Genomic DNA, 111,200 nt, shown 5'->3' with positions numbered 1-111,200 from the left:
GCGCGACAGTCGTCGGCCTTCGACATATCAGCCGAAACATAGATCACGCTCACGCCATGTTCCTTGGCGATGCTGCTTGCAAGATCACGGTCCTCGTCGCGGTCTGTAAAGGAATTGATCACGACATTGTGCCCGGAAGCTGCCAAGGCATGGGCGATGCCAAGACCTATGCCCGAATTGGAACCGGTGATGATTGCAGTTTTGCGCGCCTTCGCATCGGGCATGTCTGGGTTTCTCCTCTTAAGAGCATGTTTTTGAGCGCATCTTATCCGAAAACCGCTTCACACTTTTCGGGATGCGCTCTTAATTCTGCGTATAATGAGGAGGCGACAAGGCGTCGGCAAGTGATTATATAACAACAAAGCAATGTGGGCAGGCGTTGACAATTGCGCTTTGCTACGCCACCTGAAAACAGGCCCGTACTAAGAGCAATTCCCGGGAAGCGGAAAGCGGTTTCCATCGGCAATTGCGGCAGGATAAAAGAACAGAGCACAATGTCCTCCGAGACCGTCAGCTATTTTTCGCATCCTTTTCCCCGTCGCCAGTCCGTTGGCGTAAGCGTTGGCGGTGTTATCGTTGGCGGCAGCGAACCTGTCGTTGTTCAGTCGATGACCAATACCGATACGGCGGACATTGATGGCACCGTTGCGCAGGTTGCAGCATTGCATCGCGCCGGTTCCGAAATTGTGCGCATAACGGTTGACCGTGATGAATCCGCTGCCGCAGTGCCGAAAATCCGCGAACGGCTTGAACGTCTCGGGATGAATGTGCCGCTGGTCGGTGATTTTCATTATATCGGACACAAGCTTCTGGCCGATCATCCGGCTTGCGCGGAAGCACTTGCGAAATATCGCATCAATCCGGGCAATGTCGGATTCAAGGACAAGAAAGACAAGCAGTTCGCCGATATCGTCGAAATGGCGATCCGCTACGATAAGCCAGTGCGCATTGGCGTGAACTGGGGATCGCTTGATCAGGACTTGCTGACCACACTGATGGATCGCAATCAGGCGGAAGGCGCACCCTTGAGCGCGCAGGAAGTCATGCGCGAGGCCATCGTGCAGTCAGCACTGATTTCTGCTCATCTGGCTGAAGAGATTGGGCTTAGCCGCGACAAGATTATCCTGTCGGCCAAGGTCAGCCAGGTGCAGGATCTGATCGCCGTTTACACGATGCTTGCGAATCGTTCTGATCATGCCCTGCATCTCGGTCTTACCGAAGCTGGCATGGGCACCAAGGGCGTCGTCGCGTCGTCTGCTGCAATGGGCATCCTGCTTCAACAGGGTATTGGCGATACGATCCGCATTTCACTAACCCCTGAACCCGGCGGAGACCGCACGCGCGAAGTGCAGGTGGCGCAGGAACTGTTGCAGACCATGGGCTTCCGTCAGTTCATTCCGATCGTTGCGGCATGCCCCGGTTGCGGACGCACGACTTCGACCGTGTTTCAGGAACTGGCACAAAACATTCAGAACGATATTCGTCGCAACATGCCGATCTGGCGCGAGAAATATCCGGGCGTGGAAGCGCTCTCGGTTGCGGTCATGGGCTGCATCGTCAATGGTCCGGGCGAATCAAAACATGCTGATATTGGTATCTCGCTTCCCGGCACGGGCGAAACGCCGTCCGCACCAGTCTTTGTTGATGGCAAAAAGGTCACCACACTGCGTGGTCCCGAGATCGCCGCAGATTTCCAGAAGATGGTTGCCGAATATATCGAGAACCGCTTCGGCCTTGATCAGAAGATTGCCGCTGGTCAGAACTGATTTCAGTTTAAGAGGGCGCGCGTAGCTGCTTCGGGCATTGATTTACGGGTCGCTGTCCAGAATATCAGTGTGAATATGCTTATGCCTGCACCAAGCATACAGACGCCGTTCCAGCCAGCATAAGCATAGACCCAAGTGGAAATCGCCGAACCGCTGGCACTGCCGATGGAATAGAAAACCATATAGGCAGCAGTCAGTCGATTTTGTGCGTCTGGACGCACACGATAGATCATCGCCTGATTGGTGACATGCACCGCCTGAAGTCCGAAATCGATCACCAACACGCCGATAATCAGCCAGAGTAGTGAATGCTCAAGCAGAGCAATCGGCACCCATGAAACCAGCATGAGTGTGAGTGCAATGCCAGTCATGCGTTGACCGTGCCCACGATCGGCAGCACTTCCTGCACGCGAAGCAGCAAGCGCGCCTGCGGCCCCTGCAAGGCCAAACAGACCGATTTGTGCATGGCTCAATTCAAAAGGCGGCGCGCTCAGCGGCATCACGAGTGGTGTAAGCAATGTGGTGATATCTGCAAAAATCAGCATCGCAATGATTGCACGAATGCGCAGTACCGGCTCTGCTCGAAAGAGCGTTATCAATGACAGGATAAGCGTAGGGTAGGAGACACTCGCCGTTTGGCGACGCTGTTGCGGCAGGTTGCGCCATAGAAGAAGCGAGATCAGCAAAGTCAGTGCCGCAGAGCTGATATAGACACTACGCCAGCCGCCAACATCGGTAAGTGCTCCAGCTACGGCGCGTGCCAGTAATATGCCAAGCACGATGCCGCTTGTGACAATCCCCACCACGTGGCCACGCCGCTCTGGATCTGCAAGACTTGCCGCATAGGCGACAAGTGCCTGTGTAACGACCGCCAGTAGGCCGGTCGCAGCCATTGCCAGGAGAAGCATGCCCGCACTTCCTGCAAAGCCAATGGCGAGCAGCGATAGAGCTGATAGCACGAAATGAGTGAGGATCAGCTTGCGCCGGTCTAAAAGGTCACCAAGAGGCACCAGAAAAATGAGGCCGATTGCATAGCCAATCTGGCTGGCGGCAACGATCAGGCCTGCAGTCGAACGCTTTAGACCCATATCGTCGGCCATTACATCGAGAAGCGGATGCGCAAAATAGACATTGGCCACTGCGAGACCGCTAGCGATGGCAAACAGCAACAGTGTCGCTTTTGAAAGCGTTGGGCGTGCAAGATCATTCATAGCAGAGGGTACTGCTGTGTCAGGGGAGGGCGGCATAATTGGCTCCTGATATGGTTTTAAAATGAAACCATTTTGCTTTTAGCTATTTTGGTTTTATATTGCAACCGAATTGATTTGTGTGGAGTCAGCATGGTTCGTAAGAAAAGCCTGAAGGGTGATTATTGTCCAAGTGCACGAGCACTCGATGTGATCGGGGATTGGTGGTCACTGCTGATCGTACGTGAAGCATTTGACGGCGTGACACGCTTCAGCGCCTTCCAGAAGAACCTGGGGATTGCGCGCAACATTCTCGCAGAGCGACTACGTAAACTGACCGGTGAGGGGATCATGGAATCAGTGCCAGACCCCAAAGGTGGTGCGCATCAGGAATACAGGCTTACAGCCAAGGGGCGTGATCTTTTGCCGGTTGTCGTCGCCTTACGCCAATGGGGCGAGAATTATCTTTTCGCGCCTGACGAGCCGCATTCCAAGCTGATCGATACGGCAAATGGTAAAGGTGTTGCAAAGCTGGAAGTACGCGCGCTTGATGGTCGCTCGCTCTCGGTCGATGATGTCGCCATCATCAAGGTGCGTGAAGAGGACTTATAAAACTCTGTTTGACGCGCATCTTGTCCGAAAACCGGTTCACAGTTTTCGGGATGCGCTCTAGCTCTGCCGTTCCGCGATGAAACGGGCGGCCTGCTTGAGAATAGTCGCATCCTCGCCAAAAGGCTCGAGCAGGCTTTCGGCCTGGGCAACGAGGCCGGATAGCTGCTTGCGGGTCCAGTCAATGCCATGAAGTGCCACCAGTGTGGCTTTGCCGGCTGCAGCATCTTTGCCGGTTGCCTTGCCCATGGCGGCTGCATCTGCGGTCACGTCGAGAAGATCGTCGGCGAGCTGGAAAGCAAGGCCTATGGCGGATCCGAATTCGGCCATGCGCTCACGATCCTCGCGTGATGCACCAGCAATGATTGCGCCTGCTTCACAGGCAAAGCGGATCAACGCTCCGGTTTTCATCGCCTGCAGGGTTATAATGCCTGCTTCATCCGGCTTGTTGTCTTCTGCCATCAGATCAAGTGCCTGACCGCCAGCCATCCCGCCAATGCCTGACGCGCGCGCCAGTGCCGATACAAGCTGGATGCGAATATCGGCAGGCAGATCAGTTTCGTCTGAAGCCACGATGTCAAACGCATAGGTCAGAAGGCTGTCGCCTGCCAGAATAGCTGCGGCTTCATCAAATGCTTTATGCACGGTTGGCTGACCGCGTCGCATATCGTCATTGTCCATTGCAGGCAAATCATCATGCACGAGCGAATAGCAGTGAATGCATTCAAGTGCTGATGCGACACGCAGGATCGCGTCACCATGCTTGCCGAACAGAGCCGCACTTTCAACGACGAGGAAAGGACGCAGCCTTTTACCGCCGTTCAGCACACCATGGCGCATGGCGGCAAGCAGGCGCTCCGGGCGGGCGACTTCTCCAGTGCGCAAACGAAGATCCAAAAGCCCGATCAACATCGTCTCGACTTCGAGAGCGCGCAGGTTCAGGGATTGAGCAAAATCGACAGACACGTTTTCCATGCTGAAGGGGATGGACGAAAGCGCTGAATTGGTCAACCGGGCACAACGATCAGCACAGGCTTTTTCATCAAGTGGTCATCAAACCGTAGGCTGGCAGCAATGATTGGTTGAATTTGGTGTTTGAATACCGCCATCAGGTTATGGAATCGGGTTCATTATTGTTAAGGAATAGTTTATGTCGCTTGGAAGGAACTGGAGCGCATTCTGAAAACTGTGAAGTGATTTTCAGATAAGATGGGCACCACTAACGGGCGGTGGAATTGGCAAAACTCATTATCAAGAGCAAAGATGGGCGTAATTACTTGGCCGATCCCGTCTGGGGTGGCAGGATTGCTCTTATGCTCAAGATACTGTTGGCACTTGCGGTTTTGCCGCTTTTTCTGATCCTGCTTTATTCGGTCCCTTTTGTGCGTCCAATCTCGACTTTGATGGTCAAGGATTATGTCCTCTTACGGGATGTCGACCGGCAATGGGTCAGCATAGAAGATGTCGCGCCGGTTCTGGTGAATTCCGTCATGATGGCAGAGGATGGACAGTTCTGCAGCCATGGCGGCGTGGACTGGCATCAGCTCAGTCTGGTGCTTGATAATTCGGGCGAGGGTGGTCCGAGTCGCGGTGCTTCTACGATCACCATGCAGACAGTGAAAAACCTGTTTCTCTGGAACGGTCGGTCCTATGTGCGCAAAGGGCTCGAATTTCCACTGGCGATTGCTGCCGATGCGGTGCTTTCCAAACGGCGTATCATGGAAATTTATCTCAACATCGCCGAATGGGGGCCGGGCATTTATGGAATCGAAGCCGCGGCCCAACATTATTTCAATCGCCCCGCGTCTCGCCTTACGTCTCAGCAGGCAGCACTCCTTGCCGTAACCCTTCCCAATCCTGCTCTGCGCAATCCAGCTAAACCCACGCGCAACATGCAGCGCATCTCGCGCATTGTTGCCGGACGCGCTTCACGAGCTGGTCCTTATGTAACTTGCGTGCGATAAACACCGGGGCCGGAAAAAAGATAAGACTCCGCTGGTCAAACGCCGCAAGAGCGTGTATAGGCACCTGACTTTCCGGAATTTTGTCCGATGTGACAGGCTCCTCGGGGCCGTGCCGGACGTTTGTTTATCGATCAGTGGAGCTGGATCCATGGCAGTACCAAAACGCAAAACGTCTCCGTCGAAGCGCGGCATGCGCCGTTCGGCAGACGCTCTCAAGGCCCCGACTTACGTCGAGGACAAGAACTCAGGCGAACTTCGTCGTCCGCATCATATCGATCTTAAGAGCGGTATGTATCGCGGCCGTCAGGTCCTTGAAGCTAAGGAATAAGTCTGAAGCTGCATAGCAGCTGAAAGATCGATTTCATAACGCCGTTTCCGGTTTCCGGAAGCGGCGTTTTCTTTTGTGCTAACGCAATAACAAGTCTTCATTTTATTTTCACAGCAATTTTTATCAAAGGATAAAAAAACACAATTCCGCCCCAAATTTTGAGAAAATTAAGTCCTGTTAAGTGAATGTTTCAGTTATATGGATTTTGAAAATGGATGATGTTGTTAAAATTATTATTTGCAACGGCGGATTGTCTGTGAATTCTGGTATTTCGTTTTTTAATGTAATCAGCAATACTATTTACAATGAAGACTATATTTATAAAATATCGGATACGCCCTGTGTGATCGGCAGTACAGAACACGCGCTTCCTGGTGCCGTTGAGCATTTCGCAAATGAAAACCTGAAGTAGAGACTGCAGGATTTTCATGAATGAATAGAAGCTCTTGAACACCGTGTATCCAAAGGGATGCCCGGTGTTCAGATTTGTCAGGGATTAACCTGCGTCAGCATTAAACCCGGCAGTTTCGATGCCAGCAATTGCTGCGAGTTCATCATTGTCTGACGTATCACCTGAAATGCCGACAGCGCCGATAATTTCGTTTGAAGCATCTTTGATCAGGACCCCGCCTGGAACAGGAACGATCTTTCCACCCGAAACGCCCGAGAGCCCTTCCAGAAAATGTGGCCGATCCTTGGCCTGATTGTGAAGCCAACGCGAGCCTGTTCCGACTGCCAGAGCGCCGAATGCCTTGCCAGAAGCGATTTCAAAGCGGAGAATCGAAGTTCCGTCCTGTCGCTGAAAGGCCTTGAGATGGCCACCGGCGTCAAACACCGAAACAACGATAGGTTTCAGTTGCAGTTCTGTTGCCTTGGTAAAAGCACCGGCAATGATCGCATTGGCTTTTTCTAGCGTCAGTTGGGGCATAGTTGTCTCCTTTGTTTGCAGACCGCTAATCTAACGGTTGTTGAGCAATGCGCATTGTCAAAAGTGCATGCCTATCGAAGAAACTGATTATCATTTTGAGCGAAGGTGCATTCCTGTTGCCTTGCGTATGACCTTGCAAAAAAGTGGGTTTTGGTTTTTCTCTGTTGGTAATTTTTCAAGGAGGAAAGAATGACTGTCGCGCATAATCCCAAAGCTATCGTTATTGCCAGCGCTGCTCGTACCGCTGTGGGGGCTTTCAACGGTGCTTTTGCTAATGTGCCAGCGCACGAGCTTGGCGCTACCGCTATCAGGGCAGCTCTTGACCGTGCTGGCGTTGAGGCCGCCGATGTGGATGAGGTCATTCTCGGGCAGGTTCTGACGGCGGGCGAAGGGCAGAATCCTGCGCGTCAGGCGGCTATGGCTGCGGGTTGCCCGAAAGAAACGACAGCTTTTTCGATCAATCAGCTTTGCGGTTCAGGCCTGCGCGCTGTTGCGCTCGGCATGCAGCAAATTCTGTCAGGCGACGCAAAAATCATTGTGGCTGGTGGGCAGGAATCCATGTCGATGGCACCACATTGTGCGCATCTGCGCGGAGGGGTGAAGATGGGCGACTTCAAAATGGTCGATACCATGATGAAAGACGGTCTGGTCGATGCCTTCAATGGCTATCCCATGGGGATTACAGCGGAGAATATTGCCAAACAGTGGCAGTTGAGCCGGGAAGAGCAGGACGCTTTCGCGCTGGCCTCACAACAAAACGCTGAAGCCGCTCAAAAGGCCGGCCGCTTCGATGATGAAATCGTTCCTTTTGCTGTGAAGAGCCGCAAGGGCGAGACGATCGTTTCCGCCGACGAATACATCCGTGCTGGCACGACCATTGAAGCACTTGCCAAGCTGAAGCCTGCTTTCGACAAGGAAGGCACGGTCACAGCGGGTAATGCATCAGGCATTAATGACGGTGCCGCGGCTGTGGTTCTGATGGATGCAGATGAAGCTGCAAAACGCGGCGTCGAACCACTAGCGCGCATTGTTTCCTGGGCGACGGCAGGTGTCGACCCATCGATAATGGGCACCGGACCGATTCCGGCGACCAGAAAGGCGCTTGAAAAGGCAGGCTGGACAGTTGCCGATCTGGAGCTGGTCGAAGCGAACGAAGCGTTTGCTGCACAATCCTGCGCTGTCGTGCGCGAACTTGGTCTTGATCCCGCGCTTGTCAACGTCAATGGCGGTGCGATCGCAATTGGTCATCCAATTGGTGCGTCGGGTGCACGGGTGCTGACAACGCTTCTTTACGAGATGAAGCGGCGCGATGTGAAGCGTGGTCTGGCAACGCTATGCATCGGCGGCGGCATGGGCGTTGCTCTGTGTGTCGAGCGACCATAAGCCGGTAAAAGTTAACGCTGATACTGTTTACAATGAAAATAGAGCGGCAAAGCAAGGCCGCTCTATGGGGGCTCATGTCCGGATGCCACTATATCTGGTGAGAACAAAAGAAGAAAACTTGCAGATCAGCGATTCGTCGCCGATTCGTTCCGGCTTTGGCCTGAAGGTTAATGAAAATGGGTTCTTACAGGATGAGGACTTTAACTCACTGTCAGGAAAGATTGATCATTCATGAATGGATGGGTTGCTGAATTCCCTTGCATGAAGGCTAACGAAGCAAAGGTTAACGCGCTTGTCGTTTTGTTCTCGATTGAGCCTTGATCGTAACGAAGTGGATTCATCATATGGTGTGGTTTAGTTTCAGTGCCACCATATGTTGCCGTGAACAAAAGGCGAAGAGTGCAGAAGCAGCGATTCGTCGCCGATTCGTTCTGGAGTCGTTCCATTTGTTAAAAACGGGCATTTGTTAAGATGCGAAAGGGCATACAACCGACGCCCTATCCCGTGTTTTGAAGTGGATTGTCATTTGAAAGCCGTTTTGTTCTTTTCAGGGTGCGTTTGAGAATAGTTCCGGCTAAAACAGCGAAGGCTTTGCTGAGTGATAAAGGCCCTTAAACACTGAACGAAACTTAACAGGAGCGCTTTCAGCTCAAGTCATATAGTGCTATCGCATGGCATTTGTTCCGGGAATATTATTATTGGCATGAACCATCTCCCTGCCCATGATCTGCCGCTAAGCCTGAGCGGCCGCGGTGTTACTGCGGTGCTGGGGCCAACAAATACCGGCAAGACACATCTCGCTATTGAGCGGATGTTGTCGCATGGCAGTGGCATGATAGGCCTTCCGCTGCGCTTGCTTGCGCGCGAGGTTTACAATCGTGTTGTCGAGAAGGTCGGAGCTGCCAATGTCTCGCTGATAACCGGCGAGGAAAAAATCACACCTCCCGGCTCGCGTTATTCAGTTTGCACCGTTGAAGCCATGCCACGCCGGACAGATATGCCGTTTGTGGCTATCGATGAAGTGCAGCTCGCGGGCGATCTGGAACGTGGTCACATCTTTACTGACCGTATTCTGCATCTGCGTGGGCGACAGGAAACCTTACTGCTTGGTGCAGGCACCATGCGCGGTATTCTTGAAAAGCTTTTGCGCGGCATCACCGTGGTGACACGACCGCGTCTGTCTCATCTTTCCTACGCGGGCGCCAAGAAAATCATTCGTCTGCCGAATCGCTCGGCTATCGTGGCTTTCTCCGCCGACGAAGTTTATGCGATTGCAGAACTGATCCGACGCCAGCGTGGCGGTGCTGCCGTGGTGATGGGGGCACTCAGCCCACGCACCCGCAACGCTCAGGTTGAACTTTATCAGTCGGGCGATGTCGATTTTCTGGTCGCAACCGATGCCATTGGCATGGGGCTCAATCTTGATGTCGATCATGTGGCTTTTGCACAGAACCGAAAGTTTGATGGCTATCAGTTCCGCGATCTGACGCCAGCCGAGGTTGGTCAGGTCGCAGGTCGTGCTGGGCGTCACTTGCGTGACGGTACTTTTGGCGTGACGGGCCAGGTACAGCCAATGGACGATGAGCTTGTGGAACGGGTTGAAGCGCATGCGTTTGACCCGGTCAAAGTACTGCAGTGGCGAACGGGCCGTTTCGACTTCTCGTCGCTCGGTGCCTTACGTTATTCTCTGGAAACACCAACGCCTATTGAAGGGCTTACCAAAGCACTGCCTGCTGTTGATCAACAGGCGCTTGAATATTTGTCGAAAGACGAAGACATTGTGCGGCTTGCAACGACGCCTGCGCGGATCGAACTTTTGTGGGATACCTGTGCGCTCCCCGATTATCGTAAGATTGCGCCGGCTCAACATGCCGATATCATTGGAACCATTTATCAGGATCTGGTCCGCCGAGGGAGCGTTGATGAAGATTATATGAGCGAACAAGTGCGCCGCGCAGACAGTACAGAGGGGGAAATCGACACTCTGTCGCATCGCGTAGCGCAAATCCGTACCTGGACTTTTGTGTCGCACAGGCCGGGATGGCTTGCCGATCCGACACACTGGCAGGAAAAGACGCGCGAAATTGAGGACAGACTGTCCGATGCGCTGCATGAAAGGTTGACGAAACGCTTTGTAGACCGCAGGACAAGCGTGCTTATGAGGCGCCTGAGAGAGAATGCCATGCTAGAAGCAGAAATCAGCCCGGCCGGTGACGTAATTGTCGAGGGCCACAATGTTGGGCAACTAGAAGGATTCCGGTTCACTGCCGACGTTCAGGCTGAAGGGCCGGACGCGAAGGCTGTGAAGACGGCTGCACAAAAGGCGCTTGCCGCCGAGTTCGAACGTCGTGCGGAGCGGTTTGCTGCGGCACCCAATGGCGACTTTGCTCTTGGGTCGGACGGTGTAATGCGCTGGGTCGGTGCGACCGTTGCAACGCTCGTCGCTGGCGACGATGTGTTGAAGCCGCGCGCGATCATTTTGGCTGACGAACAATTGACCGGACCAGCACGCGACAAGGTTGCTGCCCGCATCGAACGTTTTGTCGCGCACCATATTGAAACCATATTGAAACCGTTGACCGATCTCAGTGCTGCCGATGCCCTGACCGGTATGACACGCGGTCTGGCTTTCCAGATCGTCGAAGGTCTCGGTATTCTTCAGCGCCGCGAAGTGGCCGAAGAAGTACGTGGTCTTGATCAGGATTCGCGTGCAGCACTCCGTCGTCTCGGCGTGCGTTTCGGTGCCTATCACGTTTTCATGCCAATGCTGCTGAAACCTGCTCCGGCGGGTCTCATCACGCTGCTGTGGGCATTGAAGAATGATGGCCGTGAACGCGCTGGTTATGGCGATGTGGTCAATGTGCTGGCCGCTGGTCGTACTTCGGTGGTCGTCGATCCGACTTTTGATCCGATGTTCTATCGTCTGGGCGGTTATCGCGTGCTCGGCCGTCGTGCTGTGCGTATCGATATTCTGGAACGCCTTGCTGACCTTATTCGCCCGGCACTTGCCTGGCGTCCGGGTTCGGGCGTTCGTCCGGAAGGTGCCTATGATGGGGGCCGTTTCATCGTAACTCCTGCCATGATGTCCATTCTGGGCGCGACTGGCGAGGATATGGAAGAAATCCTCAAGAGCCTCGGTTATCGCCATGAAGCCGTCGACGCGGCAAATGTAGCAGCAAAGCTTGCCGAACTTGATGCATTTGCAGCGGAAGTTGTTGTCAAGGATACGGTATTCAAGGCAGCCGCACCTGTTGCAGTCGCAAACGAAGGCGAAAAGCCTGCTGTTCCGGCAGCCGAACCTGTGCCTGCACCAGTTGAGGCCGTTGTTGCCGAGACTGTTGAAGAAGCCAAACCTGCTGCTGAAGCTAATTCTGTTGCAGAACTAAGTGAGGCTCCGGCTGAAGAGCCGAAACCTGTTCTTCTTTGGCGTCAGGGCCGTTTTGAAGGCCGTAGTCGCAATCAGGATCAGAACCGTCAGCGCCACAATCGCCCTCAGCAGGGTGGTCAGGGTAATGAGGCTCACAAGTCCGAAGGCGGTTCAGAAGGCGGAGAAGCACAGAACACGCGTGACAATCGTGGCGGCGGCAAGCGGTTTGATAAGAATCGTCGCAATCATGACGGTGCTGGCCAGAATCAGGGTCAAACCCCGGGCCAGAACCAAGGTCAGAACAAGCGTGAAGGCTTTAAGGGTAAGCCGCGTGATGGTGACCGTAATCGGCAGCCCAAGCGCGACAATGCAAGCCAGCAGGGCAACAAGCGGTTCGAACAGGAACGTCCTGTACGCGTCGATCCCGATTCGCCTTTTGCCAAGCTTCTCGCTCTTAAGGAGCAGATGAAGAAGTAAGATGCCGACCGAAGCAACTGCAAGACAGCGTATCGACAAGTGGCTGTTCTTTGCACGCGTGGTCAAATCAAGATCGCTGGCGGCGAAACTCGCCGTCGGCGGCAAAGTTCGTGTTAATCGCGACAAGATCGAGCAGGCTTCGCATCCGGTGAAAATTGGCGACGTCCTGACCATCACGCTTGATCGACACATTGTGATCTACAAGGTGTTGGACGGCGGAGAGCGGCGCGGTCCCGCGCCCGAAGCCCAGCTTCTCTATGAAGATTTGACGCCACAACCTACCCCGGAAACCAAAACCACCGAAGCGTTGCAGCCTCGGCGTGAAAGCGGTGCGGGCCGTCCAACCAAGAAAGAACGTCGCGAAACAGACCGGTTACGCGGTAGCTGATGCGGACGCGATGCCGCAGTTCGGTTCAGAAGCGCGACAGAAATTGCGTTTCAGAGCTTTAAATTAAAAGCTCTTTTCGTGATTGGTGGCATAAATGGAACGTCGTTTCAGATGTTCGTGACATATTGATATTGCGGCGTTTGGGCCCTTGTCATAGGCGGATAAAGTCGTTACCTCACCGTTGGCTATTGCAAGGGCATGAGCTGGACTCGCAAGCCACAAGCCGTGACACCATATGTTGTGACACATATGTCGGGATCGGGGCGAAGCCATTCAGATGTTCGGTCTGGATGTTCAAACAGCCAGTTCAGGATAGATAAGCCATCTCTTCATCATGAAGGGAGGCAACAGGAGTTGGACAATGACTTATGTCGTGACCGATAATTGCATTCGTTGCAAATATACGGACTGCGTCGAGGTTTGTCCGGTCGACTGTTTCTATGAAGGCGAGAACATGCTCGTCATCAATCCGGATGAGTGCATTGATTGCGGCGTCTGTGAGCCTGAATGCCCGGCGGAAGCCATCAGCCCGGATACCGAGCCGGGTCTCGACAAGTGGCTTGTGCTGAACGCAGAATATGCGGCGAAGTGGCCAAACCTGACCGCCAAGAAGGACGAGCTTCCGGAAGCCAAGGAAATGGATGGCGTAACGGGTAAGCTTGAGCAGTTCTTCTCGGCAGAACCGGGGTCGGGTGATTAACACCCGTCATGCAGGCGATTCTGTCTGCATGATTAAGTGATTACAGCCTATTTTATGGGCGTTGAAAGTTGCCAGAACCAGCGTGTTTGGCAATTTGTTGATTCTTGCGCAAAATTGTGTTAAGTTGCACAGATAATTTCGGTGGCTGGACGTCAACTCGTGGCGCAAACGCGTTAATCTCTGAAAGGGCTATATTTTTTTACTGGGCTGTATTGGCACCGGGACGGATTATTGCGATTTCAGCACTCGGTCCCCACCCAACCTTCCCGGTATATAAATTTGTGCCTGAGAAGCGCTTTCAGTTCAAAACCGCAACGACTTCCGTATCTCTCCCAAGAGGTGCGGTCGAAATCATGTGTAAACCGGTGAGTTGCGCCGGGCACAACAGGGAGTATTGAAGCGTATGTCATCCCAGCAGAAGAAGACTCCGGCTCGTCAGGGTTTCAAGATCGGTGAATCGATTGTATATCCAGCTCACGGCGTTGGCCAGATCGTAGCGATCGAAGACCAGGAAGTAGCCGGCCATAAGCTTGAGCTTTTTGTTATCGACTTTGAAAAAGACAAGATGCGCCTGAAGGTACCAGTCGCCAAGGCTGTTACCATCGGTATGCGCAAGCTGTCGGAAACCGATTATGTCGAACGTGCATTGAAGGTCGTACAGGGCCGCGCACGCGTGAAGCGCACCATGTGGTCGCGCCGCGCGCAGGAATATGATGCAAAGATCAATTCCGGCGACTTGATCATGATCTCTGAAGTTGTTCGCGATCTGCATCGTGCTGAAAACCAGCCTGAGCAGTCGTATTCCGAGCGCCAGCTTTATGAAGCAGCGCTTGATCGTATGGCGCGTGAAATTGCAGCAGTGAACAAGCTTTCCGATACAGAAGCTGTTCGTCTTATCGAGGCAAATCTCGCTAAGAGCCCGAAGCGCACCAAGGCTGAAGCCGAAGCTGAAGCTGAAAGCGATGTTGACGGCGATGAAGTCGAAGCCGCGTAATAAACGCTCGCATTGTTCTCTAAAAAGCCCGGCTCAGCCGGGCTTTTTATTTATCTGGTTTAGCAATCACAAAGTTGTGCTTTTCTAAAACGTCAAATTTTCAGGCCGTGTCTTCTCGCGAACAGTTCTGGCTTAAGCAAAATCGTCAGAACTGCTCTATTTTTTTGTCTGGATGCATTATCCCACGCAAAACAGCTGCGCAGTTTTGGCTTAGATTCTCTATTTTCCTGCAATCTCAAAGATTTATAGTGCACAAATGGAACCGTAAGGTTCTTGCCGCGTTGTTAAGCAGCACCAGTTCGTAAACGGGTTTGTTTTGCGGCGTATCAGTCTGGCCTCAGAGCAGGTCTGTAAAAGGCATTTTGAACGAATACGAGACGTTCATTCAATTGTTCTTCGCAGAGCTGGAATATCTTTTGTCTTGCGCTTCCAATTTTTTGAAAGCCTCGCAGTCAGAACAGGAGAACCAGATGAAGACGTCATCCACGAGCAGTTCCTCCCCAGTTCCAGCAATTCGTTTGCCAATGGTGGCGCGCAACATGCCGCCAGCTGCTTCCTCTTCTCCTCAGGCGATGATCCGTAATGCGATGGCCGCGCCTTATCTTGAGCGCGAAGAAGAACGTGCACTCGCCATTCGCTGGAAAGAAAACAAGGATCAGGAAGCCCTTCATCGTATCACCGCGTCACATATGCGACTGGTGATTTCAATGGCCGGACGTTTCCGCAAGTTCAAGCTGCCGATGAGTGATCTTATTCAGGAAGGCTATGTGGGGCTGCTTGAAGCGGCCGCACGTTTTGACCCTGAACGGGATGTGCGCTTTTCAACCTATGCTTCATGGTGGATCCGCGCTTCGATGCAGGATTACATCCTGCGCAACTGGTCTATTGTCCGAGGCGGTACAAGCTCCGCTCAAAAGTCGCTGTTCTTTAATCTTCGTCGCTTGCGCTCAAAGCTCGCGCAGGAAGATGAGACGATGAGCAAAGCAGAAATCTATAGCCAGATATCCACTCAGCTTGGTGTTTCTGCAAGTGATGTCGAGTTTATGGACAGCAGGCTTTCAGGCTCTGACAGCTCGCTTTCGGCTTCGGTCAACGGCGATGAATCCGGTGCTTCGAGCCGTATGGATTTTCTCGTTGATGATCATCCATTGCAGGATGAGGTGGTGGAAAGCACCATCGATATGGAACGGCGGGTGAGCTGGCTTCATACCGCTCTTCATGCGCTGAACGAGCGTGAATTGCACATCATTCGTGAGCGCCGACTTGACGATGATGGGGTGACGCTTGAAGCGCTGGGCGAAAAGCTCGGTATTTCAAAAGAGCGGGTCAGGCAAATTGAGAGCCGGGCTATGGAAAAGCTCAAGCTTGCCCTGCTGGACCAGCATGAAATGGCCGCCTATCAGGCTTAAGACTAGTCTTTGCTGCCTTCAAGCCGCGGCGACCAGTCTTCAACTTTGCGATTTTCGAGACGGCGGACGGCGTAACGCTTCCAGCCGTCTGCAAGGTGTGGAATCTGAGCCATCTCAGCAAGCTGATCATAGTTGAGCATATCGACGTAGAGCAGATGCCATACCCGATGCAGCGTCCATTCAGGCGAAAGCCGTTCGATGAGCTGCATCGTCTCGTTTTCAGCGACGACACCTTCTTCCAGAACACGATAATACCAGCCGGTGCGTCCGGTCTTTTGCACACGCATAGCCATATCCGACACATCGAAACGTGCATTCAGCTTCCAGCAGGGCTGTCGACCCTGCGACACCTCCACCAGCGCTGTGCCAATACGGAAGCGGTCGCCGACTGCGACATTGTGCTCGGTCAGCCCGGTGGTTGAAATATTCTCACCAAAGGCGCCAGTTGCAGCAAGGCGTGGATTGTCGCCTACGTCCTGACGCCAATCCGCATAATGGTCGTGCGGATAATGATGGACGGCCTTTTCAGGGCCGCCGTGTACTTTCCTGTCGCCTTGCTCATCGCATTCGAGACCGTCACGAAGAAGTCTTACAGGACCGGAAACCGGCTTCTTATCAATGCCGCTCGGTGCCTGTCGTTCTCCCAATGGAGCGATCTTTCCGGCAAGCAGTGAATTGATACGGATTTCCATTTGCACTTCCGGGGCAATCCTTATTCGCTAATCAATTTTACCCGATCACCGACCGACACTGTCGCGCCGGCAGACATCGCATTGAGCAGGCGGAACAATTCAAGCTTGCGCGTCGTACCTTGCATGCGGGCGGAAAGGCTTGCCATTGTGTCGCCCGGCTTCACAGTAACGACCCGAATGCGCAATGGCTTGATTGCGTCTCGTTCAGCAGGAGATAGCAGACGGAACGACTGGGTGACGGTCTGCGACGCGGGCAGCAAGGTATTGCTGTTCTTAGGCGCTGCGGTGAGGAAGCGATAAACCTTGTTGTTTGCGCCGATAACTACAATGTCGAACTGCCAGCGGTCCGCACTTGCCCGCGCTGTGGCAGCGGGGAGGCCATTGATGGTGATCGGACGGATTGAGCTTTCATCAAGACCTGTTACCCAGCCCGACTTGATATAATCGGTGAGGCTTGAGCCAGAAGGCAGTGAAGCACCGTCAAAGCGGATCGCGACTTCACCCGGACCGCTTGCCATAACGGCATTGGCCGAATTATCGATCGTGAAGCCTTCCGGGGCGGTAAAGGTTACGCCGAGTTTCGGATGAATGAAGGTCTGCTCGCGGACATAGCCTTCATTGGGTGAATCGCCATAAAGCAGGCCATCAATGCCGTTGAGGAAGGAATCTCGGTCTGTGGTGCCGACACCTGGTGCGCCAATGCGGCGTGCATGTCCGAGCGCAAGCTGAATGCGCTGTGGGGTGGCAGGGTGGCTTGCGAGGAAGTCGAGGCTTGCATCTGTTGCGCCGGAGACCGACCGGAAATCTGTATAGGCTTCCATCGATTGCAGGAAACGCGCAGAGGCGAACGGGTCGTAACCCGCTTCACCAATCATCTTGATGCCAATAGCGTCAGCCTGCAGTTCCTGATTGCGAGAGAACTGTGCAAGACGCAGCTTGCCGCGAATGGTTGCTTCACGGCTTGCGCTCTCGTTATGCAGAACTTCCGTGGCTACACGTCCGGCAATCGCTGTCTCGGCTTCCTTCTCCTGGCGCAGAATACCGTGATTGGCGACGACGTGGCCCATTTCGTGGGCAATGACGGCTGCAACTTCCGAGGAATCGTTGGCAAGCGCCAGCAAACCGCGCGTTACATAGAGAAAACCGCCGGGCAATGCGAAAGCATTGATATTGGGACTATCGAGAATAGTGATGCGATAGGTCTGATCGGGCTTGTCGGAAACAGTCGTAAGATTACCCACGATCTTGGCAACCATACGCTCGAGTTTCTGATCCTTGTACTCGCCGCCATAGGTGGCAAGGATACGCGGATGTTGCTGCGCGCCGATCTGCGCCAGACGGTCGTTACGTGTGACGTTTTCCACCGTTACCGGATTCGAGGATGGCTGAAGGCCAAGATCCTTACTCGAATTGATCGACTGACAGCCTGAAATCAAGGCGACAGCAAGCAAGCCAAGACCGATGGCTGGTTTCCGCCAATTGCGCTGCATCCGTTCTGGCAGAGAGACTGGAAGACACAGGGACACCCGGAGACGGGTCTGTTGACGGATCAGTATTTTACCCTCGCAATTGAATCAGCGTCGATATCGTGGCGCAAATCTAGCTACAGACTGAATAGCCTACAAGCAGGAGATCAGCGTTCTAAGCCGTTCTTCAAGCCGATTGCGAACAAAATATGTCCGCCACCGTAACATTAGGAGCGCGTCCAGAGCATTTCAGACAGAAGTTGAATCACCAGAAGGGCTCTATCTGAGTTTTGGCGCTTGTTCACCGATATAGTATTTCAATGCTTCTGGTCCAGATGGTGACAGCAACTCATGTGCAGGCCCCTGAGCAGAAATCCGACCACTGTCGAGAAATAGCAACAATGCGTCGAGATAGAGAGCATCTTCGGGGGTATGAGTGACCATCAGTACGGTCATGGCGTTTTCCTGCTGCAACTCGCGGACCAGATCGAGCATCTGATGGCGTAGCGCCGGCCCCAATGAGGCAAAAGCCTCGTCAAGCAAAAGGACGGGCCGCTCGCGCACAAGCGAACGTGCGATCGCCACACGCTGACGTTCACCGCCGGAAAGCGCCTCGGGTTTCCGCTGTTCCTTGCCTTGAAGGCCGACGCGGCCAAGAGCATCGGCAATGACTTTGCGGTCCGTTGGATCGAGTTTCAGATTGGGTGAGCGGCCAAGCCCGACATTCTGCTCAACTGTTAAATGGGCGAAAAGGTTATTTTCCTGAAATACCATCGAGACAGGCCGGGATGCCGGAGGCAGGCTGGTGACATCGGTCGTCCCGATTAAAATTCTCCCAGCCTGTGGCATCTCGAACCCGGCAATGAGATTGAGAAACGTGGATTTGCCTGAACCGCTTGGGCCGACAATCGCTGCGATAATTCCGCCGGGCACCGTAACATCGAAGTGCATGGTGGTTTCACCATAGCTGAAATGCACATCCTCAAAGCGGATATCTGCCATGTTGGCCTTAGGCGGCTGGGCATTCATAGACGGGAAGTTTCCTTTCGGGCCGCAGCGCGGTCTGCAATCATCATCAGACCAAGACACAACAGACCGAGGATAAGCGCAAGGCCTGCCGCATCGAATGTGCGATAGCTGCCCATGCGTTGAAACAGAAGATAAGGCAGAGTGAGCAATGCGTCGCTGCCGAAGAGAGCGATTGTGCCAAGATCGCCAAGAGATAGCGCCATTGCAAACGCAAAGGCCATTCCGAAAGGCCGGCGGATTGACGGCCAGTCGATAAGTCTCAGCCGGTCAAAGCCAGTTATGCCAAGCTGGGCACAGAGCCTGTTATGGCGTGCCGCTGAAGTATCCCACGCTGGCCGCAGTAACCTGACTGCAAACGGTATGGCCATTGCAGCATTGACTGTTATCACCATGAATGGAGCCATCACGAATGGGTCGGTGAAATGGCGCAGCAGAATAAACCATCCAGCACCAAGAACGATGGGTGGCATCACCAGGATAAGACTGGCACCCGTATCGAATAGGTTGGCGAGCCTTATGCTTCGTGTCGCCTCGCGCGCGATAACAAGTGACAGCGAGAGAATGACGGAAAGCAGAGCAGCAGAAAAGCCAAGTGCTAAGCTTGTGCCGATTGCGCGCCATACGGTTCGCTCGCTTAACAATCGCATCAGATCGGCAGCGAGACCTGAAATGACGACGCCTGAAACCGGGAGTGCCACATAAAGAAAACCGATGGCAATCACTGTAATATTGAAAACGCGTTCTTGAGTGGATGGTTTGCCATAGCGTCGAGCTGCACTTGCAAGTGTGAAGCCTTCTTCTGACGGACGTCCTGTCAGGCGCAGCGCCAGCAAGATCATCAGTGTGAGTGCGAGCTGTGCTGAGGTGAGGGCTACGGCGCGGGCCGGATCAAAATCGAAATGCAGGCTTTGGTAGATTGCGACTTCAAGCGTGGTTGCGCGCGGCCCACCACCAAGTGTCAGCACGGTGGTAAAGCTTGTGACGCAGAGCATGAAAATGAGACCGATCATGCCCGGCAGGTTACGACGAATGACAGGCCACTCGATGAGGCGAAAGCGGGGTACGCTGCGCATGCCAAGCTGGGCGGAAAGCTTCCAGTAATCGGCGGGGATCGATTCATAAGCGGCCAGAATGAGCCTGACCGCCAGTGGCATATTGAAAAACACGTGAGCAATAAGAATGCCGGTGATACCGTAAATATCCGGTGAAACCGGGTAGCCTGCCGATTGCGAAAGCTGCGCAATAAAACCGTTTCGACCATAAATACTGGTAATGCCGAGCACAGTTACGAGTGCTGGCAGAGCCAATGGCAGAGCAAAGAGACGCAGAATGAGACTGCGTCCCGGAAAACTCGTTTCCGAGTAAAGTGCACGAGCCACCGGAACCGCGAACAGGACTGATAAAAGGCTCGATGCTGCTGCTTGAAGGACGGTGAAACGGGCAACACGGAGCAAATAGCTGTCGAAATAGACGTCAGTGTTGAAGCCACGGGCTTCCATCGCCAGCGCCAGCAAAGAGCCGCTGACCAGAACCGCCAGAAATGCCAGCGCCAATATACCCGCGAGAGATCTCATCGCAGGGGTATTTTGGGCAGGCATTTGTCTTGGACGGCTGACGGTCAGCGGCTTTATCATTTACTGGATGCTTTAAGCCATTCATCGACCCATGCCTTGCGGTTCTTCGCAACTTCATCGGCAGGGATCAGAAGTGTCTTTTCGGGCTTTGCCAGTTTGTCGAAGGCTTCTGGCAGGGGAGTGGAAGTCTTGCCGGCCGGGAACATCCAATTGGTCTCCGGAATTACGTCCTGAAAGCCGGGGCCAGTCATGAAAGCCAGAAACTTCTGTGCCAACGGGTTTTTGGCACCAGTGGTTGTCTGTGCCGCCAGCTCGATCTGCAGGTAGTTGCCTTCCGGATAGGCCAGCGCCTTGTAACGCTCGGTGTTTTCCGCGACCATGTGATAGGCAGGCGATGTCGTATAGGAGAGCACCATTGGTGCTTCGCCTTTGGTGAAGAGACCATAGGCTTCCGACCAGCCCGGCGTCACCGTCAGGATGCGCTTTTGCAGCTTTTCCCAAGCCTCATCCGCCTGATCGCCATAGACCGATTTGATCCACAGCAGAATGCCAAGGCCAGGTGTGGATGTCCGAGGGTCCTGAATAACGATTTTCTGGGATGGATCACCTTCGACCAGTTCTTTCAGGCTTTGTGGCGGATTGGGCAGCTTTTCGGAATCGTAGACAATGGCAAAGTAGCCGTAGTCATAAGGCACAAAAATATCGTCCTTGAAGTCACCCGGTACTTTAACATTGGACAGATCGATGCCGCTTGGTGCGAAATAACCAGTGGCGCGCGCTTCTGTGGTCAGGTTTGTGTCGAGACCGAGCACGATGTCGGCTTTTGTATTGCCGCCTTCAAGCTTCAGGCGATTGAGAAGGGCGACGCCATCAGCCGATGCGATCCATTCCAGTTCGCAATCGCATTCCTTCTCGAAGTTTTCCTTCACCTTGGGACCGGGACCCCATTCGGAAACGAAACTGTCATAGGTGTAAATGGTGAGTTTGTCTTTTGCCTGGGCAGCGGGCGCAAATGCGAAAGCCGCAGAGAGCGATAAAGTCAGCAGAGATAAAAGCCGCATAACGGCAGGTCCTTTCTTTATTTAAAGGATTGAGCGCCGTTATCGATAAATCGGGCAGCATCTAATCCCTCCGCCGGTATAAGCCGGATCAGGTTCAGCGGGTTAGCCGGAGTACGGCTTCTCAGCCATTCAATGGTTGAATGGCACCCCGTTAGAGCGAGATCGACAATAATGCGTTGCAAACAGAAGGGCAAGGGATGCTTCTGCATCAACATGCAGGCTTTCGAGGACAAATGCCACGTGTTATGAGCGACTTATGAGCACATTTGTCATTCTTCTCGGCGGCGATCTCGTTGTCACTGAACGTCTGAAACGGCAAATAGCCGGTGCGCGGGTTCTTGCCGCGGACGGTGGTATTCGCCATGCCGAAGCCCTTGGCGTTGAGCCTGAGCTCTGGCTGGGGGATTTTGATTCGACCACTGACGCGCTGAAAGCGAAATATGCGCATGTGCCACAAAGAACATTTCCCGCTGCCAAGGATATGACAGATGGTGAGCTGGCACTTGAGGAAGCTTTTGAGCGTGGCGCGAAAAAAGCCATTCTCTGCGGTGCTTTTGGTGGCTCGCGTACCGATCACACCTTGCTGCATCTGACGATGGCGACAGCGCAGGTGGCAAAAGGCCGAGACATTCTTCTGTCGAGCGGTATCGAGGAAGCATGGCCATTGGTTGCGGGAGACTATGTTTATGATTTTCCGGACGGCACCTCATTCAGTGTTGTAAATTTCTGCACAGTTGAAGGGCTTTCAATCACAAATGCAGAGTGGCCGTTAGACAATGTGACTTTGCCGTTCGGTTCATCGTGGACCGTATCCAATATTGTTCGTGGAACTCTTTGCGTTTCCGCGCGTTCAGGTCTTGCGATACTTGTAGCGAACTTGAGTGAGGAGGCTCATCTTCAGGGCTGCTGCTAACCTTAAAAATTGAAACCGCTTGACGCTGACAGGTGAAACGTATTGTAAATGGGTCAAGCGGGTATGATCTGCTTTACGCCGAAGTTGGGGACGCAAAGTCGGTGTTGGTGTAACTCTAGTAGGAGATTGTTTCATGAAGTCACGTCTTTCCATGATTGCAATCGTCGGTGCGCTTGCGTTCTCAACAGCAGCATGCACGACGGGTGAACAACGTACTGCCGGTTATGGTGTCGGTGGTGCAGCTCTTGGTGCGCTCGCAGGTGGCGCTATCGGTGGTAACGGTCGCGGTGCTTTGACCGGCGCTGCCATTGGTGCTGTTGGCGGTACGCTTCTCGGTGCTGCGACAACCCGTAACAATGTTCAGTATTGTCGTTACCGCGATAATTACGGTCGCGTTTACGAAGCGCCTTGTAACTAATACGGTTCAGACCGTTTAGTGGTATCGAAGTTTAAAAACAGGCCGGGGAAATCCGGCCTGTTTGTTTTTTGACGGTTCCATTTGACAGAACGGCTTTTGTCCCCGACAAGCAGGGCGGAATTTTCAACCGCTTTTTTTCAAAGAGAACCATGGCTCCTCCGCTTCTTCGCCTCGACCAGATAAAGCTCACCTTTGGCGGGACACCGCTTCTGGAGGACGCTGGCCTTTCTGTGAGTGAAGGCGACCGCATTGCGCTGGTCGGCCGAAACGGCTCAGGCAAGTCGACTTTGCTGAAAATCGCGGCAAATATGGTCGAGCCGACCTCAGGTGAAGTATTCAAGCATCCGGGTGCGACTGTTCGCTATCTGCCGCAGGTGCCGGATCTCGATGGTTTTGCCAATGTGCGCGCCTATGTTGAGGCTGGTCTGGGGCCGGCAGACGACCCGCATCGTGTAACTTATCTGCTTGAGCATCTCGGGCTGACGGGCGAAGAAAAGCCCGAGCATCTGTCCGGTGGTGAAGCGCGCCGTGCAGCGCTTGCACGTGTGATTGCGCCGCAGCCAGATGTCCTGTTGCTTGATGAGCCGACAAACCATCTTGATCTCAATACCATTGAATGGCTGGAAGATGAGCTGCGCCAGATACGTTCGGCCATCGTATTGATTTCGCATGACCGTCGCTTTCTTGAAAATGTCAGCCGTTCGACGGTGTGGCTTGATCGCGGCATCACCCGCCGCATCGACCAGGGTTTTGCGCATTTTGAGGAATGGCGCGACAAGGTTCTGGAAGAAGAAGAACGTGACCTGCACAAGCTTGGTCGCCAGATCGCGCGTGAAGAGCATTGGCTGCGTTATGGCGTGACTGCCCGCCGCAAGCGCAATGTACGGCGTCTTGGCGAGTTGCATTCGATGCGTGCCGACTTCCGCAATCATCGCAAAGCACAAGGCAATGCAGTGCTGACAGCAAGCGATTCCAAGGAATCTGGCAAGCTCGTCATCGAAGCTAAGAAGCTTAACAAGGCTTATGACGAGCGCATTCTCGTCAAGGATTTCTCGACCCGCATTCAGCGCGGCGATCGGATCGGCCTTGTGGGGCCGAATGGTGCCGGCAAGACGACGCTGCTGTCGTTGCTTACGGGTAAGCTTCAGCCCGATTCAGGCACTTTGCGCCTCGGCGTCAATCTTGAAATGGCAGAGCTGGATCAGAAGCGCGAGAGCCTCAATCTGGACGATACTCTGACGCATTATCTGACCGATGGACGTGGCGAAAGCCTCATCGTCAATGGTGAGCAGCGCCATGTCGTTTCCTATATGAAAGACTTTCTTTTCCAGCCAGAGCAGATACGCACGCCGATCCGCGAGCTGTCAGGCGGTGAAAGAGCGCGTCTTATGCTGGCGCGCGTTCTGGCGAGACCAGCCAATCTGCTGATCCTTGACGAACCGACCAACGATCTCGACATGGAAACACTCGATCTTTTGCAGGAACTGGTTTCGGGCTTCCCCGGTACTGTCATTCTGGTCAGCCATGATCGTGATTTTCTTGATCGCACCGTGACCTCTGTGATTGCGCCTGAAGGTGACGGCAACTGGCTCGAATATGCTGGCGGCTATGCCGATATGATGGCGCAGCGCAAAGAGCAGGCATTGGCGCGCCGCAATGTGAAGACTGCTGCCACGCGCGCTGGTGACAAGGCAGACGACAAAGGTGACGAGGCGGTGCAACCCAAGCGCGAAGAAAAGCGCAAGCTGTCCTACAAGCAGAAATTTGCACTCGAAACCCTGCCGGGCAAAATGGATGCGCTGACAAAGGAAATCACCGTTCTGGAAGGGAAGCTGGCTGATCCGCAGCTTTATGCCAAAGATCCAGCGCTGTTTGCCAAGACGGCCGCTATTCTTGAAAAGAAGCGCACAGAGCATTCTTCCATGGAAGAAGAATGGCTGGAATTGGAGATGCTGAGGGAAGAGATCGAGGGATAATTTATTATCCCTCGAAGATCGTGCATTTCCAGTTTGAGACGAATCGCTGGAAATGCTCGATCTGTTTGTTTTTACGCACATCTTGTTCCGAAAACCGGGACCCACTTTGCGGGATGTGCTCTCTGGGTTTCAGGCGCTCGCCTTATTGAGCAGAGCGATGGCTTCGGCATCCAGTTTGATCTGCGTTGCATCGATCAATTCACCCAGTTGAGCAGAACGCGTTGCACTGGCAATGGGTGCTGTGATTGCCGGATGAGCGATCAGCCAGGCAATTGCAATCTGCGCGGGCGTGGCATCATTTGCGCGGGCAACCTGATCGAGCGCCGCAATGATGCGCGACCCACGATCAGTCAGATATTTTTCGACGGACGAACCGCGCGCACTTTGCCCAAGATCATCTTTTGAACGGTATTTACCTGTCAGGAAGCCGGCTGCGAGCGAGTAATAGGGAATCACACCCAGCTCATTGTCACGGCAGATCGCTTCAAGTCCGCTTTCAAAACCCGAACGATCATAGAGATTGTAAAGCGGCTGCAGCGTTTCATAGCGCGGCAGGTTGTGCTGGCTGGATGTATCAAGCGCTTCGATAAGACGTTGTGGTGTGAGGTTTGATGCGCCGATAGCGCGAACTTTGCCAGCGGCCATGAGCTCTTTATAGGTTCCCAGTACATCCTCGAACGGTGTTTCCGGGTCATCCCAGTGAGACTGGTAAAGGTCAATATAGTCGGTTTGCAGCCGCTTGAGGGAGGCATCGACGGCTTTGCGAATATAGCTGGGAGAAAGACCTTTTTCGTCTGGCCCCATTTCGGAGCCGACCTTGGTGGCGATGACCACTTTATGGCGCAGGCCGCGGGATTTCAGCCAGTTGCCGATAATGGTTTCGGATTCACCGCCAGTATTTCCTGTCGCCCATGCGGAATAGACATCCGCCGTGTCGATGAAATTAAGCCCTGCATCGACAAAACGGTCGAGAAGTGAAAATGAAGTCGCTTCGTCGACCGTCCATCCAAATACGTTGCCGCCAAAACAAAGCGGCGAAACTTCGAGTTCAGTACGTCCGAGCTTTCTAAACTCCATGGACCCTATCCTCTTCCTGTGCATACGACCCCTTGCGGACCCGCAGGGTTACGAATTCAGGAAGAAGAAACGGGTGTCGAGCCTGGCTCAAGCCCGGAATCAGCCCATGCCAAGTGCGTCCATATAGAGCTGGAGCATGGCTTCTTCTTCCTGACGCTCATGGTCTTCTTTTTTACGCAGACGAATAATGGTCCTTACGACCTTGCTGTCAAACCCCGAACCCTTCAATTCCGCGTAAACTTCCTTGATATCATCGCCGATAGTCTTTTTTTCTTCTTCAAGACGCTCGATGCGCTCGATGAAAGCACGCAACTGGCCAACAGCAATTGTCTGGGCTTCGCTGGTAATGTCGTCGCTCACGGGTTTCTCCAATTCAAAGTCGATTATGAATGCAAGCAATAGCGGTTTGTTTCGACGCGCGTATCGTCACCGGAAAGCCGGTTCCAACTTTTCTGCGACATGCTGTAGAGGAACAGCGCGGTTGTCGAAAGTCTGAAACGTTTTTCCTGCGAGTCGCGGGCAAAATTAAGAGGCTTTGGGGCCATTTATCGTCATTTGGCTGTGGATAGCGGGTAAAGGCGATTAATCAACGGGTCCTGTTCGCGAACCAAAATGGCGAATTTCATGGATTTCCGGCAGCGCGTTGATGGTGTGGAGCATCGGCGCAAGTCGCTCGGCCCACTCGGTAGCACCAGCTTTTTCTGCGATCAGATCCTGTCGTACTTCAATGAGCACATGCGCGTAGCCCCGGCTGGTTGCATGACGATACATGGCATCGTTTTTCAACGCGCCATTATATGGCTCGTTGTCGCCCACGATGAGTTCGGGTTCGTCGCGCAGCATTGAAAGGAACGGGGTAATTGCGCGCGGATCGGAATCCCATAGAAGACCGATGTGCCATGGCCTATCCCGGCCACGCCAGTTTGGCGTGAAGGAGTGGATAGAAACAACAAAAGGCGCTTTGCCACTCACAGATGCGACCTGGGTGCTCACGGATGCGATTGTATCATGATAAGGACGGTAGAACTGATCGAGGCGTTTTTCGCGCTCAACCGGTGTCATCGGATAATTGCCGGAGATGACCGCACCGTCCGACAATTGCATAATCAGCGTCGGATCATCTTCACCACGATTGGGATCGATCAGCAGGCGCGAGAAGCCGCCCATGACGGCTGGTGCGTCAAGCTTTGCAGCGAGCTGACGTGTCAGTTCCCCGACACCGATATCATACGCGATATGCCGTTCAAACTCGCTCTGAGCCAGACCCAGACTGCCATATTCAACCGGCAAGTCACGTCGGGCATGGTCGGCGGTCAGAAACAGGCCAAGACCGAGATTGCCATCGACCTGATGGACGGGGGAAAAGGACGGATCATATGACATGCAAGAGGCTTCTTCGGTGAGATTTTTGTCACAAATCGCAAGTAGTTTCAGCTCTGTCATGAGAAAGTCTGGATTGCAACGATCATTCTCAAAAGAACGATGAAGGAGTTTCCGGGATGAGACGAAGGAGTCAATCTAATCGTTTAAATTGGGCGTTTTTCCGCTTAAATCGCTATGCAGTTTGAATGGAAATGCTGTAACTGATTTGTTCTCTCCGGGATTGCGTTGACATCAAAGGCGAAACTGCCGAAAAGAGAGCGATCGAAAGAGGATTTCCTTGCGTGAGACAAAAGCGATTGCGGGCTGAAGGAGTTCGGCGAATGCGACTTCCACTTTTCTTAGGTTTGTTCTCCAGCGTGCTTATCGGTACTCTGGGGATGACATCTTTGGAAGCGCGTGCTGATTTTCGAGTGTGTAACTCAACCCAGAACCTGGTTGGTGTCGCCATTGGCTATAGAGCCAAGACAGGATGGGTGACTGAGGGCTGGTGGCATATTGACGGTTCGACCTGCAAGACGCTGCTCGAAGGTCCGCTCTCGTCACGCTATTACTATCTCTATGCCGAAGACTCCCAGACCAGTAGTCGATGGGATGGTAAATTGAACATGTGCGTGGCGGAAAAGGAATTCCGTATCACGGGTGTTCAGGATTGCTTTGCGCGGGGTTTCCAGCGCAATGGCTTCCAGGAATACGATACCGGGGAACAATCGAGCTGGATGGTACAGCTTACCGACGAAACGCCGCTAGAAAACTCCACAGTTACAGGAACTAATAATCAATGAAGCGCAACCGCAAGGTCAAGATTCTCGCCACACTCGGCCCGGCGTCCGGCGAAGAATCTGTCATCCGTCAGCTTTTTGAAGCCGGAGCAGACGTCTTCCGTATTAACATGAGCCATGCCGATCATGACACGATGCGCACGCTTGTTCAGCGCATCCGTAATGTAGAAAAAGAACTTGGCCGTCCTATCGGAATTCTGGCTGATCTTCAGGGTCCTAAGCTGCGCGTTGGCAAGTTCAGGAATACCAAGGTTGCGCTCGTCGCAGGTCAGACCTTCACGCTCGATAACAATGAAGAACCAGGCGACGAAACCCGCGTCTATCTTCCGCATCCGGAAATTCTGGAAGCTGTAGAGCCAGGTCATCGTCTGTTGATCGACGACGGCAAGCTGGAACTGATTGCCGAAGCATCTGACGGTAAGTCGATCCGCTGTAAGGTTGTCGCTGGCACAAGCATTTCTGATCGCAAGGGCGTGAGCCTGCCAGATACCACGCTGGGTGTCGGTGCGCTGACGGAAAAAGACTACAAGGATTTTGACGCCGTGCTCAAGGAAGAAATCGACTGGGTTGCCCTGTCGTTCATCCAGCGCCCGGAAGATCTGATCGAAGCGCGCAAGATTTCCGGCGGCAAAGTCGGTTTGATGTCAAAGATCGAAAAACCGCAGGCTGTGACACGTCTCGATGAGATCATTGAGCTCTCTGATGCGATCATGGTCGCTCGTGGTGATCTTGGCGTTGAAATGCCGCTTGAAAGTGTTCCGGGTATTCAAAAGCAGATGATCCGCAAGGCCCGCCGCGCTGGTAAGCCGGTTGTGGTTGCAACACAGATGCTCGAATCAATGATCACAGCACCGGTGCCGACCCGCGCTGAAGTATCAGACGTCGCGACCGCTGTTTTTGAAGGCGCCGATGCTGTCATGCTTTCGGCAGAATCCGCGTCTGGCCAGTATCCGGTCGAAGCTGTTGCAACGATGAATCGTATCGCTGAAAAGGTTGAGCGCGAGCCAACCTATCCAGGCATTCTCGATGCGCAGCGTGCGATCCCTGAACCAACCGGTGCTGACGCGATTTCGCTCGCTGCTCGTCAGATTGCAGAAACGCTGAACCTGTCGGCGATCGTGACCTATACGGCTTCCGGCACAACCGGTCTTCGTGCTGCTCGCGAGCGTCCGCGCACGCCGATCATCGCGCTTTCGCCGGTTGTCGATACTGCACGCCGTCTTTCGGTCGTCTGGGGTCTGCATTGCGTGGTCACAGAGGATGCGCATGATCTGGAAGATATGGTTGATCATGCTTGCCAGATCGCATTCAAGGAAGAGTTTGGCAAAGCCGGAGATCGTCTGATCATTACTGCAGGCGTACCATTCGGAACGCCTGGCGCAACGAACCTGCTGCGCATCGCCTATATTGGCGCTGACGGACAATCAGCGATTTAAACTGGCGACATTCGGTTTCTGGTGGCCTGCAAATGGCGTGGTTTTGCGCTTCCGGTGCTCACGTATTTTAGAGCGCCGATCTGAATTGATCAGATCGGCGCTCTAAAGCCTTTAACTTGAAGCATAATCTTATCGATCCTCGTTTCACTCCGGTCGGATTATGCTCTAAGTACATTCCGCTCCGGGTCTCAAACCTCATCATTTTCGGCTCACCATAATCCCGAATTCCAACCAGTTTGGGTACTCTTCATCAATACAAATAAAAACGCGCTCCTTTCGGGGCGCGTTTTTATTTGTAAATGAAGGCGTCCCTCTCATCCTGTGCTTGGCGAAGGATCAAGAGATGGAGAGCGTCTTGCAAAAGGAATCAGGTACGGGTGTCGCTCAGTTCTTCGGTGAGGTCGAAGAAACTCTTCTGCGCGTCACGCATCATTGGATTGATCTGCAGCGCCTGTTCATAGGCACGCATTGCCTGTTCTTTCAGGCCGCGTGCGCGCAGAATCTCGGCCATGCCGGTGAGCGCACCATAATGGCGCGGTTCAAGCTCCAACGTACGATTGATGTCGTACATGGCGTGGGCATAGTCGTTACGCAGGTAATAGACAGTCGCGCGACGGTTCCATGCCTCAGCATAGTCCGGATCGATTGCGATGGCTTCATTCAGGAAGTCGAGTGCTGAGGTGTAGCGCTTTTCAAGCATGGCGCTACTCGCCCATTGCACGAGAAGATCTACTGTAGCGCTGCCTGATTGCGACCAGATCTGATTGATCTGAACGGTGATGCGGCGCGCTTTTGTCTCGTCGGATGTGCGCTTGAGATCAGCAAAAAGCTTGTCGAGGCGCTCTTCAGGCGTTTGCACTGCAACCGGAGCGGACTTGTCCTGCTGTGGCTTTTGTGCGCTGTCACTGCCTACCTGAACAGGCAGGATAGGAGCTGTGAGCGACGGCTCTGTATCAGAGAGGGCAGGGCTTGCAACAAGCAAGGCCGCACCGAAAGCTGATAGAAGTGATATGTGACCCAGATGTGCAAAAACGTTCCGCATACGCATAATCTTTACCATGCGTAGCGAAACGTCAAATGCAAAATCAAAAATAAGATTAGCCCTGACGAGCCTTGAAGCGCGGAGCAGTCTTATTGATGATGTAAACGCGGCCTTTGCGGCGAACGAGCTGGCAGTCACGATGACGAGCCTTGAGCGCCTTGAGCGAATTCTTGATCTTCATGTCAATCACCGGTCTTGGTTGGCCCATCGACAGGACATGCCGCCGGGCTGCATAAAAACAGGCGCCCAAGGCGCCAATTGGTTACAGGCAGTATTCCTGCCCGAAGGGTTGGCCGAAATACACAATATTCCAGCCAAATGTCAACTCCCGCGCGGCAGATTCACGAAGCTCTGTTCGGAAAATCTTGCCGCAGGGGCCTGTTAACAGGGGAATCTGATGGATTCCTCTGTAATGCTTAGCTTGCGCGGGGCTTTATGCGGGTCACATGACCCATTTTGCGGCCCGGGTGAGCTTCCTTTTTGCCGTAGAGATGCAGCACCGCATTTGATTCTGCGAGAATCGCTGGCACCTGCTCAACATCATCGCCGATCAGATTCTCCATCACGCAGTCTGAATGGCGAACCGTATCACCAAGCGGAAGGCCTGTGACTGCGCGAATGTGCTGCTCAAATTGAGAAATGGCGCAAGCGGCCTCTGTCCAGTGACCGGAATTATGCACGCGTGGCGCAAACTCATTGGCAAGCAGGGTGCCGTCCGCGAGAACGAAGAATTCGAGGCCGAGTACACCGACGTAGTCGAGAGCATGCAAAAGCTTCTCGGCGGCCTTGCTGGCTGCCTCTGCGGTCTTTGATGAGATGGCTGCCGGAACGCTGGAGGTTGCAAGAATGCCGTCCTTGTGGACATTTTCGGCGATATCGAAAATCGCAACATTCCCCCGACGGTCGCGGGCTGCAATGACCGAAACCTCACGTTCAAAGGCAATAAAGCCTTCAAGGATCGCAGGCGCGTGCTTGATCGTTTCAAGTGCAGTGCGGGCTTCGCCTTCGTTGAGCGAGGTCAGGCGAACTTGTCCCTTGCCATCATAACCCAGACGACGAGTTTTCAGGATGCCACGTTCGCCAAGTGCACCAAGAGCTGCGATCAGTGATTCTTGATCATCAACCAGACGCCATGGAGCGGTTTCGATGTCGCTTTCATTGAGGAACTGCTTTTCGGTAAAGCGATCCTGCGAGATTTCAAGCGCTGCAGGTGGTGGCAGGACGAGCGCTGTTTCGGCAAGCTTGTCTGCGGCCCTGACCGGCACATTCTCAAATTCATATGTAATGACGTCAGAAACCGCTGCAAGCTCTGCGAGCGCGGCTGGATCATCATAGGCGGCTACAATCTGGCGATTTGCCACTTGTGCTGCCGGGCAATCCGCCTGTGGCTCCAGAACAACGGTTTCATATCCGAGACGTGCAGCTGCCATGGCAAGCATACGTCCGAGCTGACCGCCGCCTATAATGCCTATTGTCGATCCGGCTTTCAGACCGGTTTCAAGTGCTGAATTTGCCATATCAGACCTCGTCGGACGGGCGTTCTGCAACGCTTTCAGTCTGCGCTGTGCGCCATTCATCCAGACGTGCTGCGAGCGCATCGTCATAAAGTGCGAGAACGGCTGCGGAGAGAAGGGCTGCATTCACTGCGCCAGCACGGCCAATAGCCAGAGTGCCGACGGGAATGCCTGCTGGCATCTGGACGATCGATAAAAGCGAGTCTTGCCCTGAAAGAGCTTTGGATTGTACGGGGACGCCGAAAACCGGTAGAGATGTCATGGCTGCAGCCATGCCTGGAAGGTGGGCTGCACCACCTGCACCAGCTATCACCACCTTGAAACCTTCGGCCTTCGCGCCTTTTGCGAAAGCGACGAGGCGATCTGGCGTGCGATGTGCAGAGACGATACGGGCGTCAAAGGAAATTCCGAGAGCCTCCAGTGTGTCTGCTGCATGGCGCATGGTTTCCCAATCGGACTGGCTACCCATTATGATGGCGACGTCTGCACTCACGCTCATTGATCCTTCCTGCTCCGCTTCCATAGTTTGGTCGTTGGTGTAGTAAAAACAAAGCCGGGCGGACCCCGGCTAAAAACTCTTTGTTATCTGACGGTCAGGCGATGATGTCAGGAATGACATGATCTTCCATGTCCTGAAGCTTGTCTTTGATGGCGAGTTTTTTCTTTTTCATGCGCTGGATACGCAATTGATCACAGCCGACTGTCATCATGGCATTGATGGCTGCATCGAAATCCGCGTGTTCCTGTTTCAGACGTGCGACGGCCAATCTGATTTCGGCCTGTTCCTGATCGGACATGCGGTTTGCCCCGTATTGTTCAGAATAAGATTACGGGCCGTACCAGCGCGGCCCAGCGCGGCACAGACCCGTTTCGAGAGAAGCCCTTATCACATTTTTCGTGATTGGAAAATGCTACCACGACAAATTCGACTTTCGACCTCACTCATGCCAAAGTGTCATGGTTCTGTCATGGGCGGCTGTCAACGAGCTGCGGTTCATGACAGTCGGGACTGCGTAACTGGCCCGAAAAAACAGGAGTATTTTGGGTATTTGCGCAGTGTGAGCGGATGAAGCTTGGCGGTTGGCAGGTACTTCACGCACGGCTTCGTCCTTTGGGAAATCAATCAAAGGAGAAATGATGATGGCTATCGAGTCCCATCTTGCCACGCTCGAAAAAAAGCACGGCGCTCTGGAGCAGGAAATTTCCGATGCCATGGCGTCACCGGCAATGGACAATCTTCACGTAGCATCCCTCAAGCGCAAAAAGCTCGTGCTCAAGGAGCAGATCGAGAAACTGAGAATCCAAGTCACTCGACATTAAAATAGCCCGTCATAGGGGTGCACCTCGATCTGACTGAATGAGATCGGCACCTTACGTTTTGGATCATCACATATCTGCCGAAAGCCATTTTACGCTTTCGAATGTGCCCAAAACTCGTCGCTTTCGGCGTTCGTTTTGAAATCCGGAAGTTTCATGAGCAGTACGCAATCGCCATTGGTGACGGCCAATAGGATGGTACTGTTGAAGATGTTGGCGGCTGTGCGTCAGCCGCCGAGCATCACACACCAAATATTAGATCAATTTAACAGCGCTTTGAAAAGCAGCGATCATTCGCTGCTTTTTGTGTTGGGTATCCGTCAAACTTGTTTCATCTGCTTTTTTTACGCATGACTTTCAAAACCGGTTCCCACTTTTGGGAGTTCGGCTTCAGTTTTCGGTTTCCGCTCTTGGGTCGAGGTTCATGCCTTCAGGTGTCGCACTTTTGACTGATGGCATGCTTTTGAACTGTTCTTTTTCGGCTTTTGGTACTGAAGCGCGTCTGCGAGAACGGAACAATGCATAGCCGGTGATCGAGATGTGGGCGAGAGCAGTTATGGCGAAGAGGCCGGATGGCCAGAAAATGTCCATTGCGGCTGCCGCCAGCAATGGCCCAAGCATGGTGCCAAAACCATAAAGCAGCAGCAGGCCGCTGGATACTTTCACAAAGCTTTCGGACGAAGCATGGTCATTCGCATGGGCAACGGCGACAGGATAAAGTGCGTAGGCAAGCGCGCCATAGCAGCCTGTCATGATGATAATGACCTTGCCGTTTGACGGGCCGATGATGAAGGCCATAAGTCCGACGAGTGCTGCAAGCGAAGCGACCCCAGCCAGAACATAGCGCCGGTCAATGAGATCCGAAATGCGTCCGACCGGGATTTGCATCAAAGCGCCAGCAGCGATGGTAACACTGACCATCAATGCGATTTCTGGCGTTGAAATGCCGGATTTTGCACCAAAGACGGCTCCAAGCGTACCCCAAGCACCATTTGCAATGCCGATCAGGATACAGCCGACGAAAGCGGCAGGTGAATTGCGGTAAAGTGCTTTGAGATCAAGCTGGACCTCGGTTAGCGGTTTTGGACTAACAGCCGTAGACATGGCAGTGGGAATCAGTGCCAGACAGAAAAGAATGCCGGTGATCATGAACAGATGATCGCTGCGGATATCACCGTTTGCCACCATCATCTGACCACTCATTGTGGCCCCATAGTTGACCATCATATAGAGGCCGAAAATCTTGCCACGCGATTCATTGGTGGCGCGCTCGTTAAGCCAGCTTTCGATCACCATGAATGCGCCAGCCATAGAGAAGCCGGTGAAAGTGCGCAAAACAATCCATGATATCGCATCAATATAGATGCCGGACAGAAGTGCGATGATGGCTGCCGAGGCTGCGAAACAGCCAAAGGCACGTACGTGCCCTACGCGTCGCACGAGACGAGGAGCAAATACGCAGCCCGCGACAAAGCCGCCCGCCCAGGTGGTGCCCAGCAAACCAAGAGATGCAACGGAGAAGCCTTCGAGGCCGCCGCGCAAGGGCAGCAGCAGACCGTGGAGACCGGAGGCCATTAGAAGAAAGGCTGTGCCACACAGTAGCGCCAGAACCTGAATGTAAATACGCAAGATCACGTTCCCGGGATTTTATGAAGTCGCATGATGCACGACTTCGCTCTATCGTTGATGATCAGGCTGAGACGATTTCTCAGCGGAAAAGCGCTTCGGCGGCAGCACGGCTGTCGCCTTTTTTATGCCTTTCAGTTTTCAGTCGCTCAATTTCGGATTGTAGCAAAGTGATGCGCTGGTCGATCTCGATGACCGAAAGCAGAGACAGCTCATTTTCACTCAGAACCACACTGTCGCGCGGTTTGCTTGCATCTTCTTCGATACCGCTCATGGCCTTCCTCCGGAGTCTATGACGGAACTAAAAGGGCAGAAAAGATTTAACACCTTGAATCTTCGCATATATATTTCAAGAAATCGATGAGGATTTCCCTAACACAAGAGCGCTTCCAATTAAGGCGGAATCGCTGAAACCGATCTATCTATTTGTTTCCGCGCATTATCCCACGCAAAACCGCTTCGCACTTTTACTGGAAATGCTCTATGCGCTGCACTCGACGTGAGGCATTTCTGTGACGCATAAAGGGTAACCCATTGCGGCCTGATCGGCGCTATGGGCGATTTGAACAGGAGTTTGATCATGATGGCCGAATTGCCTTCCCAGATGACAGCAATCGAAATTGCAGGCCCGGGTGGCGCGCATATGTTGCGCCTGATCCAGCGTTCGGTGCCTGAGCCAAAAGCAGGGGAGGTGCTGGTGCGGATACGTGCGGCGGGCGTCAACCGCCCTGACGTTCTTCAGCGTCAGGGACATTATGCGCCACCGGCGGGTGCATCCGATATTCCGGGGCTTGAGATTGCCGGGGATATCGTTGCGCTTGGTGAAGGTGTTGCGCGCTACAAGATCGGCGATCAGGTTGTGGCGCTGCTTGCTGGTGGTGGCTATGCCGAATATGCGGTCGTACACGAGACCAACGCACTGCCGCTCCCTTCAGGCTATGGCTATATTGAAGCCGCCGCTATCCCCGAAACCTTTTTCACGGTCTGGCATAATGTGTTTGAGCGTGGTGGCTTGAAGGAAGGTGAGACATTGCTGATCCATGGCGGCTCATCGGGCATTGGCACGACAGCTATTCAGCTTGGCAAAGCGTTTGGTGCCAATGTGATTGTAACGGCTGGTTCAGCCGACAAGTGCGAAGCCTGCCTGAAGCTTGGTGCGGACAGAGCTGTGAATTATCGTGACGAGGATTTCGTAACAGCGGTGAAAGACGCGACCAATGGCAAAGGGGCCAATGTCATTCTTGATATGGTGGGCGGCGATTATGTCGACCGCAACTACAAGGCGGCTGCAGAGGACGGGCGCATTGTGCAGATTGCGTTTCTGAATGGCGCCAAGGCGACTGCAAATTTCGCATTGCTGATGACAAAGCGTCTCACCCATACAGGATCGACATTGCGTCCCCGGCCTGTGAATTTCAAAGCAGACATCGCGCGGGAACTTGAGGCAAAAGTCTGGCCGCTTCTGGCGGAACGCCGCGTCTCCCCGGTCATGGATATGATTTTCCCGCTCAAAGACGCATGGCGGGCGCATGACCGGATGGAAGGTGGCCAGCATATCGGCAAAATCGTCCTTGATGTTGCATGATGCCCGAGACGCATTTTAGCACCCGATAGAGAATAGGGGATGGGGTGGAAGCGCTTTCTTGCTCTATGGTCAAAAAAAATATATATAGGCCGTGATTTCCCGGAATTTGTGGTTTTTCCCACGTCCCGCGCCACCGGAGCGGACGAACAGAAGGATTATATCTAATGGCCACCCAGCTTCTTATGCCGAAGGCAACGGCCGTCTGGCTCGTCGATAATACGGCTTTGTCTTTTGATCAGATTGCTGCTTTCTGCAAGCTGCACCCGCTTGAGGTGAAGGCAATTGCTGACGGTGAAGCGTCGCAGGGCATCAAGGGGCTTGATCCAGTTATCACCGGCCAGATTTCGCGCGAAGAAATTGCCAAGGGTGAGAAGGATCAGTATCACCGTTTGAAGCTTTCCGAACCGAAGGTGCGCGTACCAGAAGCCAAGCGCAAGGGACCACGTTACACGCCGCTTTCCAAGCGTCAGGACCGCCCGAATGCGATTCTCTGGCTGGTACGTAACCATCCTGAACTCAAAGATGCACAGGTTTCGCGTTTGATCGGTACGACCAAGTCGACGATCGAACAGATTCGCAACCGCAGCCACTGGAATTCGGCCAATCTGACGGCGATGGATCCTGTGACGCTCGGCCTTTGCACACAGATCGATCTCGACCTTGAAGTCGAACGCGCTTCACGCAATCGTCCGGTACAGGAATCTGACAGCACGCTGCTGCCAGCATCTGCGACCGAAAACTTCGATTATCGTGATGAGGCACCTGAAGAGGAAGAGCTGGATGCGGACAAGGTATTCGCAAAGCTCTCTTCGCTGAAGGGTTCGAACACTGACGAAGACGAAGAATAAGTTTTCTTCGACGGAATATGAAAAACCCGCCAATCCGGCGGGTTTTTTTAATCCTTGAACGCATTGTATTCGCTCAATTCCATGAGGCGATAGAAATCGGCAAGTGTCTTGCCGCGTTCAGAACGGAATGTGCGTCCGGCATTGCCAGCGGCGATTATGCGATCTGTGCGGAACGTGCGAAATGCATTGCGCAATTCACACCAGCCAATCACCGTCCAAACCTTACCCCAGAACCACAGGCCAAGCGGACGAATGTCACGTTCGCTTTCTTTCGCTTCGAGGTCACGATAGCGGATATTGAGTACTGTGCCTTCATCCACGGCACGTTCGACGGCGTCAATGATGCGGCGTTCGCTTACACTGATGCTGGCCGAAGGCGCATGAATTTGCGTGCTGGTGATGCGGGCGCGTTCTTCCTTGGGCAGAACAGCTTCGATTTTTACCAGTGCTTCTTCTGCGCCACGTGCCATGGAAACACCGCCCCAGGCACGGATCAGGCGCGCACCGGCGACGAGTGCCACGATTTCATCACGCGTGAACATAAGTGGCGGTAGTTCAAAACCCTGACGCAAAATATAGCCAACGCCTGCTTCGCCATCGATGGGCACACCCGTCGATTGCAGGTCAGCTATGTCGCGATAGATTGTCCGTTCGGACACTTCAAGCCGTTCGGCAAGCTGACGCGCGGTGACAAGCCTGCCACCACGCAGGTGCTGAACAATCTGGAAAAGGCGGTCTGCGCGGCGCATTCCGGGTTCATTCTCCGTTATATTGTTTGGCTTTGCGCTGTTCCAGGTAACGATCTGGCCAGCCCATATCCTTGCGCAGGTCACGCGGCAGATTGTCGAGCACGCGTTGTGTGCGGATGAAGCGTCGACGTTCGTCCTGCTTGCGCATATATTCTTTCAGAACTGCGAGCAGTGGTGCGATTGCGAGTGCCATGGTGAATCCCTCTTCTCTGGAAAGATACTATGACACAGGGCTCCTGACAGCTATCTGTCAGGAGGGATCGCATTCTTATCATCCTGATATCAGCCGCAGCAATTCCTTTATCAGGGCTTGAATCGTGGTGCGGCGGTATAGCTGAGCGGCAGGCGGCCACCATCAGCATAGATCGTCTGGCCAGTGACATAGCTCGAATCACGCGAAGCCAGAAACGATGCAATTGCTGCGATTTCAGAGGGTTGACCGATTCGCCCGAGCGGTGTGCGTTCCAGAATCTTTTTGCGGGCTTCGGCATCGTTGTTTACTGCCGACAGCATATCCGTTTCGACGGAGCCTGGACCAATTGCATTGACCCGAATCCCCCATTTGGCCAGCGCCACGGCCATCGTGCGTGTCAGTTGGTTCATGCCACCTTTTGAAACAGAATAGGCAAGCTGTTCAGGTAAACCGAATATCGCATTGATCGACGACATATTGATTATGCTGCCTGCATCGCCCCCGGCTTCGACGCGGGCAACCATGCGTTTGGCAACCGCCTGGCCGCAGAGGAAAGCACCTTTCAGATTGACGCGCATCACGCGGTCGAAATCCTCTTCCTTAAGATCAAGAAACTCTGCCTGATGTACAATGCCGGCATTGTTGACGAGAATATCAATCTCACCAAGATTGGTCGTGGCATAGGTCAGCAGATTATGGATATCGAGCTTGTCTCCCACATCGCAGGCAATGGCGAGAACCTTGCCATATTGCTCCAGATCCTTGGCTGCCTTTGCAGCACCAGCTCCATCAACATCGGACAAGACGACGCTCGCTCCGTCCATGAGGAAACGTTTTGCAATGGCATAACCAATACCGCGGGCGGCACCTGTAATGATTGCCACCTTGCCTTCTAACTGCATCAATCAATCTCCGAATTTTGCAGGAGAGTGGACCGGCGGCTTTCGCCGGTCAAGAGTTGGAAGCGCATCCCGAAAAGCGAGAATCGGTTTGCGGACAAGATGTGCGGTAAAAAAGCTCAGGCAAAAGCCAGGCCGATATGCCGCTCACGTAACGCCGCACTGATTTCATCCAGAATTGCCGGGTCATCGATAGTGGCAGGCATTTTCCACTCTTCACCATCCGCGATTTTCTGGATCGTTGAACGCAGTATCTTTCCCGAACGCGTCTTTGGCAGACGCTTAACAGTCAAAGCCAGTCGGAAAGCTGCAATAGGGCCGATGACATCGCGAATCATGCTGACGCATTCTTTTTCGACTTCGTGCGTATCGCGGTCGATTTTGGATTTCAGCACGAGGAAACCGCAAGGCACCTGACCCTTGACCGGATCGGAAATGCCGAGCACCGCACATTCGGCAACATCAGGATGGCTGGAAAGAACTTCTTCCATGGCGCCGGTTGAAAGACGATGGCCAGCGACATTGATAATGTCGTCGGTGCGGCTCATGATGTAGAGATAGCCATCCTCATCCATATAGCCAGCATCAGCGGTTTTGTAGTAGCCGGGAAACTCTTCAAGATAGGCTTTTCGGAAACGATCATCGGCGTTCCACAAGGTTGGCAGGCAACCAGGTGGCAATGGCAACCTGATCAGGATGTTGCCAAGCTGGCCGCGTTCGACCTCATGTCCCGCATCATCGAGCACGCGAATATCATAGCCCGGCAGACAGACAGCAGGTGAGCCGTATTTGGTTTCAAGCAGTCCAAGACCAAGGGGATTGGCCACCATCGGCCAGCCACTTTCCGTTTGCCACCAATGATCAATCACTGGACAGCCCAACAGATTTTCCGCCCAGTGGATCGTGTCGGGATCAGCACGTTCGCCTGCAAGGTAAAGGGCACGGAATTTGGAAAGATCGTAGTGCCGCACGAAAGTGCCGTCGGCATCTTCCTTCTTGATTGCGCGTAACGCCGTGGGAGCGGTGAACATGACTTCAACGCCATGTTCGGCGATGATGCGCCAGTACGTGCCAGCATCAGGTGTGCCGACAGGCTTGCCTTCAAAGAGGATGCTGGTCGCACCTGCAATCAACGGCGCATAGACGATATAGGAGTGGCCGACGACCCAGCCGACATCAGATGCCGCCCAGAACACCTGTCCCGGCTCAACGCCGAACACATGTTTCAGCGACCATGCCAGTGCCACCATATGCCCGCCATTGTCACGCACTACGCCTTTGGGTTCGCCTGTAGTTCCGGATGTATAAAGCACATAAAGCGGATCAGTGGCTGCGAGAGGCGTGCAGGGCACCGGGCGGCCACGCGCTGCGTCCACTGCGGACCGATAATCGATATCGCGGTCTTCAATGAGATTGTGCAGATGCTGCTCACGCTGGAGGATGATGCAATGTTCAACCTTGTGGCGCGCACTTGCGATCGCCTTGTCGAGCATGGCCTGATAAGGCACTACGCGGGTCGGCTCGATGCCGCATGAACCAGCAACAATCATCACCGGCTTGGCATCATCAATACGGGTTGCGAGCTCATGCGCTGCAAAGCCGCCAAACACCACCGAGTGCACGGCTCCGATACGGGCACAGGCCAGCATGGCAATCGCTGCTTCCGGCACCATCGGCATATAAATGAGGATGCGGTCGCCTTTCGTAACACCGTTATCGAGCATCACGGCCGATAGCGCTTCGACTTCTTCAAGCAACTCGCGATAGGTATATTTGCGGGCTGAATTTGTAACAGGACTATCATAGATAAGCGCTATCTGATCGCCGCGCCCATTGGCGACATGGCGGTCGAGAGCATTATAACAGGTGTTGCATTCGGCTCCTTTGAACCACCGACCATAGACACCTTCATCGCATGCGAGAACCTGATCCCATGGCTTGAACCAGTCGATGGCTTTGGCCGCATCAGCCCAGAAACCTTCAGGATCATTTTGCCAGGCGGCATAGGTTTCAGCGTATCTTGAAGTCATGCGTTCCTCCCAGAAGCACGCGCTTTGCATGACCTGATGGTCTATAAAGCGTCGCGATAACATGCCGGATGAAAGCGCCAGACTGGCCCGTTTGGCCTCGTCTCCTCCATGCGCCTTTCATCTCCTCCATTGGGCAGTGTATGCCGATGATCAGAGTCTCGTCCATGAAACTTAAGATGAATAAGTGTATCGGCAGCAACGCATAAATTGATTGCGATTGCCGGGACCACTTGCGGGATATCAATGGCTGGGCCACAAGGAAGGATGAGAGGTGTTTCGTGACCAAAATCCTGCCGGTGCTGCTTCTGGCACTTATGGGCCTGCACATTATCAAGCCATTGGGCTTGCCGGGCATGAAGCGACGCGGCGATTTCTGGAAGATTGCGGTTGTGGCGATCTTTGCAATGGCTGTGGTCGTGGGCTTTCATCTTCGTGACGTATGATCTCAATTATAGCCTAATAATTTTGACCCCGTTTTGGGGAATTGTTGTGCGCAGTTTTATTTGGCATAGCACCAGTTCATGAGACAGCCTTTAGAGCGGGGATAGTAAAATGCGGTTTGTCGGCAATGTGATCTGGTTTGTGTTTGGCGGCGCCGTCCTGGCGTTGATATGGTTATTGGGAGCGGTAATTTTCGCAGTGTCCATTGTGGGTTTGCCCCTTACCCGATCAGCACTTGAGATGGCCAAGATGTCAGCCTTTCCCTTTGGAAAGACAGTGGTTCATGTGCGGGAGCTGGATGGTAGGGAGCTTTCCGCCACCACTGCTGCAACAGGCACGATCGGGTTCATTTTTAATGTCCTCTGGGCGTGCACGTTCGGGATTGTACTCTTCTTTGGCTATATCTTTGCGGGCATATTCAACTGCCTGACAATCATAGGAATTCCGTTTGGCCTTCAATCATTCAAGCTTGCAGCCATTTCCTTGTGGCCAATTGGTCGTCGGGTTGTCAGTCTTGAATTAGCGGATGCGGCGCGAAATCGTAACGCCCTCAAACAACTCGACGCAATTCGCGGAGCTTGATTCAAATAGAAGGCCCGGTGGTGAACCGGGCCTTCTATTATTCAGTATTTAATCAGGCTGCCTTTTCGAGGTCTTTTTTCCAGCCGCCAGTTGCAGCCAAGCCGTTCATCTTGGCACGATGTGCAAAGGCGCGTTGGCCTGCGGCGACGTTCTCGTCCTTGCCTCCCCATGCTTCCAGTGACGCTGCCTGCAACGCACGGCCGTAGGAGAAGGTCATTTTCCATGGCATGTCGAAGCCGGCATTCATTGCAGATAAATGCGCTGTTGCTTCTTCGCCGGTCTGTCCGCCAGACAGGAAGGCAATGCCGGGAACAGCCGAAGGAACTGTGTGACGGAAGCAGCGAACTGTCTTTTCTGCAACTTCTTCCACCGAAGCTTTGCGGACCTTCTTGCCATCGATGATCATGTTCGGCTTAAGGATCATACCCTCAAGTTTCACGCGGGCGTCGTAGAGCTCTGTGAAGACGGTCTTTAGCACCCATTCAGTTACTTCATAGCAGCGGTCGATAGTGTGGTCTCCGGGCTGGCCATCCATCAGGACTTCCGGTTCGACGATCGGCACGATGCCTGCTTCCTGACAGAGGGCAGCATAGCGCGCGAGCGCCTGTGCGTTCTGCTTGACGGCACCCCATGTCGGAAGATCATCAGAGATTGAAATGACGGCGCGCCATTTTGCAAACCGTGCACCAAATCCGTAATATTCCTTGAGGCGTTCACGCAGTCCGTCGAGGCCTTCGGTGATGGTTTCGCCGTCAAAGCCTGCAAGGGGTTTTGCGCCTGCATCGACTTTGATACCGGGAATGGACCCTGCCTTGCGGATGATATCGACCAGTGGAGTGCCATCCCTGGCCTTCTGACGGATCGTTTCATCATAGAGAATGACGCCTGAAATATAGTTCTTCATTGCGTCGTCGGAACGGAAAAGCATCTCGCGATAATCACGGCGTGAATCCTCGGTCGAGGCGAGGCCGATGCCTTCAAAGCGCTTCGCAATGGTGCCGGAGCTTTCATCCGCAGCGAGAATTCCTTTGCCGTTTGCGACCAGCGCAATTGCAATATCTTCGAGACGTTCGGTCATGTGTAAGCTCCTTCAAGCCCTTTTGGGGCCAATTATGGGAAGCTGGGCGAGAAGCCTCAGCCGCTCTCAAGGCACATATTCATTGTCGATAGCAGAAGACTTAGGCCAACAAAATGGCGACACAAGTTGTTGAAACGATTGAAATTTTTTCAAACGATTTAGGTGAAGCAAGTTTTCTTACGAGTTGTCAGAAGTCTGCTCTATTTCGGGTGCAAAGTGAATATTCCAGATTCGGTTCACCTAATTGAAGATTTCATCGTCATTAGGTTTTGACATGACGTCTGAGAATCCCATCTAAAGGGTATCAATCATAAGGAGGAGAGATGCGAAGTGCCCTACTAAGCCTGCCATTCATTCTGGCTGCATCGATGTTCGCCCTTCCGGCTCAAACTGCGTTTGCAGAAAGCATCAATGCTGGAAGCAGGGAAGCGACCACTGAGCTGCCTTTTAATGTCGCGGCGGTAGCAGAGTTCGATACACCATGGGCGATAGCATTTCTGCCGGGCGGCAAACTGATCCTCACCGAGAAGGGCGGCAAGATTTTTGTCGTGACCGAGAAGGGCGAGAAGACTGAAGTTTCGAGCGTTCCGGAGGTACTTTTCAGTGGACAAAACGGTCTTCTGGATGTTGTTCCAGCGCCAGATTTCGCCAAGAGCAAAGCGATCTATTTCACCTATGTTACTCCTGAGCATGGCGGTGGAAGCCTCGTGCTTGCACGTGCTGTTCTGTCTGAGAGCAAAGGCAAAGCCGAACTCAAGGAGCTGAGGCCGATCTGGAAACAGGGTACGCCCGCCAAGGGTGGCCAGCCGGGCGGCAAGATTGCGTTTGCACCTGACAAAAAGCATCTGTTCCTGTCGGTCGGCGATCGAATGTCGCCCGCTACTGCTCAGGATGATAATGCGCCGATGGGCAAGATCCTGCGTATGAAGCTTGACGGGGCGGTGCCAGAGGACAATCCGAAGGCTTCAGAAGGTGGTGTCAAAGCACTGACATGGACCACTGGTCATCGTAATCCCTATGGTCTTGCCTTCGCACCCGATGGCAAATTGTGGGAACATGAGATGGGACCGCGCGGCGGCGACGAGTTTAATCTCATCAAGCCGGGCCTCAATTACGGCTGGCCGATTGTTTCCAATGGTGACAACTATAGCGGCAGGCCGATCCCCAGGCACAGCACACGACCAGAATTCGAAGCTCCGCCCTTGTTCTGGACGCCGGTAATTTCGCCGGGCGGGCTGGCCTTTTATAAGGGCAAGATGTTTGCCGACTGGAATGGTTCTGCGTTGATTGCAGGCCTGTCATCCATGGCGCTGATCCGTGTGACGATCAACAGCGACGGCCAACCGAACGAGGCCGAACGGTTTGCGATGGAAAATCGTATCCGTGATGTGGCTGTTGGTCCTGACGGGGCGATCTGGGTTATCGAGGATGATAATCCGGGCCGGTTGCTGAAGCTGACGCCTAAGTCATAAAAAGAAAGGCCCCGGAAATCCGGGGCCTTTCTTTTGTTACTTCTTCAGCACATCAACGCCAGGGAGGGGCTTGCCTTCCATCCACTCCAGGAAGGCGCCGCCAGCGGTTGAGATATAGGTGAAGTCGTCGGCCACGCCTGCATGGTTGAGAGCTGCCACGGTATCGCCGCCGCCGCCAACAGAAACCAGCTTGCCTGCCTTGGTACGGGCGGCGACATGCTTTGCCGTCTTGACGGTTGCCGTATCAAACGGACGCAATTCGAATGCACCGAGTGGGCCATTCCAGACGAGCGTTGCTGCATCATCGATGGCCGAGGCGATCAGGTCGGTGGACAATGCGCCGGCATCCAGAATCATGCCATCGCTTGGTACACCATCAACACCATAGGTCTGGTTTGGCGTATCGGCAGCAAAGTGCCAGCCAACAACCGCATCGACGGGCAGGATGATGGCGCATTTGGTCTTTTCAGCCTTGGCCATGATCTCGCGCGCAGTGTGAGCGAGGTCGTGTTCGCAAAGCGATTTGCCGACATTGTGGCCTTGTGCTGCAAGGAACGTATTGGCCATGCCGCCGCCGATCACCAGCGCATCGACCTTTTCAATCAAGTTCGATAGCAGGTCGAGCTTTGTCGAGACCTTTGCACCGCCGACGATGGCAACAACCGGACGCGCTGGCTGACCGAGGCCTTTTTCCAGCGCTTCAAGTTCTGCCTGCATCCCGCGGCCAGCATAGGCTGGTAATACATGCGCGAGTCCTTCAGTCGAAGCATGCGCGCGGTGTGCAGCCGAGAATGCGTCATTGACGTAGATGTCGCCATTGGCAGCAAGTGCTGCGACGAATTCCGGATCGTTCTTTTCTTCGCCCTTATGGAAGCGGGTGTTCTCAAGAAGCAGAACGTCGCCATCTTTCAGCGCATCGATTGCAGCTTTTGCCTTATCACCGATGCTGTCCTCAGCGAAATGTACGCCGTGACCAAGCACTTTGGCGAGCGGCTTGACGATATGTTTCAGCGAGTTTTCGTCAGAAGCAACGCCTTTTGGACGACCGAAATGGGCGAGCAGGATGACTTTGGCGCCCTTCTTCGACAATTCTGTAATCGTTGGGACAATACGTTCGATACGGGTGAGGTCAGTTACCTCTCCGTTAGCCATCGGCACGTTGAGGTCAACACGAACCAGAACGCGCTTGGATTTAACGTCGGCATCATCAAGGGTGCGGAAACTCATGAGAATTCTCCCGGGGCTTTTTCCAGCAGTCTGTGAGCGACTATCGCTCAGACAGGCAATCGCTGGAACAGGGTTGGGTAATCGGTGACAAGCCCGTCTTGATCTACGGGCAGTTCGGCGGTGAAAGAACGATCAGCCGCAGCGTAACGGTAAAGCTTGCCATCCTGAAGACAGGTATAGCGCTGGCTGTCCCGCAAGGGGCAAAAACTGTTAAACGGTACGTAAAGCATATCCAGCTGCACAGTTCCGCTTTGAGGCGTCAGGCCGAGACGGCGGATTGGCAGTGTATTCGTAAATGGTGTTCCTGCCAGATCAATGTCCATGCAACCGTCAAACTCGGGCAGTGCGGCTCCGGCCATCGTGGTCCAGTGCCCATCTCCATCGGATTTGAGTTCGAGCCTTAAGCCAGATGTTGTTTCGATGAGGAAGTGGAGGACGCGCCAGTCGCTGGTGCAAGAAATATTGTAATGTACGCCATAAGGAACGCTGCCACGCTCGCCGATAATCACGCTGTTGGCGTTGATAGTGTTACCGGCGGGCGCAATGCTGAGATGTTCGAGCCCTTCTCCTTCCAGCGAACGCCAGCGCGCAACGGTGGGGAGAAGGGAGCGAAACATTGGGCTTCTGCTTAGATCAGCTTGCCGAAAGCGACGGCGGTGTCGCTCATGCGGCTCGAGAAGCCCCATTCATTGTCGTACCACGACAGGATGCGTACCATCGTGCCGTCCATGACCTTGGTCTGGTCGGTGTGGAAGATCGACGAATGCGAATCATGGTTGAAGTCGTGCGATACGAGCGGTTCATCGGTGTAACCGAGAATACCCTTGAGGCGACCATTGGCAGCTTCACGGATCGCATTGTTGATTTCTTCAACAGTGGTCGTGCGCTTGGCAACGAAAGTCAGGTCAACGACCGAGACATTCGGGGTTGGAACGCGGATTGCAACGCCGTCGAGCTTGCCTTTCAGTTCTGGCAGAACCAGACCAACAGCCTTTGCAGCACCCGTTGAGGTCGGGATCATGGAAAGGGCTGCTGCGCGTGCGCGGTAGAGATCCTTATGCATGGTGTCCAGCGTTGGCTGGTCGCCCGTGTAGGAATGGATCGTGGTCATGAAGCCCTTTTCAATGCCGATGGCATCATTGAGAACCTGAGCCACTGGCGCAAGGCAGTTGGTGGTGCACGAAGCGTTGGAAATGACCAGATGGTCCTTCGTCAGCTTGTCATGGTTTACACCGTAAACGACAGTCAGGTCAGCGCCGTCGGCAGGTGCCGAAACGATGACGCGCTTGGCGCCTGCTTCAAGGTGAAGAGCAGCCTTGTCGCGTGACGTGAAAATGCCGGTGCATTCCAGGGCGATATCGACGCCTTCTTCTTTCCACGGTAGTTCAGCCGGGTTGCGGACAGCGTGTACCTTGATCGGGCCGTAGCCAACGTCGATGGTGTCGCCAACGACTTTTACTTCTTTTGGAAAACGACCGTGAACGCTGTCATAGCGCAGCAGATGCGCATTCGTTTCGACTGGGCCGAGATCATTGATCGCAACGACCTGAATGTCGGTGCGGCCCGACTCGACGATAGCGCGGAGGACATTACGGCCGATGCGGCCAAAACCGTTGATTGCGACGCGAACTGCCATTTTCTCTAATTCTCCCGAAAGGGTTCTGCATATGCAGTGGCTTGATAAAACAGTTGAAGGCGTTTGGGAACAGCTTCACTGGAAACGTAAACGCCGGCGTGTTTAACGCCGGCGTTTGATAATTATGCGGCGGCGTTGAGTTTCTTTTCCGCAGCTTCGACAGCAGCCTCTGCTGTGATGCCGAAATGCTTGTAAAGATCGTTGATCTCACCCGAAGCGCCGAAGCCCTTCATGCCGATGAACACACCGTTGTCGCCGATGAAGCGTTCCCAGCCGAGGCCGAGCGCTGCTTCGATAGCAATCTTGACTGGCGCATTTCCAAGCGTTGCCTGCTTGTATGCATCGCTCTGTTCTTCAAACAGCTCAAAGCAAGGAACGGACACAACGCGGGTTGCAATGCCCTTGCCTTCAAGAAGGTCGCGAGCCTTGAGTGCGATTTCCACTTCCGAACCGGTTGCGAAGATCGTGACCTTGGCGTCGTTGCTTGCTGCGGCAAGTTCGTAAGCGCCAAATCCGGAGAGGTTTTCTTCGCGATGTTCGGTGCGCACGACTGGCAGGTTCTGACGGGTCAGAGCCAGCGTTGAAGGTGTCTTGGTCGACTTCAGCGCGAGCTGCCAGCATTCTGCTGCTTCCACCGCGTCTGCCGGACGGAAGACGTTGTGGTTTGGAATTGCGCGCAGAACAGCCAGATGTTCAACCGGCTGGTGGGTCGGGCCATCTTCGCCAAGACCAATGGAATCATGGGTCATGACATAGACGACGCGGATGCCCATCAGCGATGACAGTCGCATTGCCGGACGGCAATAATCCGAGAAGGTCAGGAAGGTGCCGGAGTAAGGAATGAGGCCGCCATGCAGCGTCATACCATTCATCGCAGCAGCCATGCCGTGTTCGCGGATACCATAGTGGATATAACGGCCACCGTAGTTTTCGGGCGTAACAGCTTTGGTCTGGCTGGTCTTGGTGTTGTTGGAACCAGTCAGGTCGGCAGAGCCGCCGATGGTTTCAGGCACAACGCCATTGATGACTTCCAGAGCCATTTCCGACGATTTGCGGGTTGCGACCTTCGGCTTTTCAGCGGAAAGCTTCTTTTTGTATTCGATGATGGTTTCATCGAAGTTTGCTGGCAGATCGCCACGCATGCGGCGTTCAAACTCAGCGCGGGTTTCAGCATCAACATTCGCCAGACGCTTTTCCCATTCCAGACGCTTCTTGGCAGAGTTCAGGCCAGCAACGCGCCATGCGTCGAGAACCTCAGCAGGAACCACGAAAGGCTCTGCCGACCAGCCCAGTGCCTTACGGGTTGCAGCGACTTCTTCTGCACCGAGCGGCGAACCGTGGACCTTGTTGGTTCCAGCCTTGTTTGGCGAACCGAAACCAATAGTGGTCTTGCATGCGATGAGCGTTGGCTTTTCCGAAACTCTGGCAAGTTCAATGGCCTTGGCGATCGCATCCTGATCATGGCCGTCAACAGCAAGCGTGTTCCAGCCAGAAGCGGCGAAACGTGCAGGCTGGTCGGTGTTATCGGAAAGGGAAACGGCACCATCAATGGTGATGCTGTTGTCATCCCAGAAGACGATGAGCTTGTTAAGCTTCAGATGACCGGCAAGCGCGATGGCTTCCTGGCTGATGCCTTCCATGAGGCAGCCGTCACCGGCAATCACATAGGTGTAATGGTCAACAAGGCTATCGCCGAACTGTGCGTTCAGGATGCGCTCGGACAGTGCCATGCCGACAGCGTTGGCAATGCCCTGACCAAGTGGACCGGTCGTGGTTTCGATGCCTGCGGCATGACCATATTCCGGGTGACCTGCGGTGCGTGAACCCAGCTGACGGAAATTCTTGATTTCGTCGATGGTGATATCTTCGTAGCCCGAGAGGAAGAGCAGCGAATAAAGAAGCATCGAGCCGTGACCTGCTGACAGCACGAAGCGGTCGCGATCTGGCCAATGTGGATTCTGCGGGTCGTGGGACAGGAAACGCGTATAGAGCGTTGTCGCAATGTCGGCTGCGCCCATAGGCAGGCCGGGATGGCCGGAATTGGCTTTCTCAACCGCATCAATCGAGAGAAAGCGGATAGCGTTGGCCAACTGGTTTTGTTTATCGGAATTCGTCATGGTCTCGGCCGTCTTTCCATAGAGGTTTTAACGGGGTTGCGGCGATGCCTGGGGACTGAAGCACGAACTCCTTATACTAAACGATTTAATCTCTTTAAACCGATTAAATTCTTCAGATGCTCGCGCTACAGAAGGCTTTGGGACACATAGCACCTGCGCCCGAGGAGTCAACAAAACGATGGCTTTTCGACGATAAACAGTCCGCGACCGCACTGTTAATACTGGCAATTTATGGGCTATTCATCACCGAAAAGCCTTTTTTGCGCTGATAACGGTGCATGAACAGCCAGTCTGGCTCGTCATTTGTTGCTTATCGGGCGGTCGATTATTACAGTCTTTTCAAAGATGCCCGTCCGGCAGGCGCGATTCGATGTCTGTGATCTGGCATTGGAAAGGATATGGATGGCACCCGAAACAACCCTCAGGCAAGTCCTAGAACGGCTGGAAAAGGCACTCAACACGCTTGAACAAGCGGTGGACTTGCGGCTGGACAAGGAAGGCGATTTCGCCGAAGCCGAGGAAGAGGTGCAGCGCATGAACGCTGACCGCAGCCGTCTTGCTCAGGAACTCGATCAGTCCGAGGCGCGTGCGGAACGGCTGGAAGCCGCAAATCGCGAAGTCTCGCGTCGTCTTGTGACGGCTATGGAGACCATCCGCGCCGTTCTGGATCGATAGGGGAATAAGCATGGCGACTGTTACCGTTACAATCGACGGCAAAGCTTATCGCATGGCCTGTGACGAAGGGCAGGAGGAGCATCTCTCCGGTCTTGCTGATCGTTTCGACCAGTATGTCACCCACCTCAAATCGTCGTTCGGTGAAATTGGTGATCTGCGTCTGACAGTGATGGCTGGCATCATGGTGATGGACGAGCTTGCTGAAACACAGAAGCGTATCAAAGGTCTTGAGACCGAGATTGAAACTCTGCGCCGATCGCGTGATGAGGCATTGACCAGTGCCGACAAGAACGATGCGGCTATTACCGGCATGCTTTCGGACGTGGCCGCCCGGCTTGAACAGGTCGCCTCGCGCATTGCGCCGCGCCCAAGCTCTTCGTAACGAAAATATAATAGCTCATATCAAGGTAGCTACTGGCGCTCACCTCTGACAGGGCCTATATAGGTTGTCGGCGTACTGCGCTTCCCGACAGGTGTTACAGCATCCCCGGGGCCTTATTGATCTCTAAGGGAGCTGTCCCTGTGAAGGCCTGTGGGCTTTCGCATATGGCACCCACCTACGTTGTAGGTTCCCGGGATCAATCACAACCATCGGTCGTCGTGGTCGCCACTTTTCTTTATTAGCAAGACGGTGTTGGTCCGTAGAAGGACTAAAAATCGGTCCGCTGCACAGTTTTCCCATGCAGATGGTTTCCACTTTGCGGTGACATGCTCTAAAACGCCTTATCCTTCAAAGATATGTGCGTTTTTAGATGACATCCTCTCTTCCAGATTCACCCGGCTTTTTTGAACGTTTGCGTGTTGCGGTTCCCGTGGCGGCTGCTTACGGACTATTGCTCTATATCCTCATCTGGGTAAATGCGGCGCGGGAATGGATGCCGTTCATCGGCGGGCTTATGCTTTTGCCGATGGCGATATCGAGCCTTGCTTCCAGCCTGAACGATCCACGTGCGGAAAAAGGCCTCTGGCGCCATGTGAGAATGGGTTGGATGATTATCGGCGGCCTTGTTGTTGTCAGCATGGTTGGCTTCAGAGAAGGTGGCATCTGCGTTATAATGGCCTCGCCATTTTTCTGCGTTTTTTCCGCACTTGGTTCCTGGATAACGCTGTCGCTTATTCGCCGATTTCGCACGCCGCGCTCCACAATGTTGGTTATCGCGCTGCCGTTGTTGTTTTTTCCGTTCGAACCTTTGCTGAATTATGAGCCGCATGATGGCGCCGTGACAACAATCATTGATATTGCAGCAACGCCGGAAGTCGTCTGGCAACAGACTGCCGAGATTCGCAATGTTCGTCAGGACGAACTGTCATGGACATTCAGCCATGGTATTGTCGGCGTTCCACAGCCGGTGGATGCACGCCTTGAGGGAACGGGAGTTGGTGCCGTGCGTCAGCTTGAATGGACGCGGGGTGTCAAATTTCAGGAAATCGTGACGCGCTGGGAAGAAAACAGACTTCTGGCGTGGGATTTCCGGTTTTCCTCCGATTCGATCCCCGCAGCGGTCGAGGCTCATATTGATGTGAACAGCGCCTATCTGAAACTCGCCAATGGCGACTATCGCCTTGAACCTTTGCCCAACGGTCATACACGCCTCACACTCACCACCCGCTACCAGATTGCGACGCCGATCAATTTCTATTGTGACTGGTGGGGCAAGGTGTTTCTCAACGATTTTCATGGTGTTGTGCTGAAAGTCATACGGGATCGTTCAGAACGGATTGCAGCTGCTTCTTGACGGATGCCGCCATTCCGGGTCCACTGGCAAAGTAACTGGAGGGCGCTGTAATGAACGATAATGGACAGCATCAGGGTGATGACAAGCAGGCGCTGAGGCGTGCGGTGCTTTCGCGCCGCGATGCGCTTGATCCGCGGTTTCGCTATGAGGCTTCCTTGTCCGCAGCTAAAAAGGCCGAAACGGCTATCGTCGCTCTCAAAGGCATGATGATCGCTGGCTATTGGCCTATTCGCTCAGAAATCGATCCGCGTCCGTTATTGTCTTTCATGCGTGAAAAAGGTGTGAGGCTTTGTCTGCCTGTAGTGCTCGATAAGGAGACGATCGCCTTCCGTGAATTTCTACCCGATGCGGAACTGGTTCAGACGGGCTTCGGCACCATGGGGCCGGACAAAGATGCTCCGCTGGTCGATCCGGCCATCATGCTTATGCCATTGGCTGGCTTTGACAGCCGTGGTCACCGGTTGGGCTATGGTGCCGGACATTATGATCGGGCGTTGGCGCGCTTTGCCGCGCGTGGTCTGGAACCGCTGTTGGTGGGCATGGCGTTTGACTGTCAGGAAGTGGCACATGTGCCCAATGAGCCGCACGACATCGCCCTTCACCAGATACTGACCGAGACTGGCTTGCGCTCATTCAATCAGGGCTGATAAAGACGCATTTATGAGATTACTTTTTCTTGGTGATATGGTGGGCCGGTCGGGGCGCACGGCGGTCTATGAAAAGCTGCCGGGGCTGATCTCCGATCTCAAGCTGGATTTTGTGATCGTCAACGGTGAGAATGCCGCTGGCGGCTTCGGCATAACCGAAGAAATTTTTCACGATACGATCCGCGCCGGTGCTGATGTGGTGACGACAGGAAATCACGTATGGGATCAGCGTGAAGCGCTGGACTTCTCCAAACGTGAAGACCGTTTTCTGCGTCCCGCTAATTTTCCGAAAGGGACGGCGGGCAAGGGTGAGGGACTCTTCATTGCGAAAAATGGCGCACGCGTGCTTGTGTCCAATGTGATGGGTCGCGTTTTCATGCATCCGGATCTCGATGATCCTTTCATCGCGGCTGAGAAGATCCTTGAAGCCTGTCCGCTTGGTGAACAGGCGGATGCCGTGTTCTTCGATTTCCATGCGGAAGCAACCAGCGAGAAGCAATGCTTCGGCCACTTTGTCGATGGCCGGGCCAGTGCTGTTGTTGGAACGCACACCCATGTGCCGACTGCGGATTGCCAGATTTTGCGCAATGGTACGGCCTATATGTCTGATGCAGGCATGTGTGGCGATTATGACTCATCGCTTGGCATGGACAAGGAAGAGCCGCTCAATCGCTTCTTGTCGAAAGTACCCAAAGGCCGTTTTGAAGCAGCCAGCGGCCCAGCGACAATTTGCGGTGTCGGGATAGAGATTTCTGACCGCACGGGTCTTGCCGAAAAAGTGGCTCCATTGCGCATTGGCGCAAGGCTTGAAGAGACCATTCCGTCGTTCTGGAAATAACGCTTCATTTTGTGCTGATTTACGAAGTTATCGTCAATCGGGTGGCTGATTGCAGATAGGCGACCGCCGCCCGTTGAACGCTTCTGCGGAGTTCCTATTTCCTTGCGATGAGCTTTCGTAAGGGGACACGACTCAATGGAGTTTTTTGCCGAGCATCTGGCATTTCTTTCAAGCCCGGGCGGATGGGCCGCACTGATCACGCTGGTGACGATGGAAATCGTCCTTGGCATCGACAATCTTATTTTCATATCGATTCTGACCAATAAGCTTCCCGCCGAGCTGCAATCCAAAGCGCGGCGTATTGGTATTGGTGCAGCGCTCATTCTGCGTCTGGCATTGCTGTTTACGATCTCGATCATCGTGCAGCTTAAAGAGCCGGTCTTCCACGCCTTCGATCATGGTTTCTCCTGGCGTGACATTATTCTGATCGCTGGTGGTCTTTTCCTCGTCTGGAAGGCTACCAAGGAAATCCATCACACGGTCGATCCGGAAGACGGTAAGGACAATATCGGTGGCAAAGTCGTTCAGCTGACGATGAGTGCTGCCATCGTGCAGATATTGATCCTTGATCTGGTGTTTTCGGTCGATTCGATCATTACCGCTGTCGGTATGACCGATGAAATTGCAATCATGGTCATTGCGGTGCTCGCTGCCGTTACCGTCATGCTGGTTGCCGCTGATCCGCTGTCGCGGTTCATTGCCAACAATCCAACCATTGTGATGCTGGCACTGGGCTTCCTGCTGATGATCGGTATGACGCTGATTGCCGATGGCTTCGGTTTCCACGTGCCAAAGGGCTATATTTACGCAGCTATGGGTTTCTCGGCACTGGTTGAAGGGCTCAACATGCTGGCACGGCGCAGGCGAAAGCAGTGATTGTGCTCTGAAATTAAAAAGCCGCCCTTTGATTAAAAGGGCGGCTTTGTCTTGTCTGCGTTATCGTGCGGCAGCTTTGAGAATAGCAGCACCGAGCGCCGACTTGATGAGCGCACCGATGAGGAATGGTGTGACGCCGAAGGCCACAGCCTTTTCAATGCCTATGGCGCCTGCAAGCCACATTGCGCCGAGTGCGAGGCAAAGAAGGTTGCCAGCGAGAAACGATACGAAAGCAAGGCCGACGCGCTTACCGTTCCAGCCGCGTTCTGCCAGATAACCGGTCACTGCTGCGATGATCGGAAACGAGACGAGATAGCCAGCTGTCGGGCCAGCAAAATGCTGAATACCACCAGCGCCACCAGCCAGAACTGGCAAGCCAATCATGGCTTCACCGAGCCATGCCAGAACGGTGATAAGGCCAAGACGCCAGCCATACAGCGCACCAATCAGCGGGACGATCAGTGTCTGCAGCGTGATTGGAACCGGAATCATTGGCACGGCGACTTGTGATGTAATCGCCAGCACCAATGTGCCGAATGCAACGGCTGCAAGACGCATTGCCGGTGAACGGGATTCCAGATTGAGTGGGCTGAACGTTGCGCGTGGTTGCGTGATGCTTGCCATGGCTTCCTCAAATTATAGATAAAATTAAGATTCGATCTATTTAAATTCAGGCGAAAGGCGGCGTTTGGCAAGGGCGAAATTAATAAAATATATAAATCGCCAGCCCTAAGGCGCAAGCCGCCCGGAAACTGGAAGATTCATAGCTGTGATTTTAAATGGTCAGCCGACGATAGCGAAGGAATCGCGGGTTTTGCCGGAAGCAGTCTTGACCGGGCGATGGCCAATCCACTGCACATGGCGGGCAAGAATCGTGGCGGCAACATCGACATCATCTTGCCGGAGCGCGGTCAGAATTGCACGGTGATCGTGATCAGTCCGTGTTTCCCATTCAGAACGCCATGTTGCAAACAGAAAACGTGCACTGGCTGCGTGGAGATCGTCTATCGCCGCGAGCAGGCGAGGCATATTGCAGGGGGCGAGAATCAATCGGTGAAAACGACGATTCGCATCTTCCCAGCTCTTCACATCGCGCGATTTATCGCCTTCAAGAGTTGCTTGCTCTGCGGCATCGAGTGTGGCGCGGGTGATATGCGGAGCGGCGTGGCGCAGCGCCAACACTTCAAGTGCGGCCCGCATTTCAGCAACTTCATGGAGTTCGCTGATATCAAACGATGCGACACGCACACCCCGGCGCGGTTCCGACACAGCAAGCCCTTGAGCCTCAAGTCGTCGAAAAGCTTCGCGCACCGGCACATGGCTGGTCTCAAATTCTTCAGCAATATGATCCTGGCGCAGCTTGGTGCCCGGCTCGATCTCGCCTGCGATAATACGGTCCGCAAGGATACGGCTGATGCGGGCGGTTATTGTTTCGCCGGGAGTGTCACTGGAGCGCTGATTCATGATTTTATAGATAATATTGTTTGCTGCATCACGTCGAGGCTTAAGTGCTTTATTGACATAGGAATTACCAATTCAGCGCTTTTGCTGGACGAATGAGGCTCAATTCCTTATAACGCGCGCATTCTGCACGGAAAGCACGGTGGCCCGAGCTGTGGCCTGCCCTATTCTCATGTGACGCTTTCTCCGTGCGCTTCATTAGAACAGAACAGGGGTGCCATGGCTGGCCATTCACAGTTTAAAAATATCATGCACCGCAAAGGGCGCCAGGATGCCGTGCGGTCGAAAATGTTTTCCAAGCTCGGACGCGAAATTACTGTTGCGGCCAAGCAGGGTCTACCTGACCCATTGATGAATCCGCGCCTGCGTCTGGCAATTCAGAACGCCAAGGCGCAGTCGATGCCGAAAGACAATATCGAACGCGCCATCAAGAAGGCCGCCGGCAATGACGGCGAAAACTATGATGAAGTGCGCTACGAAGGTCGTGGCCCGGGCGGTGTTTCGGTCATCGTTGAAGCTCTGACTGACAACCGCAACCGTACCGCTTCCAATGTTCGTGCTGCCTTCACAAAGTCGGGCGGTGCGCTGGGTGAAACCGGTTCTGCGTCTTTCATGTTCGATCGCGTTGGCGAAATTGTTTACAAGGCCGCGGTCGGCGACGCCGACAAGGTCATGGAAGCAGCTATCGAAGCTGGTGCTGATGACGTTCAGTCGGGCGAGGAGGAGCATGTGATCCTCTGCGCCTTTGAGGATATCGGTGATGTGTCCAAGGCTCTTGAAGCCTCTTTGGGGGAAGCCGAATCGATCAAGACGATCTGGAAGCCACAGACCAATACTGAGCTTGATGAGGAAAAGGCGCGCTCTGTGCTCAAATTGCTCAATGCGCTTGAAGACGACGATGACGTGCAGAACGTTTACACGAACTTCGAAGTCAGCGAAGAAATCATGGAAAAGCTGAGCGCCTGATTTGGGCTTTTAGTTTTGGATTTGAAAACTCCCGGCCAGTCCGGGAGTTTTTTATTATGCTGAAGAGTTGGGGGCGGCTTGCCGCAATAAGTCCTCATATAGCGCATCCATTGCGCCGGTATCAGCCACGCTTACCAATTTCATATGGTGAGTTTGTGCGGCGGCTTGCATCTCGATGTTTTCACGAAGCGAGCGCTCAATGAATTTGTCTGTTATGGACTGATGAGGTGCTTCGACCCTGCTGTAGCCCGCCTCGCGACGCATTCGTTCTTCAAGAAAGCCATCTTCCGCATAAAGGCAGATACGGGCCGTGAAAGCAGGATTGAGCGTCGCAAGATATTCCGGGCGTAACGCTGAGCCTTCAAAGATGAATGGCCTTCCGGCACGGATTTCATCTTCGATTTTTCGCCTGATGACCGGCCAGATATTTTGATGATGCACTTTCAAAAACCAGTGAATCGTCTCTGATGACAGGCGTTCATAATATTCGGCGATGGCGGGACGGACTGTGGGCCATGGACGCCCGGGATGGCGGGCAAGATCATCCGTCAAAAGGATGTTCCATCTAAGTTCGTCAGCAAGCCTGCGGGCAAATGTGGTTTTGCCCACGTGAGATGTGCCGGTAATCAGGATATCGGAAAGTGCTCGCTCCATCATGACTTCCAATACAGCATCGGCCAAAAACCGGGATCGATTTCTGGAAAGCGCGATGCGCAGATTAAAGAAGTGAGAGCGTCCTTAAGGGCGCACAAAGGACGCTTTGATCATCTTTGAAGCAAAGATTATAGCGCTTGTTCGTACTTTAAAAACAGCAACAAAAAACCCCGCCGGAGCGAGGTTTTTCGTAAGTTCATCAATGACGGTATTAGATACCGAGATTGCCGAAACGGTTTTTGAACTTGGTTACGCGGCCACCGCGGTCGAGCAGGGTCTGCGAACCACCGGTCCATGCTGGATGCGTGGATGGATCGATATCGAGATTCATCGTATCGCCTTCCTTGCCCCAGGTAGAGCGGGTTGAATATTCAGTGCCATCGGTCATCACGACCTTGATGGTGTGGTAGTCGGGATGGATATCGGCTTTCATCTTCTCAATCCTGAACGTCTGGGGAGAAAAGCCCAGCTCTAATGTTTGAAACTGCGGCACTTTCGCCCAATGGCAGATATGAAGACCCGTTACTTGCAGGCAACGGCTTCCAAAAGGGTTGGCGAGCCTATACATCAGGCGCACAGCAATAACAAGGGCGCAATCTCAAGAATGGCCAGCAGAGACAGTCAAATTCGCATGAATCCCGATTTCGATGCACAGGAAGGCCGTAAACGCCGCTCGCTGAAGCCTCTGAAGCGTATGGTTCCCTTCCTTTCACGCTACAAGATTCTGGTTGTAGGCGCGCTTTTCTCGCTGGTTCTGGCTGCCGTGACGACGCTTGCGGTTCCTGTGGCTGTGCGCCGGATGATCGATCACGGCTTCACGGGCGCCAATGCGATCTTCGTCAACAATTACTTCGGTATGCTGGTCGCGCTCGCGCTCGTATTGGCTGTTGCTTCTGGCCTTCGCTATTTCTTTGTGATCTCGCTGGGCGAGCGCGTGGTGGCCGATCTGCGCAATGCTGTTTTTACACATGTCACAAGCCTTTCGCCGGAATTCTTTGATCGCTCGCAGTCGGGCGAGATTGTTTCGCGTCTGTCTGTCGATACCACGCAGATCAAGTCGGTCGTTGGCGCGACCGCTTCCGTTGCACTGCGAAATCTTATTCTGGGCATCGGCGCGCTCATCATGATGATGGTCACAAGTCCGAAACTGTCGGCCTTGGTGATCGCGGCTATTCCGCTGATTGTTATTCCGCTGATTGCTTTTGGTCGTTCCGTGCGTCGTCGTTCGCGTATGACACAGGATATGCTTGCACATGCCAACGCCTATGCGAGCGAACAAATCGGTGCCATGCGCACTTTGCAGGCCTTCACCAATGAAAACATGGTTGTGGGTCGCTTTGCAGGTGCTGTTGAAAAGGCCTATCAGGCCGCACGATCTTCGATCAAGGCACGTGCAATCCTGACCGGGTTCGCGATTTTCCTGATCTTCTCAAGTGTTGTCGCGGTATTATGGTTCGGTTCGCGTGATGTGCTGTCAGGCACCATGACCGCAGGTACGCTGGGTCAGTTTGTTCTCTATGCTGTGTTTGCAGCCAGCGCATTTGGTGCGCTTTCGGAAGTGGGTGGTGAACTCGCGCAGGCAGCCGGTGCCACAGAGCGTCTTGCAGAAATACTGGATGAAGATCCTGATATTGCCGCACCGTTGAAGCCTGTGGCCTTGCCGGAGCCACCGCGGGGCGAAATCAGCTTCGATTCGGTGCACTTCTCTTACCCGACACGCCCGGATGCTCCGTCATTGAATGGTGTGAGCTTTACTGTAAAGCCCGGTGAGACGGTTGCGATTGTTGGTCCGTCTGGAGCCGGGAAAAGCACAATCTTCTCGCTGGTGATGCGTTATTACGACCCACAGGCAGGTGCAGTGCTGATGGACGGTGTGGCATTGCCGGAAGCCGACCCTGTCGCTGTGCGTGCGCGCATTGCTGTGGTGCCACAGGATGTTGCGATATTTGCAACCAGTATCCGTGAGAATATCGGCTTTGGCAGACCCGGTGCGAGCGATGCCGACATTGAAGCCGCCGCGAAGGCCGCCCTGGCGCATGATTTCATTCTGGCATTGGATAAGGGTTACGATACTGAAGTCGGCGAACGCGGTGTCACCCTTTCCGGTGGTCAGCGCCAGCGTATTGCCATAGCACGCGCTATACTGCGCGCCGCGCCGGTTCTGTTGCTTGATGAAGCAACATCAGCACTGGACGCGGAGAGCGAAATGCTGGTGCAGAAGGCGCTTGATGTGCTGATGGAAAATCGCACAACGCTCGTTGTGGCCCATCGTCTGGCGACGGTGCTTAAAGCCGACCGTATTCTGGTGCTCGACAAGGGCCGGATTGTGGAAGAAGGCACGCATCAGACTCTCGTTGCAAAGGGCGGCATTTATGCGCGCCTCGCTAAGCTGCAATTTGAAGCAGGGGCGGGAGCCTTTGGTATCTGAATAAGCAGGGCTAAAAGCCCTTCCTGATTCTTTTTTTGCGCATCCCGAAAGCCCTTTGGCTCTTTCAGGATGCGCTTTAGCTTTATCGCTCTGTCAGTTTAAGTTCGATACGGCGGTTTCTGGCACGTGCATCCGGCGCGTCGGAACTATCCAATGGCTGGTACTCGCCAAAGCCCGCTGCGACAAGCCTATTGGCGGGAACACCATTGGCGATCAGATATTTGACCACAGCCGTTGCACGTGCAGATGAAAGTTCCCAGTTGTCACGGAAGCGCCCGGTGCCTGCGAGCGGCACGTTATCGGTATGACCATCGACGCGCAGGATCCAGTTTATATCATCCGGAATTTCCTGATTGAGCGTAATAACCGCATCGGCGAGTTTTTTCATTTCTTCCTGACCAGCAGGATTGAGATCAGAGGAGCCTGTTGGGAAAAGCACTTCCGACTGGAACACGAATCGATCACCGACAATGCGGATGTTCTCCTTGTCGGAAAGAATCGCCCTGAGGCGGCCAAAGAAATCTGAGCGGTAGCGGTTAAGTTCCTGCACCCGCTGTGCCAGCGCCACATTGAGGCGGCGCCCGAGATCGGCAATCTTGGCATTCGACTCGCGGTCCCGCGATTCGGAGGCATTGAGCGCATCTTCCAGTGCTGCAATCTGGCGCCTGAGGGCGGAAATCTGCTGATTGAGCAGTTCTACCTGTGAAAGTGCCTGTGCGCTGACCTGTTTTTCTGCATCAAGGTTCTGGCTCAGTTCTCCAGCACGTTTTTCTGCTGCAGCACCTGCACCGGTTCCTTCGTTCAGCAAAGCTTGCAGGCGGGAACGTTCGCTCTCTGCCCCGGATAGGGAGGCCTGCAAATTGGCAATCGTATCCTGCATGTCCTGCGAGTTGCTTTTTTCCAGGGACAGAAGCTGCGTCAGTTCCTGTATCTGGCTGTTGAGGCGTGCCAGCGCGGTGTCTTTGCTGTCGACATCGCGGCTCAACAAAAACTGCCCCAGCACGAAGACGGTCAGCAGGAACATGATGGCCAGAAGCAGGGTCGTCAGCGCGTCAACAAAGCCCGGCCAGTAATCGACATGACGCTGCGGACGGCGGTTACGAGCAAGTGCCATGATGCTTACTCCGGCCGCTTGCTGTCGTTTGGCCGCTCATTGGCAGCTTTCGAGCTGATGGCTTTGTTGAGACGATCGAGCGTTTCGCGGATAGCTTTCTGTTCTTCTGCCTGTTTCTCGACCCAGTCGCGCATCATTTGCTGTTCGCTGCGCATGCTTTTTACAAGCCCCTGAATGCCTTCAGCCAGATTGGCGAGTGCTGCTGACGTGCGCTGGCTTGAGGCTTCACCGCCTTGCAGGTTTTGCACGTGTTCAGCGAGGTTACGAATGCCGCCAAGGTTATCTTCGGGCGTCAGATCGGAATTCAGGTCTGTTACCGATGAAAGCCAGTTTTCAAGTTCGGTATAAAAACGATTCTGCGCACGACCCGCTTGCAGATCAAGGAAACCCAGAATGAGCGAGCCGGACAGGCCAAAGAGCGAGGATGAGAATGCTGTTCCCATGCCTGACAGTGGAGCTTGCAGGCCGGCTTTGAGCGAATCGAGCACATCTGTTGTGCTCCCCGAACTTGGGTCAAGTGACTGAATGGTCTTGCCGATGGAGCCGACAGTCTCAAGCAGACCCCAGAAAGTGCCGAGCAGGCCGAGAAAGACGAGAAGGCCAATCAGATAGCGCGATATATCGCGGCTTTCATCGAGGCGGGTGGCAATCGAATCGAGGATCGATCGCATCGATACCGTCGTGAGCGCCATGGATTGTCTGCGTCCGATGAGCGCACGCATGGGAGCAAGCAGCACAGGTGGGCGCGTGGCTCCGTCGCGTTCGCCGTCGCGGAAGGAATTGACCCACCTGATTTCCGGAAGCAGGCGCAACACCTGACCGAAGGCCAGCAGAATGCCGACCAGCAATACAAGGAGAATCAGACCGTTGAGACCGGGATTTGTAACGAAGAATGTATGGATTTGCCGCATGAGCACCGCTGCCAGGAAGGCGACGATGATGAGAAAGATCACCATGGAGAGAATGACGATTCTCGGGCTGCTCAGGCGGTAGGGGTCATAATCCCGTGCATCGTCCAGTCGTTCCCGTGAAAGTCTCAAATCGCTCATGCGTCTATGCTCCATGGTCGGGTGCTCAAACAGAATCCTACTTCATTAGTTCATGAAGCGGAATCATCTGAAACAAGAAAATTGCACAGCTTTATGACGTGGGCTGTCAGCCTTGCGATGAGGCCAAAGGCTGATTGTGAAGTATAGTTTTATAGTAATATCGGTAGCAATTATAAATTCAGATGATGTTTGTTTTTATATAAAAATTGCTACTATAAATTCAATAAATTATTGTTATTTTTAAATTTATTAGTTTTGTTATTTATTGTTTGTGTTTTTTTTATAGATGAGGGTAGTAATATGCATTGGTGGCAGATTCTTGGTCAGATACTTGAAGCTATTGGTAAGGCGTTGGGGCAGCTTGGTTAATAACTAGGCGGTTTATACTTAGGATATTTCTTGATCTAAGTGAACCAGTCCAGCACACTGAATTAAGAACAAAGCCGAGCGATAAATCGCTCGGCTTTGTTTGCATATCTTATAAAATCAATCGCTCGCTTAAAGGCGGTTACGATAAAACTGCGAAGCCGTTTCTTTAGATTGGCTTCTTGATCGTCTTCAACAATGCACTGTGAATGGTTTCATTGCCAGCAACAATGGTCTTGGTACCGAAGATATCCTGACCGCCATTCTTGTCAGAGATGAAACCGCCAGCTTCGCGGATCATCAGCATGCCTGCGCCGAGATCCCACGGATGCATGCCATCTTCCCAGAAACCATCAAGACGGCCTGCTGCAACATAGGCCAGATCAAGGGCAACGGCGCCCATACGACGGATACCAGCCGTTTCGGCCATGACATTGCGCAGTTCGATGAGGTAGTGGCCGTGCTGGCCACGACCCAGATGTGGAATGCCAGTACCGATCACGCAATCGACCAGCTTGTTGCGCGCTGCAACACGCAGACGGCGATCATTGAGGAACACGCCGCCACCGCGTTCAGCGGTGTAAAGCTCGTCCATGGCCGGATTGTAGATAACGCCAGCAACAATCTGTCCCTGACGCTCAAGAGCGATAGAGACTGCGAAAACCGGAATACCGTGAAGGAAATTGGTGGTGCCATCGAGTGGATCGACCAGCCAGCGATGCTGACCGTCTTTGGATTCGACCTCACCCGATTCTTCCATCAGGAAGCCAAAATCCGGGCGGGCGCGGCTCAATTCCGTGTAGATAATCTTTTCCGCTTTGCGGTCAGCCTGACTGACGTAGTCGCCGGGACCTTTGAGGGAAACCTGTAGGTTCTGGACTTCGCCGAAGTCGCGCGCAAGGCTGCGGCCGGCCTTCATTGCGGCCTGTACCATGACATTGAGAAGGGCTGAGCGGGCCATTTCTTTTATCCTTTTTGGCGTGATCCCGAAACGTGGCTTCCAGCTGGATCACACAGTTTTAGTAGATATCTTGATGTTTCGGACGCGAAGACGTCTGAAAACAATCGGGGAATTGAGTAATCTGAGAAAGAACAGTCGCAACCGAGAGCATTTCCAATTTTGAATGAATCAGAGGAATCACTCTAAATATTTGTTCTGGCTACGACAAAACATGCGGCACCTGAAACAAGCGCCGCATGTCGATAGGCGTGATTAAGCGCGGCTGATGTATGTCAGTTCGGTAGTATCAACAATGACGCGTTCGCCAGATGCGATGAATGGCGGAACGAGGATACGGATACCGTTTTCAAGCACAGCTGGCTTATAGGAAGAAGCAGCGGTCTGGCCTTTTACAACTGGATCAGCTTCGACAATTGCAAGGGTTACCTGTTCTGGAAGACGAATGCCGATTGGCTTTTCTTCGTAGAGTTCAACGGTGACCATCATGCCGTCCTGAAGGAAGGCAGCGCGGTCGCCAACGAAATCTTTCAGAAGTTCGAGCTGTTCATAGGATTCGGTATCCATGAAAATCAGCGCTTCGCCCTGTTCGTAGAGGAACGAGAAGTCCTTCTGTTCCAGACGGACACGCTCAACAGTTTCAGCAGCGCGGAAACGTTCGTTGAGCTTGGTGCCGGTGATGAGGTTCTTCAGTTCAACCTGATTATAGGCGCCACCTTTGCCGGGCTTGACCGCATTGGTCTTGACCGCAGCCCACAGGCCGCCATCATGCTCGATGACATTGCCGGGGCGGATTTCGTTACCATTGATCTTCATGAGCTTAATCCGGGAATAAATGTGAAAACTGTTGCGGCCCGGCGCATCACGACAGAAAGGCAATCTCCCGCTTTATTTCGGGGGTTGCGTCCATCTTTAACTCGAACCACGATAATCGGGTCTCCAAGACCATAAAATGAGGCTTTGTGCAAGCCTGAGCGAGCATTCAGCTCATTTTGAGTGCAATAACTAGCGTCAACTTTGCCATGTGGACGAGTATTTTTCCGGCCGTTTCGATCGCGTCGCGTTGTATTTTACCGCAATTTCTTGTGGCCTGATGCCGGAATCTGCCCTATGTCCGAACACGAGTTCCCCGTGCGGGATCGGAGGAGACCTGGTTTGTCGCGGTCATTTTGTCTTCTCAAACGGGCAAGATGCGGCAACCCGTTCTCGTGTTACTTGCACACATTATGGAGAGGCTTATGAGAACCATTGTGAAGGCATTGCCTGCTTTTCGCCGTCAATATGTTCGTTCTGCTGTGGCAGGTTTGTTGGTCTCCACCTTTGCGGTTGTGTCCGTTCCGGTTTTTGCGGCAGCCGCCTCACCGACAGTCAGCGCACATCAGAGCGGCGCTGCAGTTTCAGAGCCTGACGCTGCAACGGTTTTAAAGTCGATCTACAAGGTTGCAGGCGATGGCTCCGATTCCTATGACGTCGGAAAAGGAATAACGGCGACCTACTGGTCCGGCCATGCGTTTGAGCTGGAAGGAAAACAGTACTTTACTGGTTTTGCCTGGGAAAGCCGCGAACAACAGGGTGATTCCGGTGAGACTGAACCGGGGCCGGGCGCGCAGGTTAATCTGTCTGAAGCTACCTTCACGCTTTCCGATGGCTCATGGACGCTCCAACATGCCGCGCGTGATATCGGTGCGATGGGCTCTTATGACAAGCCTGATGAGGTTGATACCAATCGCAAAGCGTTGGAACATCGGACGCCAGCGGGCAAGCTGATACTGGCGATTCCTATTGCGGGTTTCGACCGCGGCACGTCTTACAATGGCTATGATGTGTTTGCGTTCGACAAGTCATGGACCCGTGTCGGCTATCTCATGGCGGGTGAGGACAATGGTGCGGCCTGTTCCGATGGTGAAGTCATGCCATGCATATCAAATTTGGGAGAGGTGACTTTTGCTCCTGATGGCAAGTCCGATATGCCGAAACTGGTTGTCAATTTCAGCGGTACGACGATTTCTGCTCCGGACAAGACACGTGAGCTTGGCGCTGGTGATGCGAAGACTTACGTCTATGATGCCGGTAAAAAAGCCTACGAAAGCCAGTAAGACACCCTGTCTGGCCTGAAATGCAAAACAAAAGCGCGTCACTTCAGGTGACGCGCTTTTTGCATTTTAAAACATCGACAATGGGAGATATTACCGGACGCGCAGATTGTTAGCAGTCTGGATTGCTTCCTTGAGCTGATCGTCTGACAGGCCGTCCATCATGTCATTGAGGTCTGGCGAATGGAAACCGGCGCGCTGCGCGATAACGTACCAGGCTGCGGATTTCACAAGATCGCCGTCAGTGCCGATTCCATCGCGATAAAGGCGGGCGAGCCATGCCTGTGCCAAGACCATACCGCGCTGGGCAGCAATCTGGATCCAGCCAAAACCCTGCTCATAATTTCGCTCGCCGCCACGGCCTTCGATCAGCCAGCGCCCAAGGTCATATTGAGCGGTGTCATAGCCTTTACGAGCAGCAAGAAGCAGATATTCCCGCGCTTTCTTGTCATCTTTTGCTATTTTGTCAGTGCCGTTGGCGTAAACTTGGCTGACTGCGTATTCTGCGTCGGGCAGTTTAGCTGCAGCCGCCTTTTCAAACCATGGAAATGCCAGATCAATTCCAGCCTTGCCAGACGCTCTCATCATGACAAGCTGGCCGTAATTGAACTGCGCCATCGCGTTGCCACCTTCGGCAGCTTTTTGCATCAACGCTGTGGCTTTGGCGGCATCTTTCTTAATGTAACGGCCCTGAAGCAATAAGGCGGCATAGCGAAACTCTGCTTCATTGACGCCATTATCAGCAGCCTTTGCATACCATTCGGCAGCCTTTTTCTGATCGGCAGGCACACCCAGCCCGCGGGCATAGATTTCCGCGATAAGGGTTTGCGATGCCGGGTCACCCTTTTCTGCCTGCGGCTTGGCGAGATTAAAGGCTGTCAGATAGAGCCCGCGCTGATACGCGCCAAAAGCCTCATCGGCAGGTTTGTCGCCAAATCTGCTCGGATCAATGACGGGCAGGGTATTTGTCGTCGCTGGCTGCGGCAGCATCTTTGGCTTGTCTGCAGGCTTGTCACTTTTGCCGTCATGATTTTTTTGCACGTCTGCCGGTGCGCTTGCAGCCATTGCAACAGGAGCGGATGCAACAAAGATCAAAGCGGTGGCGAGAAGAATTTTGCTCTTCATGGGGGCGTACAAAACCTTGGCGGATTTAGTTTTCGAAGCGAGGGGCATTTTCATCAAGAAGCCGGTTGGCTTCTGCTACGGCCTTTGCTGGGTCTTCTGCTTCAAAGACTGCACGGCCAAGAGCTACAAAATCAGCGCCGGTCTGGGCTGCTTCAATGACGCTCTCTACGGTATTGCCAGCCTGTGCGACACTTGGAATCTCGACAAGTTCAGCCCACCATCCAGCCAATGCCAGATTGCGTGGATGAGCATCGGGCTTGTTATCCGCACCTACTTTGCCAAAGAAAACATAGTCGGGTTGCAGTTCGCCAATTTCCATCGCGCCATGACGATCACGAAGATTGCCCGTACCAACGATGAATTTCGGTGTGTGCTTCTCAATGGCTTCTGCAAGCTCGGCTGCCTTGCCTTCAATGTGAATGCCATCGGCGCCGACACGACCTGCGATACGCGTATCATTGAGAATGATTGCGGCTGCGCCCTTATCCTGGATAATTGCAACAGCCTTTTGAGCAGATGCCTGAAAAGTCGCTTCATCCAGACCACTGCCGTCGAGAATCACGCTTGCAACATCGCCACCTGAAAGCGCTGCTGACAGGAGTTTTGCGAGTGCATCACCATCTGCAAGTGGTGGTGCAACCAGCAAAAGGCGGCAGCGTTCGTTATCTTTTGTAGCAGTTGGCGCGTTCATAAACCAAACCTAGCGAAAAATGTTGATGGAATTCGGGCATAAAGTAAGAGGGGTTCGTTGAACAGCCCCTTTGCATTGACGTGCCTTTATAGAGGCGCGTGGGAGCTACTTGTTGGCATTATGTTATCCACTGGAACGAAAGTTGATTGGAACCAACCGGGTTCCGCCGGAATTACCAGTTATATAAGCGGCAATGAGTGCTGCGCTATTGCAGACGAAAAACAAACGGCAGGCAGGCGAAATGACGAATGAAACGGCGAAAATAGTGCCAAAGGTTCGCGATACACGCATCGACGTGTTCCGCGCTTTGGCCCTGCTTACGATTTTCATCAATCATGTACCCGGTACGGTTTATGAGCACTTCACGCACAAAAATCTCGGCTTTTCTGATTCTGCCGAAGCTTTTGTTCTGATTTCAGGCATGGCAGTTGCGTTGGCCTATGGCGGTAAGTTTACGTCTGGCAATCGTCTCGTGCTGACGTTGAAAATGTGGCGTCGTGCCTGTGTGCTTTATACGGCGCATATTATGACGACGCTTGCGACGATTGGTATTTTTGCCGCCGCCGCAATTTTCCTCAAGCATCGTGAGCTTCTCACCCAGATCAATATCGGACCGCTGGTCAAACAGCCGGTTGAGGCTCTCCTGGGGCTGGTCACGCTGGGACATCAGCTTGGCTACAATAATATTCTGTCGATGTATGCAGTCATGCTTCTTATGACGCCGCTATTGCTGCTGCTTGCGCGTTTCAGCCTGTCTTTGATGCTTGGTGTATCGGGTGTCATCTGGCTGCTCTCAGGCCTCTATCGTGTTGCGCCGATCAATTACCCAACGGATGGCGTCTGGTTCCTTAACCCGCTGTCGTGGCAGTTTCTGTTTGCGATCGGTATTGCCGGAACGATCTATGTGCGTCGCGGCGGCAAACTACCTGCACATCCTGCGATGATCACAGCTGCAGTGGGCTTTCTGGTTCTCTCGCTCGCCTGGGTTCGTATCCCGCTTTGGGGTATTGATGCGTCGATGGGCATGCCTGCAGTGCTGACTGGCTTTGACAAGACTTTCCTGTCTGCTCCGCGTCTTCTGCATGTTCTTGCAATGGCTTACCTGATTGCTGTTGTGCCAACGTTAAACAGTATTGCCCGTACGGCTCCGGATAATCCGCTGGCCATTCTGGGCAAGCATTCGCTGCCGGTCTTTATCGCCGGTACGCTGTTGGCGATGGTGGCACAGGTCATGAAGCTGATTAATCCGGGCGGCCTGCCATATGATACGCTGTTGATTGCGACGGGCGTCGTGATGCAGTTTGCCCTTGCTTATTATCTCGAGTGGCTGCCCACCATCGGCTGGGGAAAGAAGCCAGCAGCAAAGCCTGCGACGGCAGAGGGTTCCAAGGTTCCGGTTACATCAAACCTGAAGCCGACCTCGAAGCCTGCGCTTCAGCGCGTTTAAAAAGCCTATTTTAAAAGCCGCCTTCGGGCGGCTTTTTTGTTCGAGGCGCGGTATCTGAATGATGATTTTTCCACAGTTCGTCCGTGATATTAACTCTTCATTAATCTTAACGGCGTTAAATGGTTTACATCCAGTTCGGCTGGATTCTTACCGAGTGGTTTAGCCACTTTGTTTGACGCCTCCCTGTTAAACTCCTGAGAGCCGCCTTTGCGGCTCTTTTTTTATGCGCTTTAGAGCTGTTGCAGGAAAGTGGGAGCCGGTTTCCGTGCGAAACAGCAAGAAACAAGCACAGTGAGAGCAAGTTCTGTGGCTCCTGAACGTGCAAACACCCCAGCGAATCAGGAAAACTCGAACTGCCGTCGCGCTCAAGGCTTTTCACGCTTTGTTTAAAACTGCCGAAAAATATTAACTGAACGTTAAACATAAACTTGCGCGACCGTGCATGAAGGTGCAGTTTGTCGTGGACTTGTCTAATGCAGCTGTTCCGTCCCAGCTCTCCTCATGGTCGAACAGCGGTTCAGTAATTTCATTCGCATTCTTTAACGAGGATGTGAGCAACAGAATGACCGCCCGTTGTGTGGTCATGTAAGGTGGCAGAGCAGTGATTAGCGAACAGGGACAGATGCCGGGTAACATGATCAGCCTTGCTGAACGCATGGTGTTCTCGGATTCCTTCAAGCCGATTTACAGTGAAGGCATGGATATGGTCGAGGAAGCTGCAAGCTATCTCGACGGTGAGGGCCGTGAAGAAGCGCGCAATCTCTCACGCGTTGCCGCAACGCTTTATGCCGCCGAATCGATGCGCCTGACCACTCGTCTCATGCAGGTCGCTTCGTGGCTTCTGTTGCAGCGCGCTGCCCGCAATGGTGAAATGTCTCGCCAGCAGGTAGAGGCCGAGAAGGCGAAAGTTCGTCTTGATACGCCTTCGGCTGGTGATGTAGCGACGGGCTGGAATGAACTGCCATTCGCATTCATTGAACTCATCGAACGTTCGATCCGCCTTCAGGCGCGCGTCCGTCGCATGGATCGCAATGTCTATGGTGAAGTCGTTTCCCTGCAAACAGCACCGCGTGGCAATCCGGTTTCTGACCAGATCGTTCTGCTTAAGACGGCTTTCGGCGCTTCCTGATAGCGAATTCATACGCGCTTTCTGGCGCATATGTTTCTCTTTTGTTCACTTTTGTACTGTCAAGTGAACCTGTCTGAGGATAGGGTTCACTTATGAAAGAAACGATTCGCATCATTGGTATTGATCCAGGGCTCCGCCGTACCGGTTGGGGCGTTGTTGAATCGCTTGGAAATTCCCTGCATTTTATCGCTTCGGGTACTGTGACCTCGAATGCCGAAATGGATCTGGCTTCGCGGCTTTGTCAGCTGCATGAGGGGCTTTCTAAAGTTCTTCATGAATTCGTGCCGCATGAAGCTGCGGTTGAGCATACATTCGTCAACAAGGATGCGACAGCGACGCTGAAGCTCGGGCAGGCGCGCGGAATTGCGCTGCTGGCACCGGCACAGGCTGGTCTTCCGGTTGCTGAATATGCACCCAATGCTGTCAAGAAGGCTGTGATTGGTGTTGGTCATGGTGAAAAGCAGCAAATTCATATGATGGTGAAGGTTCTGATGCCGCGCGCAACATTTGATACGAGCGATGCCGCCGATGCGCTCGCCATTGCCATATGTCATGCGCATCACCGGCAAAGCATTGTGAGTGCACGCAGGATGCAGGCGCTCTTAGAACGCGCTGCAACCTGATTGGTTGAGGTCCGAACACTCTTCCATTTGTTTTTACGCATGCTTCCCAACACCGGTTCCAGTTTTTGGGAGACATGTTCTGGAATTTTGAGTTCACGCGCATCTGGTCCCGAATATAGTTTGACACTCTTCGGTATGCGCTTTTAGCGGGGTAGCACTCAAATGATCGGCAAGCTTAAGGGCGTGATCGATGAAATTGCTGAGGATCATGTCGTCATCGATGTGCATGGTGTCGGCTATGTTGCCTTTTGCTCAGCGCGTACGCTGGGTAATCTGGGTGGTGCAGGCGAGGCAGCCATTCTGTTTATCGAAACCTACGTGCGCGAGGATATGATCCGCCTTTTTGGTTTCGGATCGCAACTCGAGCGCGAATGGTTTCGCCTGTTGCAGAACGTGCAGGGCGTGGGTGCCAAAGTGGCGCTTGGCGTGCTTGGTACCCTAACACCACCTGAACTTGCCAATGCAATTGCGCTCAGAGACATCGCGATGGTTTCGCGGGCGCCAGGTGTTGGCAAAAAAGTGGCCGAGCGCATTGTGACCGAATTGAAGAACAAGGCACCTGCCTTTGCTGGTGATGCAAGCGGTACCATCGGTCTCAAGCAGGAGCTGGGCGCAGGTGCTGCCTCGGCCCCTGTAACAGATGCAGTGTCAGCGCTTTCCAATCTTGGCTATTCGCGCGATCAGGCGGCGAATGCGGTGGCTGCTGCGTTGAGGGAAGCCGGTGATGAGGCCGATTCGGCCAAGCTTATCCGCCTCGGGCTGAAGGAGCTGTCACGGTGAGATACTTGCCTGACTTCAGCGTTCATGCGAGGAGGGAGCCATGAGCGACCGTAATCCTCTTATTGATGCTGACGTGCGTGGCGAAGACGCCGACAGCACATTGCGCCCGCAAACACTGAATGATTTTGTGGGGCAGGCAGCAGCGCGTGCCAATCTCAAAGTTTTTATCGAAGCTGCCAAGGTTCGCGGTGAAGCGCTCGATCATGTTCTCTTCGTCGGACCTCCCGGGCTTGGCAAGACGACGCTCGCGCAGATCATGGCCAAGGAGCTCGGTGTCAATTTCCGTTCGACTTCCGGCCCGGTGATTGCGAAGGCCGGCGACCTGGCCGCACTTCTCACCAATCTTGAAGACCGGGACGTGCTCTTCATTGATGAAATTCATCGTTTAAGCCCGGCAGTTGAAGAAATTCTCTATCCGGCGATGGAAGATTTCCAGCTTGATCTCATTATCGGTGAGGGACCGGCAGCGCGGTCTGTTAAGATTGATCTGGCGAAGTTTACGCTCGTTGCAGCAACGACGCGTCTGGGCCTGTTGACCACGCCTTTGCGTGATCGTTTCGGCATTCCGGTAAGGCTCAATTTCTATACGGTCGAAGAACTCGAATATATTGTGCGCCGTGGTGCGCGCATCATGCAGATGGGCATTTCACCGGATGGTGCGCTGGAAGTTGCGCGCCGTTCGCGTGGGACGCCGCGTATTGCAGGCCGACTGTTACGGCGCGTTCGCGATTTTGCGCTGGTCGCCGGGGTTGATATTATCGACCGCAAGATTGCCGATGAGGCTTTGTCGCGGCTTGAAGTCGATAATCGTGGCTTTGATCAGCTTGACCGGCGTTATCTTGATATGATTGCGCGCAATTTCGGTGGCGGGCCAGTTGGTATCGAAACCATAGCAGCGGGGCTGTCTGAACCACGCGATGCCATTGAAGACATCATCGAACCCTATATGATTCAGCAGGGCTTTTTGCAGCGCACGCCACGCGGGCGTGTTCTGACCGCAGTTGCCTGGCAGCATATGGGGCTGGCAGCACCGGCCGAGGTGGTGCAGCAGTCGCAGTTCGGACTTTTCACCGAAGGCGAATGATCACGGAAGACGAGTGATGAGTAAAATCGACCAAGCCGCAGCGCAATCTGTTTCGGGCGAATTGAAGGATGGTGCGCACCATCTCTATGCACGCATCTATTATGCTGACACCGATTTCTCCGGTTTTGTCTATCATGGCCGCTATCTCGAATTTTATGAACGTGGCCGCACCGATTTTCTCCGACTTCAGGATGTTCACCATATCGAGCTTGCCGAAGGCGCGCTGGGCGAAGAGATGGTCTGGGTCGTTCGCCGTATGGAGATCGACTATAAATCGCCTGCGAGAATGGATGATCTCATTCTGATCGAAACGCGTGTGAGCGAGATTCGCGGTGCACGCGTTATCATGGCCCAGAAGATCACCTGTGGCGAGCGCCTGCTGTCGGAAGCCAGGGTCGAGGCGGTGATGATCACCAAGCAGGGTCATCCGCGTCGTATCCCGGATGAATGGCGTGAAGCTTTCACGAAGGCCGACTGATTTTCTGAGGGCTCCTGCAATAATTAACGGGCAAGGACGTCTTCTCGGTAAATGCTAACGCATCTTTAACCATAATATTCCATTAATCACGATGACGGAATCGGTTGAAGGGCCGGGTTGAAGCGTAGCGCCTTCCTTTCACCAAAATTAACCGTAAAAAGCGCTGTGAGGATTTAAAGTTGAAATCCGGAATGGCGGTTGTGGCGTAGAGCGTCAGCATATCCGTCAGGGTGTGCAAAAGCTTTCGCATAGTTCTCTGAATTGAAGCCAGTTCAAGGAACTATGCATAACTTAAGTTCTTAGAGCGTCCTTTGTGCGCTCCATGGAACGCACGGCGCTCTAAAAATAAAGCTGCGCAGGTTGGGGCGTTCGGAAACGGACGTTTCTTGAATAATTTGCGATGCCGCCCGGTCAAGAGGCCGGGCGTTTGGATTCGAGGACGGTAGATCGATGGAAAATGTTGCGCTTGCGGCCCCTGCCGCCGATATTACCCTCTGGGGCCTGTTTATGCAGGCGGGCTGGGTCGTTAAGCTGGTTATGCTTGGTCTCGTGGTCGCCTCGGTCTGGACCTGGGCTATCATCGTGGACAAAATCGTTGCTTACGGACGGGCGCGTAGCGCCATTGCTCGCTTTGAGCAGGCATTCTGGTCCGGGCAGTCACTGGAAGAACTTTACCGCACTCTCAATGATCGCCGGACGACCGGTATGGCTTCCATTTTTATGGCTGCCATGCGCGAATGGAAAAAGTCATTTGAGAAGGGTGCGCGCTCCCCGATTGCACTTCAGATGCGTATCGACAAGGCCATGGATGTGGCTTTGGCGCGCGAGAGTGACAAATTGGAATCACGCCTCGGCTTTCTGGCGACAATTGGTTCTGCTGCACCGTTTATCGGGCTCTTTGGTACGGTTGTCGGTATTATGACGTCGTTCCAGGCAATTGCGGCGTCGAAGAACACCAACCTTGCGGTCGTGGCACCGGGTATCGCGGAAGCGCTGCTTGCAACTGCCATTGGTCTGCTTGCCGCTATCCCTGCTGTTATCGCCTACAACAAGCTTTCGAGTGATGCAGGTAAGGTCAATGGGCGGCTTGAAGGGTTTGCAGATGAGTTCTCTGCCATACTGTCGCGCCAAATTGATGAGAAGCTGACGCCGCGTAGCTAATACGCTCCAGTAAAAACAGTTGAAATCAAGCCTTCGGGAAACTTGCAATGGGCATGTCGGTTGGAAATCAGGGAATGCAGTCGGGCGGACGCCGCAGGCGTGGTCGCAAGAAGGCATTGATGAGTGAAATCAACGTTACGCCGTTCGTGGACGTGATGCTGGTGTTGCTTATCATCTTCATGGTCTCAGCCCCGCTTCTGACGGTCGGCGTGCCTATCGATCTGCCGGATACGCAGGCAAAAGCCATGAATGCCGACACGCAGCCAATCACCGTTTCGGTGAACAGCGAAGGCCAGATTTATCTGCAGGAAACTGAAATTCCGCTTGATGAAGTTGTTGCCAAACTTCAGGCGATTGCCAAGACCGGTTACGAAGAGCGCATTTTCGTACGCGGTGACAAGTCTGCCGATTACGGTACTGTCATGAAGGTCATGGCTCGCATTTCCGCCGCCGGTTTCAAGAATATCGGCCTTGTGACACTCCAGGAGCAGGATAGCTGACGCCATCATGAAGGCTGGCCTGACATCTTCTGTAGCGCTCCATACCGTCGTTATCGCGCTGGGGCTGTTCTCCTTTTCCTCGCCGAAGGCATTCGACGTGCAGGATTCGGAGTCGTTTCCGGTCGACATCGTTCCAATCGAATCGATTACCCAGATTCAGCAGGGCGATAAAACGGCACCAATGAAGGAAAAGTCGGCTCCTGTTCCGACGAAAAAGCCCCAGACCACGCCTGACGCCCAGAATATCGGCGATCAGGAGGTTGATACGCAAACACCGCCACGGCCCGAAAACAAGGCCAAGCCAATTGAGGCAGCTGAGGAACCCAAGGCACAGCCGGAGCCGGTCAAGAAACCAGAGCCGAAGCCAGATCCTAAGCCTGACCCTAAGCCGCAGGATAAGCCGACGCCGGTTCCTGCGACTGAAATGCAGACAAAGCCTGAAGAAAAGCAGGAAGTGAAGCCTGATCCCGTGGCGGAAGCCATTGAGAAGCAGGCCGAAGCGCCGGACCAGACAACGCCGAAACTGCCGGACAATGTTCCGGCACCGCAGGCAAAACCAAAACCGCCTCAGGCGCAGACGGCCAAGACACCGGATCGCAAGCCCACGGAAGATCAGAAGAAGTCCCAGACTGCTTCTCAGACGTCACAGTCGAAGAATGATGCGATTGCTGATGAGGTAGCAGCACTTCTCAACAAGCAGAAGGCGTCTGGCGGAGGTGCAAAGCGCTCAACCGATCAGGCATCGCTGGGCGGCAAGAAGAATACTGGCGGCTCCAAGCTGAGCCAGAATGAAATGGATGCCCTTCGTGGCGCGATTTCCAAGTGCTGGAACGTACCTGCCGGTGTGGCGGATGCGCCCGGGCTTGTCGTGACGGTGAAGATGCATCTTAACCAGGACGGTTCAATTCAGGGGATTCCTGAGGTGACATCCGGCGGTGGTGGTGATGGCGTAGGCCGTGCTGCAGCTGAAAGTGCCAAGCGCGCTGTGGCTCGTTGCGCACCATACAACCTGCCAGCAGACAAATATGATTCATGGTCGGAAGTGATCGTCAACTTCGACCCGAGCGAAATGTTCTGATCAGCCTTGCTGGTCAATCCTAACGAATGCCTAAATGAGGCCCATCGATTAAGGCCCCTCAATAAGGTCAAGGACAAAAGAGGTCCCTAAAGACATGAAAATCGGCATCATGAAAACAAAGATCCGGACGGTTTTTTCGGCTTTCGCCTGTATGATTGCTGCAAGCCTTGTGGCTACCATGCCTGCTCGCGCGGTGGTGGAAATCAACATCAACAAGGGTGTGGTCGAGCCATTACCGGTTGCTATCACCGATTTTCTTTCGGCTGATCAGCTGGGAGCGAATATTACGTCGGTTATTGCCGCAGATCTTGAGAGGTCGGGCCTTTTCGCGCCGATCAACAAGAACGCATTCATTGAAAAGATTTCCAACCCTGACGCAACACCGCGTTTTGAAGATTGGAAAGTCATCAATGCGCAGGCATTGGTCACGGGGCGTATCACCAAGCAGCCGGATGGCAGGCTCAAGGCTGAATTCCGCCTCTGGGATACTTTTGGTGGTCAGCAGTTGATTGGTCAGCAGTTTTTCACAACGCCGGATAACTGGCGTCGTGTTGCGCACATCATCGCGGACGCGATTTATGAGCGTCTGACCGGTGAAAAGGGCTACTTTGATACCCGGATTGTTTTCGTTGATGAATCCGGTCCAGCACAGAAGCGCGTCAAGCGTTTGGCAATCATGGATCAGGATGGCGCCAATGTGCGTTATCTTTCCGATGGCCGCGATATGGCGCTGACGCCACGTTTCTCGCCTAATCGTCAGGAAGTGACTTACATGTCGTTTGCTGGTGGTCAGCCGCGCGTTTACCTGTTGCAGCTTGAAACCGGTCAACGTGAACTCGTTGGTAATTTCCCGGGCATGTCGATTGCACCGCGCTTTTCGCCTGACGGTCAGAAGGTGGTTATGAGCCTTCTGCAGGATGACGGCAGCGCGAACGTCTATACAATGGACTTGCGTAACCGCACCACGACGCGTCTGACCAATAGCCAGGCGATTGATACCAGTGCATCCTATTCGCCAGATGGTTCGCAGATCGTATTTTCATCTGACCGTGGTGGACGTCCGCAGCTCTATGTCATGGGCGCCGATGGGTCCAATCCGCGCCGTATCTCGGCGGGTGACGGCAGCTATTCGACACCAGTCTGGTCGCCACGTGGTGATTTGATCGCTTTCACAAAGCAGTCGCAGGGTCAGTTCTCCATCGGTGTCATGAAGACCGATGGTACGGGTGAGCGTCTGTTGACTTCAGGCTTCCACAACGAAGGTCCGACCTGGGCTCCGAATGGTCGTGTCTTGATGTTCTTCCGCAAGGCAGCAGGTGCCGGTGGTCCACGGCTCTTTACGATTGATTTGACTGGTCGCAACGAACGCCAGATCCAGACCCCGAATTTCGGTTCCGACCCTGCATGGTCGCCGCTACTCGAGTAGTCTGTGGGGTTAAGTTAAGACGTTGGAAGGCGCGGAACGCATGTTTCGCGCCTTTTTTATGGCAAATTGCCATAATCAAGCTCGTTGAGCCGTGTTTCTGCCGCATTTAGCCATCACTGGCTAAAAAAGAATTGCTGCCGGGGAAAACCGGTTTGCATCTGGCCGAAACAAATTGTTAACCATACTTCTTGAGCCTGCCTTAACCTAAATATGATTATTGGTTGGTTACGCAGGAACATCAAATCTTAAGGAGCTCCGGCCCATGCGCCGTTTCCAGTCGATCGCACGTAGCCCTATCGCTATTGCCCTTTTCATGACGCTCGCCGTTGCTGGCTGTGCGTCCAAGAAGAACCTTCCGAACAATGCCGGTGATCTTGGCTTGGCTGGCGGCGCTGCAACGCCCGGCTCGTCGCAGGATTTCACCGTGAATGTCGGTGACCGTATTCTGTTCGATCTCGATTCCTCGCTGATCCGCGCCGATGCACAGCAGACGCTGTCGAAGCAGGCTCAGTGGCTGCAGCGTTATCCGCAGTACTCGATCACCGTCGAAGGCCATGCCGACGAACGCGGTACACGTGAGTACAACCTTGCGCTCGGCCAGCGTCGTGCAGCAGCAACCCGCGACTTCCTCTCAGCTCGTGGTGTTCCAACCAGCCGTATGCGTACCGTTTCCTACGGTAACGAGCGTCCAATCGCTGTTTGTGATAATAATTCGTGCTGGTCTCAGAACCGCCGTGCCGTTACCGTTCTCAACGGCGCTGGTAGCTAAGTTTCAGCAAGTAGCATGAACCTAATCCGGAAAAAGCGGCCTTTGGGCCGCTTTTTTTGCTTTAGAGCCCGACTATTGGTGATTTCGACAAATTTTGGCCGAAGTCACCAGTGTCATAGGGAAAGCATCTTTGCTTTTTATGGATTTTCTCTAAAAGCTGAGAAGAGCCGTGAGAAATTGGGTGTTCAGATTATATTCAGGCGCGGTGCCTGATCATCCTGTACATGGCCATGATTATTGCGGTTCAAGATTTTAGGGCACATGAGCGATAGGGGCAAAAGGGAATGAGGAAACCAATGAGAAAAGTGACGCTGGCAATTGCCATGCTGCCGCTTTTGGCAAGTGCTCCGGTTCTGGCAGCATCTGTTTCTTCGCAGCAAGGGGTTATCCAGCTGGCGCAGGCGGGTGATGTCGGCGGCGGCCAGTTTTCGCAGCAGGTCTGTAATCTCGCGCATCAGAATGCGCAGTCCTATGCCCGTATCCTGCAGCTTCGCGATAATATGCTGAAAATCCAGCGCGACAACGAAACCCGTTTTCAGGCACTGGAAAAGGGTCGTAGTGGCGCGCAGAACCATGTCAGTATCGGTTCGACCGCGATACTCGACGATGCCATGCGCGACAGCGGTGGCGCGGGCGGGCAGGGCGGAAATCAAAGCCCCGGCCTGCAGCAGGAGCTGGTTCGCAATCTCACCGGTAAGGTTGAGGACGTCGACGCACAGATAGCGTTCACGAACGAGCAGTTGCAGAAGACGCAGGATGACAACGACTTCCGCTTCGAGGAGCTGGAAAAGAAAAAGGGTGTGAGCGCCTCAGCCAAGGCAAGTGCCAGCCCGAATGCACCTGTCACACCTCCACCAGGCAGCGATCTTTGCACACAGGGCATGACAAACCCTGCAGCGATTGCAGATACACTGAGTGCCCGTGCCGAAGCCATGAACTTCCAGGTCCTGGAGCTGCAGGACCAGATGCAGAAAATGCAGGAAGAAAATGAACGCCGGTTCCAGGCATTGGAAAATGGTGGTCGTGCGGATGCAGGTGGCGCGCCAAACGAGAGCGGCAACACATCATTGGCTGATGCGGCTCCTGCCGGAAACCCCGATAACGGGGTTTCTGGAAGCACTGCGCAAGACGGTAATTACGGTTCTTCTTCCCAGACGGCGGCCAACAATTCAGCGGGCGCCGATTCCATGGCTATTGGTTCAGGTGCTGCCCCGCAAGGTGGTCCTCAGCGTGGGGAGCCGCCGAGAGAGCTCGGCTCCATTCGCTTTGACAACAATGGCAATGTAATTGGCGAAACCATGAATGTGGAGCCACGCCCGGCAGAACAAGGTGCAGCACTTCCTGCTGGTGAAGCTGTTGCGTCTCTTCCAACCGATGACAATCCGAATTCGCTGTATCAGGCTGCATATCAGTATCTGATGTCGGGCGACTATAAGGCTGCGGAGACTGGTTTCCGTGAGCATATCAAACGTTATCCCGCTGATCCGACGACTGCAGAGGCACGCTATTGGCTTGGTGAATCGCTTTATGGTCAGTCACGTTTTCCAGAAGCTGCAACGGTTTTCATCGACACGCAGCGCGATTACCCTGATTCAAAGCGCGCAGCAGAAAACATGTTCAAGCTCGGTATGACGCTTGAAAAAATGGACAATCATGACGTTGCTTGCGCGACTTTCAAACAAGTCCCTGACCGCTATCCGAATGCGGCGCCTGCTGTTTTGAAGCGGGTAACGGATGAGCGCACACGTATTAAATGTTGATTGCGGAGATTATTTGTGGGGCTTTCCCCGATCGAAATCTTTGAACCTTTCGGACTTCAGAATGCCAAAGGAATTGTCGCTGCCGTTTCAGGCGGGAGTGATTCACTGGCACTGTTGTTCCTTTTGAAAGAGTATCTTACGACGCTGGATAATCCCCCGTTGTTAACAGCCGTAACCATAGACCATCGGTTGCGCGACGAATCGGCCCTTGAGGCCACAGACGTTGGGCGTCTTTGCAATTTGCATGGGATTGCTCATCGAGTTCTGGCATGGGAAGAAGCAAAGCCCAAAAGTGGTGTTGCTGCTGCTGCGCGCTCTGCCCGTTACCGACTTCTGGTTCAGGCTGCTCAAGAGGCAGGCGCAGACTTTATTGCCACCGGCCACACACGCGACGACCAGATCGAAACATTTCTGATGCGTAAAGAACGCAGTTCCCATTCGGAAGCACGCGGGCTTGCTGCAATGGCTTCGCGCTCATGGCTCGAAAATTCAGTCGAGCTGATCAGACCATTGCTCGACAAGCCGCGCGGGGAATTACGCAGAGAACTGACAGAAAGAAATGTCGTCTGGATCGATGACCCCAGCAATGTAAACACCAATTACGAACGCCCGCGAGTGCGGCTTACATCTGCGGCTGAGGCTGATCCTGATATGATCCTTGCGCAGATCGCGCTGGCAAGTGCGGCGCGTGAACGTGACAACGCGGCTCTGATTGCGGCTCTGGCTAATCCTGATTGCGTGAACATGAGCCAATCTGGCACGATCAGCGTCGATGCCGATATTTATGCGGCTTTGCCGGAAAATGTGCGGCGACTGTTTTCTGGTTTGCTTGCCTCCATTGCAGGCGGACGGCGTTTCCTTCCTGGCGATGCTGAACGATCCCGCATTGAGAAAGTATTATCGGGACAGGAGAAAAGCGGCCGGATGACGGTTTTCGGAGCGCTCGTCGAACTTGGCAAGAAGGGGCAACCGCACCGCTTCAGACGTGAACGGCGCAATCTCCCTGTCATGCGGCTTGATCCCGGTCAGCGGATCATTTGGGATGGGCGTTATCGCTTCAGGAATGAGGGCAGCCTTTCAGTTGATATCGACGCTCCCGAACGGCAGGAGCTTATCGATTTTATCAAGAACACCGGGCAGGAAATTGATTCGACCCAACGGGAAGCCCTGCTCGTACTCCCCGCCTTATATGAAGACGGCAAACTTTTGCGGCTTCCGGCAATGGATGGTCAGAGTTTACCCGCAGGAATCACTGTTGAACGGCACTTCGCGATCTTCGATCACGTGCTGCCGGGCTATGATTTTGGACTGGCAAATGCCGTTGAAAAGCGGTTTGGCCGTGAATGTCCTAATTTTTATAAACCAGATTGACAAGAATCGAAGACGAGGTGGCCCTCGTGCCTTGGCAAGGCCTCCCTTCGATCCTATGTTAAGTCGAAACATCGTCCCGTTCTCGCGGGATGGCCGTGGTATCGATTGGACCCGTTATGAATCCGAACTATCGCAACTTCGCCCTTTGGGCGATCATTGCTCTGCTCTTGATCGCGCTGTTCAACCTGTTCCAGAGTCCTGGCCAGCGCACGAATTCCCGTGAAGTTTCCTATTCCCAGTTTATCGACGACGTTTCCAACGGGCGCGTGAAGTCGGTAACGATCACTGGTGAGCGGATCAGCGGTACGTTTGCCGATAACGGCTCCACCTTTCAGACTTATTCACCAGGCGACACTGGACTTGTTTCCCGTCTTGAAGAAAAGGGCGTGGCCATTACTGCCCGTCCTGAAAGCGACGGTTCCAGCTCGCTCCTGGGCATTCTTCTGTCGTGGCTTCCGATGATTCTTATTCTGGGTGTGTGGATTTTCTTCATGCGCCAGATGCAGGGCGGTTCGCGTGGCGCGATGGGCTTTGGGAAGTCCAAAGCTAAACTTCTGACCGAAGCGCACGGACGTGTGACTTTCCAGGATGTTGCAGGCGTTGAAGAAGCCAAGCAGGATCTGGAGGAAATCGTTGAATTCCTGCGTGATCCGCAGAAATTCCAGCGTCTGGGCGGCAAAATTCCACGCGGCGTTCTGCTCGTTGGACCTCCAGGAACCGGTAAGACGCTTCTAGCGCGCTCCGTTGCTGGCGAAGCCAATGTGCCGTTCTTCACGATTTCCGGTTCTGACTTTGTTGAAATGTTTGTTGGTGTTGGTGCAAGCCGCGTTCGCGACATGTTTGAACAGGCCAAGAAGAATGCACCTTGCATCATCTTCATCGACGAAATCGATGCTGTCGGTCGTCATCGTGGTGCCGGTCTTGGCGGTGGCAATGACGAACGTGAACAGACGCTCAACCAGCTTCTGGTCGAGATGGATGGTTTTGAGGCAAACGAATCAATCATTCTGATTGCTGCAACCAACCGTCCTGACGTTCTTGATCCAGCACTTCTTCGTCCAGGTCGTTTCGACCGTCAGGTCGTGGTTCCGAACCCGGATATCGTTGGTCGCGAACAAATCCTCAAAGTGCATGTGCGCAATGTTCCGCTTGCACCCAATGTTGATCTTAAGATCATTGCACGCGGCACGCCGGGTTTCTCTGGTGCGGACCTTGCGAACCTTGTGAACGAATCTGCTTTGATGGCAGCACGCCGTAACAAGCGCATGGTGACCATGCAGGAGTTTGAGGACGCCAAGGACAAGATCATGATGGGTGCGGAACGCCGCTCCGCCATGACGCAGGAAGAGAAGGCCAATACGGCTTATCACGAAGCGGGGCACGCTATTGTAGCGATGAATGTCCCGAGTTCTGATCCGGTCCATAAGGCGACAATTATTCCGCGCGGTCGCGCGCTGGGTATGGTGATGCAGTTGCCAGAGGGCGACCGTTATTCGGCGACCTACACGTGGATGGTTTCGCGTTTGGCGATCATGATGGGCGGCCGTGTGGCTGAAGAGCTGAAGTTCGGTAAGGAAAACATCACCTCCGGTGCATCTTCCGATATTCAGCAGGCCACCAAGCTTGCTCGTTCGATGGTGACCCAGTGGGGTTACTCCGACAAGCTCGGTCGTGTGGCGTATGGCGACAATCAGGAAGAAGTCTTCCTTGGCCATTCGGTTTCGCGCACGCAGAATGTTTCGGAAGAAACTTCCCAGATCATCGATGCTGAAGTGCGTCGCCTGATTGACGAAGCCTATGCTGATGCAACGCGCATCCTGACTGAAAAGCGTGAGGACTGGATTGCACTGGCTGAAGGTCTTCTCGAATATGAAACGCTGAGCGGCGAAGAAATCAAACAGCTGATTGCCGGCAACAAGCCGTCGCGCGATCAGGGCAATGATACGCCGTCACGCGGTTCGGGTGTGCCCAAAGCTGGCAGCCCGCGCAAGCGCAAGGGTGAGGAACCAGGCAGTGAGCCTGGAATAGAGCCTAATCCACAGCCGCAATAAGCGTCTGTTATAAATTTCGAAAGCCGGGCAACTGATTGCCCGGCTTTTCTCTTTTCAGGTCCTGCCCCTATTAAAAGGCTCGGTTAAGGATTTCGGCGCATCATGCGAGCAAACTAAGGTGCTATTGGCACTTTATGGCCTCGAAAGGTGAAATTGCCCCAAAAAGGTGAAATTGCATTGATGTGTGGTTTTGGGATAATAACGCAATCAGAGTAGTTCCGGCTAAGACTGAATTGTTGTAACCGCTCTAACGATTTGTTTGAAAGCATTTGCCGTCTCTCTGATGCGGCGGTCGACCATCGTTGTTTCGCGTTCTTATGAACGACTGATATTGGATTGCTTCGAGATAGCTCTATGGCGCAACGCAAGGCTAAGAATATGACACGTAAATATTTTGGAACTGACGGCATTCGCGGTAAGGCAAACAGCTTTCCGATGACGCCCGATATTGCCATGAAAGTTGGCATGGCGGTTGGGCATATTTTCCGCCGTCGGGGCCAAGCCTCGCGCGTTGTGATCGGCAAGGACACACGTCGTTCCGGCTATATGCTGGAAAACGCTCTGGTAGCTGGTTTCACCGCTGCTGGCATGGACGTCTTTTTGCTCGGACCAATCCCGACACCGGCTGTTGCTATGCTCTGCCGGTCATTGCGTGCCGATATTGGTGTGATGATTTCGGCCTCGCATAATCCGTTCTTTGACAATGGCATCAAGCTGTTCGGTCCGGATGGTTTCAAGCTTTCTGACGAAATCGAACTGCAGATCGAAAGCCTGATCGATAGCGATCTTTCGGCCCATCTTGCGACCCATGGTGAAGTCGGCAAGGCAAAGCGTGTTGATGGCGATATTTACCGCTATATCGAATTTGCGAAGCGCACACTTCCGCGCAATATATCGCTCAATGGTCTGCGTGTGGTCGTCGATTGTGCGAACGGTGCTGGCTATAAGGTCGCGCCGGCGGCTCTTTGGGAACTTGGTGCAGAAGTTATCACCATCAATGATGAACCGAACGGCATCAACATCAATGAGGATTGCGGTTCAACCCATCCCATCGGTTTGATGAAGAAGGTTCATGAAGTGCGGGCCGATGTGGGTATTGCACTTGATGGCGATGCTGACCGTGTTCTGCTCGTGGACGAGAATGGAACAGTGATCGATGGCGACCAGCTTCTGGCAGTAATTGCCGAATCATGGGCACGGTCTGATCGTTTGCAAGGCGGCGGTATTGTCGCGACCATCATGTCCAATCTCGGTCTTGAGCGCTTCCTGCATGATCACAATATGACGCTTGCCCGCACCAAAGTCGGAGATCGTTACGTGGTTGAGCACATGCGTCAGCATGGCTTCAATGTGGGCGGCGAACAGTCAGGGCATATTGTTCTGTCGGATTTTGCCACGACAGGCGATGGCCTCGTCTCTGCCCTGCAGATTCTTGCGGTTGCGCAGGAAGAAAACAAGCCGCTGAGCGAGCTGTGCCGTAAGTTTGAACCCGTGCCGCAGCTTCTCAAGAATGTCCGCACCACTGGCGGTAAGCCGCTTGAGAACAAGAAGGTCAAGAGTGCGATTGACGAAGCCACTGAACGTCTTGGCGCTCAGGGTCGTCTTGTCATTCGTCCATCGGGAACCGAACCGCTGATCCGCGTAATGGCGGAAGGGGATGATCGCGTTCTCGTCGAGAAGGTTGTCAATGATATTATCAGCGTCATTTCTTCAGAAAGTGCCGCTGCCTGATTATATCGGCTGCCTGAGAAATACCAAAAGCGCGGAGATTTCCGCGCTTTTTTGTTGGCCATAACCCTCGTTTATAATTTCCAGAGGATTAATAAACACGGTTAAAAAACAAGGTTCCTTGTTTATTATATTATGCTATTTTTTGCAACCTAAATAACCCATTGAAAACACTATGTAATTTAATTTTACGGGCCTGAACACGGCGCTCGCCCTTTGAATCCAACGGCTGTAACTCTGAGTTGCAAATGCAAAACGGAGTTAAACAAATGCAATCACAAGTTGGTTTTCATGTGTGGGGAATGTTCGGAAACGAACTGTTTGATCGGGTATTTCCAAGCGCTGCTGCTTGGAAGGCATGGCGTCGAATTAACGAACGTCGATACGAAATTGAAGTTTTCGGAATGAAAAGCGAGGCGGCATAATGGCTTTGCTGTCCGCGCAATATCGCCGTAGGCTTTTGGAGAATGGTCTGGATCGTGAGAAGGATCATATTCCGGTCGTCAAACTGTTCACGCCATGGGCTAACGCGACATGGGTACTGAAAGACATGGAGCCTGATGGCGATACGTGTTTCGGTCTGTGTGACTTGGGACTCGGTGAGCCGGAACTAGGTTATGTCAGTTTAACGGAACTGGAAAGCCTCAGAGGGCCAGCAGGGCTTAAGGTCGAGGTAGACTTGCACTGGGAGCCGACAAAGCCTTTGAGCGCGTACACGAGCGCCGCAAGGGCAAATAGACGCTACGTAGAGCCGTAGCCTTCACTCAAAGTGAAAGGGAGTTCGTGTTCTACGAACTCCCCCTGTTATAGCGCTTGCTTGAAACGCAACGCGTCCAGGGCCGTTGCAAAATCCATCTGTATCCGGCCAGTTATACCTTCGTAAGCAAACTGACCTTCGTAACCGAGACTTCGAACATGAGCCAAGAATGGCTCGATCTCATCTGCAAAGATGCGATGAATTTCATCTAAAACGGTCATCTGGCTAATCGGCTGCACCAGTGCATCAAACATAACAGGCCGCTGATTAGTGACCTTCTGCATTGGCTTGAGATCGCCGCTATAACTCAACTCATACAATCGGCATAACAACGTGTTGAGTTCATCACTTTTAGATTGTGTGGGCTTGTCGCTCACTGTTGCCCCCAACAAGTTATTGCTTCGCGCCATTACGCTTTGCTTTACGGTCCAGTGCGTACCTGTAAGCGGCCTTGTTCGCTCGTTCATTCACCACAAGCAACAGTACACCAGCAGCAATCGCCAGTATCGCAACACAAAGCGTCTGTAAGTCTGCTGTCCATATCATTGTAATTATCTGTATAACACCATTAAAAACATCTTGTAGTGTCATATTGCCCTCCGAGAATAAGAATAAAAATAGCAATACTGCCAATGATACTTATGCGCAAGAAATAAAAAACCCTCCCTGACGCAGCAGGAAGGGCTTGAGGAAATAGTGGGGCAGTCGGAAAATGAGGAAAAACCAACTGCCCGGTGCAGGAGAGCACATGCGATCGCTAGTAGATCAGGAGTGTGTTCGTGATCGCACTTTTATTTATGTGTTTTCGTGATTTGGCTGGCTGTTTAACGCGCCCGTTTTTATCTCCCCCAATAGCCCAAACTCTGACTGGCTGTCCGCAGGATGGAGCGAAGCGACCAAATGGCTACCGCAGGTTAATCAACCCAATAACCCACCAATGGCCGTGCGAAGCACTGCAAAGCAGAAAAACTACAAGGCTGGAAGCGAGGACGAGATTGGCAAAGCCAAATCGGACTTGGCTTCAGCCATGTATGCTTAGGTTAGTTGATATGCAAGTGGTGGAGTGCATGGGTTATCTATATAGAATATAGATAAGTTATGTATTCTACTACTTTCATGTTAATTAACCCAATCCATATTACTTTATATTATGAGTTATGTAATCTACTACTCGGCTGGGTATCGGCCTAATCCAGCGCATTCCGATAAATATCTGCGTGAACATCTCACATTTGTTTTGCCAAAAACATCTCACTGGACCGAGGGACTCCAATCCCTCGGTTTCTTACCTATTAGAGCAGGGTTTTGAAGTAGATTACATAAATAGAAGTGTAGAAATTATTTGGAGATAATTCTGCAATTGGCAAACAAATTTTCAGGAGTTCACTATGCAACCGAAACATATTTTGATTACGATCCAAGTCCATAACAAACTAGTCGATTTCCCTAACGACAAGGTGGACGATTTCACAGAAAAACTTTTCAAGTTCTATTCCCGCAGTGCGCGTTACCAAACAAAGCAGGGCGTTACGTTTGAACTGACCTTCTCCCAATACATCGACAAGTTCACAAACAATCAGTTAAACTCGCTTGCACGTTCTTACCTCAGAGGAAAAATTGAAGGTCGCCAGCGTTCGGATTTCAAACTGGTTTTGAGTTGGGCTAGTCGTCAGGACAAACTCAATGGCGTTATGAACGATGCAACCGCAATCATTTGCGGACAGAAAGAGTCCATGCAGAACTGCCGTTATCTGCCGGGTGAAGAACGCAGCGAAAAGACACGCAAGCGCATGGCGGCGAAGAAGTTGGGTAAGAAGCGCCCAGAGTCGGTGAGGACCAAGATCTCCGAAACAAAGACCGGCCAGAAATACGATGAGACACATTGTGCAAACATATCAGCGGGTCTTAAGGGCAAGCCGAAGTCCGCTGAGTCCAATGCTAAACGAGCCGCAGCAGCGAAGGCCAGATGGGCCGCAGCCAGAGAAGCAAAAACCTTCACTCAAAGTGAAGCGCATAAATAACAACGAAGGTGAATAGGCCCGCTTTCAACTCCACAGAGGTAGACCCGGATTGCACAAGCGATCCGGGTTTTGTTTTGCCTGCTCAAACGGCGCTCCGAGTAAATACTAGGTAACAACGGAGGACACGCCAATGAGCGAACACGGACAAAAGGGAGTTGCCAAAACTCCAGAACACAAAGCCGCAATTTCCAAAGCACTGACCGGACGAACACTAACGCCAGAGCATAAGGCGAAGATCAGTCAGGGACAGAAAGCAGCGAAAGCCGCGAAGAAGGAAAAGGCCCAGATCAAGCAAGCAGCAACGCAATTCAAAAGCCCCCATTTCCAGAGCATTTGAGCGTGTTTTCTACCTAGTTGGATAAATAGAAATGTAAAAAAAAAGGGAGAACACAAACGCAAATGAAGATGCCAATAAATGAAATTGAAATCGCAGCGCAAACTTTGCCGATGAAGGAAAAAACACAAGCAGCGGTAATCAGAGAACTCGTTGCGCAGCAAGCAGAACATGCAGAACTTATTGAAGCCCTACAAGATGCAATCGAACGCATTGAACAGGCACTTTTACATTTTAATCAGCAGTAATTTTAAAAGAGGTATTTCCAATGAACAAAGTAGATTTAACAGAATTATACGAAATTATGGAAGCAAAGATTTCCTTCAAGCCGTCGCGCTTGGACCCGCTTGCAGACCTAAATCGTTCAACGATGACAGTCGATTACAAGCCACGTTTCGGCACAACGCAAGTTCCATTCATGGACTTCTCAAAGGGTGATCGTAACTGGCTTGATTTGCTCATCACCGAGTTGACGACCATCGGCGACACATTCCGAGACGATAAAATCATCATGCTTGGTTATGCCAGCGCAAAACCCGGACGTGGCGGAAAGCAGACATGGCAGCAGTATGTAGAGGGCTTGTATGCGGACAAGGTTCAGCAGCGCAAGGATTACAGCGAAGCACAACTCAAGCACTTGCCGAAATTGATTGACCTTCTCCGTCAGGGCAAGCGCCTCAGTGGTTGCGGCAATCTTGAATTCTACAATCTAACAACGAGCAAAACACTTTAAGGGGAGGGCGATATGAAAGAGGAAAAACTACGCCAGATTATTCGCGAAGAAATCAGAAAACACGAAGCAATCATTGCAGAAATTGAAAAGGAGCATTGGTCATATGAGATGAAATGCATGATTAATCGTGCTTGTATGTTTGATAATAGAGATTTAACTCGCCCAAGCAGACCAAAAATAACTGAAAGTTTGTTTCAGTTGGTTTATCTCGATATGCAAAGCAAGCCATTTTACAACAATGTATGCCATCACGAGTTAACTAAAATAATTGTTGATGAAATCGATTTGAAGGAAAAGATTGATAAAGCAATTACAGCAACGAAAGTCGCGGAGTTCGCCGAGGAAAACAGAGAGAAACATCGCCGAATGTTATCGATGGGGCGATATAATCCCAATCCTATTGTGACAAAAAAGAATGTCTTTTCAGGCTTCCGCAGATGGTTCGGAGGTGCAGCATGAGCAATAGTAATTGGGTTCAAACATATCATGCATTAACGCTAGAATTTCCATTTTGGGAAAACCAGAGTCGCGTGGCAAATAAAAATGCACATGAACTGGGAAAACTGTCGTCAGCAGAACGCATTAGGCGAATACATGAACTGATTAATGAATCTATTCTGGAACAAGTGCGAGAGAAACTAAAATCAGTTAATTCTGATACTCGCATATATGAAAAGTATTATGATTTAGACAATAATATTATTCGAGTGGACTTGCGAATTGAGGACACTAAAGAAGCCATTCTGTTTAAGTTAACTCACGGTGGTGTGCTGTGAGAAACAAGTTTGAACAGAAGGTAGCGAAACAAGTAGGGCAGGGCTTCTCATATGAAGCAAAGCGTTTGCCCTACACAATCGAGCATACCTATTTGCCCGATTGGATTAACGAGCAGACCAAAGAGATTATTGAGGCAAAGGGCCGATTTACAGCAAGTGACCGTCAGAAGATGCTAGCAGTGAAACTAGCCCATCCCGATTACACCATCACCATCGTATTTCAGAACCCGACATTACCCATCAATAAGGGAAGCAAAACCACATACGCTAGTTGGTGCGACAAGTACGGCTTTGCTTGGAGAAAAGCCTAGTCGACGACATACCACTGCTTATCTGTGTCTAACCCATTCCTGTTTCACGAAGCGTCTTTGATCCGATTGGTACTCAAAGTATTATGTGACTTCAACTCAGACGAGCGTGGGCATTATGTTTAGAGATAAAACGACTTTTGTGATTGGTGCAGGGGCGAGCGCTGAGTTTGGCTTACCGGTGGGATCGCAACTTGCCCAACAGATTCGCGAAACATGCAAACTCGAATACGAACGTAATTACGGGTCGAGGATTGCCAATGAGGATTTCGCTCACGCAGTGACTCAAGGCTGGCCAGAGTTTCGCGGTGAACTCATATATAAAGCGCTTCAACGGATTCATACAGCAATTGATACAAGTGTCAGTATTGACGCATTTATTCACCGCAACAGAAATGATAAAGTTTTAGTTGAGATGGGGAAAGCCTTGATCGCTTGGAATATTGCTTCTGCCGAAGCGAATTCTAGAATGAGGACTGAAGGCTACATACCGGGAATGATTGAAACATTTAATCGGTCTGAGATAACTGATACTTGGATAGGTAAATTCACGCGCATATTATTTGATGGCGTCACCGATGCTAGAGAGTTGTCAAAGCAAGTTCGTATTATTTGTTTTAACTATGATCGATGTATCGAATACTACCTCATAGAATCCATTATGGTCGCATTCGACACCTCACGAAAAGATGCTGCCGAAATTGTAAGCGAAATTGAGATCATTCATCCATACGGCTACCTTGGAAAGGTACCGGAAGACTTGAGAGCGGCGCAAGATGACGAGTGTGCATTTGGACGGCCTGTTTCTTATGACTTCCCATTAAGAAAAGTTTCGAGTCGAATCCGGACCTATACGGAGCAAACTCAAGACATTGCGTTGGTCAAGCGGATACATTCGGCGATCAATAGCGCGAGGAACTTGGTGTTTCTCGGATTTGGATTTAATAATCAGAATCTCGACCTAATGCGCGTTATGGGTGGACTTGCTACAGCATCAGACGAGCCAAAGAATATCTATGCTAGCGGTAAAGGTATAGCAGGTGAAGTAGAAGAGACTTTAAAAAGACGCATAACAAATATTTACTCTCACTATGATTTCCAAACGCGTAAGTCGTACTACGATAAAATCAATGTTTGTTTCGATAAAACATGCGGTCAGTTGTTCGACACGCACCAAATGAATTTACAAAAGTTCATATTGAGTAGTTTCGATATCATGCTCGATGGCGTTGAAGAGAAGTTAATGTTTGGTGTTCTTCAAGCCAGTAAGAGCATTGAAAATTAAGTAAGGTTTAGTAAAAAGGCAGCACGCTGCCCAAAACTAGCATAGTAATTTCCCACGCCGCCAATAAATACGGCATGGCAATAAACACAGCATCACTTAAATTAATCAAGGACTTCGAAGGCTGCAAACTCCTAGCATATGTTTGTCCGGCCGGAGTTCCCACCATCGGATACGGACACACACGCACGGTAAGCCGAGCAGACGTTGGCAAAAAGCGCATCACTCAAAGTGAAGCAGATCGACTGCTAATGCAGTTTGATCTTCCCACATATGAGGCAGCAGTTAAGCGTCTGGTGAAAGTCCCGCTAACAGAGAACCAATATGGCGCACTGGTAAGTTTTACATACAACTTGGGCGAAACGAACCTGAGCAAGTCAACGCTACTCAAGCGCATTAACAGTAGAGCACCAATTGCGGAAATCGAACGTAGTTGGCTGCAATGGAACAAAGCCGGCGGCAAAGTCCTGAACGGCTTAACCAGACGGAGACAGGCAGAAGTGGCCCTGTTTAAGCGATGAAAGCAGAACACCTAACCCGCAACGATCTGTCCCTGCTTGCATATGTCCGCTTCCACGCAAAACGTATGCAGGAGATTAAACAGCGCCAGGACGAATACGCGAGGGAGTTGGAAGACGTGCTGCAAGCATATGCAAGGGGCGAAGACTTAATCCTCTGGAAACTTAGCCGCGAATAATTCCCACGCATAATTGACGGTAATCAATCCCCCGAATAGTAAAGCCCAAGGGTAGAGCGAACGGGGGATTTTCCATGGATATACAGCCGATACTGGCATCAGGGCCACTTGTGCCTGAGACAGTTACCCAAGCGGTCGAAGTTGCCGGATTTAATGTCGGTGGGTTTTTGTCGGCGGGTCTTTGGATAGCAATATTCATGTTCGTCTTAAAAGAGGGGTGGGAGTGGTTTAAGAAACGGCGAGACAACGCGCGAAGGATGAAGGTTTATAAGAGAATTGCCGCTAATGAATGTCAGAGGCTGATTAATCATATAAAGTTATACAACATACTGTGTGCTGTTGTTCGTCCAGATGCAGACGGTTATTCGGTGAAGACCGGCAGTAGTGGTCGTCAAGTGATAGAAATTGCCGGTTATAACGGAATTCCAGAAACAGAGTATGTTTTCAATCTTCCAACAATATCAACAAGCACGCTGGAAAAACTGGTTTTCGATGTTGGTGCTATAGACCCTCGATTTTCAGAAAGCATAAGCGGTGTTTTGGAAGTGGCTTTGGGTATGACCGACAGTCTAGATTTCATTATTGATAACTCTGTTCTCTTGAACAACGAAGAAAACAATCTAAAAATAAAAACAATGTGGACGTTAATTAGTCATCGCGCCAACGGATGGAAAGACAAAGTAGAGAGTATGGCGAAGAAGTGTCGTTCTCAATGATTAAAGTTCAGTGTGGGATCACTGCGGTATTCCACGCAATAGCGATTTAAACAGACAATCAGCGCAAACAGCACCGTCTCGTAGAAAATCCGAGAGGTGCATTGTAAGCCTTTGTTTTCAAAGGGCAACCGATCTTCGCTCTTGCATCAAACTCTTTTGGCAATAGGCACAAGCAATGTGCGTTGACTGTGCCGAAGGAGTTACAACCTATGCAACCTACACAACCTGCAAACTACGTTGCTTATTATCGCGTATCGACTGCTAAACAAGGTCAAAGCGGACTTGGTCTAGAGGCACAACGAGCAGCATGTGCGGGTTATAGTCCGATAGCCGAGTTCACCGACATTGAGTCGGGCAAGAACAATGACCGTGACCAGTTGCAAGCAGCAATGCAGTTTGCACGAGCGAATAAAGCCACGCTGGTATTTGCCAAACTGGATCGCCTGTCTCGTAATGCAGCGTTTATCCTATCGCTTATGGAGAAAGGTGTTCGCATTCGTTGTGCGGATATGCCGGATGCAGATGAGTTTCAATTACATCTATATGCGATCCTTGCGCACAAAGAACGCCGGATGATCTCAGAACGAACCAAAGCAGCACTAGCAGCGGCTAAAGAACGTGGCGTTAAACTCGGTGGCACACAAGCAAGCACGAGAGCGCGCATAGATGCATTTGACGAACATGTGTTTCCCATTGTCCAGAGCATCATACAGTGCGGCGCAGTAGGTCCAGCAGCAATTGCTAGAGAACTTAATGCGAAGCAAATCCCGACAGCACAGGGGAAGCAATGGGTCTCAACACAGGTGACGCGCTTGCTTCACAGGCTAGGAATGTAAGGGGCTATACACCCCCTGTGGATTCATACAAATAAGGAACAGATCGTCAGCCAAATTTGATTGTAAAAACTGTTGCTTTCAGACCATTTACGGTTGAGCGGTCTTTCGAAGTTTCGCCCGAAAGTTATAATTGATCTTTCGGTAGTAACGATTCTGGCGGTTGATGATGGCTATAACAAAACTGTATTCGGAGCGACAAAAAGAATTACGCGGAGAGGATACGGATGTCTACGTTTACGATAAAGTACCTGACGCATTAAGAAATCAAATTTGGATGATTGTTGAAGAAAATTTGGGGGACAGGAACAGTTATTACAATCGACATCAGCAGGATGTTAGTGCAGCATACGATTACATCGTTGATACTCTTCGTCGCGAATACGGCGTTTTCGAACTCTCTCCAACAATGTCTACAGCGGATAAATTCAATGACCTACGATCGTTCTTACTCAAAGAGCCGTCTGTTGATAAATTCATAGATGCAGTGGAGATAATAGCGCATATTATAGATAGTTTTACTTCACAATTTAATTACCGAGGGTTGATGGATGCGCGCGAAAAGTCAAATGCTGCCATCGCGGAAATAAATCATCGCTTCAAGAGGGCGATGATTGGTTTTGAGTATGTAGGTAATGAAGTAGTTCGAATAGACTCCGAATTCGTTCATGTAGAAGCGGTTAAGCCTGCTTTAGTGATCTTAAGAGGTCGCGGATATTCCGGCGCTCAGCAGGAGTTCTTAAGTGCCTTCGAACACTATCGTCACGGTCGAGCAAAAGAGGCTCTAGTTGACTGCCTAAAGTCTTTCGAAAGTACCATGAAGGCAATCTGCGAGAAACGCGGGTGGATATTCTCGCCCAAATCAACGGCAAAAGACCTCATTCAGATTTGTTTAGAGAATGAACTAGTTCCCAAGTATTGGCAGCAACATTTTTCATGTCTACGGGCGGGGTTGGAGAGTGGGATTCCCACTGCACGAAATAGGACGTCTGGTCACGGGCAAGGAGTTCAACCGACTGAAGTGCCTGAAGAGATTGCCAGTTATATGCTTCATATGACGGCTTCCACTATTTTGTTTCTCGCTCGCTCGGAAGAAAGAATTCCCAGCACTGAAACACTTGCCTAATCAATATCGCTAGGTGTCCGTATGAGCCGTAAAGTAACTATATCGGGTCTATTGCCGTGGATCGGAGTTTTTATCGGCACCCTCTTTGTTTTTTACACTGTTTATACGATGGGGTATTTTTCAGTTCTTGGGCCTGAATTGTTGGGCTTTTATCTAGAAACTAACTTTATTCAGGGTGCAATATTGTCGATTCCGGGTTTAGTGGGGGTCCTAGCCGCAAGTCTTCCCGCATTAGGCCTTCTTGGTGCTCTTTCCCTAATGGACGACGATACGATCAAAAATAACAAGTATCTAAGCGTCGCAGATCGGCTCGATCCCAATCTTGTTATGGTTTGGGTTCTTGGCTTTTGCATAGCCTCGTCCGTAGCCTTAAATTGGTTTTTTCCTGATCGATTTTATTTTTTTCAAATGATGATATTTTTTATCTACTTTGGAGCAAACGGGATACAGGGCTTATCAGCACTCGCTGATCGGAAGGCGTTCAAGTCAATTGTGCCGTTCACTTGCTCACTTGTTGCTGCATATGGAGTATTATTTTTCTTAGGAAAATATAGCGCTGCAAATGATATTGAAAAGGATAAAGTTCGTTACTCAGTTTATACGGATGATAAGTCTTTTATCAATGTGAACGTCGTTTTCTCGTCATCAAGTGTCTTAGTAATCAAGAGTGGATCGGATATTATTTTTTATGAACGCTCTCAGGTGAAACGCGTTGAGCGCTTGCTAAAAGATTAGAAATAGACTGAATTCTCCGGTTGCCCTGATTGCTCAACGGCTATTGATAGACAAGCACGCAAGCAATAGGGCTTGCGGTGCAAAGGACTACTTGATGACAAACGCAATTGAACTTCTAAAGGCCGCTGCAACTACTGGCTTTGTTGGTGGACAGAACGCAGTAGAGATTTTCCTGAACAAGATCGATACGCAGGTAGCAAACGCAAAGCAGGTCAAAGAAGGCAAAACACTTAACACACGATCGCTGTGGTTCCGCAAAGACGGTGCTGGTTACGTGGTGCGTGTTGGTCGTAATGCTTTCGAGATTGCAGGTAGCAAACTATTTCGGGCAAATGATCTTGATGAAGTGGTCGCGATCCTGACCGCTGCAAAAGAAGCAATTCAAGCGGATGCTAAGTTGCAGGAGACAATCACTAAGTTCTCGAAAGAGCGCAGCGAACGTCTCAAGAAGGGTCGCACTAAGGCGAAAGCGTAACATCAACTAATTGCGCAATTAGTTGTAGAAGCCCATCGGAAACGGTGGGCTTTGTCATGTCAGCATGAGTAGGATGCAAAGACGCACAGACGCTCACACAGCGAGGTAACAGGGGCGGGGATGCTTGCGTTACTGCATGGGGTGCATTGCGCTGCACGATACATCTATGCGTCTTTACGACTGTAATGTCGTACTGCGTTAGAGGCATGTCAAGGATAAGCGCTTACGTGTGGCGCTGCATGGCTTGCAAGCATTGCTTCATGCGCAAGGACGATACGTCTATGCGTCTTGCTGACACGCTCACACGCACTTGCATTGCACGTTTGGACAGGGGGCAGCACACCCCCTGTGGGTCCAAATGAAACAGGAACAGATCACCAACTAATTTTGATACCGCTGAGAAAACATTTCAGTGGTCGTAGTCAGTGATTCCGATATCAAAAGTGTCCATTTGCCGAGTAGTTTGCATCAGTGAAATTCGCCTCGAACCGACGATTTCAAGAATTTCTTCGATGTCGGATTTAGAGGTTCGCAATCCAAATATAATGCCGTCGATTTCCTCATAATGAAGGGGGATGTCTTCGAAAGACTGCGTCGGCGCACGTCCCGGGAATACTATTCGCCATTCGTCCTCATATGACCAATGATCCGATTTTACGTACAGTGAATTGTAGAAAATATCCCTTGGATCGAAGGAGTCTGTTTCAAACAGTTTATCCACGTACAACCGAGTAGCGAACATATACGGGATTTTTTTGCGATATCTGACCGGTGTGCAGTGTGGAAGAATTGATTTTTCAGAGTTATTTTTAATGCGGAGCACCACGCCTTTATGTGAATCCGCATAGTGGGACCACATGGTGGGCACAAACGGATCGACGGTCAGCGATAGCATCTTGACATGTTTGAACTTCTCACGAGAACGCAGATTTGCGTCATTGATCAGACCCGGCATCTTGGCAAATTGTTGTTCCGGTAGTCGTTCTGCCATCGTACTACGCAGCAGTTGCTTCTGAGTTTCGTACGAAAAACTCTGAAACTTCGCCATAATCCTAGAGACGCCCGAAGCGGGGTTGCCGCTCGTGTAATTCTCCCAAACCGCTTCAGTTATCTCATCTATGATTTTAATGTAATCAGTCTCGATTCCTAAGTCGATTTGCATATCGAATGGATCGTTGAGTAACTCCGGTTTCGACCAACGCAACGTATTGTTTCTCAGCACCTTCTTAGCCGTGCTGGCGCACATATACTTGAAAAAGTATTGCCTTACGTTGCTGAGTCCCGCTGGGGCATGGGGCGCCGCGATGTCGAAATCTGCTTTTGAATACAATATTGCCATGAAATGCCCGCCCTTCGTAGATGCTAGCCCTTAACTTTCACAGGTCGCCAAACGACCGTTTCATGCTGCCGCTCGAAACCGGGAAGTTCCGGTTTCACCTCGCAGTTTCGAGAATCACATCGAGTACATTTAAACCGTAAACCGCTCAGACTTCGACCATATCCAAACATTTCGGCAAGATCGCTCGCGAGAAATCGCGCTTCGCGTTTGCAGTCGCGACAGGTGGCGACCACAAACATTCCATGGCGTGCTGCATCTGCGAGGGATCGGATAGTACGTGTCATGCCCTCATATAGAACAGAAGGGGAACATCGGCAATCCGCTATAATAAGCGCTAAAATTTACGGTTGGGGAAATGCCTTCGCTAACGCGATGCTGAATGGCAGTAGAATTCGATCATCACCGTTCATATAAGCATCGTGCGGGCCAATATCGCCGTTTTTTGCGGCGGCGTATATTGGGTTACGTTCAAGCCACTCCATTGGGATAGAACTGTCTAACTCCAGTCTTAGAGCAACCATTTGGCAGCGGATTTGATTAATTTTCAGGCGAGTTTCATCATTAGTGTAAGGGTCCACGCAGCACTCGTTCAGGCTACGTTCGGTATCGAAAAGAGTATCACTAGTACTCATAGTTTTGTCCTTTTAATCGAAGTCAACAAATGGAGAAACTGAACTCGTGGTTCAAACCAACCAGTCATCCAGACCTTCGAGAAGGTGATTTTCGGTCAGCATATCGGAGGAGCCAAGAATTTCGTCGGTGGACTTCCGGCCATATTCGGCAATGAACTGCTTCATATCAGTCGCGTCTTCAAAGCCCATAAACAAGAAATGCGCATGTTGACTCTCATCAGTTTCGTGAGCCTTGATTTTAATATCAACACTTGCTTGGCGAGAGCCGACGATACTTCCGAGAACCACGTTAACATCGGGATGGTCAACGCCTTCAAAAACAAGAAGCGTGTTTTCTCCATCGACCCCATACTTCTCTCGCATGGTGCTCAGAAAAATTAATTCGTCCGACCACTTGTTTTCTAGAGAAGGATTGAAAGGTGATGACCTAAATTTATTTGTGGTTTCACCGTGATAGCGAAAACGATCATTATAGTTAAAGCAACAATACCCGTTTGCCACTGCCTCTAGTCGTAATGCGTCTATACGCTCGAAAACTCGTGAAATTGTAAGTTTCTTTGTGAACATGCCCCGCCTCATTCTGCCTCACTTAGAGTGAAGCCATATACGAAAAAGCCCCGGCGAACCGGGGCTTCTGTTAACTCGATACTGCTGCCTTATATCCCTCAATCGCATCATCGATTTCAGCAATCCATTTTCTAACCAGCGCAATTTCGTCCGCATACCTGACCTCTACAGGCCAAGATGCGGCAGGATCGCGGGTTTCAATGTGAGGAACCCAACGGTATCTCCCGCTTTCACGGACAGATAACGCGGCCTTTTCGTCTTGAGACAATAGCCTCTTTTCACGAAAGACGGCCCTAAAGGCTTCCTCATGCTGCCGGTGTTCAAGCCGTAGTCGCTTCAACTCAACTCGGCGCTTGCTAGGATCAAGGCCGATTGCATATCGAACGTTGCGAAAACGTCTATGCAGATGAGTGAGAGCACGAGCGACGACTGAACACCGCCTGTAATACTCAATTGATGCCTCGGGAGCATCACACAGTTCACGCTGCTCACGTTCAGCCTTCTTGCGTACCGCAACTGCCCGATGCCATGAAATCCGTTGTTCCACCGTAAGGTGACCATCAACGAAATTTTTTGGCATAGCAGTTTGGTTGAGCAATGCGTCTAAAGCGTTTTCAAAACGTGCTCTGATAAGCAAACCGGCAAAGATGATTGAATAATCGGGTGACATAGTACCTCCAACAAAAGAGGGGATGGCAATGCCATCCCCTTCGTAAACTCCAAAACTATTACTTAACATCGCGAGCCAGAGCCGGATCAAGTTCTGCAACATCTAGCGATTCTTCTTTGGCCTTCCAGTAAGTTTCAGCAACCGCAGGGCGCTGGTTCTTGAACAAGCGCAATACATCGTTGCTTTCCTTACCGGCGTCGCCAAGAATTTCTAGTTCACCGTCCTTTACCCGTACGAGAGCGACACCGAGATAGCCTTCATGTAACTTGATTGCTTTCTCAATTTGCTTTGTGAATGGGACTGTTGCTAGTGGATTGAGTTCGAAAACTCCCTTCCATTCGCTTTCGTCCATCACTTCGCGCGGTCCAGTAGTGTGAATTTCGCGGTCTGCTTTGATGATGTCATTAATAGTCGGCTTTATCGTTTGCTTCGTCTCTTTCCGATTAAAGGTAATCGACTTGCGCGTGATAAAGTGTTCCAGCAGAGTGTCGCCAGTTAGATTAAATTCGATAGCGAAGCGGCAAACATGCGAATATTTCTCGCTGCTACGATTAGGAGCCCACTTGGTTTGTTCGCGACCTTTCTCATCTTTTTTGGTTACCCAATTACCGTCCACAGCGCGGACAAGCATAAGATAAGGATTGTTACTTTTGAGCGCTTCCTCAACATTCTTGGTTCCAAAAAGAGCCTCGAAAAGTTTGATGAATGCCTTCCTCGTTTCGGACTCAACGTCCGTTAGAGTGCGGGCTGCGTCCACAAGTTTAGCAACATAGCGATATGTCGCATCGCGTAACTTGTTATCGTCAAAGACAAGCCCGGAGGCTTGGTCGTTGAGTTCAACAATAAACTGCTTTGCCGACGGCGCTACTTCTAGTTCTGATACGTGGTGTGAAAACACACTACGCGATAGGGCGAACACTTTCTTCTCAGCCAGAATGGTAGCGTCGATGGAGTTGTTGGATACATTCTTAATCTCAGTCATTTGTGCGTCCTTTCATGTTTGTTGCACGTTTCACCTCGGTCGGGTGCGTGAAGTTTCCTTCGGATGACCAAGATTTTTTCCGCCGCGTGTTTCCCGTTGAACGGTAGAAACAATCACCAACCTGCCGGAACGCATGTCCATTAAAGGACTAGTTGAATGACGTAACATGACGACTTTACATATGACTTTTCAAAGAACGGTCAGGCCGATTACTCGGCAAGACAGGGAGGTTCTATCTATGCCTTGCTTGTGTCGCAAGTATTAATTTATGTTAACCAAATATAGGATTAATTTACTCTTAAATGGAATTGGAAGGGGGCTTGGAGATGCTTCACTCAAAGTGAAGATGGTGTGAGACGCGTCCGCTTCACTCAAAGTGAAGCGTCCGGTTTTTTAGGGGAAATGTTTTCGACCGGCGTTACGTCGATGACCTTAGTGTCTTGTCCGACAGCAGCCATTGACGCATTCATCTTTGCAATCAGGTCGCTCATGTTGTGTGTCACTTGATGGTCAATATCGACCTTCTGCGCCGCTTTGCTCACGAATGGCGATAGGAACATTTCAGTAGCCTTCAATTGTACCATTTCGTTCGTGCTATTCATCATCAAGTCGTAAGCCTTGTTGACGGCTTCCAGCGAGTGACCTTGCAGCGCTTCCTTAATCTCAGGTGGTGTCGGTGGACGGCCTTTCGGATTGCCCGACTGACCCTTCTTATATGGTTTCAATCCAGCAAGACGAGACGGCGGATAATGTTTGTTATCGCTCTTAGGCATCCTTGTCTCCGATCACATGACCGCCAAGCAGTTCTCGATATTTCAGCGCTAATTCCTCGGTTGGAAAACCGATCACAAATGAAGTGTCGGAGTCTGTAAGGCGAATGTCATATTCGGTTTCTAGGTTCTCTTTGATCCAACGACCGTATTTCTGTTCCACCCATTGCGCTGTTGCCTCGCTTGCACTTAACCCTGCGTTTGCTTCGATAAAGCCTTTAATTTCGCCTTCGACATAGCCCTGTGCGATTGCCATTTTAATCTTCATGAATTCCCTCCTTGGTTGTCTTGTATTTATTAAGAGGACGCCAGAAATCAGTGTGGACGTGTGCCGTCCAGAAGCCAGTCAGAGCGCCAATTAAGCCCATCCAATTAAATACGGAGAGGGGCATTTCGGTCCCGATGAAGGGGCTGAACATGACTACAATTCTCGCCGCGATACTATCGCTGCTCAACTCGCTTGGAATTAATCACGCTCACATGTTTGCTGGCCTTGCCGGTGCGATTGTCCGCACAATGATGGTCAAGGCTCAATCGAAGTGGGAAACCCTTACAGGCGGGTTTGTCGGTACTGCTTGCGCGGTCTACCTGACACCCATCCTGACCAAATATTTTCAGGTGGCTGACACTGACCTGTCAACGAACAACGGCATTGCGTTCGGTATAGGCTTGATCGGCGTTTATCTGGCTGAAGGTGCAATTCGCATGGTGCAGCGTTGGGCGCGTGATCCAAAATTACCAAAGAGCGCAGACCTGAAAGGCATCGTCGGAACGCTCGTAGAAGACGAAAAGCAGGAAAAAGACGTGGGGAAATAAATATCACCGAAAGGTGGTATTAATGGCATTATCCGCTCAAAAGGCACAATTTTTTCAGCAGCATTTATTTCCGAAATACAAAGAGGATATCGCGTTTTTCGCGCATCACTTGTTCGGAACGACACTCTCCCCAAAGCAAATCGAATTTGCAGAAGCATTCCAACGAAGCAAGCGCATCACATTCAAAGGTGGTGCTGGTTTCGGCAAGACACACGTTATGGCGGTCGTGTTTTGGTGGTGCATGATCTGTCACGACAACGTCAAGGTTACGATCTTCGGGCCGTCCGAGCAGCAGATTAAAACAAATATTTGGAATGAAATTCTGATGCTTCACGGCAAAATGTCCGATGAAGACATTAAGGAAGCATACGATGCCACAGCAACCAAGGTTGAGCGCAAGACACGCCCGAATGATTGCCTCGGCGTCTTCAAGTTGGCGAACAAAGAGAACATCGAAAATGCGCGAGGTATTCACGCGCCTAACAACTTCATTTTCGTTGATGAGGCCACAGGTGTTCCCGATGAAGTGTTTGACGCCTTCAAAGGTATTTTTCGCGATAAGAACCCGAAACTCTGCCTCATTTCCAACCCGACAAGAACTAGCGGTCGTTTTTGGGAAACATGGAACGATCCCGCAATAAGCGACAGGTGGACTAAGGTTCACGGCCAGTCCTCCGACAAGCCGGGATGGACGCAAGAGGATGCAGAGGAAGCGAAGGCCGATTACGGGGGGGAGTTCTCACGCGAATATCGCATGATGGTCCTCGGTGAGTTTCCGCTATCCGATGAAGATGGACTAATCCCACGCAATAAGGTCGAGGAAGCAGCATTCAATACAGATGCTATTCCAGCGGCAAACAAGCCGATAATCTGGGGGCTTGACCCTGCTGGTCAGGGTGGCGACCGTTCCGTTCTCATAAAGCGCCATGACAATGTTGTGCTTGACGATCCGAAGGTCTGGAAAGGGTTAGAACCCGCAACGCTCGCTTATGCAGTGCGCGACTTGTATTTCACTGCCGATAAAGCCGAGCAGCCGAAGTTCGTTTGCGTTGACGCCATCGGCATCGGTAACGGCATCGCCAGTATGCTCAAAGAACTCGGCGTGCCGGTAAAAGCGGTTGTCGTTTCCAATACGCCAACGCGCCGACCTGAGTTTTTCAATCGCCTTCGTGATCAACTGTGGTGGGAATGCCGAGACTGGTTCGTCAAAGGCAATGTCAGCATTCCAAAGCATTCAGAACTCATCAACGAGTTGGCGTTTCCAACTTACGACACGGAACGAAACGGCAAAGTTAAGGTCGAGGACAAGAAGTCTATCCGCAAACGCATGGGCGCTTCGCCCGACTTTGCCGATGCTCTCTGCCTGACGTTTGCAGTGTCCTCAACGAGCCTTGGAACTACAGCCGATTGGACGCGTCCGGTCGATTACGGCGATCTGCGTTGTTTTGAATAAGCCCCAATAAATACCCGGAATATTCAAAAACGAGAACCGCATTAATGCGGCGAAAGGCGCTATGGCTAAGAAAAATAAGAAGAAGTTCCTGAGCGACGACGATCTAGCACGCAAAATTGGAAGTCTGGTCAACGAGGCTGTGGGCTTTTCGACCGATAACATTGCACTGAAACAAGAAGAAGCAATCAAGCAGTATCTGCGCAAGCCAATGGCGGGTGATGCATCGATCAAGGGCCGTTCCAAATACATCGTCCCGAAAGTCCTAGAGCATACCGAGTGGATGACAGGTCAGATTATTCGCGTCTTCGATACGCAGAAGAAAGTGGTCGAATTTCTCCCAAGTCGTGCAGATCAGGAAGCGCTTGCAATCCAGCAGACCGACGTTGCGAATTTTGTTGCTCGCGACCTCAACAGTCATGTTGCTTGGCTTCTTCCGTGGGTTAAGAACGCTGCAATTACTGGCCTTGGCATCGTAATGGTGGACTTCAAAGCCCACAAAGAGGAATTGCTCCCGCAGTTGGTCAAAGGCGTTACGGACGAGCAACTAGTCTTCTTCCAAGAACAGGAAGAAGCAGGGAAGATCATCATTGAGGAAGCCAGCGAGCCTTATAGCGCTCCACCGGCTCCTGCTGATCCAAACAACCCTGACCCGATGGCTGCATTTGCGCAGTTGATGCCGCAGCCGCAGTTATACGACCTCAAAATTCGCCATATCCGCACTCAGCGCAGAATGAACATAGTGAACCTCGCTCCTGAAAACTTCATCGTTTCAAAGGACGCAGACTTTGACCAGCAAACAGGCGGCATTCGCGCAAAGTTGCAGGGGCATAAAGCAGTCGTAGGACGCCAGATGCTTATCGAACAGGGCCACGATGTTGAGAAGATAAAAGGCATTCCTAGCGCATCTGACGAGACAAGCGGCATTAGCGTGCAACGCGCATCAGTGCTGAATTTTGACCAAGGCATAAGCGATATTGAAGACGAGGTATTTGTATATGAAATCTATACGTTCATGGCGATTGAGAGCGAAAAGCGCCGTCATTACCGCATTACGCTTGCCGGCGATATTCAAAGCAATCCGGTCGTGTTGGGCTATGAAGAAGTAAGCAAATTCTACCCATATGCTGCGTTCTGCCCGTTTGTAACGCCAAACACGCTCTTCGGTCAGGGCATTGCAGATCGCGTTGGCCCAGAGCAGGAACTGCTTTCGAAGATGCAGCGCGGTATTATTGATAACCTCAATATGCACGTTCATCCGATTAAGGTGGTCAATCCAGACGTTACGCGTTTTGATGATGCTTTGAACTTGGCTCCCGGTGCTGCTATCCGATCAACAAGCCCTGATGCCGGTATTAACTTCATCAGCACACCATTTACTGGCGCTTCGGCTTTGCCAGTGATGGAGCAAATCAGAGAGACAGCAGAACTTACAACCGGCGTTGGCGGTGCGATGATGAGCATCAATGCCAGCGACATGCAGAACACGACAGCGACAGCATCAAGCCAGCGTGCAAACGCAAGTCAGATGCTTGTTGAAATGGTTTGTCGCCATTTTGCAGATACCGGCTACCGCTACTTGTTCCGCATTATCATCGATCTTCTCATCCAATATCCAGACGATGCAGAGGCGTTGATTACGCGCTTGCTTGGCAAGTACGAGAAGATGCTGGTGGATGAATGGGACCCGGAATTAGACATTTCCGCAACTGTTGCTTTCGGCGTGATGAACAAGGACGGCAATATGATGTCGCTCCAGATGATCTTGCAGAACCAGTTTACGGCAATGGAACGCCAGATGCCGTTCGTTAATCAGCAGCACATTTATGAAACGCTTGTGCGTATAGCCGAGAACGCAGGCTTTAAGAACGCTAACGCCTTCTTCCAAGATCCAGCAACAATCCCGCCACCACCCCCACCGCAGCCACCACAGCCAAGCCCTGACACTCTCGGTCTAATCGAGGTTGAGAAGGCCAAGGCGGAACTACGTGCGCAGTCCGAACGCGAAAAGCGTGAGTTTGAAGCGAAGAAACTCATCATGGAAAACGACCGCATTCGCGACCTGGCCTTCGCCGATCTTGAACTCAAGCGTGCTGAAATCGCGGCCAAATACAACGCGCAAGTAAATATGGCAGCGATCAAAGCCGAGCAGGAAGCGAAGCGCATGGACATGGATTTTGCAAGCGCGGAACAAGATGCGCAGGTGCAAATGCAAGTCGCACGCGAACAGAACCGCCAGCAGCAGGCACAGGCAGATCAAGAAGCAGCGGCAGCAATGCAGCAGGCAATGCAGGGCTTCACTCAAAGTGAAGGAATGCCACCAGAAGCAGAGGGGTTAATGCCTCCGCAAGCGGATATGCCGCCACAGTTTTAAGGAGAGCAAATGGATTATCAAAGAGAGCGTAACGAACAGGCATTGAACAAGATCATGGAGAGAGGGCGCATGGCGGAATTGCTGCTCTCAATTCCTGAGTTTCATCGCTTTTTCGATGAAGTGCGTGAGGATTATTACCGCAACTTTTCACTCATAAACCCAACAGAACCGGATGAAGTACTCGCGTATCAGCACCAAGCCCATGCCCTGATCAGGGTGCAGCAGAAAGCCGAACTTTACGTTGCAGAGGCGAAAGCCGAAATGGAACGCCGCAATCAAAACTAACGGACAAACGGTCCTAATCCGGAGTGTCCGAATAAATAAAACAATAAAAACAAATTAGGAGAAAACCTATGGACGGAACCAACAACCCCGATATCGGGGCTGGTTATACCCCGGCGGAAGCAACCGAACACATCGCTAAGTTCTTGGACAGTGAAACCACTACAACCCAAAACGTAGATGCTGATGAGGGTTTCGATTTTGAACCCTCAAACGAGTCGGTAGACGAAACTACAACCGAAACAGATTTTGAACCTGATCAGTCAGATGAAGTTGAAGAAGTAGCAGAAGAAACCGAACAAACGGAAGAAGCGCCAAGCGCGTTCGATATTCCAGAAGATGCACTCATTACCATCGGTGATGAACAAGTGTCGGGCAAGGAACTATTGGACGGTTATATGCGCCGTTCCGACTACACGAGAAAGACGCAAGAGGTTTCTGAACTTAAGAAGCAATACGCAGAAGTTCAGGCCGACAAGCATGTTCATCGTGGTCAGTTAGACCAACATTTGGATGCTATTCTGACACAAGTGGCAATGGAATTTCAGACGTTGCAGGAGCCTGATTGGGACTACCTGAGACAGTATGATTTCCCGACCTATATGCAGGAAAAGGAAAATTACCAGCGCCGCGAGGCTACTGTTAAGCAGTTAGCAGACGCCAAAAACGAAATCGCACGTAAGGATGCCGAACACCTAGCCCAACTACGTAGACAGGCGATTGAAGACGCTAAGGTCGAGTTGCAGACACTTCGACCAGAATTCAAAGACCCGAAGGTAGCCCAAGCAGGACTGGTTAAAACAGAGGATTATCTTCTGACCTATGGCTTCTCACCGGATGAAATTTCAACGGTGCAAGATGCCAAGATCATCGACATTGTTTTGAAGGCTATTGCCTACGATGACATGCAGAAGAAGGTTCCAGCAGCACGCAAGCATATCGAGGATAAAGCCCCGATCTCGATGCCGCAGGGAGTTAAAACAACCTCCGTTTCAGCGGATCAAGCATTCCAGCGAGACGTTAACCGACTAAAGCGCTCTGGCTCTCAGAAAGACGCCATCAGCGTAATCAGCAAACTACTTTAAAAATTTTGGAGAATATCAATAATGGCAACATTGAAGACCACTGACGTTAAACACGTCCGCGAAGACCTCGGCAATTACATCAGCATGATTTCGCCGGAAAAGACACCATTCAAGACAGAGATTGGTAAGTCCAAGGCTACGTCCACTTGGCACGAATTCCTCACTGACGAACTTGCCCCGGCAAATGCTGCAAATGCGCGCCTTGAAGGTGCAGACGCTAACGAAGCCGACAACAGAGGTCCAGCACGTATCGGCAATCGCACTCAGATTTTTGCTAAGGAAGTAACAATCGCGAACACTCTACAGGCTGTTGATACTGCTGGTGCACGTAACGAAAAGGCACGCCAGATTACTAAGGCCGGTGCTGAATTGAACCGCGATATTGAAGCGGCTCTCGTTTCGGCTAATCCATCTGCATCAACTCCGGGAATGCTCGGTGGTGCAGAAGCATGGATCAAGACGAACGCGCTTCACGGCACTGGCGGCTCGACTGCTGGTTTTGCTAACAACAACGTTGGCGCTGTAACCGACGGTGACGAACAGGAACTTACTGTTGAACTTCTCAACAAACTATTCGGCCAGATTTGGGAAGCCGGTGGCAATGCTGCGCAGGTTATCGCTCCGGGTAAGGTAAAGCAGACAATCTCAGCGCTTGCTGGTGGCGTTGGCGTTTGGCAGACCCCTGCAGAAAAGAAGACAATCTATGCAGGTGTCGACTATTACGTTTCCGATTTCGGCGTTCACGAGATTATCCCGCATCACTTCATGACAAAGACCACTCTTATCGCATTCGATAAGGACCTTTGGAACGTTGCAACATTGCGCGGCATCACCAAGAACGAACTCGCTAAGACAGGTGACTCCGACAAGGTTCAGATCATCACTGAATTGACCCTTGAGTGCTTGAACGAAGCCGGTAACGGTAAGATCGCAGACATTAAGGTCAACTAAGCAATCGCATAATGAACTAGCGGTGGGGGCTTCGGCCCCCATTTTTTATACCCGCAAATAAATAACACAACAACAATAATAAGGGCGGGAAGATGAACGAAGAACGCACCACATATGAGATCGGTGATCTCATCACTCATGGAACATTTTGTATCTACAGCGGTCCAGAGAAGACTATCTGGCTGACCCGCGACGGTGACCAGATGTATGAAACCGTCCAGTGGAAAGACTTTCGAGCGATGCTCGATCAAAATGCCAAAGAAGCCGCAACTTTCAACGTTCACGGCAATCATGGTTCTATCGTGAAACTCGCAAGTGTTCCTATCGGTCTGCGTTATGAGTGGTCGAAGGAAGGCATCATTGATGATCCAGATGCACTTAAACGCCGTCTAAATGATTCAGACAACGCGAAATTCCGCGTCAATAATTGGAGAATTTAAATGGCTATTTCCAATTATGACGAACTGCGCGTTGCAATCTCAGAATACGCTCGACGCGAAGGCGATCCCACATTTCCGGTCGATAACTTCATTTCACTTGCAGAGGCTGATTTCCGACCTTTCATCAAGCATTACATGAATGAGAAGGCCGTAAAGATCGACAATGTTACGGACTTCATTGAGTTCCCTGTTGATATGGTTGCGCCGCGTGCGGTGCGTATCGGAAGCATTACACCGACACTAGTAAGCCCGTATTCACCTTCGATCTATCCGAACCAGATTGGCTATTTTCAAGAGGGCAACGGCTATCGCTTGGTACGCGAAGATTATCAGCCGGTTACGGTCACGCTCATTTATCACGGCAGCGTTCCAGCGCTTTCGCCAACTAATCCGACAAACTGGCTCATTGCTCGTTTCCCGCAAGTTTATCTGAGTGGCGCACTGATTTACGCGCATCGTTGGCTTGATGATGTTGAGTCGGAACAACTCGAAAAGCAGTCACTTGCGGAAGCAATGGGCCGCATCGATGAAGATAATCGCAATGTGCAGCGTGGCGGCAATGCGGTCATCACGGAGGGTGTTCTATGGTAATCACAGGCGCATTTGGACCGTGGTGTCCTGACCTTCCGGCACTCAACAACCCCGGTGTTACGATTGCTCGTAATGTGACTCCAGGTATCGGCACGCAACCGGGCATGGTGACATATCACCCGATGCGTGGCTTGAGCCTGTATTCGGATACAGTGTTGGACAGCAGGCCATTAGGTACGCTCGTCGGTCGCGACAAAAGCAGTCTCGCAAAGGTTTATGCCGGAACAAAGAACTCGTTATTCAAACTCAATGCGAACGATCTCAAATGGAAAAATATCTCAGCGGACGGAGGCTATTCCACTGCTGACGGTGAAAGATGGGTGTTTGCGGAGTTTGGCGATATTGTTGCAGCGTTCAATTACTCCAATGAACCTCAATATATCCAAAAGAGCCAAGACATAAAATATGACCGCTTAACGTCTCTCGTCAGAGCGCGACATTGCGCGGTTGTGCGCGACTTCCTTGTTGTCGCCAATACGCTTGATGCGCTCGATGGTCAGGTTCCTTACCGCGTTCGATGGTCTGCTGTGAATAATCCGTTCGATTGGAATTTCTCGCAACAGACGATGGCAGACTTTCAGGACATTTTTAACGGCGGTAACATCATGGGCGTGGTCGGCGGTGAAGCCGGTTACATTTTGATGGAACGCTCAATCGTCAAAATGTCCTTCATGGGCGCTCCGTTGATCTTCCAGTTCGACCAGTTGCCATCTGCAATGGGGAAGGGCTGCTCGGTCGCAGAGAGCATCATCACGGTGGAGGGCAAAACCTTCTTCCTAAGTGTTGACGGCTTCTATGTGTTGGAAGGCGATCAGATTAGGCCAATCGGCGACGGTCAGATCAACCGCTATTTCCTGAACAACGTTGATGACGCCCGTTACCAGTACATGACGGTAGCAAGCGATCCGGCGAAGAAACTCGTTTACTGGTCCTATCTGAGTAAAGGCGCGTCAGGTGAAGAAGCCGACAAAATCCTCATCTATAATTATCAGACCGGCAATTGGTCCGAGGCCGATGCAACAGCAGGTTACATTTTCAACAGTTTGAGCCTTCCGTGGACCATCGAGCAGTTGGACGTTTTCGGCACGATTGAAAAAGTTCCTGCACCCTTCGACAGTCCGATGTGGGCTGGTGGCGATGCCATGCTTTGGGCAATGGATAAAACGGGTAAGATTTTCATCTTCGGTGGCACGACAATGCGAGGGCTTATCGAGACGCAGGAGCAGTTTCTCGTAAGTTCTATCTCCGACGCCCGAGGGGAGCGCACTAACGTCAACCGGGTTCGTCCGCTGTATCACGGTACAGGACTAGTGCAAGTGCGCGGAGGGCATCGAACCAACGTGTATGATGCTCTGACGTACACTGAGAGTGTGCCTGTGAATGACAAATCCGGCTGGGCTTACTTCCGCTATCAGAACAAGTTCCATCGTTTCCGCTTCTCGTTTGAAGGCGAGTGGAGCGAAGCGATGGGCTATCATATCGAAGCATTTCCGGCAGGAGATCGCTGATGAAAATTATACGTGATCCCAGCAATCCCCGACAGGTCAAAGAAGTGGTGGACCAGATTGTTCGCCAATTCGACAATACCGGCAGCGCAGTATTAGCCGCCAATACGACGAAGACGATTATTCAAAATCCGAAGGTGACGAGCATGAGTAAAATAATGCTTGCACCGAGAGATGCGAACGCGGCGCAACGCATGAATGCGACATGGGTCGATCAAGTTTCGAATGGGTCTTTTACCGTAAACCACGACTCCATAACGGCTGCTCGTAAAATCGATTACGTGATTTTTTGTATCGGTTGAGTTTTTAACGAATTTTAGAAGGTGAACATTGTGAGAATAGTACGTGATCCAAAACTAGCAAAAAAGATCAATGACATGATCGGCCTCATCGAAGGCCAAGGCGACATTGGTAAGCAACTCAGAGAAATCAAAGCGTCAATCGAAGCGCTCAAGGAACTTGTAGGCAAAGTTCGAGGTAGTGGCGAATTCTATGTCGAACCAGACACAGATCACACCATCGTTTTGGTTCCAGAATTGACGGCGAAATGCCGTGTAACGATTGCTCCTCACAACTCTTGGTCTGCGAATAGCATGAACAAAGTGTGGGTTCAGGACATTTCAAAAGGTGAACTCACGATTGGTCATGTCCGAGGTGAGGAAGAACTACGCTTCAATTTCATTTACACCGAATAACATTACCCGAAAAAGGCAAATACATTGGCAATAGTACGAGACCCAACAGTTTTTAAGCGCATCAGTGAGATCATTGATGACATTGAACATGAAGGCGACTTTGAAGAAGCGCTAGCGCAGTTTGAAGCCGATATTGCAGCGCTTCAAGCAGAGCCGATTGTGCCTTCCGGCGGCGGTTCATTCGTGATGGAGACAAGCACGGTCAGCACATTGATCGTTGATCCGCGAATTACAGCAAACAGCAGAATTTCCTTCGCGCCGCGTAATGAGCCATCTGCAGAATATATGACCGATCTTTGGATGGGTGACATATTCGACGGGCAGTTCAGCATCTGGCATCGCTGGACGACCGAAAATCTGTATTTTGATTATATATTTTTCGACTGATCTGAATTCATTTAAATACATATTTGAAGAATGATTTTTAACTAGAGATATTATGAATGTTGAACGAGTAGATACTTACGAGGGTGTAAAAAAGGAATATCCGAGAGTGCGCGATTGGTTGAAAAACGCCATGGCCTATTCAATAAACC

Annotated in this window: 123 protein-coding genes, 1 other RNA gene and 1 riboswitch (2 of these 125 running past the window's edge); of the genes, 77 read left to right on the top strand and 47 right to left on the bottom strand. The window is 52.1% G+C overall.

Going from position 1 to position 111,200, the window contains the following annotated elements; all coding sequences use genetic code 11:
* Window positions 1-224 carry the start of a 3-hydroxybutyrate dehydrogenase gene (locus tag CEV32_RS16675; protein ID WP_094578238.1) on the bottom strand. It extends 568 nt beyond the left edge of the window, so only the first 224 of its 792 coding nucleotides appear in the window; the start codon lies at window positions 222-224; its stop codon lies off the left edge, out of view.
* Between the two features lie 270 nt (window positions 225-494).
* Between CEV32_RS16675 and ispG the strand changes: the two genes are divergently transcribed.
* Window positions 495-1,766: a flavodoxin-dependent (E)-4-hydroxy-3-methylbut-2-enyl-diphosphate synthase gene (gene ispG / locus CEV32_RS16670; RefSeq protein WP_094578237.1), complete on the top strand. Its 1,272-nt coding sequence runs from the start codon at window positions 495-497 to the stop codon at window positions 1,764-1,766.
* A 2-nt stretch (window positions 1,767-1,768) separates the two neighbouring features.
* On the opposite strand, the gene CEV32_RS16665 is transcribed toward ispG, so the two are convergent.
* Window positions 1,769-3,013 (bottom strand): MFS transporter, encoded by a 1,245-nt coding sequence (locus tag CEV32_RS16665; RefSeq protein ID WP_094578236.1) that lies wholly within the window; start codon window positions 3,011-3,013, stop codon window positions 1,769-1,771.
* A 93-nt stretch (window positions 3,014-3,106) separates the two neighbouring features.
* On the opposite strand from CEV32_RS16665, the gene CEV32_RS16660 reads away from it, so the two are divergent.
* Window positions 3,107-3,565, top strand: a complete 459-nt coding sequence (locus tag CEV32_RS16660) for a winged helix-turn-helix transcriptional regulator (protein WP_094578235.1) — start codon at window positions 3,107-3,109, stop codon at window positions 3,563-3,565.
* A gap of 57 nt (window positions 3,566-3,622) precedes the next feature.
* On the opposite strand, the gene CEV32_RS16655 is transcribed toward CEV32_RS16660, so the two are convergent.
* Entirely contained in the window at window positions 3,623-4,537 is a 915-nt protein-coding gene (locus CEV32_RS16655) for a polyprenyl synthetase family protein (RefSeq protein WP_094578322.1), read from the bottom strand.
* A 260-nt stretch (window positions 4,538-4,797) separates the two neighbouring features.
* Here CEV32_RS16655 and mtgA point away from each other — a divergent pair, with 260 nt between their 5' ends.
* The 3 genes from mtgA (at window position 4,798) to CEV32_RS16640 (ending at window position 6,266) form a co-directional block, all read left to right on the top strand.
* On the top strand, window positions 4,798-5,526 hold the full coding sequence (gene mtgA / locus CEV32_RS16650; protein ID WP_208620865.1) for a monofunctional biosynthetic peptidoglycan transglycosylase: 729 nt from the start codon (window positions 4,798-4,800) through the stop codon (window positions 5,524-5,526).
* Between the two features lie 148 nt (window positions 5,527-5,674).
* Window positions 5,675-5,854 carry a 50S ribosomal protein L32 gene (gene rpmF / locus CEV32_RS16645; RefSeq protein WP_006467787.1) on the top strand — a complete coding sequence of 60 codons (180 nt, stop codon included), beginning with the start codon at window positions 5,675-5,677 and terminating at the stop codon, window positions 5,852-5,854.
* 211 nt (window positions 5,855-6,065) lie between these two features.
* Window positions 6,066-6,266 (top strand): hypothetical protein, encoded by a 201-nt coding sequence (locus tag CEV32_RS16640; RefSeq protein ID WP_143128852.1) that lies wholly within the window; start codon window positions 6,066-6,068, stop codon window positions 6,264-6,266.
* 84 nt (window positions 6,267-6,350) lie between these two features.
* On the opposite strand, the gene CEV32_RS16635 is transcribed toward CEV32_RS16640, so the two are convergent.
* Window positions 6,351-6,782: a GlcG/HbpS family heme-binding protein gene (locus tag CEV32_RS16635; RefSeq protein ID WP_094578232.1), complete on the bottom strand. Its 432-nt coding sequence runs from the start codon at window positions 6,780-6,782 to the stop codon at window positions 6,351-6,353.
* 189 nt (window positions 6,783-6,971) lie between these two features.
* Here CEV32_RS16635 and CEV32_RS16630 point away from each other — a divergent pair, with 189 nt between their 5' ends.
* From CEV32_RS16630 to CEV32_RS16605, 7 genes are all read left to right on the top strand, one after another.
* Window positions 6,972-8,165 carry an acetyl-CoA C-acetyltransferase gene (locus CEV32_RS16630; RefSeq protein ID WP_094578231.1) on the top strand — a complete coding sequence of 398 codons (1,194 nt, stop codon included), beginning with the start codon at window positions 6,972-6,974 and terminating at the stop codon, window positions 8,163-8,165.
* Window positions 8,149-8,400: a hypothetical protein gene (locus CEV32_RS23510; protein WP_167382821.1), complete on the top strand. Its 252-nt coding sequence runs from the start codon at window positions 8,149-8,151 to the stop codon at window positions 8,398-8,400. Before CEV32_RS16630 ends, CEV32_RS23510 begins: the two co-directional genes overlap by 17 nt.
* Before the next feature lie 468 nt (window positions 8,401-8,868).
* Complete coding sequence (locus CEV32_RS16625) at window positions 8,869-12,009, top strand: helicase-related protein (protein ID WP_094578230.1); 3,141 nt, start codon at window positions 8,869-8,871, stop codon at window positions 12,007-12,009.
* A gap of 1 nt (window position 12,010) precedes the next feature.
* Window positions 12,011-12,397: an RNA-binding S4 domain-containing protein gene (locus CEV32_RS16620; protein ID WP_094578229.1), complete on the top strand. Its 387-nt coding sequence runs from the start codon at window positions 12,011-12,013 to the stop codon at window positions 12,395-12,397.
* 361 nt (window positions 12,398-12,758) lie between these two features.
* On the top strand, window positions 12,759-13,097 hold the full coding sequence (gene fdxA / locus CEV32_RS16615) for a ferredoxin FdxA (RefSeq protein WP_094578228.1): 339 nt from the start codon (window positions 12,759-12,761) through the stop codon (window positions 13,095-13,097).
* 403 nt (window positions 13,098-13,500) lie between these two features.
* Complete coding sequence (locus CEV32_RS16610) at window positions 13,501-14,091, top strand: CarD family transcriptional regulator (RefSeq protein ID WP_094578227.1); 591 nt, start codon at window positions 13,501-13,503, stop codon at window positions 14,089-14,091.
* Between the two features lie 470 nt (window positions 14,092-14,561).
* The gene (locus CEV32_RS16605) at window positions 14,562-15,500 is read left to right on the top strand and encodes an RNA polymerase factor sigma-32 (protein WP_094578226.1); all 939 of its coding nucleotides are present in this window, start codon (window positions 14,562-14,564) and stop codon (window positions 15,498-15,500) included.
* Between the two features lie 2 nt (window positions 15,501-15,502).
* Here the strand turns inward: CEV32_RS16605 and CEV32_RS16600 are convergent, their stop codons facing one another.
* From CEV32_RS16600 to thiB, 5 genes are all read right to left on the bottom strand, one after another.
* Window positions 15,503-16,192, bottom strand: a complete 690-nt coding sequence (locus tag CEV32_RS16600; RefSeq protein ID WP_094578225.1) for an MOSC domain-containing protein — start codon at window positions 16,190-16,192, stop codon at window positions 15,503-15,505.
* Window positions 16,193-16,212: 20 nt separating this feature from the next.
* Complete coding sequence (gene cdlP, locus CEV32_RS16595) at window positions 16,213-17,682, bottom strand: cell division protease CdlP (RefSeq protein WP_094578224.1); 1,470 nt, start codon at window positions 17,680-17,682, stop codon at window positions 16,213-16,215.
* A 255-nt stretch (window positions 17,683-17,937) separates the two neighbouring features.
* Window positions 17,938-18,687: a thiamine ABC transporter ATP-binding protein gene (gene thiQ, locus CEV32_RS16590; RefSeq protein WP_094578223.1), complete on the bottom strand. Its 750-nt coding sequence runs from the start codon at window positions 18,685-18,687 to the stop codon at window positions 17,938-17,940.
* Window positions 18,684-20,285 carry a thiamine/thiamine pyrophosphate ABC transporter permease ThiP gene (thiP, locus tag CEV32_RS16585; RefSeq protein ID WP_094578321.1) on the bottom strand — a complete coding sequence of 534 codons (1,602 nt, stop codon included), beginning with the start codon at window positions 20,283-20,285 and terminating at the stop codon, window positions 18,684-18,686. The genes thiQ and thiP overlap by 4 nt, the downstream gene beginning before the upstream one ends.
* Before the next feature lie 32 nt (window positions 20,286-20,317).
* The gene (thiB, locus tag CEV32_RS16580) at window positions 20,318-21,322 is read right to left on the bottom strand and encodes a thiamine ABC transporter substrate binding subunit (protein WP_094578222.1); all 1,005 of its coding nucleotides are present in this window, start codon (window positions 21,320-21,322) and stop codon (window positions 20,318-20,320) included.
* 48 nt (window positions 21,323-21,370) lie between these two features.
* A riboswitch (TPP riboswitch) is annotated at window positions 21,371-21,483 on the bottom strand.
* 95 nt (window positions 21,484-21,578) lie between these two features.
* Between thiB and CEV32_RS16575 the strand changes: the two genes are divergently transcribed.
* The 3 genes from CEV32_RS16575 to CEV32_RS16565 all read left to right on the top strand — a co-directional run bounded on the left by CEV32_RS16575 (window position 21,579) and on the right by CEV32_RS16565 (window position 24,629).
* Window positions 21,579-22,235 (top strand): thiamine diphosphokinase, encoded by a 657-nt coding sequence (locus CEV32_RS16575; protein WP_094578221.1) that lies wholly within the window; start codon window positions 21,579-21,581, stop codon window positions 22,233-22,235.
* Between the two features lie 133 nt (window positions 22,236-22,368).
* The gene (locus tag CEV32_RS16570; protein ID WP_094578220.1) at window positions 22,369-22,653 is read left to right on the top strand and encodes a glycine zipper domain-containing protein; all 285 of its coding nucleotides are present in this window, start codon (window positions 22,369-22,371) and stop codon (window positions 22,651-22,653) included.
* 149 nt (window positions 22,654-22,802) lie between these two features.
* Window positions 22,803-24,629 (top strand): ABC-F family ATP-binding cassette domain-containing protein, encoded by a 1,827-nt coding sequence (locus CEV32_RS16565; protein ID WP_094578320.1) that lies wholly within the window; start codon window positions 22,803-22,805, stop codon window positions 24,627-24,629.
* Between the two features lie 129 nt (window positions 24,630-24,758).
* Here CEV32_RS16565 and CEV32_RS16560 read toward each other — a convergent pair whose 3' ends face one another.
* The 3 genes from CEV32_RS16560 to CEV32_RS16550 form a co-directional block, all read right to left on the bottom strand.
* Window positions 24,759-25,706 carry an aldo/keto reductase gene (locus CEV32_RS16560; protein WP_094578219.1) on the bottom strand — a complete coding sequence of 316 codons (948 nt, stop codon included), beginning with the start codon at window positions 25,704-25,706 and terminating at the stop codon, window positions 24,759-24,761.
* 99 nt (window positions 25,707-25,805) lie between these two features.
* Window positions 25,806-26,066 (bottom strand): DUF2312 domain-containing protein, encoded by a 261-nt coding sequence (locus CEV32_RS16555; protein ID WP_007876730.1) that lies wholly within the window; start codon window positions 26,064-26,066, stop codon window positions 25,806-25,808.
* A gap of 222 nt (window positions 26,067-26,288) precedes the next feature.
* A complete protein-coding gene (locus tag CEV32_RS16550) occupies window positions 26,289-27,089 on the bottom strand; it encodes an N-formylglutamate amidohydrolase (protein WP_094578319.1) in 801 nt (266 codons plus the stop codon).
* A gap of 320 nt (window positions 27,090-27,409) precedes the next feature.
* Between CEV32_RS16550 and CEV32_RS16545 the strand changes: the two genes are divergently transcribed.
* A complete protein-coding gene (locus CEV32_RS16545; protein WP_094578218.1) occupies window positions 27,410-27,871 on the top strand; it encodes a DUF1036 domain-containing protein in 462 nt (153 codons plus the stop codon).
* The gene (pyk, locus tag CEV32_RS16540; protein ID WP_094578217.1) at window positions 27,868-29,304 is read left to right on the top strand and encodes a pyruvate kinase; all 1,437 of its coding nucleotides are present in this window, start codon (window positions 27,868-27,870) and stop codon (window positions 29,302-29,304) included. Before CEV32_RS16545 ends, pyk begins: the two co-directional genes overlap by 4 nt.
* Window positions 29,305-29,671: 367 nt before the next feature.
* On the opposite strand, the gene CEV32_RS16535 is transcribed toward pyk, so the two are convergent.
* From CEV32_RS16535 to CEV32_RS16515, 5 genes are all read right to left on the bottom strand, one after another.
* A complete protein-coding gene (locus CEV32_RS16535; RefSeq protein WP_374883186.1) occupies window positions 29,672-30,352 on the bottom strand; it encodes a tetratricopeptide repeat protein in 681 nt (226 codons plus the stop codon).
* Window positions 30,353-30,401: 49 nt separating this feature from the next.
* Window positions 30,402-30,527, bottom strand: coding sequence for a type B 50S ribosomal protein L36 (gene ykgO, locus CEV32_RS16530; protein WP_002967908.1), 126 nt, complete (start codon window positions 30,525-30,527; stop codon window positions 30,402-30,404).
* 235 nt (window positions 30,528-30,762) lie between these two features.
* Entirely contained in the window at window positions 30,763-31,863 is a 1,101-nt protein-coding gene (locus CEV32_RS16525) for a 5-(carboxyamino)imidazole ribonucleotide synthase (RefSeq protein WP_094578215.1), read from the bottom strand.
* Window position 31,864: 1 nt separating this feature from the next.
* The gene (purE, locus tag CEV32_RS16520; RefSeq protein ID WP_208620867.1) at window positions 31,865-32,353 is read right to left on the bottom strand and encodes a 5-(carboxyamino)imidazole ribonucleotide mutase; all 489 of its coding nucleotides are present in this window, start codon (window positions 32,351-32,353) and stop codon (window positions 31,865-31,867) included.
* A 100-nt stretch (window positions 32,354-32,453) separates the two neighbouring features.
* The gene (locus CEV32_RS16515; RefSeq protein WP_094578213.1) at window positions 32,454-32,657 is read right to left on the bottom strand and encodes a YdcH family protein; all 204 of its coding nucleotides are present in this window, start codon (window positions 32,655-32,657) and stop codon (window positions 32,454-32,456) included.
* Between the two features lie 340 nt (window positions 32,658-32,997).
* On the opposite strand from CEV32_RS16515, the gene CEV32_RS16510 reads away from it, so the two are divergent.
* Window positions 32,998-33,180 (top strand): YdcH family protein, encoded by a 183-nt coding sequence (locus tag CEV32_RS16510; RefSeq protein ID WP_208620866.1) that lies wholly within the window; start codon window positions 32,998-33,000, stop codon window positions 33,178-33,180.
* 387 nt (window positions 33,181-33,567) lie between these two features.
* Here the strand turns inward: CEV32_RS16510 and CEV32_RS16505 are convergent, their stop codons facing one another.
* Both CEV32_RS16505 and CEV32_RS16500 read right to left on the bottom strand, forming a co-directional pair.
* Window positions 33,568-34,806, bottom strand: a complete 1,239-nt coding sequence (locus tag CEV32_RS16505) for an MFS transporter (RefSeq protein WP_094578212.1) — start codon at window positions 34,804-34,806, stop codon at window positions 33,568-33,570.
* A 79-nt stretch (window positions 34,807-34,885) separates the two neighbouring features.
* Window positions 34,886-35,077, bottom strand: a complete 192-nt coding sequence (locus tag CEV32_RS16500; protein ID WP_094578211.1) for a DUF1192 domain-containing protein — start codon at window positions 35,075-35,077, stop codon at window positions 34,886-34,888.
* Between the two features lie 306 nt (window positions 35,078-35,383).
* On the opposite strand from CEV32_RS16500, the gene CEV32_RS16495 reads away from it, so the two are divergent.
* Both CEV32_RS16495 and CEV32_RS16490 read left to right on the top strand, forming a co-directional pair.
* The gene (locus tag CEV32_RS16495) at window positions 35,384-36,388 is read left to right on the top strand and encodes an NAD(P)H-quinone oxidoreductase (RefSeq protein ID WP_094578210.1); all 1,005 of its coding nucleotides are present in this window, start codon (window positions 35,384-35,386) and stop codon (window positions 36,386-36,388) included.
* Between the two features lie 164 nt (window positions 36,389-36,552).
* On the top strand, window positions 36,553-37,236 hold the full coding sequence (locus CEV32_RS16490; RefSeq protein WP_094578209.1) for a DUF1013 domain-containing protein: 684 nt from the start codon (window positions 36,553-36,555) through the stop codon (window positions 37,234-37,236).
* A gap of 47 nt (window positions 37,237-37,283) precedes the next feature.
* Here the strand turns inward: CEV32_RS16490 and CEV32_RS16485 are convergent, their stop codons facing one another.
* The 4 genes from CEV32_RS16485 to CEV32_RS16470 form a co-directional block, all read right to left on the bottom strand.
* Window positions 37,284-37,985, bottom strand: a complete 702-nt coding sequence (locus tag CEV32_RS16485; RefSeq protein ID WP_094578208.1) for a helix-turn-helix transcriptional regulator — start codon at window positions 37,983-37,985, stop codon at window positions 37,284-37,286.
* 7 nt (window positions 37,986-37,992) lie between these two features.
* Window positions 37,993-38,178, bottom strand: coding sequence for a hypothetical protein (locus CEV32_RS16480; RefSeq protein WP_094578207.1), 186 nt, complete (start codon window positions 38,176-38,178; stop codon window positions 37,993-37,995).
* 110 nt (window positions 38,179-38,288) lie between these two features.
* A complete protein-coding gene (locus CEV32_RS16475; protein ID WP_094578206.1) occupies window positions 38,289-39,080 on the bottom strand; it encodes an SDR family NAD(P)-dependent oxidoreductase in 792 nt (263 codons plus the stop codon).
* Window positions 39,081-39,196: 116 nt separating this feature from the next.
* Window positions 39,197-41,107, bottom strand: coding sequence for a propionyl-CoA synthetase (locus tag CEV32_RS16470; RefSeq protein ID WP_094578205.1), 1,911 nt, complete (start codon window positions 41,105-41,107; stop codon window positions 39,197-39,199).
* Window positions 41,108-41,385: 278 nt separating this feature from the next.
* Here CEV32_RS16470 and CEV32_RS23745 point away from each other — a divergent pair, with 278 nt between their 5' ends.
* The gene (locus tag CEV32_RS23745) at window positions 41,386-41,550 is read left to right on the top strand and encodes a hypothetical protein (protein WP_167382820.1); all 165 of its coding nucleotides are present in this window, start codon (window positions 41,386-41,388) and stop codon (window positions 41,548-41,550) included.
* A gap of 109 nt (window positions 41,551-41,659) precedes the next feature.
* Window positions 41,660-42,130, top strand: coding sequence for a YccF family protein (locus CEV32_RS16465; protein WP_094578204.1), 471 nt, complete (start codon window positions 41,660-41,662; stop codon window positions 42,128-42,130).
* A gap of 52 nt (window positions 42,131-42,182) precedes the next feature.
* On the opposite strand, the gene CEV32_RS16460 is transcribed toward CEV32_RS16465, so the two are convergent.
* Complete coding sequence (locus CEV32_RS16460; RefSeq protein WP_094578203.1) at window positions 42,183-43,208, bottom strand: class I fructose-bisphosphate aldolase; 1,026 nt, start codon at window positions 43,206-43,208, stop codon at window positions 42,183-42,185.
* A 323-nt stretch (window positions 43,209-43,531) separates the two neighbouring features.
* On the opposite strand from CEV32_RS16460, the gene CEV32_RS16455 reads away from it, so the two are divergent.
* Window positions 43,532-44,680, top strand: coding sequence for a PQQ-dependent sugar dehydrogenase (locus CEV32_RS16455; protein WP_094578202.1), 1,149 nt, complete (start codon window positions 43,532-43,534; stop codon window positions 44,678-44,680).
* A 36-nt stretch (window positions 44,681-44,716) separates the two neighbouring features.
* Here the strand turns inward: CEV32_RS16455 and CEV32_RS16450 are convergent, their stop codons facing one another.
* The 4 genes from CEV32_RS16450 to tkt all read right to left on the bottom strand — a co-directional run bounded on the left by CEV32_RS16450 (window position 44,717) and on the right by tkt (window position 49,660).
* A complete protein-coding gene (locus tag CEV32_RS16450; protein ID WP_094578201.1) occupies window positions 44,717-45,907 on the bottom strand; it encodes a phosphoglycerate kinase in 1,191 nt (396 codons plus the stop codon).
* Window positions 45,908-45,954: 47 nt separating this feature from the next.
* Window positions 45,955-46,524: a putative glycolipid-binding domain-containing protein gene (locus tag CEV32_RS16445; RefSeq protein WP_094578200.1), complete on the bottom strand. Its 570-nt coding sequence runs from the start codon at window positions 46,522-46,524 to the stop codon at window positions 45,955-45,957.
* An 11-nt stretch (window positions 46,525-46,535) separates the two neighbouring features.
* Window positions 46,536-47,543, bottom strand: a complete 1,008-nt coding sequence (gene gap, locus CEV32_RS16440; RefSeq protein WP_094578199.1) for a type I glyceraldehyde-3-phosphate dehydrogenase — start codon at window positions 47,541-47,543, stop codon at window positions 46,536-46,538.
* Window positions 47,544-47,665: 122 nt separating this feature from the next.
* Window positions 47,666-49,660, bottom strand: coding sequence for a transketolase (gene tkt / locus CEV32_RS16435; protein ID WP_094578198.1), 1,995 nt, complete (start codon window positions 49,658-49,660; stop codon window positions 47,666-47,668).
* A gap of 402 nt (window positions 49,661-50,062) precedes the next feature.
* On the opposite strand from tkt, the gene CEV32_RS16430 reads away from it, so the two are divergent.
* From CEV32_RS16430 to CEV32_RS16400, 7 genes are all read left to right on the top strand, one after another.
* Window positions 50,063-50,335, top strand: coding sequence for a DUF4164 domain-containing protein (locus tag CEV32_RS16430; RefSeq protein ID WP_010661399.1), 273 nt, complete (start codon window positions 50,063-50,065; stop codon window positions 50,333-50,335).
* Window positions 50,336-50,345: 10 nt separating this feature from the next.
* Window positions 50,346-50,717 carry a cell division protein ZapA gene (locus CEV32_RS16425; protein WP_024895737.1) on the top strand — a complete coding sequence of 124 codons (372 nt, stop codon included), beginning with the start codon at window positions 50,346-50,348 and terminating at the stop codon, window positions 50,715-50,717.
* Window positions 50,718-50,786: 69 nt separating this feature from the next.
* Window positions 50,787-50,945, top strand: a non-coding RNA gene (gene ssrS / locus CEV32_RS16420) — 6S RNA.
* Window positions 50,946-51,087: 142 nt separating this feature from the next.
* Entirely contained in the window at window positions 51,088-52,071 is a 984-nt protein-coding gene (locus CEV32_RS16415; protein WP_094578197.1) for an SRPBCC family protein, read from the top strand.
* Between the two features lie 50 nt (window positions 52,072-52,121).
* Window positions 52,122-52,718 carry a 5-formyltetrahydrofolate cyclo-ligase gene (locus tag CEV32_RS16410; protein WP_094578196.1) on the top strand — a complete coding sequence of 199 codons (597 nt, stop codon included), beginning with the start codon at window positions 52,122-52,124 and terminating at the stop codon, window positions 52,716-52,718.
* Between the two features lie 13 nt (window positions 52,719-52,731).
* Window positions 52,732-53,556 (top strand): TIGR00282 family metallophosphoesterase, encoded by an 825-nt coding sequence (locus CEV32_RS16405; protein WP_094578195.1) that lies wholly within the window; start codon window positions 52,732-52,734, stop codon window positions 53,554-53,556.
* A 135-nt stretch (window positions 53,557-53,691) separates the two neighbouring features.
* Window positions 53,692-54,432 carry a TerC family protein gene (locus CEV32_RS16400; RefSeq protein ID WP_094578194.1) on the top strand — a complete coding sequence of 247 codons (741 nt, stop codon included), beginning with the start codon at window positions 53,692-53,694 and terminating at the stop codon, window positions 54,430-54,432.
* Between the two features lie 60 nt (window positions 54,433-54,492).
* Here CEV32_RS16400 and CEV32_RS16395 read toward each other — a convergent pair whose 3' ends face one another.
* The gene (locus CEV32_RS16395; RefSeq protein WP_094578193.1) at window positions 54,493-55,056 is read right to left on the bottom strand and encodes a biotin transporter BioY; all 564 of its coding nucleotides are present in this window, start codon (window positions 55,054-55,056) and stop codon (window positions 54,493-54,495) included.
* A gap of 159 nt (window positions 55,057-55,215) precedes the next feature.
* Window positions 55,216-55,896 (bottom strand): GntR family transcriptional regulator, encoded by a 681-nt coding sequence (locus CEV32_RS16390; protein ID WP_094578192.1) that lies wholly within the window; start codon window positions 55,894-55,896, stop codon window positions 55,216-55,218.
* 216 nt (window positions 55,897-56,112) lie between these two features.
* On the opposite strand from CEV32_RS16390, the gene CEV32_RS16385 reads away from it, so the two are divergent.
* A complete protein-coding gene (locus CEV32_RS16385; RefSeq protein WP_094578191.1) occupies window positions 56,113-56,859 on the top strand; it encodes a YebC/PmpR family DNA-binding transcriptional regulator in 747 nt (248 codons plus the stop codon).
* 54 nt (window positions 56,860-56,913) lie between these two features.
* On the opposite strand, the gene CEV32_RS16380 is transcribed toward CEV32_RS16385, so the two are convergent.
* Together CEV32_RS16380 and rpmE are read right to left on the bottom strand one after the other, a co-directional pair.
* Complete coding sequence (locus CEV32_RS16380) at window positions 56,914-57,513, bottom strand: ATP-binding protein (RefSeq protein WP_094578190.1); 600 nt, start codon at window positions 57,511-57,513, stop codon at window positions 56,914-56,916.
* A gap of 211 nt (window positions 57,514-57,724) precedes the next feature.
* Window positions 57,725-57,946, bottom strand: coding sequence for a 50S ribosomal protein L31 (rpmE, locus tag CEV32_RS16375; protein WP_094505480.1), 222 nt, complete (start codon window positions 57,944-57,946; stop codon window positions 57,725-57,727).
* Window positions 57,947-58,015: 69 nt separating this feature from the next.
* On the opposite strand from rpmE, the gene CEV32_RS16370 reads away from it, so the two are divergent.
* A complete protein-coding gene (locus tag CEV32_RS16370) occupies window positions 58,016-59,941 on the top strand; it encodes an ABC transporter transmembrane domain-containing protein (protein ID WP_094578189.1) in 1,926 nt (641 codons plus the stop codon).
* An 82-nt stretch (window positions 59,942-60,023) separates the two neighbouring features.
* On the opposite strand, the gene CEV32_RS16365 is transcribed toward CEV32_RS16370, so the two are convergent.
* The 4 genes from CEV32_RS16365 to efp all read right to left on the bottom strand — a co-directional run bounded on the left by CEV32_RS16365 (window position 60,024) and on the right by efp (window position 64,244).
* Window positions 60,024-61,055: a peptidoglycan -binding protein gene (locus CEV32_RS16365; RefSeq protein WP_094578188.1), complete on the bottom strand. Its 1,032-nt coding sequence runs from the start codon at window positions 61,053-61,055 to the stop codon at window positions 60,024-60,026.
* 5 nt (window positions 61,056-61,060) lie between these two features.
* Window positions 61,061-62,104, bottom strand: a complete 1,044-nt coding sequence (locus tag CEV32_RS16360) for a MotA/TolQ/ExbB proton channel family protein (protein WP_094578187.1) — start codon at window positions 62,102-62,104, stop codon at window positions 61,061-61,063.
* Between the two features lie 535 nt (window positions 62,105-62,639).
* Window positions 62,640-63,431, bottom strand: coding sequence for an inositol monophosphatase family protein (locus CEV32_RS16355; protein ID WP_094578186.1), 792 nt, complete (start codon window positions 63,429-63,431; stop codon window positions 62,640-62,642).
* 252 nt (window positions 63,432-63,683) lie between these two features.
* Entirely contained in the window at window positions 63,684-64,244 is a 561-nt protein-coding gene (gene efp / locus CEV32_RS16350; RefSeq protein ID WP_094578185.1) for an elongation factor P, read from the bottom strand.
* A 422-nt stretch (window positions 64,245-64,666) separates the two neighbouring features.
* On the opposite strand from efp, the gene CEV32_RS16345 reads away from it, so the two are divergent.
* Window positions 64,667-65,524, top strand: a complete 858-nt coding sequence (locus CEV32_RS16345; protein ID WP_208620864.1) for a hypothetical protein — start codon at window positions 64,667-64,669, stop codon at window positions 65,522-65,524.
* Between the two features lie 90 nt (window positions 65,525-65,614).
* Here CEV32_RS16345 and CEV32_RS16340 read toward each other — a convergent pair whose 3' ends face one another.
* Both CEV32_RS16340 and CEV32_RS16335 read right to left on the bottom strand, forming a co-directional pair.
* Window positions 65,615-66,586: a tetratricopeptide repeat protein gene (locus CEV32_RS16340; RefSeq protein ID WP_235818843.1), complete on the bottom strand. Its 972-nt coding sequence runs from the start codon at window positions 66,584-66,586 to the stop codon at window positions 65,615-65,617.
* 85 nt (window positions 66,587-66,671) lie between these two features.
* Window positions 66,672-67,337 carry a thiamine phosphate synthase gene (locus CEV32_RS16335; protein WP_094578183.1) on the bottom strand — a complete coding sequence of 222 codons (666 nt, stop codon included), beginning with the start codon at window positions 67,335-67,337 and terminating at the stop codon, window positions 66,672-66,674.
* Window positions 67,338-67,578: 241 nt separating this feature from the next.
* On the opposite strand from CEV32_RS16335, the gene CEV32_RS16330 reads away from it, so the two are divergent.
* The 17 genes from CEV32_RS16330 to CEV32_RS16255 all read left to right on the top strand — a co-directional run bounded on the left by CEV32_RS16330 (window position 67,579) and on the right by CEV32_RS16255 (window position 85,479).
* Window positions 67,579-68,784, top strand: a complete 1,206-nt coding sequence (locus CEV32_RS16330; protein WP_094578316.1) for an OpgC family protein — start codon at window positions 67,579-67,581, stop codon at window positions 68,782-68,784.
* A 622-nt stretch (window positions 68,785-69,406) separates the two neighbouring features.
* Window positions 69,407-69,913, top strand: coding sequence for a protease adaptor protein RcdA (gene rcdA, locus CEV32_RS16325; protein ID WP_094578182.1), 507 nt, complete (start codon window positions 69,407-69,409; stop codon window positions 69,911-69,913).
* A 92-nt stretch (window positions 69,914-70,005) separates the two neighbouring features.
* A complete protein-coding gene (gene ruvC, locus CEV32_RS16320; protein ID WP_094578181.1) occupies window positions 70,006-70,536 on the top strand; it encodes a crossover junction endodeoxyribonuclease RuvC in 531 nt (176 codons plus the stop codon).
* A 162-nt stretch (window positions 70,537-70,698) separates the two neighbouring features.
* Window positions 70,699-71,316, top strand: a complete 618-nt coding sequence (ruvA, locus tag CEV32_RS16315) for a Holliday junction branch migration protein RuvA (protein ID WP_094578180.1) — start codon at window positions 70,699-70,701, stop codon at window positions 71,314-71,316.
* 40 nt (window positions 71,317-71,356) lie between these two features.
* Window positions 71,357-72,400, top strand: a complete 1,044-nt coding sequence (gene ruvB, locus CEV32_RS16310) for a Holliday junction branch migration DNA helicase RuvB (protein ID WP_094578179.1) — start codon at window positions 71,357-71,359, stop codon at window positions 72,398-72,400.
* Window positions 72,401-72,416: 16 nt separating this feature from the next.
* Window positions 72,417-72,878 carry a tol-pal system-associated acyl-CoA thioesterase gene (gene ybgC, locus CEV32_RS16305; RefSeq protein ID WP_094578178.1) on the top strand — a complete coding sequence of 154 codons (462 nt, stop codon included), beginning with the start codon at window positions 72,417-72,419 and terminating at the stop codon, window positions 72,876-72,878.
* A 450-nt stretch (window positions 72,879-73,328) separates the two neighbouring features.
* On the top strand, window positions 73,329-74,039 hold the full coding sequence (gene tolQ, locus CEV32_RS16300; RefSeq protein WP_094578177.1) for a protein TolQ: 711 nt from the start codon (window positions 73,329-73,331) through the stop codon (window positions 74,037-74,039).
* A gap of 47 nt (window positions 74,040-74,086) precedes the next feature.
* Window positions 74,087-74,539, top strand: coding sequence for a protein TolR (gene tolR, locus CEV32_RS16295; RefSeq protein WP_024895713.1), 453 nt, complete (start codon window positions 74,087-74,089; stop codon window positions 74,537-74,539).
* A gap of 7 nt (window positions 74,540-74,546) precedes the next feature.
* Window positions 74,547-75,617, top strand: coding sequence for a cell envelope integrity protein TolA (locus CEV32_RS16290; protein WP_094578176.1), 1,071 nt, complete (start codon window positions 74,547-74,549; stop codon window positions 75,615-75,617).
* A 94-nt stretch (window positions 75,618-75,711) separates the two neighbouring features.
* Window positions 75,712-77,043, top strand: coding sequence for a Tol-Pal system beta propeller repeat protein TolB (gene tolB, locus CEV32_RS16285; RefSeq protein WP_094578175.1), 1,332 nt, complete (start codon window positions 75,712-75,714; stop codon window positions 77,041-77,043).
* A gap of 262 nt (window positions 77,044-77,305) precedes the next feature.
* Complete coding sequence (pal, locus tag CEV32_RS16280; RefSeq protein ID WP_094578174.1) at window positions 77,306-77,812, top strand: peptidoglycan-associated lipoprotein Pal; 507 nt, start codon at window positions 77,306-77,308, stop codon at window positions 77,810-77,812.
* Window positions 77,813-78,096: 284 nt separating this feature from the next.
* A complete protein-coding gene (ybgF, locus tag CEV32_RS16275) occupies window positions 78,097-79,572 on the top strand; it encodes a tol-pal system protein YbgF (RefSeq protein WP_094578173.1) in 1,476 nt (491 codons plus the stop codon).
* A gap of 15 nt (window positions 79,573-79,587) precedes the next feature.
* Window positions 79,588-80,943 (top strand): tRNA lysidine(34) synthetase TilS, encoded by a 1,356-nt coding sequence (tilS, locus tag CEV32_RS16270; protein WP_094578172.1) that lies wholly within the window; start codon window positions 79,588-79,590, stop codon window positions 80,941-80,943.
* 116 nt (window positions 80,944-81,059) lie between these two features.
* Window positions 81,060-82,994 carry an ATP-dependent zinc metalloprotease FtsH gene (gene ftsH / locus CEV32_RS16265; RefSeq protein WP_094578315.1) on the top strand — a complete coding sequence of 645 codons (1,935 nt, stop codon included), beginning with the start codon at window positions 81,060-81,062 and terminating at the stop codon, window positions 82,992-82,994.
* 378 nt (window positions 82,995-83,372) lie between these two features.
* Window positions 83,373-84,725, top strand: coding sequence for a phosphoglucosamine mutase (glmM, locus tag CEV32_RS16260; protein WP_208620863.1), 1,353 nt, complete (start codon window positions 83,373-83,375; stop codon window positions 84,723-84,725).
* A 266-nt stretch (window positions 84,726-84,991) separates the two neighbouring features.
* Entirely contained in the window at window positions 84,992-85,147 is a 156-nt protein-coding gene (locus tag CEV32_RS23740) for a hypothetical protein (RefSeq protein ID WP_167382819.1), read from the top strand.
* Window positions 85,147-85,479, top strand: a complete 333-nt coding sequence (locus CEV32_RS16255; RefSeq protein WP_094578170.1) for a DUF2958 domain-containing protein — start codon at window positions 85,147-85,149, stop codon at window positions 85,477-85,479. Before CEV32_RS23740 ends, CEV32_RS16255 begins: the two co-directional genes overlap by 1 nt.
* Before the next feature lie 47 nt (window positions 85,480-85,526).
* Here CEV32_RS16255 and CEV32_RS16250 read toward each other — a convergent pair whose 3' ends face one another.
* Together CEV32_RS16250 and CEV32_RS16245 are read right to left on the bottom strand one after the other, a co-directional pair.
* Window positions 85,527-85,856 carry a hypothetical protein gene (locus tag CEV32_RS16250; RefSeq protein ID WP_143128849.1) on the bottom strand — a complete coding sequence of 110 codons (330 nt, stop codon included), beginning with the start codon at window positions 85,854-85,856 and terminating at the stop codon, window positions 85,527-85,529.
* A gap of 16 nt (window positions 85,857-85,872) precedes the next feature.
* The gene (locus CEV32_RS16245; RefSeq protein ID WP_094578168.1) at window positions 85,873-86,070 is read right to left on the bottom strand and encodes a hypothetical protein; all 198 of its coding nucleotides are present in this window, start codon (window positions 86,068-86,070) and stop codon (window positions 85,873-85,875) included.
* 797 nt (window positions 86,071-86,867) lie between these two features.
* Between CEV32_RS16245 and CEV32_RS16240 the strand changes: the two genes are divergently transcribed.
* From CEV32_RS16240 to CEV32_RS16170, 14 genes are all read left to right on the top strand, one after another.
* The gene (locus CEV32_RS16240) at window positions 86,868-87,500 is read left to right on the top strand and encodes a hypothetical protein (protein WP_094578167.1); all 633 of its coding nucleotides are present in this window, start codon (window positions 86,868-86,870) and stop codon (window positions 87,498-87,500) included.
* Between the two features lie 130 nt (window positions 87,501-87,630).
* Window positions 87,631-87,837, top strand: coding sequence for an NUMOD3 domain-containing DNA-binding protein (locus CEV32_RS16235; protein WP_094578166.1), 207 nt, complete (start codon window positions 87,631-87,633; stop codon window positions 87,835-87,837).
* 62 nt (window positions 87,838-87,899) lie between these two features.
* The gene (locus CEV32_RS16230) at window positions 87,900-88,082 is read left to right on the top strand and encodes a hypothetical protein (protein ID WP_094578165.1); all 183 of its coding nucleotides are present in this window, start codon (window positions 87,900-87,902) and stop codon (window positions 88,080-88,082) included.
* A 20-nt stretch (window positions 88,083-88,102) separates the two neighbouring features.
* Window positions 88,103-88,567: a hypothetical protein gene (locus CEV32_RS16225; RefSeq protein ID WP_143128848.1), complete on the top strand. Its 465-nt coding sequence runs from the start codon at window positions 88,103-88,105 to the stop codon at window positions 88,565-88,567.
* A gap of 12 nt (window positions 88,568-88,579) precedes the next feature.
* Window positions 88,580-89,026, top strand: a complete 447-nt coding sequence (locus CEV32_RS16220; RefSeq protein WP_094578163.1) for a hypothetical protein — start codon at window positions 88,580-88,582, stop codon at window positions 89,024-89,026.
* Window positions 89,023-89,343, top strand: coding sequence for a hypothetical protein (locus CEV32_RS16215; protein ID WP_094578162.1), 321 nt, complete (start codon window positions 89,023-89,025; stop codon window positions 89,341-89,343). Before CEV32_RS16220 ends, CEV32_RS16215 begins: the two co-directional genes overlap by 4 nt.
* Complete coding sequence (locus tag CEV32_RS16210) at window positions 89,340-89,654, top strand: PDDEXK family nuclease (protein WP_094578161.1); 315 nt, start codon at window positions 89,340-89,342, stop codon at window positions 89,652-89,654. Before CEV32_RS16215 ends, CEV32_RS16210 begins: the two co-directional genes overlap by 4 nt.
* A gap of 115 nt (window positions 89,655-89,769) precedes the next feature.
* The gene (locus CEV32_RS16205) at window positions 89,770-90,936 is read left to right on the top strand and encodes an SIR2 family protein (protein ID WP_094578160.1); all 1,167 of its coding nucleotides are present in this window, start codon (window positions 89,770-89,772) and stop codon (window positions 90,934-90,936) included.
* Between the two features lie 74 nt (window positions 90,937-91,010).
* Window positions 91,011-91,454: a lysozyme gene (locus tag CEV32_RS16200; protein ID WP_094578159.1), complete on the top strand. Its 444-nt coding sequence runs from the start codon at window positions 91,011-91,013 to the stop codon at window positions 91,452-91,454.
* 250 nt (window positions 91,455-91,704) lie between these two features.
* Window positions 91,705-92,346, top strand: a complete 642-nt coding sequence (locus CEV32_RS16190) for a hypothetical protein (RefSeq protein ID WP_094578157.1) — start codon at window positions 91,705-91,707, stop codon at window positions 92,344-92,346.
* A gap of 209 nt (window positions 92,347-92,555) precedes the next feature.
* Window positions 92,556-93,182, top strand: coding sequence for a recombinase family protein (locus tag CEV32_RS16185; RefSeq protein ID WP_094578156.1), 627 nt, complete (start codon window positions 92,556-92,558; stop codon window positions 93,180-93,182).
* A 163-nt stretch (window positions 93,183-93,345) separates the two neighbouring features.
* Window positions 93,346-94,305, top strand: a complete 960-nt coding sequence (locus CEV32_RS16180) for an STM4504/CBY_0614 family protein (RefSeq protein WP_208620862.1) — start codon at window positions 93,346-93,348, stop codon at window positions 94,303-94,305.
* A 21-nt stretch (window positions 94,306-94,326) separates the two neighbouring features.
* Window positions 94,327-95,040 carry a hypothetical protein gene (locus CEV32_RS16175; protein WP_094578154.1) on the top strand — a complete coding sequence of 238 codons (714 nt, stop codon included), beginning with the start codon at window positions 94,327-94,329 and terminating at the stop codon, window positions 95,038-95,040.
* 94 nt (window positions 95,041-95,134) lie between these two features.
* Entirely contained in the window at window positions 95,135-95,515 is a 381-nt protein-coding gene (locus CEV32_RS16170) for a hypothetical protein (protein ID WP_094578153.1), read from the top strand.
* Window positions 95,516-95,924: 409 nt separating this feature from the next.
* Here CEV32_RS16170 and CEV32_RS16165 read toward each other — a convergent pair whose 3' ends face one another.
* The 7 genes from CEV32_RS16165 to CEV32_RS16135 all read right to left on the bottom strand — a co-directional run bounded on the left by CEV32_RS16165 (window position 95,925) and on the right by CEV32_RS16135 (window position 100,743).
* Window positions 95,925-96,854, bottom strand: a complete 930-nt coding sequence (locus CEV32_RS16165) for a DUF2971 domain-containing protein (RefSeq protein WP_094578152.1) — start codon at window positions 96,852-96,854, stop codon at window positions 95,925-95,927.
* 341 nt (window positions 96,855-97,195) lie between these two features.
* On the bottom strand, window positions 97,196-97,486 hold the full coding sequence (locus CEV32_RS16160) for a hypothetical protein (protein WP_094578151.1): 291 nt from the start codon (window positions 97,484-97,486) through the stop codon (window positions 97,196-97,198).
* A 51-nt stretch (window positions 97,487-97,537) separates the two neighbouring features.
* Window positions 97,538-98,053, bottom strand: coding sequence for a hypothetical protein (locus CEV32_RS23500; protein WP_143128847.1), 516 nt, complete (start codon window positions 98,051-98,053; stop codon window positions 97,538-97,540).
* A 70-nt stretch (window positions 98,054-98,123) separates the two neighbouring features.
* Window positions 98,124-98,825 carry a hypothetical protein gene (locus CEV32_RS16150; RefSeq protein WP_143128846.1) on the bottom strand — a complete coding sequence of 234 codons (702 nt, stop codon included), beginning with the start codon at window positions 98,823-98,825 and terminating at the stop codon, window positions 98,124-98,126.
* Entirely contained in the window at window positions 98,782-99,705 is a 924-nt protein-coding gene (locus CEV32_RS16145; RefSeq protein ID WP_094578148.1) for a hypothetical protein, read from the bottom strand. The genes CEV32_RS16150 and CEV32_RS16145 overlap by 44 nt, the downstream gene beginning before the upstream one ends.
* 371 nt (window positions 99,706-100,076) lie before the next feature.
* The gene (locus CEV32_RS16140) at window positions 100,077-100,478 is read right to left on the bottom strand and encodes a DUF5681 domain-containing protein (RefSeq protein ID WP_094578147.1); all 402 of its coding nucleotides are present in this window, start codon (window positions 100,476-100,478) and stop codon (window positions 100,077-100,079) included.
* Entirely contained in the window at window positions 100,471-100,743 is a 273-nt protein-coding gene (locus CEV32_RS16135; protein ID WP_143128845.1) for a hypothetical protein, read from the bottom strand. Before CEV32_RS16135 ends, CEV32_RS16140 begins: the two co-directional genes overlap by 8 nt.
* Window positions 100,744-100,892: 149 nt before the next feature.
* Between CEV32_RS16135 and CEV32_RS16130 the strand changes: the two genes are divergently transcribed.
* The 13 genes from CEV32_RS16130 to CEV32_RS16070 all read left to right on the top strand — a co-directional run.
* Window positions 100,893-101,291, top strand: coding sequence for a hypothetical protein (locus tag CEV32_RS16130; RefSeq protein WP_094578145.1), 399 nt, complete (start codon window positions 100,893-100,895; stop codon window positions 101,289-101,291).
* A gap of 22 nt (window positions 101,292-101,313) precedes the next feature.
* Entirely contained in the window at window positions 101,314-102,744 is a 1,431-nt protein-coding gene (locus CEV32_RS16125) for a hypothetical protein (RefSeq protein WP_094578144.1), read from the top strand.
* Window positions 102,745-102,805: 61 nt separating this feature from the next.
* Entirely contained in the window at window positions 102,806-105,115 is a 2,310-nt protein-coding gene (locus tag CEV32_RS16120; RefSeq protein ID WP_094578143.1) for a portal protein, read from the top strand.
* Between the two features lie 9 nt (window positions 105,116-105,124).
* Window positions 105,125-105,400 carry a hypothetical protein gene (locus CEV32_RS16115; RefSeq protein WP_094578142.1) on the top strand — a complete coding sequence of 92 codons (276 nt, stop codon included), beginning with the start codon at window positions 105,125-105,127 and terminating at the stop codon, window positions 105,398-105,400.
* A 68-nt stretch (window positions 105,401-105,468) separates the two neighbouring features.
* Window positions 105,469-106,482, top strand: a complete 1,014-nt coding sequence (locus tag CEV32_RS16110; protein WP_094578141.1) for a hypothetical protein — start codon at window positions 105,469-105,471, stop codon at window positions 106,480-106,482.
* Between the two features lie 21 nt (window positions 106,483-106,503).
* Window positions 106,504-107,433, top strand: coding sequence for an SU10 major capsid protein (locus tag CEV32_RS16105; RefSeq protein WP_094578140.1), 930 nt, complete (start codon window positions 106,504-106,506; stop codon window positions 107,431-107,433).
* Window positions 107,434-107,525: 92 nt separating this feature from the next.
* Window positions 107,526-107,873, top strand: a complete 348-nt coding sequence (locus CEV32_RS16100) for a hypothetical protein (RefSeq protein ID WP_094578139.1) — start codon at window positions 107,526-107,528, stop codon at window positions 107,871-107,873.
* Window positions 107,874-108,464 (top strand): phage adaptor protein, encoded by a 591-nt coding sequence (locus CEV32_RS16095; protein ID WP_094578138.1) that lies wholly within the window; start codon window positions 107,874-107,876, stop codon window positions 108,462-108,464.
* On the top strand, window positions 108,458-109,972 hold the full coding sequence (locus CEV32_RS16090) for a hypothetical protein (RefSeq protein ID WP_094578137.1): 1,515 nt from the start codon (window positions 108,458-108,460) through the stop codon (window positions 109,970-109,972). Before CEV32_RS16095 ends, CEV32_RS16090 begins: the two co-directional genes overlap by 7 nt.
* Window positions 109,972-110,271 (top strand): hypothetical protein, encoded by a 300-nt coding sequence (locus tag CEV32_RS16085; RefSeq protein WP_094578136.1) that lies wholly within the window; start codon window positions 109,972-109,974, stop codon window positions 110,269-110,271. The genes CEV32_RS16090 and CEV32_RS16085 overlap by 1 nt, the downstream gene beginning before the upstream one ends.
* Window positions 110,272-110,301: 30 nt before the next feature.
* Window positions 110,302-110,664 carry a hypothetical protein gene (locus tag CEV32_RS16080; protein ID WP_143128844.1) on the top strand — a complete coding sequence of 121 codons (363 nt, stop codon included), beginning with the start codon at window positions 110,302-110,304 and terminating at the stop codon, window positions 110,662-110,664.
* Between the two features lie 24 nt (window positions 110,665-110,688).
* Window positions 110,689-111,051: a hypothetical protein gene (locus tag CEV32_RS16075; protein ID WP_094578134.1), complete on the top strand. Its 363-nt coding sequence runs from the start codon at window positions 110,689-110,691 to the stop codon at window positions 111,049-111,051.
* Window positions 111,052-111,103: 52 nt separating this feature from the next.
* On the top strand, window positions 111,104-111,200 hold the beginning of the coding sequence (locus tag CEV32_RS16070; RefSeq protein WP_094578133.1) for a hypothetical protein. 311 nt of this gene lie beyond the right edge of the window; only the first 97 of its 408 coding nucleotides appear in the window; it begins with the start codon at window positions 111,104-111,106; its stop codon lies beyond the right edge, outside the window.

The sequence above is a fragment of the Brucella rhizosphaerae genome (assembly GCF_002252475.1).
Classification (GTDB): Bacteria; Pseudomonadota; Alphaproteobacteria; order Rhizobiales; family Rhizobiaceae; genus Brucella; species Brucella rhizosphaerae.
The sequence above is the reverse complement of the archived record's forward strand: the minus strand, read 5'-3'. Positions and strand labels throughout refer to the sequence as shown.

Excerpts from the sequence above, each read along its gene's own strand:
- CEV32_RS16145 (WP_094578148.1), bottom strand. The coding sequence starts at position 99,705 with ATGACTGAGATTAAGAATGTATCCAACAACTCCATCGACGCTACCATT.
- CEV32_RS16235 (WP_094578166.1), top strand. The coding sequence starts at position 87,631 with ATGAGCGAACACGGACAAAAGGGAGTTGCCAAAACTCCAGAACACAAA.
- glmM (WP_208620863.1), top strand. The coding sequence starts at position 83,373 with ATGACACGTAAATATTTTGGAACTGACGGCATTCGCGGTAAGGCAAAC.
- CEV32_RS16330 (WP_094578316.1), top strand. The coding sequence starts at position 67,579 with ATGACGAATGAAACGGCGAAAATAGTGCCAAAGGTTCGCGATACACGC.
- CEV32_RS16535 (WP_374883186.1), bottom strand. The coding sequence starts at position 30,352 with ATGCGTATGCGGAACGTTTTTGCACATCTGGGTCACATATCACTTCTA.
- CEV32_RS16380 (WP_094578190.1), bottom strand. The coding sequence starts at position 57,513 with ATGGAGCGAGCACTTTCCGATATCCTGATTACCGGCACATCTCACGTG.
- CEV32_RS16115 (WP_094578142.1), top strand. The coding sequence starts at position 105,125 with ATGGATTATCAAAGAGAGCGTAACGAACAGGCATTGAACAAGATCATG.
- CEV32_RS16665 (WP_094578236.1), bottom strand. The coding sequence starts at position 3,013 with ATGCCGCCCTCCCCTGACACAGCAGTACCCTCTGCTATGAATGATCTT.
- CEV32_RS16190 (WP_094578157.1), top strand. The coding sequence starts at position 91,705 with ATGGATATACAGCCGATACTGGCATCAGGGCCACTTGTGCCTGAGACA.
- CEV32_RS16290 (WP_094578176.1), top strand. The coding sequence starts at position 74,547 with ATGAAGGCTGGCCTGACATCTTCTGTAGCGCTCCATACCGTCGTTATC.
- ykgO (WP_002967908.1), bottom strand. The coding sequence starts at position 30,527 with ATGAAGATCAAGAATTCGCTCAAGGCGCTCAAGGCTCGTCATCGTGAC.
- CEV32_RS16215 (WP_094578162.1), top strand. The coding sequence starts at position 89,023 with ATGAGCAATAGTAATTGGGTTCAAACATATCATGCATTAACGCTAGAA.
- ftsH (WP_094578315.1), top strand. The coding sequence starts at position 81,060 with ATGAATCCGAACTATCGCAACTTCGCCCTTTGGGCGATCATTGCTCTG.
- CEV32_RS16110 (WP_094578141.1), top strand. The coding sequence starts at position 105,469 with ATGGACGGAACCAACAACCCCGATATCGGGGCTGGTTATACCCCGGCG.
- CEV32_RS16495 (WP_094578210.1), top strand. The coding sequence starts at position 35,384 with ATGATGGCCGAATTGCCTTCCCAGATGACAGCAATCGAAATTGCAGGC.
- CEV32_RS16485 (WP_094578208.1), bottom strand. The coding sequence starts at position 37,985 with ATGCGCCGCGCAGACCGCCTTTTCCAGATTGTTCAGCACCTGCGTGGT.
- CEV32_RS16655 (WP_094578322.1), bottom strand. The coding sequence starts at position 4,537 with ATGGAAAACGTGTCTGTCGATTTTGCTCAATCCCTGAACCTGCGCGCT.
- CEV32_RS16470 (WP_094578205.1), bottom strand. The coding sequence starts at position 41,107 with ATGACTTCAAGATACGCTGAAACCTATGCCGCCTGGCAAAATGATCCT.
- CEV32_RS16600 (WP_094578225.1), bottom strand. The coding sequence starts at position 16,192 with ATGGAAATCCGTATCAATTCACTGCTTGCCGGAAAGATCGCTCCATTG.
- ruvC (WP_094578181.1), top strand. The coding sequence starts at position 70,006 with ATGAAAGAAACGATTCGCATCATTGGTATTGATCCAGGGCTCCGCCGT.
- thiQ (WP_094578223.1), bottom strand. The coding sequence starts at position 18,687 with ATGAATGCCCAGCCGCCTAAGGCCAACATGGCAGATATCCGCTTTGAG.
- CEV32_RS16130 (WP_094578145.1), top strand. The coding sequence starts at position 100,893 with ATGACTACAATTCTCGCCGCGATACTATCGCTGCTCAACTCGCTTGGA.
- CEV32_RS16635 (WP_094578232.1), bottom strand. The coding sequence starts at position 6,782 with ATGCCCCAACTGACGCTAGAAAAAGCCAATGCGATCATTGCCGGTGCT.
- CEV32_RS16630 (WP_094578231.1), top strand. The coding sequence starts at position 6,972 with ATGACTGTCGCGCATAATCCCAAAGCTATCGTTATTGCCAGCGCTGCT.
- CEV32_RS16605 (WP_094578226.1), top strand. The coding sequence starts at position 14,562 with ATGAAGACGTCATCCACGAGCAGTTCCTCCCCAGTTCCAGCAATTCGT.
- CEV32_RS16455 (WP_094578202.1), top strand. The coding sequence starts at position 43,532 with ATGCGAAGTGCCCTACTAAGCCTGCCATTCATTCTGGCTGCATCGATG.
- CEV32_RS16445 (WP_094578200.1), bottom strand. The coding sequence starts at position 46,524 with ATGTTTCGCTCCCTTCTCCCCACCGTTGCGCGCTGGCGTTCGCTGGAA.
- CEV32_RS16335 (WP_094578183.1), bottom strand. The coding sequence starts at position 67,337 with ATGAACGCGCCAACTGCTACAAAAGATAACGAACGCTGCCGCCTTTTG.
- CEV32_RS16125 (WP_094578144.1), top strand. The coding sequence starts at position 101,314 with ATGGCATTATCCGCTCAAAAGGCACAATTTTTTCAGCAGCATTTATTT.
- CEV32_RS16400 (WP_094578194.1), top strand. The coding sequence starts at position 53,692 with ATGGAGTTTTTTGCCGAGCATCTGGCATTTCTTTCAAGCCCGGGCGGA.
- CEV32_RS16245 (WP_094578168.1), bottom strand. The coding sequence starts at position 86,070 with ATGACACTACAAGATGTTTTTAATGGTGTTATACAGATAATTACAATG.
- CEV32_RS16425 (WP_024895737.1), top strand. The coding sequence starts at position 50,346 with ATGGCGACTGTTACCGTTACAATCGACGGCAAAGCTTATCGCATGGCC.
- ybgC (WP_094578178.1), top strand. The coding sequence starts at position 72,417 with ATGAGTAAAATCGACCAAGCCGCAGCGCAATCTGTTTCGGGCGAATTG.
- CEV32_RS16225 (WP_143128848.1), top strand. The coding sequence starts at position 88,103 with ATGAACAAAGTAGATTTAACAGAATTATACGAAATTATGGAAGCAAAG.
- CEV32_RS16360 (WP_094578187.1), bottom strand. The coding sequence starts at position 62,104 with ATGAGCGATTTGAGACTTTCACGGGAACGACTGGACGATGCACGGGAT.
- CEV32_RS16150 (WP_143128846.1), bottom strand. The coding sequence starts at position 98,825 with ATGTTGCAGAACTTGATCCGGCTCTGGCTCGCGATGTTAAGTAATAGT.
- CEV32_RS16175 (WP_094578154.1), top strand. The coding sequence starts at position 94,327 with ATGAGCCGTAAAGTAACTATATCGGGTCTATTGCCGTGGATCGGAGTT.
- CEV32_RS16450 (WP_094578201.1), bottom strand. The coding sequence starts at position 45,907 with ATGAGTTTCCGCACCCTTGATGATGCCGACGTTAAATCCAAGCGCGTT.
- CEV32_RS16490 (WP_094578209.1), top strand. The coding sequence starts at position 36,553 with ATGGCCACCCAGCTTCTTATGCCGAAGGCAACGGCCGTCTGGCTCGTC.
- CEV32_RS16205 (WP_094578160.1), top strand. The coding sequence starts at position 89,770 with ATGTTTAGAGATAAAACGACTTTTGTGATTGGTGCAGGGGCGAGCGCT.
- CEV32_RS16610 (WP_094578227.1), top strand. The coding sequence starts at position 13,501 with ATGTCATCCCAGCAGAAGAAGACTCCGGCTCGTCAGGGTTTCAAGATC.
- fdxA (WP_094578228.1), top strand. The coding sequence starts at position 12,759 with ATGACTTATGTCGTGACCGATAATTGCATTCGTTGCAAATATACGGAC.
- ruvB (WP_094578179.1), top strand. The coding sequence starts at position 71,357 with ATGAGCGACCGTAATCCTCTTATTGATGCTGACGTGCGTGGCGAAGAC.
- CEV32_RS16120 (WP_094578143.1), top strand. The coding sequence starts at position 102,806 with ATGGCTAAGAAAAATAAGAAGAAGTTCCTGAGCGACGACGATCTAGCA.
- CEV32_RS16100 (WP_094578139.1), top strand. The coding sequence starts at position 107,526 with ATGAACGAAGAACGCACCACATATGAGATCGGTGATCTCATCACTCAT.
- CEV32_RS16625 (WP_094578230.1), top strand. The coding sequence starts at position 8,869 with ATGAACCATCTCCCTGCCCATGATCTGCCGCTAAGCCTGAGCGGCCGC.
- CEV32_RS16460 (WP_094578203.1), bottom strand. The coding sequence starts at position 43,208 with ATGACCGAACGTCTCGAAGATATTGCAATTGCGCTGGTCGCAAACGGC.
- cdlP (WP_094578224.1), bottom strand. The coding sequence starts at position 17,682 with ATGCAGCGCAATTGGCGGAAACCAGCCATCGGTCTTGGCTTGCTTGCT.
- thiP (WP_094578321.1), bottom strand. The coding sequence starts at position 20,285 with ATGCCTGCCCAAAATACCCCTGCGATGAGATCTCTCGCGGGTATATTG.
- CEV32_RS23740 (WP_167382819.1), top strand. The coding sequence starts at position 84,992 with ATGCAATCACAAGTTGGTTTTCATGTGTGGGGAATGTTCGGAAACGAA.
- ispG (WP_094578237.1), top strand. The coding sequence starts at position 495 with ATGTCCTCCGAGACCGTCAGCTATTTTTCGCATCCTTTTCCCCGTCGC.
- CEV32_RS16405 (WP_094578195.1), top strand. The coding sequence starts at position 52,732 with ATGAGATTACTTTTTCTTGGTGATATGGTGGGCCGGTCGGGGCGCACG.
- thiB (WP_094578222.1), bottom strand. The coding sequence starts at position 21,322 with ATGCGGCTTTTATCTCTGCTGACTTTATCGCTCTCTGCGGCTTTCGCA.
- CEV32_RS16410 (WP_094578196.1), top strand. The coding sequence starts at position 52,122 with ATGAACGATAATGGACAGCATCAGGGTGATGACAAGCAGGCGCTGAGG.
- CEV32_RS16560 (WP_094578219.1), bottom strand. The coding sequence starts at position 25,706 with ATGGAGTTTAGAAAGCTCGGACGTACTGAACTCGAAGTTTCGCCGCTT.
- CEV32_RS16395 (WP_094578193.1), bottom strand. The coding sequence starts at position 55,056 with ATGGCAAGCATCACGCAACCACGCGCAACGTTCAGCCCACTCAATCTG.
- CEV32_RS16140 (WP_094578147.1), bottom strand. The coding sequence starts at position 100,478 with ATGCCTAAGAGCGATAACAAACATTATCCGCCGTCTCGTCTTGCTGGA.
- CEV32_RS16500 (WP_094578211.1), bottom strand. The coding sequence starts at position 35,077 with ATGAGCGGTATCGAAGAAGATGCAAGCAAACCGCGCGACAGTGTGGTT.
- CEV32_RS16180 (WP_208620862.1), top strand. The coding sequence starts at position 93,346 with ATGATGGCTATAACAAAACTGTATTCGGAGCGACAAAAAGAATTACGC.
- efp (WP_094578185.1), bottom strand. The coding sequence starts at position 64,244 with ATGAAGATCAATGGTAACGAAATCCGCCCCGGCAATGTCATCGAGCAT.
- CEV32_RS16545 (WP_094578218.1), top strand. The coding sequence starts at position 27,410 with ATGCGACTTCCACTTTTCTTAGGTTTGTTCTCCAGCGTGCTTATCGGT.
- CEV32_RS16230 (WP_094578165.1), top strand. The coding sequence starts at position 87,900 with ATGAAGATGCCAATAAATGAAATTGAAATCGCAGCGCAAACTTTGCCG.
- CEV32_RS16160 (WP_094578151.1), bottom strand. The coding sequence starts at position 97,486 with ATGAGTACTAGTGATACTCTTTTCGATACCGAACGTAGCCTGAACGAG.
- CEV32_RS16660 (WP_094578235.1), top strand. The coding sequence starts at position 3,107 with ATGGTTCGTAAGAAAAGCCTGAAGGGTGATTATTGTCCAAGTGCACGA.
- CEV32_RS16515 (WP_094578213.1), bottom strand. The coding sequence starts at position 32,657 with ATGTCCGATCAGGAACAGGCCGAAATCAGATTGGCCGTCGCACGTCTG.
- CEV32_RS16565 (WP_094578320.1), top strand. The coding sequence starts at position 22,803 with ATGGCTCCTCCGCTTCTTCGCCTCGACCAGATAAAGCTCACCTTTGGC.
- CEV32_RS16465 (WP_094578204.1), top strand. The coding sequence starts at position 41,660 with ATGCGGTTTGTCGGCAATGTGATCTGGTTTGTGTTTGGCGGCGCCGTC.
- CEV32_RS16365 (WP_094578188.1), bottom strand. The coding sequence starts at position 61,055 with ATGGCACTTGCTCGTAACCGCCGTCCGCAGCGTCATGTCGATTACTGG.
- gap (WP_094578199.1), bottom strand. The coding sequence starts at position 47,543 with ATGGCAGTTCGCGTCGCAATCAACGGTTTTGGCCGCATCGGCCGTAAT.
- CEV32_RS16240 (WP_094578167.1), top strand. The coding sequence starts at position 86,868 with ATGCAACCGAAACATATTTTGATTACGATCCAAGTCCATAACAAACTA.
- tolB (WP_094578175.1), top strand. The coding sequence starts at position 75,712 with ATGAAAATCGGCATCATGAAAACAAAGATCCGGACGGTTTTTTCGGCT.
- ruvA (WP_094578180.1), top strand. The coding sequence starts at position 70,699 with ATGATCGGCAAGCTTAAGGGCGTGATCGATGAAATTGCTGAGGATCAT.
- ybgF (WP_094578173.1), top strand. The coding sequence starts at position 78,097 with ATGAGGAAACCAATGAGAAAAGTGACGCTGGCAATTGCCATGCTGCCG.
- CEV32_RS16620 (WP_094578229.1), top strand. The coding sequence starts at position 12,011 with ATGCCGACCGAAGCAACTGCAAGACAGCGTATCGACAAGTGGCTGTTC.
- rpmF (WP_006467787.1), top strand. The coding sequence starts at position 5,675 with ATGGCAGTACCAAAACGCAAAACGTCTCCGTCGAAGCGCGGCATGCGC.
- CEV32_RS16430 (WP_010661399.1), top strand. The coding sequence starts at position 50,063 with ATGGCACCCGAAACAACCCTCAGGCAAGTCCTAGAACGGCTGGAAAAG.
- CEV32_RS16355 (WP_094578186.1), bottom strand. The coding sequence starts at position 63,431 with ATGGCCCGCTCAGCCCTTCTCAATGTCATGGTACAGGCCGCAATGAAG.
- CEV32_RS16095 (WP_094578138.1), top strand. The coding sequence starts at position 107,874 with ATGGCTATTTCCAATTATGACGAACTGCGCGTTGCAATCTCAGAATAC.
- CEV32_RS16510 (WP_208620866.1), top strand. The coding sequence starts at position 32,998 with ATGATGGCTATCGAGTCCCATCTTGCCACGCTCGAAAAAAAGCACGGC.
- CEV32_RS16185 (WP_094578156.1), top strand. The coding sequence starts at position 92,556 with ATGCAACCTACACAACCTGCAAACTACGTTGCTTATTATCGCGTATCG.
- CEV32_RS16570 (WP_094578220.1), top strand. The coding sequence starts at position 22,369 with ATGAAGTCACGTCTTTCCATGATTGCAATCGTCGGTGCGCTTGCGTTC.
- CEV32_RS16085 (WP_094578136.1), top strand. The coding sequence starts at position 109,972 with ATGAAAATTATACGTGATCCCAGCAATCCCCGACAGGTCAAAGAAGTG.
- CEV32_RS16550 (WP_094578319.1), bottom strand. The coding sequence starts at position 27,089 with ATGTCATATGATCCGTCCTTTTCCCCCGTCCATCAGGTCGATGGCAAT.
- CEV32_RS16640 (WP_143128852.1), top strand. The coding sequence starts at position 6,066 with ATGGATGATGTTGTTAAAATTATTATTTGCAACGGCGGATTGTCTGTG.
- CEV32_RS16170 (WP_094578153.1), top strand. The coding sequence starts at position 95,135 with ATGACAAACGCAATTGAACTTCTAAAGGCCGCTGCAACTACTGGCTTT.
- CEV32_RS16135 (WP_143128845.1), bottom strand. The coding sequence starts at position 100,743 with ATGAAGATTAAAATGGCAATCGCACAGGGCTATGTCGAAGGCGAAATT.
- CEV32_RS16385 (WP_094578191.1), top strand. The coding sequence starts at position 56,113 with ATGGCTGGCCATTCACAGTTTAAAAATATCATGCACCGCAAAGGGCGC.
- CEV32_RS16370 (WP_094578189.1), top strand. The coding sequence starts at position 58,016 with ATGGCAGATATGAAGACCCGTTACTTGCAGGCAACGGCTTCCAAAAGG.
- CEV32_RS16525 (WP_094578215.1), bottom strand. The coding sequence starts at position 31,863 with ATGGCAAATTCAGCACTTGAAACCGGTCTGAAAGCCGGATCGACAATA.
- pyk (WP_094578217.1), top strand. The coding sequence starts at position 27,868 with ATGAAGCGCAACCGCAAGGTCAAGATTCTCGCCACACTCGGCCCGGCG.
- CEV32_RS16255 (WP_094578170.1), top strand. The coding sequence starts at position 85,147 with ATGGCTTTGCTGTCCGCGCAATATCGCCGTAGGCTTTTGGAGAATGGT.
- tolR (WP_024895713.1), top strand. The coding sequence starts at position 74,087 with ATGGGCATGTCGGTTGGAAATCAGGGAATGCAGTCGGGCGGACGCCGC.
- CEV32_RS16220 (WP_094578163.1), top strand. The coding sequence starts at position 88,580 with ATGAAAGAGGAAAAACTACGCCAGATTATTCGCGAAGAAATCAGAAAA.
- tkt (WP_094578198.1), bottom strand. The coding sequence starts at position 49,660 with ATGACGAATTCCGATAAACAAAACCAGTTGGCCAACGCTATCCGCTTT.
- CEV32_RS16480 (WP_094578207.1), bottom strand. The coding sequence starts at position 38,178 with ATGGCACTCGCAATCGCACCACTGCTCGCAGTTCTGAAAGAATATATG.
- CEV32_RS16415 (WP_094578197.1), top strand. The coding sequence starts at position 51,088 with ATGACATCCTCTCTTCCAGATTCACCCGGCTTTTTTGAACGTTTGCGT.
- CEV32_RS16200 (WP_094578159.1), top strand. The coding sequence starts at position 91,011 with ATGGCAATAAACACAGCATCACTTAAATTAATCAAGGACTTCGAAGGC.
- CEV32_RS16090 (WP_094578137.1), top strand. The coding sequence starts at position 108,458 with ATGGTAATCACAGGCGCATTTGGACCGTGGTGTCCTGACCTTCCGGCA.
- CEV32_RS16105 (WP_094578140.1), top strand. The coding sequence starts at position 106,504 with ATGGCAACATTGAAGACCACTGACGTTAAACACGTCCGCGAAGACCTC.
- rpmE (WP_094505480.1), bottom strand. The coding sequence starts at position 57,946 with ATGAAAGCCGATATCCATCCCGACTACCACACCATCAAGGTCGTGATG.
- CEV32_RS16390 (WP_094578192.1), bottom strand. The coding sequence starts at position 55,896 with ATGAATCAGCGCTCCAGTGACACTCCCGGCGAAACAATAACCGCCCGC.
- CEV32_RS16345 (WP_208620864.1), top strand. The coding sequence starts at position 64,667 with ATGAGAACCATTGTGAAGGCATTGCCTGCTTTTCGCCGTCAATATGTT.
- CEV32_RS16575 (WP_094578221.1), top strand. The coding sequence starts at position 21,579 with ATGAGCACATTTGTCATTCTTCTCGGCGGCGATCTCGTTGTCACTGAA.
- CEV32_RS23500 (WP_143128847.1), bottom strand. The coding sequence starts at position 98,053 with ATGTTCACAAAGAAACTTACAATTTCACGAGTTTTCGAGCGTATAGAC.
- tolQ (WP_094578177.1), top strand. The coding sequence starts at position 73,329 with ATGGAAAATGTTGCGCTTGCGGCCCCTGCCGCCGATATTACCCTCTGG.
- CEV32_RS16475 (WP_094578206.1), bottom strand. The coding sequence starts at position 39,080 with ATGCAGTTAGAAGGCAAGGTGGCAATCATTACAGGTGCCGCCCGCGGT.
- pal (WP_094578174.1), top strand. The coding sequence starts at position 77,306 with ATGCGCCGTTTCCAGTCGATCGCACGTAGCCCTATCGCTATTGCCCTT.
- CEV32_RS16340 (WP_235818843.1), bottom strand. The coding sequence starts at position 66,586 with ATGGCTGCAAGCGCACCGGCAGACGTGCAAAAAAATCATGACGGCAAA.
- CEV32_RS16165 (WP_094578152.1), bottom strand. The coding sequence starts at position 96,854 with ATGGCAATATTGTATTCAAAAGCAGATTTCGACATCGCGGCGCCCCAT.
- rcdA (WP_094578182.1), top strand. The coding sequence starts at position 69,407 with ATGCCGGGTAACATGATCAGCCTTGCTGAACGCATGGTGTTCTCGGAT.